We start from the raw sequence: 115,343 nt of genomic DNA, 5'->3' as shown, positions 1-115,343 counted from the left end.
ATTTGATCTTTATCCAGATTCTGACCAATAAATACAAGTTCATTGATTCTGTCACCCCAATTTTTATCCCATCTGCTTTCAATAAATTTCTGATTTTCTTCAAAAGACGAATACTGTACTCTCTGATGCATCGGCATACTGCTCCACCAGACACCTGCCTTTTCCAGACGAAAAGAACCTCCTGCCTGAGAAAAATTCAGGGCATCATCGGGTCTCGACGCCAGCCAAAACAAGCCTTTCGCTCTGATAGCTCCTTCCGGATAATGATGAGTAAGGTATTGCCATAGTCTAACCGGATGAAAAGGTTTTTTGTCCCTGAACACAAAAGAACTTATGCCATACTCTTCTGTTTCAGGAGTATGATGTTCAGCCTGTAATTCCTTTTGCCAGCCGGCAGAAGATTGTGCTTTATCAAAATCAAAGAGCTGGGTATTTAAAATCTGCTGTGGATTGATCTTGCCAAATTCCGAATGAAGAATAGCAGCATCAGGATTTAATTTCTTTATAGCAGCTGTTAAAAAGCCAAGTGTTTCAACATTGATAAGATCTGTTTTGTTTAAAATAATAACATTGGCAAACTCTATCTGATCTGTAAGAAGATTGACAATTGTTCTGTAATCTCCCTCCATATCAGTAAGATCACGATCCGTCAGAAGTTCATTAGACCCAAAATCTTTCATAAAGTTGAAACAATCAACCACTGTAACCATCGTATCTACATAGCTGAAACGGGAAAGATCAATACCGCTTTCTTCGTCGATATAAGTAAAGGTTTGGGCAACCGGAATGGGCTCACTGATTCCGGTACTTTCGATCAGGAGATAATCAAAACGATTTTCGTGAGCGAGACGTTCTACTTCTACCATCAGGTCTTCGCGAAGCGTACAGCAGATACATCCGTTACTCATTTCTACCAGCTTTTCTTCTGTTCTTGAAAGCGTGTTTTGATTTTCAATAAGGCGCGCATCAATATTGACCTCACTCATGTCATTCACAATCACAGCTACTTTTAAGCCTTGCTTATTATGAAGGATGTGGTTCAGTAATGTGGTTTTACCAGCTCCCAAAAAGCCGCTGAGTACCGTTACAGGAAGTTTCTTAGTCATGTATCTTAATGTTTATGATTTTTAAAATTGATGATATGACCTGCAATTAAGCCAGCAGCTCCAACATAAATCAGAGGAATATGAATCTCAAATATCAGATCTGTGAGTACAGAGATAAAGATAAGGCTCACAGATATCCAAAATAAAAATTTCAACCATCGGCTTTCCATTTTTTTAGTTACCCGGAATACAACCACAGCGCCTATACAAAGGAAAGTCAGATCGATATAAGGATTATGCGATATTCCCAAAGGAACAATCAGTAATAATGGAAAGACAATACAATGAATCAGGCATAAAACAGCAGCGGAGATTCCTACAGCATCAAGAATTTTTGATTTCATAATAGTATGGGATTAATTTTCTTATCGTAACTTTGTTGCAAAAGTATAGATAAAAATCTAAATAACGCAACTTTGTTGCATTAAAATATGAAACAGGTCAGAAACACCCATGCTAAAACTGAGATTTTAAACCTTATTAATGGTTCAGATATAGCGCTTACCCACTCTGATATTCAGAAAAAACTGGGAGATCTCTGCAATAGAGTAACCATTTACAGAGTATTGGAAAGGCTTGAAAATGAAGGGGCTATACACAAGATCGTCAATATTGACGGAGTGGTAAATTTTGCAAAATGCAGCGGAAAATGTACACATGGGCAGCATTTTCACAATCATGTTCATTTCAATTGTAAGGAATGTCACTCTGTAACATGCATAGAAAATGCGATTCCAGAAATCAGCTTACCTGAGCATTTTATTGCGCAGGAGTATAACTTCATTATCAGCGGAATTTGCCCGAAGTGTGCTGATGCTTAGAGGTATAAAAAGTAAAAAGGCAGAAAAGCGAAATTGCTGATCTGCCTTTTTACTTTTTAGGCTATTGTTATAAAGAAGAGATGTATACTTCTATTTTGGTACCGTCATAATTGAAAGTGCCATCAGAATTCTTTTTACCCAATACCCATTTCATATCTACGGGTACAGACCATGCAGATCCTAATGAAAATCCATTAACAGATCTTATTTCATTTCCGTTTCCTGTGGTAATTGCTGAATGAAAAAAAGTTTTATCGATAAGTCGGTAGAAACCAATCGCTTTTCCTGCAGGAATAGGTGAATATCCATCCCACTTTTCTCCTGCCGGATAATTAAATAGGGTTAACCATTTTTGTCCAGCTGATTCTGCCAGTTGAGAAGGACTTATCCTGGCTCCACGCATATACAAAGCGTAGGCAACCACGTCATGACATACTCCACTGTTATATTTCGAGATATTCTCTGCTCCTGAGAGAACGGCATGAGCAACGGGTGCTCTTTCGGCAAGGGATAGCTGAGCCTTCCTGGCTCCTTCCGGTGTTATAAATGACATATTGTAATATTTTGTTTGGTAGCGTAAAGATACAGTTTTAAATTTTATCACTGTTGGAGGAAAATAGGTTGTGGTTTTTAACAGAATGTTTTTAAGCTTCTAATGATATATAAACTTGTCTAAAAATGATCATACATACACAAAAAATGCATAAGAAAACTACAGATATTCAATAGGAACGGGCTTTAGCCCGTTTTAATAATAAGAATAAAATCCTATGGCTTCAGCCAAAACTTAATACCTGTGAAGTTTTGGTTAAAGCCTTTATCGAAAACAAAAAATAAGCGGGCTTTAGCCCGCTTCTATTGATAAGAATGATTAAAATTTATTTAACAATAAAACATGCATTCATAACTGAAAAGTTTTCCATCTTTAAAAGTGAAAATAAAGAGTCCTGCATCCCCATTCTGGATCTGGTATTCATGTGGGGAAGAAATCCATCGTGCAGAAAGCATATCACCAAAACGGGTTACAAAATTCTTTTCATCATAATTGGAATCCATACGCTCATTTCCCAAAACCAAAGCTTCGCCATTGCTGAAGGACATTTTGTAGATACTTCCGGAAACTTTCCCTTTATATTCTTCAAAAGCAACAATGATATTAGGGTTTTTATAAAAATATTGAGGTTCCCAACCACATTCCGGCATATTGGGAATGTTTTTAGCCTTCTGCATCTCCAGCTGTTTCATCGGTGCATCGGTGATTTTGCCGTCAAATAGTTGGGCATCCTTCCATATGAAATGCATATTCAGGGCTTTCAGCTTTTTTTCATACGCTTCTGTTCCAGGTTTTTTTGCAAATTGATCTGCCAGAAGAAGTTCAAAGTTGATATCTATTTTGGGATTTTCTACTCCTGCATTTGCATAAGATTCTTTCCAATATTGTAAGGCTTGTTTAAGGTTTTTCTCTTCCAGCCATGCAATTTCACGCAATCTTCCGACCTGAGTGAGTTCCTTTTCTTTGTTTTTGCCTTTCGTTGCCAGATATTCTTTCAGAACTTTATCGTAAGTAAGTTCAGGACCGAGATATTTCATTTGAATATATTCAGGATTTTCGTGGAAATGATCTCCAATATACACCCAGCCATCCTGATATAAAGGAACATAGTCTATACAGGCCATCTCATTTAAAGCAGCCCTCCGTGTAGCTGTGCTTTCGGTTGTAGGAGCTTTCCGTACACGCAGTTCAGACACCTGTATATAAAAATGTGGGCATTGCTGTCCTTGTGATCCCCGATAGAAATACTGAACCGGTTCGCCGGAAGATTTTTTGCCACGCATGGTCTTTTGCAAAGGCTGGCGGTCTATAAAACCAATATCACCATTACTTACCTGCACTTTATATTGTGTTTGGGTAGAATCTAACAGGTAAACAGGAGCCTCGGTAGAAAATATTCCTAATAGATCCTTATTATTTCCATTTTCGCGATAGAGATGTCCCCATTCTGAGGTATAAACCGGATGTGCTCCGGCATTCTGAGCCTTGATATTGTAAAAGCAGCACTGAATAATACCGGCTGCCAATAGTATCTTATTCAACATATTGTAATTTATATTCGCAAAAAATTAATGTCTTTTGCAGGTGGATTTGTATGGTTATTCCTTCAAAAATACTGAAAAAAGAGAGCTTGTCCTAAAGTTATCGTTATTCAGAATGGGTATAAATTCCATCCTATTCACTGGCTTCCGTTGGGTAACGCAAATAAAAATACTATTTTTATCGGCCAAAATAAGGAAATACTAATTATGCCGACTGATGCTTCTCATAAGCTGATTCCGATGACCACTTTCGTGCTTGAATATTATTCACACGAAGGATATGCCGATCTTCAGATTTTAAATCTGATGAATAACTATGCCAATTTTTTAAAGAAGAATTTGACTCTTGGAATGTTTGTTCCTGTAGACCGTGAAGGAAATGTTCTGAAAGAACCTAAAAATTATGCTGAATGGAAATCTCTTGATCATAATGATGGAAAAAGAGAGGATATAGCGGGGTTTGAAGAATACGGCGAATACCAGAAGGCTGAACAGAACTGTATGTTTGAAGGATTTAAAGTAGATTATAACGGCTATTCAAAAGTGCGTATCATAGCCTCCTATGATCCTTCTATCGAATTGTCTTTTAATAAAAGTGACCTGATCCCTTCAGGATTCAATGATGTAGAATCACTTGTTGTGTTTGATGATATATTTTTAACTTCCAGTGCGTTAGGGGTAATTGGAATAAAACGATGATACTATCGTTTTTTATATTCATTAAAGTTCTGTAATAAAAAATTGATCCTTTGCCTTATTATCCCTTTAATGGTTTTATTTTACCGTTGATTTCTTCTTAAACTCAGAAGGAGACATTTCTTTATACCCTTTGAAAATTTTATTGAAGTGGCTGGCATCATTAAACCCCAGTTTATCTGCAATTTCAGTGATGTTATAAGAGCTTTGAATCAGTAGTTTCTCTGCTGTTTTTATTTTGTGCTGCATCATATGCTGCTGGATAGAGAAGCCTGTGTGCTTTTTGATATAAATACTGATATAATTGGGAGAGAGCATAAATTCTTTGGCCAGATTCTCAATTTTTATTTTATCCGCATCTAATGCATTGACATTGATATAATACAATATCCTTTCAATTCTGCTTACATTTTGTGTGATCCAGTTTTTGGTAGTGCTGTTGTCCATTGTGTTCCTGATCAGAATGGTAATGATGCTTGAAAAAAGATCGGAGGTAATTTCTTTATTATACGTGTTTTTATGGCTGAACTCATACAAAAGAATCCGGGCCAGCTGCAGCAGGTGCTGTCTATCCGTTTTGCACTTGATCACTGATTCATAAACAAAAGACTGGTCTTCCATCAAAAGTTGAATAACCTTTTTTAGCTCATTCTTTTTATGAGATAAAAGGTTCTCCCAGATATACTGTTCCGTGAATTTTATGTAGATGAAGCGTGTTTTACTTGTAATGGAAAATTCATGACCATCACTGGGCCTGAGAAGAAAAACATCTCCTTTTTTGTAAGGGAAAGTAACACTGTTGAGATGATGTAGTCCTTTTCCATTTTCTATAATAATCAGTTCATAAAAGTTATGATTGTGATATTCTACATCCCAAATTTCTTTTTCGATGCTGAAAACATTAAAAGAACTGAAATTGACGATTCGTTTCATAAAAGAATGGATTTTTACAAATTTACCATTAATTTTTACAATATATACTGATAGATTATTGATCAATTTTGTCCTATCAATCCATTACAAATGAAATACATAAAACAATCCGTATTGTTGCTTGCTTCAACAATCGTTCTGATGTCCTTTTCTGATCGTCATGATAAGGATAAAAGACAGAAAAAAGATGAGCGTACAACACAGACTTCAAACAAAAAATACTGGCCTAATGGGGCTCAATTGGTTATTTCTGTCTCTATGCAGTTTGAAACAGGAGGACAGCCTGAGGGTGCTGAGAGTCCTTTCAGTGGAACTCCCCTTCCCAAAGGACAACCCGATCTTCCGGCAGAAAGCTGGTACCGCTATGGAGGAAATGAAGGAATTTACCGCATGCTGGATCTATGGAAAAAATATGATATTAAAGTAACTTCTCATGTTGTGGGAACAGCGGCAGAAAGATATCCTGAAGTGGCCAAAGCCATTGCAAAAGGAGGGCATGAGATTGCAGCTCATGGTATTACCTGGGACAATCAATGGAATAAAAATTACGCAGACGAACTGAATTTTGTGAAGCAAGGTGTAGATGTTGTTGAAAAGATTACTGGACAGAAAGCGGTGGGCTATAACTGCAATTGGCTGAGAAGAGGCCCCAACACTCTTAAAATATTACAGGAACTCGGCTTTCTGTATCATATAGATGACTTAAGCCATGATGAACCTTTCGTTACAAAAGTAAAAGGGAAAAATTTTGTTGTCATTCCTTATACCCTTCGCAACAATGATATTGTCAATATTGAAGGGAAACACTGGAGTCCTGATCAGTTTTTGGCACAGCTGAAGTTTGAGTTTGACCGTCTTTATGAGGAAGGAGCTTCCAAAAGAAGAATGATGAGCATCAGCTTTCATGACAGAATTGGAGGAACACCTGCAATGGTGCATGCTATGGAGGAATTCATCAAATATACCAAAGAAAAACAGGGCGTAGTCTTCATGAGAAAAGATGATATTGCCAAAATGGTGATGAATGATCCCAATACTCCAATTGATAACAGCGAAGAAAAATATAATAAATAAGGAAGTTGGAGGCCGGAAGAAGGATGTTATTGAAGTTTGTAAAATATTTTTAAGATCAAAATAACTTCCAGCCTCCAGCTTCTCACACCCAAACTAAAAAATACTTCTATGAATACAAAAACAGCCTATTTTTTCCTCCGTGTATCGATGGGAATTAACCTTTTAGGACACGGATTGGTCCGACTGGTGAAACTACAGGATTTTGCATCAGGAATGATGAAAGGTTTTGAAACAAGCTGGTTTCCACAGCCATTGGTGCATCTGTTTGGAGTTACACTCCCCTTTTTGGAATTTATAATCGGATTACTATTAATGCTTGGTTTTAAAACCCGTATTGCCACTATAGCAGGAGCCTCCCTGATTATCCTGCTGCTTTTTGGATGCAGTACTGTTGAAAACTGGGAAGCAATGGGCATTCAGATGATCTATGCAGGATTGTTTTACATTCTGATCAGCAGAATGGATGATAATTATCTGGCATTAGATAAGAAATAAAAGATAATACCAACCCTATCCAGCTCAAAGGCAAGTATAAATATTTTATTATATTTGCCTTAATTCTATAGGGCTTATGGTGAAAAAAAATGGATTATCACATTATATACAGGTATTTAATATATGTTTAATGCTCATCCATTTGTTGATCCTAAAAACAGAAAACACCAGCTTTTCTACGGTAGAAATAAAGAATCAATACAGCCTTAAAGAGACTTCCCATAAAAAATGCAACAAGATTTTTCTTGAAGAAAATAACAAAACCCCGATAAAATGCAATAGTAATTATTGTTCTGGTTCTTCTCTGTTTTTTACTGCTTCCTTTCATTCTTTTGCATTTGAAAAATTTATGGATCAGGAAATAAGCAATCGTCATTTTCTGTATGATGATCCACCTTATTCTTCATTTTTTAATTCTATCTGGATTCCTCCCAAAATATAAATTTCAGATCGTGTTATTTTATCGGTCTCTGAAATTTATATAAACAATCCTATTATTTAAACCAGAATTACATGACCAGCTGCTGTTCATGGCTTTGCCGTGGTGGTGTAATCAAAAAATGAATTAAAAGAATAATGAAAACAACAATATCAAACCTCGAAAAGAATACTCATAACATTTATGTAATTTGCAGAATATTAATTGGATTATTCTTCTTTATAGCAGGTTTCAACAAACTTTTCCATCCTATTTTCCAAGGGTATATGTTCAACACCATCAGTACTATAGGATTTCCTTTTCCGCAGTTTACCGCCAATTTCACTGCTTTTTGTGAATGTGTATTTGGCTTATTTTTAATGCTCGGTTTTTGGACAAGAATAAGTTCTGTATTTCTGATCATTATTATCCTTGTCGCCTTATTTACGCATGATCTGGGTTCCATTCCTAAGGAACTTGTTCCCATCAAATCTGAAACCGGAGTGTATGAAATGGATCCTTTTACATGGTTGAGTTATTTTCTATATCTGCCTCAAACATTGTATCTCTTGTTTCTGCTCCTGTTCTTATTTCAGGGATGTGCAGGCTTTGGGCTTGATACTTTTCGAAAAAACAAAATCTAGAAATAGTTAATGATTATAAACAGCTCTCTTTTTGGGAGCTGTTTTTAGTATACTTTTTAATGGGCAAAAGATTAAAGATTTTGAAAGAAAAGGAAAATAAAAACGCAAAGTTTAATGATTTATCTCTTCATTAAAGTGAGCAAAGGCGGCGACAATGTCGCTGATGAAGCTTAGTGACTATGCATTTGCTTAGAAAGAATCAATATAATTGATTCCTCTCTTTTGCTTCCTTGAAATTTGGAATTAAAAATTAAAATCTTTGCGTTTAAGATAATGCTGTATTCAATTTTATCGAAGATAAAATCCTTGCGCCTTATTACAGCGGTCGTTTTATATCATTTTTGCGCCTTTGCGTATCCAAAACATTTTTATTAAAAAAAAACGCAAAGTTTTAATGGTTTCAGATTTTTACTAAAAATGAGTAATGATATAATGTCAACAGACTATATCACTGATTTTCCCTATGATACCTCAAAATAAAGTAAAACATTAAAATCTTTGCGTTAAAAATATGTATAAAGGCATGTTAAAAAAACGTAAAGTTCAATGATCTAAGCCTTTTACTAAAGTGGGCAAAGGTGGCGACAATATTACTGATTAAGCCTTATACGCTTAGAAAAATCAATGCAATTGATTAAGCTTTGCACCCTTAAAATAATAAGAATTTATAAATTAAATCTTTGCGTTAAAAAAACACGCTTTTTACGAAGTTTGATTATAATCGGTTTCTTATGATAAAATTGATTTTGTTATGGTAACAAGACTCATCAGGATCACTACTATTCCTACCACAACAAACATTTTCTTCGTTGGAAGTTTTGAGGTAAGCATCGCCGAAAAAGGAGCCGTAAAAACACCACCCAGCAAAAGCCCCAACACAATATTCCAGTGATGGATACCGATGGTGAAAATGAAAGTTATAGCACTGGTAATGGTCAGTAAAAACTTGGCAACAGTAGAACTTCCCACTACATAACGGGGAATCCTCCCCTCTTTGATCAGGGTTCCGGTCACCAATGGCCCCCAACCACCTCCTGCAAAAGAATCAATAAAACCACCTACCAGTCCTAATACTCTGAGATTAGTTCTTCGTTTGGTTTTACCTTGCCCTGATTTTTTATCTTTGAATGCATTTTTTAAGATGTTTATGCCTAAATACATTGTATAGCAGGCAATAATGGGTTTTACAATATGAGCATATTCTTCACCATAATGAGACAGCGTTAATGCACCGATAACAGACCCTACAATGGCCAGCGGGAACAATACCCATACCATTTTTTTGTTGACATTTCCCAGTTTATAATGACTGAAACTTCCGGCTGCAGTAGTAAAAGACTCCGCAGAGTGAATGCTTGCACTGACAACGGGTGGCGGAACATTCAGCAGTAAAAGGATTGTGGTACATATGACTCCATAGCCCATTCCCATTGATCCGGCAACAATTTCTGCCATAAAACCGGCAAACAGCATCCAGTAAAAAATATGTCCGTCCTTATTCAGAAAATACTGAATATCACCGAAAAGATTGAACTGGTACACCACAAGTCCGAATAATCCAAAAAGAAGCAAAACTCCAATAATGGCAAGATAAATATTAGCTTTTCTCTGAGCAGTTTTGGTAATATTGATCAGTTTTTCAATTTCCATGTCCGGTTTTGAAGATACTTTTCCGTCAGACAGATATTCTGTAGTAATTTTGTTGAGTTCTTTAACCTTATAATTGAAATCTCCGGTGAGCTGATTGCGGATATGCTGCATATTGTCCAATACATGATCCATTTCGTCAGGAATGACTTCTGTAAAGGTTTCCCTTAATCTTTTAGCAATGGTCGGGGATTTTCCGTTGGTGGAAATGGCAATTTTTAGACTTCCCTTTTTGACAATGGAACCTAAATAAAAATCACACAAATCCGGTTTATCTGCAATATTGACCAGTATATTTTTTTTCTGGGCTTTTTCTCTGATTTCCCCTGCTAATTCAATATCATTTACCGCAATGATGGCAAGATCAGTATCATTAAAATCAAGATCATCATAAGCTCTCTCATGCAGGGTTATATTGGAAAACTGACTTTGTAAGGTTCTTACCTCAGGGATAATTTCTTTGGCTACCAGCTTGATGGAGGTTTCCGGTGAATTGCCCAGTACAGATTCCAGTTTTTCAAGAGCAACCTTGCCACCACCGATGATCAGCAGTGACAGGTTTTCAAGTTTTAAGAATATGGGGTATAGTGAATTGCTCATCCTTATTACAATTTTAAGTCATACGTAAAAGCGAGATAATAAAGTCCTCCGATTTCAGGACCAGCAGCATATTGCAAATAACGGCGGTTCAGCAAATTGGTTGCCCCGATTTTAATATTCGCACGAATTTCAGGAAGTTTCCATGTAGCCTGAGCATCAATCGTATAATAGGCTGGAATTGCTCCTGATGCTAAAGGACTTTCCCACATAAAGCCACTCTGCCATCTTGCCACAAGGGTAAACCCTATATTTTTGACAATCTCTCTGTTTCCTACACTTACATTCACCATCCATTTCGGGGTGTTGAAAGCGGTAATAAACAGGTCCGAGGAATTATTGGAAGCAAGATCATTATAGGAAACATTGGTATTGACATTATAATTTCCTGTAATATTATAACGAATCCCTAAAGACGTTCCATAGCTTTTATAAGTACTGTTACTGTTGGTATAAACTCTGTATCGGTCCTGTTTGCTTCTATCCAACATTGCAAGAACAGCGGTATTGTTTCCTACCTGACTGTTTTTTGGAACCGCCACTTCTACCTGCCCAAGGAATCCTTCGTAAATGTTGTAATAGAAATCCCAGTCCAGCACAAGTTTATTATTAAAAAAAGTAGACTTATACCCTACTTCAAATGAATTGATCTTTTCCGGCTGTAATTTTTGCAGATTGGCTACTGTTAAAAGCTGTTTGTTGTCCTGAGCTGCCTGAGCCTGGGTTTTTCCGGCATCTACATCTGCATTTACTGCCGAGGTGAATTTATCAATGGAAGCCAATGTGTAGGAATTCTCCAGATAGCCTAATCCATCGTTTACTTTTGAAAGACCTCCCACTCTTCTTACATTTCCGTTGTTTACGAAAGAAAGTGCTTCAAATAGTGATGGAAAACGATATCCGTTCTGAAAAGAAGCTCTGAAATTATGCTCTTTAACCGGAGAATAAACGACACTGATTCTCGGATTTAATTTAGCTTCAAATTCAGGGTTTCTGTCAATCCGTAAGGCAGCGTTAATTTTTAATTTATCATTAAAGAAAAGCTTCGTAATCTGAGCAAAAGCTCCATATTTCTGATAAATAACATTTTTCCCGAAGGTGCCGTTGGCTAAAGGAATATTTCTTTCATTCACCGGACGGTCGAAGTCAACAAAATTGTTTCCATCCGGAGTAATGCTGTACAAACGGTAATCTACACCAGCAAGAAGGTTGAATATCTTCACAAATCTGCTGAAGTCGTAGGTAAGTTCTCCCTGGTAAAAACGGGATTTCTGTTCAAGTTTAGCACCGCCTGTTGCCGGAGCTCCTGCTACTCCTCCATTGGCCGAATCCCAGTTATTGATTCCTATAATGGTGTTTTTCAACTGTTCAAAGGCTGCAGTTCCCGGTACGGCTCTGTTTTTATCTGCCTGCTGACGGGCGAGAATAAAAGCGTCATTAAGATTGGCTCCTGCATTCAGATTATTCTGAAGAGCTGTTTGGAATATATTTCTCCAGTTGGTATTGGAAAGATTGGTGAGATCAAGATTATCTGCCAAAGGTTTCAGATTATAAGAATCTCCTGTGTTTTCTATCGATACATAAGCCCTGAAGGTCAGTTCTCTTCCTGTCAGTTCTATTTTATGGTTCTGAACAGTAGCATTCTGCAAACGGATTTTATTTCCTCTCTGGAAAGTTCCGTCCAGTAATCCATAACGGTATACATAAGATGTTCTCCACTGATCACCAAAACGGTAGTATAGTCCTGCATCGAACTTAATATTTTTTACATCCGGACTTACAAGATCTTTCTCCAGATATCCTGTTCTTGAAACGTTGAATGTGGTAGGTTTACCATTGTAATCCACCTTTACAGCAACACGGTTGTTTCTTTCATCACCATATTTATTCCAAAGGTCTTCAGCTGGATTATTAGCCAGAGCAAAATTAGGATTAGCTGTGACCAAAGATCCTGGATTCTGATCGGTCAGATTGTTGGAGATCCAGTCTGTTCCGCTGAAATAGGATGCATTAACTTTCACCGCAAAGTTTTTATTGATCACTTTTGCAAAACGGATAGCACTTTCTCCCAGAGAACTTATTTTATGGTTAACATTGTCTACATGATTCATCCCGCCACGGAAATAAAGGCTTATTCCTTCAGACGTAAACGGATCTTTGGTCTGTAAACTTGCCAGTCCGTTGATGGCATTCATTCCGTACAACGCTGAAGCCGCTCCCGGAGTGACTTCCATAGACTGAATATCCAGTTCTGTGGGGCCTATTGCGTTTCCCAATGGTACTCCCAACGTTGCCGACTGTACATCTACCCCGTCTACCAGCTGCATGAATCGAAAATTATTAGGCGAATTGAAACCTCTCGAATTAGGAATTTTCAACGTAAGACTTGATGTTAAAAGCTGTAATCCCTTTACATTTTCCAATGTTTCATAGAATGAAGCTGCAGGGCTTTCCCTGATGGTTTTAATATCAATTTTTTCAATGGCTATCGGGGATCTTAATATCTTTTCCGGAACTCTGGAGGCTGAGATTACCACATCATCAATAATTGTATTCTGGGGGTTCAGCCCTATCGTTATTTTGTTGGAAGGTGAAAGTATTTCAACGGTTTGACCTGTGAAACCATCTTTCTGAATGACCACCCGGAATGGAATGGTAACCCTTGTTCTGAGCTTAAAGTTACCCAGCTGATCCGTTAATGCGGTATCCTGTGTATTTTCGATCTGCACCTTTACAGAGTCGAGACCTTTGCGTGTACCTGTATTTTTGATGCTTCCGCTAAGCTCTATAAGCTGCTGCTGTGCTTCTGCCAGGTTAAAAAATAGAAATGTAAATGCGATAATGCCTGCTTTAGGTAAAATATTTCCCTGCTTTTTGTTTTTCATTTTTTCTTCATTTTTTAGGTTGAGAATGAAGCTGTCTGAACTTTTTATCTTGATCATTTTTAACCACAAAAGACACAAAAGTTTTCGTTTTAAAACACTTTAGTTCACTTAAGTAAGTTTAAAATGATGCCGCAGAAAAGCTCACATTTAGATGAAAATCAAAAATTTTCACAAAACTTAAGTGTATTTATTATGCACAAAGTTTGGCTCTTTAAAAAACTTAAGTGTTTAAAAACTTTTGTGACTTTTGTGGTTTGATCGAAAAGTTGAAACAGCTTTGATTGTATTGTTACTTGAGAATCAACAACACATACACATTCGTCTGCCTAAAAGAAGAGGTTGAGTTTTTTTGTTTTTTTTCAGATCATAATGAAAATTAGCCATATAATTAATTTAAGGTGTGTAAATAACGGTATGAAAAATCGCCAAATGTTTCTTCTGCAAGTCTTTTCTGAACATAAATCCCGAAAAGTTCATCCAGAGTGGTAAGAATGTCTTCTTCACCAATATTTTCTTTAAATTTTGTATTCAGTCGCATTCCTAAGCGGTCTCCTCCGATGTGAAGATTATATTTCCCATATGCTGTCCCCACAAATCCGATTTCAGCATTGGGAGATCTTCCACAGCCGTTAGGACAGCCGGTCATACGGATGGTGATGTCTTCTTCCAGCAGACCATATTTTTCAAGTATAGGTTCTATTTTGGTAACCAAGGATGGCAGATAACGCTGAGCTTCCGCTAAAGCCAGTGAACAAGTGTTCAAAGCCACGCAGGCAACAGAGTTTTTACGCAGGGCACTTGCTCCATTCGTATACTCTGAAATTCCATGCTCTTTTAAAATATGTTCAATTTCAGGTTTATCTTTTTCGTCAATATCAGCCAGAATAAGGTTCTGGTTACAGGTAAAACGGAAGTTGGCTTTACCGGTTTGTGCGATTTTTAATAACCCTGATTTTAAAGGATATTCAGCCGTATTAAGGATTCTTCCATGCTCTACAAATACGGTATAAAACCATTTTCCTTCATGGTTCTGAATCCAGCCATAGCGGTCTTTCCGCTGTTCAAATTTAAATTCTCGGGCAGGTTCAAAGCTGAATCCTGTTCTTTTTTCTACTTCAGCTCTGTACTGGTCAATACCAAGCTTATCAATCGTATATTTTAATCTTGATAATTTTCGGTCGCTTCTGTTTCCAAAGTCCCTTTGAACCGTGATGATTTCGTAGACAGCCTTCAATACTTTTTCTTCCGTATCTACAAATCCAAGGATGGAGGCAAGACGGGCATAAGTAGCTTCATTTCCGTGGGTTGCTCCCAGTCCTCCTCCGGCAGCGATATTGTAACCAACAATTGTATTATTTTCGATAATAGCAATTAAGGCAATATCATTGATAAATACATCTACATCGTTATTGGGTGGAACGGCAATTCCTATTTTCAGCTTTCTCGGAAGATATCTGTCCTGATACAGAGGATCTTCTTCTGCTTTACGGTCTACCAGAAGTTCATCATCAATCCAGATGTCATAATAAGATTTAGTTTTGGGAAGACACATTTCACTGATTTTTCCAGCGAGTTCGTAAGCTTCCTTGTGCAAAGGTGATTCCGAAGGATTCGCTGTACAGGTTACATTTCTGTTGACGTCCCCACAGGCCGCAATAGAATCCAGATGCTGAAGATTGAAGCTCTGAATGGTAGGTCTTAAATGAGATTTTAAAATACCATGAAGCTGAATCGTTTGTCTTGTCGTTACTTTAATGGTTCCCGTAGAATGATCTTCTGCTGTTTCATTCAATCCTACCCATTGTTCCGGAGTTAAAAAGCCACCGGGAAGCCTTAATCTGATCATATAAGAATACAGCCATTCCAGTTTTTTGGAGACACGCTCTTCCCTTCGGTCTCTGTCGTCCTGTTGGTACATTCCATGAAATTTGATGACCGTTTGATCATCTTCCCTTATGGCTCCGGTAATAGTATCAGCAAGGCTCTCTTTTAAAGATCCTCTGAGCCCGTTACTGCCGGTTTTAATCCTTTCTACCGGTGAAAGGTTTTCTTTATCGTTGTTCATAACTGTTTCCTTTAATTTTTACAAGTACTTCTTTTTAATACACATCTTTAGCATATCTGCCACTCAGCTCCATATCTTCCAGATAAAGTACAGCGTCTTCTTTGCTGCGCTTTCCTTCATTCTGGATAATGGTGAGTAGTGTTTGTTCTACATCATATGCCATTGGTTCTTTGGCTCCGCATACATATACAGATGCTCCACCTTCCAGCCAGTAAAATACTTCCTGTGCTTTTTGTTCTAACCTGTGCTGAACATATACTTTCTCGGCTGTATCTCTTGAAAAAGCAAGGTCTAAATGCGTTAAGCTGCCCGTTTTAATAAAATCCTGAAGTTCAGCCTGATAAAGGAAGTCTGATATGAAGTTTCTGTCTCCGAAAAACAGCCAGTTTCTTCCTTCTGCCCCTGTAGCATCACGTTCCCAAAGGAATGATCTGAAAGGAGCTATACCAGTCCCCGGACCAATCATGATGATATCTTTATCAGCTTCCGGAAGTTTGAAGTGTCCTGCCTCCTGAATATAAAATTCCAACTCTTCTCCTTCTTTGAATTCACTCAGAAAGCCACTGCATAATCCGTTGTGTTTCTGATGATCAATAAGGAATTCTGATTTCGCAACCGTAATATGAATTTCCGTATCACCATGAGCTTCCACAGAGGAAGATATGGAATAAAGACGGGGTGCCTGAGCAGTTAATATCCGTATGATGTCTTCAAATTCATCTGCATTTTTTACCGGATAAATTCTAAGCAGATCAAGAAGGCTTAATCTTACTTCCGGAATGGAATGTCCTGTTATTTTAGCATACTGAGCAACCACAGATTTAAGCAGATAGCTGATGTTAAGATGTTTATGCAGCAGTTCTTCTACAGTATCCGTAATTTTTGTTGCTTCTATCTGTTTCTGAGGATCAATTCCTGTCAGGGTAATAATTTCATGCACTGCAGTTTTTGAATTGAACGGAATCACTCCTAAAGATGCACCGGGCTGATAAGCAAGTATTTCTTCTGTTTCAATTTCGATGTGATAGGTTTCTTTTTCAGACGTAATATCATTCAGATTAATGATGGCTGAAACTTTTCCCTGAAATTTCTTTCTTCCGGTGGAAACCTTTGGAGCTGAAACATTTTTTGTACTCTGACCAGTATTTTTATTTACTGTTTCAAATACATGCTCTATCCAGTGAGAAGCTTCCTGCTCATAATCAATATCACATTTCTTTAACGGAATGATACGCTGGGCACCCAATATTTCAAAACGTGAATCTACATCTTCTCCTGTTTGGCAGAACAGAGGATAACTGCTGTCTCCTAATGCCAGTACCCCAAATTTGAGTCCGCTGAGATTAATTTCATTTTCATAGATATAATCGTAGAATTTTTTGGCAAGAGCTGGTGGTTCGCCTTCTCCCTGAGTGCTGATGATTACAAAAAAGAATTCTTCTTTAGCCAAATCTTTAGGCTTGTATTGAGAAAGGTCGGCAAGCTTTACCTGCAATCCTTTTTTCTTAACGATACCTGCAAGTGTTGTTGCTAATTTTTTACTGTTTCCGGTTTCTGTACCATAAGCCAGCGTTATTTTCTTTACGGCATTCTGGACAATAGTATTTGTCTCTTGTGGTGGCAGAACGGCTGTAAGTAATGATCCTCCGGCAATACCGGCAAGATACCCGCTAGCCCAGATGGCTTCGTCTCTGGAGAGGTCTCCGGATATTTGTTTTAATACATTTAATTTAGTTTCAGACAGCATATTCAAAGAAATTTTGAGTGGTAGGGATTAGACTTCCGTTTTCTACTGATTTGAAATAAAGACCTTCCTGTTCTGCGTTTTCAAGCCATGAAAACTCTTCGTGGAGATTAACAATTTTACCCACAACCACCAAAGAAGGGGAAGCAAAGTTTTTATCTCCGAATTTTTCATTAAAATCATCAAATGATGATGTGTATACTTTTTGGAAAGGCGTTGTAGCCTGTTCAATGACTGCAATTTTCTTATCACCTGAAATATGAAGTGCTGTCAGTTTTTCCACTAGAGGGGTAAGATTTCCTTTGGACATATAGAAAACAAGGGTATCATTGGTTAAAGCAAGCTCTTTCCAGTATTCTTCACTTACGATCTCCGATTTATAATACGTCAGAAAACGAACGGATGTGGAATATCCTCTGGCTGTTAAAGGCATTCCTGCAAATGCTGCTGCTCCTAAAGCGGCTGTAATTCCCGGAATAATTTCGTAGGGAATATGGTTCTGTTTTAAAGCCTGCAATTCGTCCAGAATGTTAGAAAATATGGAAACATCACCTCCTTTCAGTCTTACAATGGTTTTGTTCTGAAGGGCATATTCCACCATCAAAGTATTGATATGAGACTGAGGGGTAGACGCATTTTTACTGCATTCTTTTCCTACATAAATGATTTCTGTATTTTCATTGACGTAGGTTTCGAGAATTTCCGGACTTACAAGGCGGTCACATAAAATAACGTCCGCTTTTGCGATAGCTTTTACTGCTTTTACAGTGATCAGTTCAGGGTTGCCGGGCCCTGCACCGATAAGGTAAACCTTTGGTGATTTTATATTTGTTTTCATTGAAGTAGGTGTTAATTAGGGATTTAGAAGAGTCCTTCTACAGACAGATATCTTTCTCCGGTATCGTAATTGATGGTAAGGATTTTAGCGTTAGGTTGTATTTCCGGTAAATGTTTTGCAATGGCTGCTAAAGCGGCTCCAGTGGAAACTCCAACAAAAAGGCCTTCTTTTTTAGCGGCATTAAGGGCATATTCATAAGCCTCTTCCTTTCCTACTGTGATCACTCCGTCCAAAAGGGTAATATCCAGAATGGAAGGAACAAATCCTGCTCCTAATCCCTGTAATGGATGTGGTGCTGGGCTTCCTCCGCTTAATACAGGAGATAATTCCGGCTCTACGGCAATTACTTTTACGTTAGGATATTTTTCTTTTACTGTTTTTGCGATTCCGGTGATGTGTCCTCCGGTTCCTACTCCTGTAATGATATAATCCAGCCCGTCCGGGAAGTCTTTTAAAATTTCCTGAGCGGTGGTTTCTACGTGTACTTTTACATTGGCAGGATTGTCAAATTGTCTTGGAATCCATGAGTTAGGGGTCTCTTCAGCAAGCTCATTAGCTTTTTCAATGGCACCTTTCATTCCTTTTTCTTTTGGAGTAAGTACAAATTCTGCTCCGTAAGCTTCCATAATTTTTCGGCGTTCTATACTCATGCTTTCCGGCATGACAAGAATAAGTTTGTATCCTTTTACGGCAACTACCAAAGCAAGTCCTATTCCCGTATTTCCGCTTGTAGGTTCTATAATGACGCTGTCTTTATTTAATAATCCTTTGGCTTCTGCATCTTCAATCATAGCCAGTGCAATTCTGTCTTTAATGCTTCCGCCAGGATTACTTTTTTCAAGTTTGATCCAGATTTCATGATCTGAATTGAAGAGTTTATTAATTTTTACGACGGGTGTGTTTCCAATCGTTTCTAATGCATTCTGAAACTTCATATCAATGTACTTTTTATTTTTGTTTTTTTCTTAAATCACAAAGGTTAATGATTCCGGTAATGAGCTATTATCCTTTATTTTTATTTCACTTTTATGATAGACCAGAGAGTTGGCAGGGACATCCTGTGTTACCCAGACATTTCCTCCTATGATACTTTCTCTGCCTATGGTTGTTTCACCTCCCAGAATAGTGGCTCCCGAATAGATAATCACATCATCTTCAATGTTGGGATGTCTTTTCTGATGGGCTTTTTCTTTGGAAACATTCAAAGCTCCGAGGGTTACTCCCTGATAGATTTTAACATTGTTTCCGATGACGGTAGTTTCTCCAATCACGATTCCTGTTCCGTGGTCAATGAAAAAAGACTTTCCGATAATGGCTCCCGGATGAATATCAATTCCGGTTTTACTGTGGGCATATTCTGAAATGACACGCGGTAAAATTTTCACTTCCTGGGTCCAAAGCTGGTGCGAAATACGGTAGACATACGTGGCAAAAAAGCCGGGATATGCCAGGTATACTTCTTCCAGAGAATCGGCGGCAGGATCAAATTCCAAAATGGATTTTGCATCCAGAACCAGCTGATTGTATAATTCCGGTAAAGCCTCAAAAAACTGACTGACCTGCTTTTCAGTAAGGTCTTTATCTCCTGTTACCGTATTGATCTGATCAGAAAGTGTTTCCTGAAGTGCTTCAAAATTTATTTTCAGCTGATCTTCACTATTATCATTCTGAGGGAGGAAGAGGGTTTCGTACAAATCCTTCACCCATTTTTTGGTCTTTATTTTATCAAAGAATCCATGAATATTATTTTGTTTGGTCTGATGAATTCTTTGTATTAATTGATCGGAAATTGCCATTTTTCTATTGAATTATACAGGCTGCGACCGTTGAATTGGACGTTTCATCTACCAAAATAGCCGAGCCCGTTGTTTTATTATTGGTAAAGCTGTCATACACCAGAGGTTGTGCTGTACGGAGTGTAACTTTTACAATTTCGTTTAGCTTAATTTCGCTATCGGTCTGTTCCCGAACCAGGGTGTTGACGTTGATCTTGTAATCTACCTCTTTTACAACTGCTTTTACAAGTCTGCTGTTTTGCTGCAGAAGGTATTTATTCCCCAGCTGCAACGGTTTTTGATCTAGCCAGCATAAAAGAATTTCAAGGTCTTTTTCAACTGTGGGAACATGCTCTTCCGTGGCAAAAATATCTCCCCGGCTGATATCTACATCATGAGCGAGGTGGATCACGGCTGGCTGGCCTTCAAAAGCTTCTTCTTTTTCAATGCCATTAATCTCAATTTTGGTGATTTCAGTGGTCAGATCTGCAGGAAGAATCTGGATTTTGTCTCCTTTTGTGAATTTTCCGCTTAAAATCTGTCCGGCATATCCTCTGTAATCGTGAAGTTCTTCCGTTTGAGGACGTATTACATACTGGACCTGAAAACGGCTTCCGTTATTCGTTTCTTCATTTAACGTTACTTCTTCAAGATATTCCAGGAGGGAGCTTTCTTCGTACCATTCTGTTCTGGACGATTTTGAAACAATATTATCTCCTTTTAATGCTGAGATCGGGAAATAACTGACATCGTTTAATCCCAGGTTTTCTGCAATTTTTGCATATTCTGATTTTATATTTTCAAAAACTTCTTCGGAATAATCTACCATATCCATTTTGTTGATGGCTACAGCAACTTTTTTCAACTGTAATAAAGAAGCGATGATGGAATGTCTTCTGGTTTGTTCAATCACGCCTTTTCGTGCATCGATCAGAATCACCATCAGATCAGAGTTGGACGCTCCGGTGATCATATTGCGGGTATACTGCACGTGTCCCGGAGCATCAGCAATGATAAATTTTCTTTTTGCGGTTGAAAAATAGCGGTAGGCAACATCAATGGTGATTCCCTGTTCTCTTTCTGCGCGCAGACCGTCCGTTAAAAGGGCAAGGTCAACTCCGTCTTCATTTTTGTTTTTTGAATGTTTTTCAAGGACTTCCAACTGGTCCTGTAAAATACTTTTGCTATCGTAAAGCAGCCTGCCGATAAGGGTACTTTTACCGTCATCTACGCTTCCTGCTGTTATAAATCTTAATATATCCATCCGATTTTTGTTATAAATAATGAGTAATGGGCAATGAGTAATTTTATTATTAAATAAGTTAAGGTTGTCTGTCCTATTACTTATGACTCATCGCTGATTGCTTATCTAGAAGTAGCCTCCTTTTTTCCGGTCTTCCATTGCGGCTTCTGTTACCCTGTCGTCAATTCTTGTTTCTCCGCGTTCAGAAATTCTGGTTGCTATAATTTCTTCGATAACAGCATCTATTGTTATGGCATTAGATTCTACAGCTGCAGTACATGTCATGTCTCCTACGGTACGGTATCGTATTTTTTTCGTGGCGATAATATCTTCCGGCTCTAAGAAAACGTGTGACGAATTAGCAAGCCATTGACCATTAAAATCTACCACTTCCCTTTCATGCGAGAAATAAATAGAAGGTAATGCAATTTTTTCCCTCCGGATATAGTTCCAGATATCAAGCTCTGTCCAATTGCTAATCGGGAATACTCTTACATTTTCTCCTTTATGGATTTTTCCGTTGAAAATATTCCAAAGCTCTGGACGCTGAAGTTTAGGATCCCACTGCCCGAATTCATCACGAACAGAGAAGATTCTTTCTTTGGCACGGGCTTTTTCTTCATCTCTTCTGGCTCCTCCAATGCAGGCATCAAATTCAAATTCTTCAATAGTATCAAGAAGTGTATAGGTTTGCAGCCAGTTTCTGCTTGGAAATTTACCTTTAGCCTCAGTCAATTTTTTGCTTTTAATAGTATCCTCCACTTTTCTGACTGCCAGATTGACATCCAACTGTTTTACAAGTTGATCGCGGAAGTCCAACACTTCCGGAAAATTGTGTCCGGTATCTACATGAACAAATGTAAACGGGATTTTGCCATGGAAAAATGCTTTTCTTGCGAGATGGGCCAGTACAATACTGTCTTTCCCCCCGCTGAATAATAAGGCAGGACGTTCAAACTGGCCTGCTACCTCTCTTAATATGTAAATAGATTCGGCTTCCAGCTGATCTAAATAGTTTAACTGATGTATTGACATTTTTTTCTTTTTTTATTGATGAATATGCAGACCGCATTCTTTTTTGTTGGCATCTTCCCACCACCATCGGCCGGCTCTGAAATCTTCCCCTTCTTTGATTGCTCTGGTACAGGGCTCGCATCCTATACTGACAAATCCTTTTTTATGAAGATGATTGTAAGGTAAATGATATGCTTTCACATATTCTGTCACCTGTTCTGAGGTCCAGTGAAGGATGGGATGATACTTAATAATCTTATTATCCGGATCCCATTCCATCTGGGGCATATTCTGTCTGTTGGCCGAATGTTCAGCTCTGAGACCGGTAATCCATACTTCATAGCCTTCCAGTGCTTTTTTTAAAGGATGAACCTTTCGGATGGTACAGCAAGCTTTCCTCTTCTCTACGGATTGATAAAAAGAATCGGGACCATTTTCTGTTACAAATTCTCTGAGCTCTTCCATATTCGGATAATAGGCTTTGATTTTCTTTTTGAAAAAAGCTTTTGTAGATGTCCAGGTTTCGTAGGTCTGTTCAAAAAGTCTTCCCGTATCCAGGGTGAATATATCAACAGATAAATCTTTTATCAGATGAGTGATGACCTGATCTTCGTAACTGAAACTGGTTGAAAAGATCACTTTACCCGGGAATTTTTCAGTCAGTATTTCTAGTCCATTAGTTTGAAAATAAGCTTCAGAAGCCACTTTCAATAGATTTTCGTATTCATTTTCAAGACTGTTTTCCATGTTGAATTGAGATTTTAGTCTTGCAAATATATATAAAATTCTATAACTCCTATCAAAATGGTCGAATTTAAATGAAAAAAAATTATTTGTTGTTGATAAACTTCGTCAGAGTGGCTTCCATCATGCTTGTTCTGGTCTTTTCACGAACGATCATTAATTCTTTTCTCAGATAGCAGACTGCTTCATCTACACAGTCATCACAGGCTTCGTAAAAGTTTAAAGATACACAAGGGGTAAGAGCGATAGGTCCATCGAAAATACGGTAAATATCTGCTAATGAGACATCATCAGGCGATTTTAACAGGTAGTAGCCTCCTACTTTGCCCTGCTTACTGTTAACCAGTTTTGCTCTTTTCAGTTCAAGAAGAATTTGTTCCAGAAATTTCTTAGGGATGTTCTCATCTTGTGCAATAATAGAAGTCGCCAGAAAGCCCTGGTTATAATTCCTTGCTAATCTGACCATTGCTTTGAGTGCGTATTTGCAACGTTTCGACATCATAATCTCTGCAAGTTATGATAAATTATCTGATAAATGAAATGTTTTCCGTGAATGGCTTTGATTATTCTTTTACCACAAATCGAAGATTCAACGAAGTTAAAAGTCACAAAATATAAAAAATCTTAAGTGACAGATAAGCCGTTGAGAAGTTCACTAAAGCTTAAAAATCAAAGATCCTTATGGATACTTTATGTTTAGTTTTGGTAAGAAGAATATATCTGTGCAAATCTGTGAGATCGGTGGGAAACAAATTCAAAAATGTGGCGTCCCTTAATTTTTCTTTGGACTTACTCTTTCTGTAAAATAAAGTAAGCCAACTCTTTATCCTCACGAACCAGATTTTCAGTTCTAATGAAGCCGCTTTTAAGGAGAACTTTTTGAGATCCAATATTATCGAGATCGGTTACTGCTACAATATCTCTTTTATGATCTAATGAATAGCAATAGTCAACAAGCGCTTTGCATACTTCGGTTCCGAGACCTCTACCCCAATAATTCTCTGCTAAGGTATACCCTATTTCTAACTGATCCGGATTGTCAAGAAATACTCTGGCAAGGCACATTCCAACAAAATCATTGTTTTGAGTAGTAAAAATTCCCCATCTGCTGAATGGTCCTTCTTTATAATCGGCTAATGCTTTGTCGAACATTTCCTTATATTCTTCAGGAGTCTTGTAAGGAAGATACCGGGTAACATTTTCATTTTGAAAAAGGGTAGAAAACAACGAAAACTCTTCAGGAGTAAATTCACGGATGATGATGGTGTCGTTTTTATAGTACATTGAAATTTTATAATGAAATTAGATGGTAGCATAAAATTACATAAATAAACTAACAACCTGTCACAAAAATCTGATCTTTATTGTAACAAAGAAGTCTTTTGATAATACAAATCGTAAATTAAACCTTTAAATAAAAAATATTCATAATATGTTTTCAGCAACCACCTACCAGGACAGAAGAACCGTATTACAAACCAATGTAGAAAGCGGAATTTTATTGTTTTTGGGAAATATAGAGAACCCTGTGAATTTTGAACACAATCCTTATTATTTCCGTCAGGACAGTACCTATTTATATTATTTCGGGATTCAGGAACCCCGTATTGCAGCCGTTATCGATATTGATGAGAATAAGACCATTATTTTCGGAGATGAATTAAGCATAGATGATATCGTATGGATGGGCAGACAGGAGACCCTCAAAGAAAAAAGTCTGAAATCCGGTGTACAGGAAACGTTGCCTTATGCGGAACTTTCTCAGTATATTGTAAAAGCACAGACTTCAGGCAGAAAAGTGCACTATCTTCCTCCATATCAGTCTTCCAATAAAATTTTGCTGGCTGATCTTCTTGGGATTAAAATAGTCGAATTACAGCCTTCTGTAGAAATGATCAAAGCCATTGTAAAGCAGCGATCCATCAAAGAATCTCAGGAAATTGTACAGATAGAACAGGCTGTGAATGTATCCAATGAAATGCATTTACTGGCGATGCTTGCAGCAAAACCGGGGATGAAAGAATATGAAATTGCCAATGCCATCCAGCATCTTGCTGCCAATAAAGAATGCCAGATGTCTTATCCTCCGATTGTAACGATAAACGGTGGTATTCTGCATAATCATTACCGCCTTAATACGATGAAAGAAGGTGATCTTTTCCTGAATGATTCCGGAGCGGAAACAGCGATGGGATATGCAGGCGATCTTACCAGAACGTTTCCTGTAAGTAAAACCTTTACTACGAAGCAGAAGGAAATGTATGAAGTGGTTCTGAATGCTTTTAATAATGCTCAAAGTCTTCTGAAGCCGGGAATACGATTCAAAGATATTCACTTAAAAGCTGCCCAGCATCTGGTAGAAGGTCTTATCGACCTTGGATTGATGAAAGGAAATCCTGAAGATGCGGTAAAGAATCATGCCCATACCCTATTTTTCCAGTGCGGACTGGGGCATATGATGGGACTTGATGTACACGATATGGAAGACCTTGGAGAACAATATATTGGCTATACTGAAGAAGAGCCCAAAGATACCAAAACATTCGGACTGAAATCTTTACGCTTAGGAAAAGCTTTGGAATCCGGATTTGTAGTAACGGTTGAGCCGGGTATTTATATGATTCCGGACCTGATCGACATGTGGCAGGCTGAAAATAAAAATGCAGACTTTATTAATTATGATAAAGTAAATGAATACCGAAATTTCGGAGGAATCCGTGTTGAAGATGATTTCCTGATTACAGATGACAGTTACAGACTTCTCGGTGACGGATTGATCAAAACAGTTGAGGAAATTGAAAATTACAGAGCTGAGCATTTAGCTTAATCCAAATAATATCTATGAAGAATATCAAAAAACTAACGGTCATTGCATTGTATTTTCTGTGTCTGTCGCCATTTGCGGCACAAAAAACACAGTGGACTCCTGATGGCAATGCTTATTATTCATTTACTAAAAAAGGGGTTGAAATCGTGGATGTGCTGCATCCCGGAAAAGACCAGACGCTTTTAAGCAGCAGTGAGCTGGTTCCTGCCGGAAGTTCTGAAGCACTTCAGGTACAAAGCTTTCAGGTATCTCCCGATGACAAAAGTTTATTGCTCTTTGCCAATACAAAGAAAGTATGGAGAGATAATACCCGTGGAGATTACTGGATTTTCGATAAAAATACTAAAAAGCTTACCCAGCTTGGAAAAGGCTTACCAGCTTCATCACTGATGTTTGCAAAGTACTCACCGGATGGTAAAAAAGTGGCTTATGTGTCTAAGCATAATATTTATGTTGAGGATCTTTCCAACAATCAGCTTACCAAAATTACTACAGACGGAACGGATGGCATGATCAATGGTACTTTCGACTGGGTATATGAAGAAGAATTCGGAACTCAGGATGGCTTCAGATGGTCTCCCGATGGTAATAAAATCGCTTACTGGAAGCTTGATGCACGTGGCACTAAAAACTTCCTGATGATCAATAATACCGACAGCCTGTATTCATTTACCATTCCGGTAGAATATCCAAAGGTGGGCGAAAATCCTTCCGGATGCAGTATCTGGTTTTATGATCTGGCTTCCAAATCTTCAAAGAAAGCTGATATTGCAGGGGATGAAATGCAAAACTATATCCCAAGAATGGAATGGGTACTGGATTCCAAATCCGTTATTCTGCAGCAGCTGAACAGAAAACAGAATCAAAGTAAAATTATCGTGGCAGATGCGGGTTCTGGAAGCAGTAAAACCATTTATACAGAAACAGATGCGGCATGGATCGATATCAAATCCCGCTGGAACGACAATGACCCAAGTGGCTGGGACTGGATTGACAATGGAAAAGAGTTCCTTTGGCTTTCTGAAAAAGACGGATGGAGACATATTTATAAAATAGATATGAGCGGTAAAGAAACATTGATTACAAAAGATGCTTTTGATGTGATTAAGCCTGAGTTTTTTGATGTTCAGAACAAACAGATCTACTTTTTGGCTTCACCGAATAATGCTACCCAGAAATATCTGTACAAAGTAAGCATGAAAGGAGGAAATGCCCAAAAAGTAACGCCTGGAGCTTTTACAGGTTCTAATCAGTATACAATATCGCCCAATGGGAAGATTGCAATGTTTACGAATAACAGCATCAATACCATTTCAATAGGCTCTGTAGTTTCACTCCCTGAACATAAAGAATTGGTTCCCGCCAAGAGATCAGCCAAAGCAGATCCTGCAAGATCTAAGGCAGAGTTTTTCCAGGTTACGACACAGGATGGAGTTACACTGGACGGATGGGTAGTAAAACCTAAAAATTTTGATCCTAATAAAAAATATCCGATCGTTTTCATGGTATATGGGGAACCGGCAACACAAACGGTAACAGATAGTTTCTATACAGGCTGGAACGAATTATATGTCGGAGATATGGCTGAAGACGGCTACTTATATGTTTCCCTTGAAAACCGCGGAACGCCCGCACCAAGAGGCCGTGAATGGAGAAAATCTGTCTACCGCAAAATAGGACAGTTGAATATCCGCGACCAGGCAATGGGAGCCAAAGCTTTATTTGCAAAATGGCCGTATGCCGATACTTCAAGAGTTGCCGTATGGGGCTGGAGCGGTGGCGGTTCTTCTACCCTGAACCTTTTAGGACAGTACCCTGATATTTACCAGACAGGAATTGCTATTGCCCCGGTTGCCAATCAGTTGTTCTACGACAATATCTATCAGGAACGTTATATGGGACTTCCACAGGAGAACAGAGAAGATTTTGTAAACGGATCTCCACTGGCTTATGCTAAAAATCTAAAAGGAAATCTTCTACTCGTTCACGGAACAGGTGACGACAATGTACATTATCAGAATACTGAGGTTTATATCAATGAACTGGTAAAATACAACAAACAGTTTCAGCTGATGTCTTATCCTAACCGTACCCACTCTATTGATGAAGGAGAAGGAACATCATTGCACCTGGCGACCATGTTCACCAAGTATTTGAAAGAACACTGTCCTCCGGGAGGAAAATAATAATGAAAGTCTCACATAATGTGGGACTTTCTTGTTTCAGGATTAAACAAAAATCCCCCGGATTGCTCCGGGGAATAATAGTGTCAAAAACCGATATTTTTATAGTGATGTAAAGTGATGTTACATTGACAACAACAATGGATATGCCAAATTAATCACTATTTTATGAAATGTGACTTTTTGTGGTACCTTTTTTACTTAATTCTCCAGCTCTTCTATTTTTACAAGATTATCACTAAATTTGAGTGAATAATGTCTAAAACCATTCATGAAACTACCACACTCCTATTATTCCAATCAGGATGTTCTTTTTTTAGCTCAGGATCTTTTGGGGAAAGTTCTCTTTACGGAACTCAATGGTGAAACCACAGCCGGAATCATTGTTGAAACAGAAGCCTATTTTGGCGTTCAGGATAAAGCTTCCCATGCCTATGGCGGCAGGCGTACAGACCGAACTGAAATCCTGTACAACAGTGGCGGAGTTTCTTATGTGTATCTATGCTATGGAATTCATCATCTTTTCAATATAGTCACTTCCGTGGAAGACGATCCTCACGCAGTTCTGGTAAGAGCTGTTGAACCTTTGATCGGTAAAGAAATCATGGAGTTGAGGAGAAATATGCCGGCTTCTAAAGCTGCTATTTCTGCCGGCCCGGGATCTGCTGCCAAAGCATTAGGAATTGACAGGTCATTCAACAAAAAAGATTTAACGGGAAATGAAATCTGGATTGAGGATCATGGTATTTCATATACTCCGGAAGAAATCATTAAAGGACCTCGTATTGGCGTTGCTTATGCACAGGAAGATGCGCTTTTGCCATGGCGTTTTTTTGTGAAAGGGAATAAATATGTAAGCAAACCCAATAAAGCATAACCATCAGGATTCATGAACAGAATCATAAAACTCTTTATAATAGGTAACCAGACTTTCAAGAGAAAATCCACGGTTCAGGCCGCTGGTGTTGGGTAAAACCCAGATTTTTGCTCCACAGAAATCTTCTGGCTGTTCGCCCCACAGAATTTCTTTCTTTTTAGAAAAAGCTTTGTAAGCAGCTTTACCAAGAAAAGCCACATATCGCGGTTGGTATTTCGATATTTTTGATTTAAAACTTTCGAGGGCTTCATCAAACTCCTCTTTTGAAAGCTCATCAGCGCGGGAAGTAGCTCTGGCTACAGCAGTTGTTAATCCATATCCGAAATCCAGAAGAGAAGTATCATTCACCGCCTCAATCTCATGGGGTGTAAAACCTGACTGATGAAGAACCTTCCAGAAACGGTTACTCCTGCCTGAAAAATGATGTCCGTCATTGGATGATTTTAAACCGGGATTAATTCCACAAAAAATAACATTGAGTTGGGGTGAAATAATGTCTGTCAGCATAATTAAAATGAATTGGCTATATACGTATTTTTATTGCTTAAAGATATTAATATTCATGATATTCAGAGACCCATTTTATTTTAAAATGTTGAACGTTTCATGGACTGTATACTCCGTTTTATCTTTGATTTTTGCTGTGTCACTTAGTTTATATTATTGGATATGAATAGATAACGGTAATTTTGTAACAGTAGAAAACATCATTAAAATAAATAATATGAACTGGATTGCATTAATTATTGCAGGAATTTTTGAAATAGGTTGGCCTTTAGGGCTTAAACTCTCTCAACAGCCGGAAAATAACAAATGGAGCTGGATCATGTTTTCAGTCTTGTGTATGACCATTAGCGGCGGATTTCTCTGGTATGCTCAGAAAAGTATTCCTATCGGAACAGCATATGCCGTCTGGACAGGAATTGGTGCAGTAGGAACTTTATTGGTAGGGATTCTGTTTTTTCAGGACTCTGCAAGTATTTTAAGATTACTTTCTGCCTTACTGATTGTTGTTGGGATCGTTGGTCTTAAACTATTTTAAAAAAAGAAATTGGCTTAAGATTATTGCTAATCATTAAGCCAAATCATTATTCAACATTGAAATAATACACTAAATTTATTTATAATTGCAAACCTTTGGATTGAAGCATTGAGAATTCTCTTCCTCTGAAGGGATGGCGAAAATTGAAAGAATTTTTGACGCGGTGGTTTTAAACAATTTCATTCCAATCTTAAAGCTCCAGCAACGGTTTATAAGTCCTGCCAACAGGCAGTTTTTTTCCATTGATCTGAACAATATTAGCAGACTTTACTTCGATTTTTGATTTGGATATGATATATGATTTATGAATGCGGGCAAACTTTTTAGGAGGCAATGTTTCCTCCATTTTGCTGATGGGCATTTTGAAAGTAAAAGTTTCTGTTTTTGTATGAATATTAATGTATTCCCTTAAGCTTTCGATGTAAAAAATATCCTCTAAAATGATTTTAACCTGCTTTTTACCACTGCTGATAAAAATATAATCACGTTCAGATATTTCCAGTAAAGCATCTTCTGCTTCCATTAAATGCTTGAATTTTTCGACAGCCGTCAGAAAACGGTCATACGGAATAGGTTTCATCAGATAATCTGCAATATCCAGCTCATAGCCCTCCACCGCATACTGATGATAAGCTGTGGTAACGATAACAAATGGAGGATTTTTTATCTTCCTCAGAAAATCAAACCCTTTTACCACCGGAAGATGAAGATCCAGAAACATCAGATCCACCTCATGAATGCTCAAAAGACTGCTGGCATATACGGCGTCGGCACATTTTCCTACCAGGTTCAGTTCCGGATCCCGGGATACAAAGCTCTCCAGAATTTCTGCGGCAATAGGTTCATCTTCTACAATAATGCAGTTGTATTTTTTAGAGGCTGAGTGTATCATGGAAATCTATGGTTAGTTTTACAATATAGTGGTCATTATAATCCTCTACGGCAAGGGTATGAAAAGGATAAAGCAGTTCAAGCTGTCTGCGGATATTCTTCAGACCTATCTTCGTAGAATGCTCGTGAGGTCTTCCTTCTTTGGAATTTTCTATGAAATACGTAAGGATTTTGTTTCTCAACTGAATATCAATGGTGATAAATGTATCTCCTAAACTTTCGGAAACTCCATGTTTGAAGGCATTTTCTACAAACTGGATCAATATCAGCGGTGAAATTTCCTGAGAAGGATTATCAATATCCTCTTTAAAATTCACCGTAAGCTGGCGGTGTCGTATTTTCTGGATCTGTATAAAATCCTTAATATTTTCAATATCCTTCGCTATGGAAATGGTTTTTTCTGCCGCTTCATAGATATTATACCGCATTACCTTGGAAAGCTGAAGAATAACATCCGGAGTTTCATCAGCCTTTTTGAGAGCCATTCCGTAGATATTATTGAGAGTATTGAAAAGAAAATGCGGATTGATCTGTGCCTTGAGCATCGTCAGCTCCTGATCCAGTTTTTCCGACTTTAGCTGTGAGATCTGTTCTTTTAAAAGATTCTTCTGCCTTGTAATCTCAACCCCGAAAATAAGTCCTACCATAAAAATAAGATCCATAAAAGAATTGAATGCTACATAACCATTGATAAATCCCGATGCCTGCTTACCATCCAACGTTTCTGTGACGTCATAAATATAAGGATAAATGATATTATGGGCTAAAAACCGATGTCCTAAAACAGCGATTATCACAATAAAAATATAGCACAGATATTTTAAAAATTCTTTAAAACGAACTTTCTCATATACATACAGCAAAGCATACGCTAATGGAATTTTAACCAAAAAATAACCCAGCTCCAGAATAAGGGTATTCTGAAGTCTTATTTGCCATTTGAAGTCCGGAAACTGATACCTGGACCAATAAAAGTCAAGGTAAACTTCCAGAATATAATACAATATCCAAAAAAGCAAATGAATCCGTAACTTAGATGTATGGTCTGGTTTCAAGCTTATGATGATTTAATAGCACAAAGTACTGATTGTTCAATCAAATATAGAAATATAAGTCTACCAAATGAAAACAATGATCTACAAACTACTGGTTTTATACCCTTTTAATGGTAAAAATTGAAGTTTTTACCGGATGTCTAAGTGTTCTTTTTATTCAGAAATTTTAAATCAACTTCAGGATACATAAGATTGAAAAAACAGAAAATCAGCAGGATACTGAATTCAATCCCATTAGTTCCGCCCCCTACTACAAACCAGCCGTTCTGCCAGTGTACATAATAGATTCCGAAAACAAAAATGAGTATGTTAGAAATAGCCACTGGTTTGATCCATCTATCGATCCAAATTAATGGAACTGAGACGAGGTGTGTCAGTTTCAATGCCCAGGCTATATAAACCCCTGCAGGATAGAATCCTATACTGTCCAGATAAATATGTCCAAAATTATTGACATCTCCACTGAATATAGAAATCACACTGTGCATCAGCAAAATAACTGAAAGTGCCGAACGAAGGAAGAAATTCTTTTTCATAAGACCAAAATTAGTAGATGAAGTGAAAGCCCCTTTACTTTTGTATATCAACAACTTTGAAACAGATACGAAAATTATATTCTTTGTGTATGAACAGCATTTTAATGAAATAGAGCTAATAATAAATAATTTTTAATATTTCATGTTTTAGTGATATAATTGAAATAATTTATTATATTTACAATCATAATAACAATATACATGAAAAATACGCGATCAAATTCAATTACAGCTACTCATAGAACTTAAATAGAATATTTTATCGGACACAATGATTTATTCCCTCATGGTCATTTGTCTGTTTTCACAATGATGTTTTCAAATTATTTTGTACACAAGATTCTAATACACAAATACTTCTTTTCAACTAAAAAGAGCAGTAATTTATTTACTGCTCTTTTTAAATATCTATAAGATTTTATCTATTAATTCTGACTTAAATTTTTCTTTAAAAATTCATCCAGATCCTTACCATGAAGGTTTTTGGCTACAATAGTTCCCTGTCCATCGATGATAACGTTAAAGGGAAGTTCATCAATCTCGTAAAGTTTAGCAACAGGACTTTTCCAGAATTTCAAATCACTTATCTGTATCCAGTTGATACCAAATCTATTGATGGCTTTTTCCCAGCTTTCTTTATTCTTATCTAAAGAAACCCCCAGAATTTCAAACGCATTGTTTTTTATCTGGTCTGAATAGGTATCATAAATTGTTTTCAGTTGAGGCTGTTCCTCTACACAGGGAGCACACCATGTGGCCCAGAAATCGATCAGAACCAGCTTCCCCTTTAAAGTTGAAAGTGAAAATAAAGCTCCGTCTGCCTTAGTCATTGTAATTTCAGGAGCCTTCTGCCCTATTTCTATTTTAGTTTGAGAAAAAATAGGTCCTGAGAAAATCGTTAAAAATAATACGATAAAACCGGTCTTCATATTAATCATTTGTAGGGTAATCTTTGTCTAGCCAATCTGTTTTGATATTTTTCGGAAGATTTAATAGTTTCGCATTTTTGAATCCCATTTCCATCAACAATGCAAAAGCAGGGCGTATATTAGGACATTTCACGAAAGGACAGCATCCACAGTAGATGACAATTTCTTTGTTTTTAGGAACATTTTTAAGATAATTTCTTAGTTTTTCCAGATTTTCAGGCTCGTGCGTAGGTCCGATATCTACAGAACCTTTGATGATAGCTTCAGGTCCTACAGAAACAATGACCACATCTTTTGTTTTATTTTGTACAATTCTGGAAGCCAGTAACGCCGGGTCCATCAGCTGGCTGTCTTTCCATGGATCCTGTTTTTGCTGTGCCTGGCTGAAAAAAGAACAGACAAAACAAGCAATGATAAACAAATACTTCATACTTCTATTTTTCACAAAGATAAAAATGTTTTGTTGAGCGATCTGTACGGGATATAGGAAAATTAGTATTCATGGTAGATTTTGTACAAATCAGAACTTTTTTGGAGTGACATGAATCACATTTGAGGCTCCCGGTTCTATGACAAATTGAGTTCCTCCTTCCCTTTCATTCTCCCTGCCTTGTATGGCTGATCCCGTAACCAGAGTTAATTTTCCCTGAAAAACTGGATGTGGTGGTGATAGTGGAATTTCAATTTCCTCTTCCTCAAGCTGTATAATAATAGATTCTGCGTCAATAAGCTGTCGTGTTCCGTCCTTTGCAACAGCGAATGCTTGATATGTATGGGTTGTATTCATTTTTTTGCTATTAAAAGTGTCTATTTAAAAACCTTCACAAATATAAAAATACGGTTCTTATTGATCAGAGCTAAGAGTTTTTTGTATTTTAGTGGTAAGATTGATGAAAATCCTTTGTTGATCATGGTTTCTGAAAAAAGTAATATTGTTTTATGAAAGTAAGTTTTCCGGCTCATTGGGTTGAATTTATAAAAGTTTTCACAAAAAAATTTGAAAACGAGATCGTGTATGATATTGTGCATGTATTTCGAAGCAAAGAAGATGTTCAGGAACGATATGATACGTATCAGTTTGAAGAGTTTCTTCCGGGATATATTCCTGTTGCTGATGATTCGGGGGGACAAGTTGCTTTAATTTCCAAAAAAGAAAATGATACCAGGGTTTATATAAGCTCCTATAGTGTTTTGCAGGAAGAATTACTGAAAGTATTGGATCGCGATTTAATGCACTGGATGCAGCAAAGGTTTCCATTTGAGAGAAAACAGATTTCTCTATCAACCGAAGATTTGGAGAAAAGAGCAATCGAAAATAAGAATCTGTTTCAACGGATTTCTTCTTATCCTGCTATTATACAGTTTCTTAAAAAGGCAGTTACTTCAGAAATTCTCCTATTCCCTGAAAATTATGCGGTGGCAGATCAAATCTATTATTTTCAGGATGGCTATCACTATAATTCAGTTGAAAATAAAATACACAGCAGTAATGCTTCCGGTGATTTTAAGCTTGACTGGGTTGTATTGGCAACCAATTATTTTGCAGATCCCTTCTTTATTGATTTAAATGAACATGCTACCGGTTTTCCAGTGTATTTTGCCTATCATGGGCAAGGTTTCTGGGAACCTATAAAAGTGGCTGAAAATTTAATTTCCTTTCAAAAAATGTTGGATGATGTTTATGCTGTAGGATTTGATAAAGAGGCACTGATGAATTATTTCAGTCAGTATGAGGATGTCAATAATTCTTTCTGGGGAGAAGTTTGTGAAACCATAGAAAATATGGAAGAAACGACGGAGAACACTGCGGAAGACGAGATCACAGCATCATACTGGCAGAAGGCCAATTTATACATTACCGATATCGGCCCCAATAAAATGAAAATTATTGCTTTGCTGAAAAAAGAACACAACCTGTCTGGATCAGAAGCATTGGAGCGGAGTAAAAGTAACAGAATTCTATTCAGAACAGGGTATTACCAGTGGTTGCAGCATGATGGTAAAGACCTGGAAAATTTAGGAGCTCAGGTTGAATTTGAAATCTTAGAATAAAAGACCTGCAAATGATATGCTATTGATAGTTCTTTTATCTCATTGGAGAACAAATATTTTATACATTTATATCAAAGTATCATTCAATAAAAATACCTGAAAAATGGAAGAAAAATTCCAGCCTGATGCCATTATCATAGGAACCGGACTGGCAGGGCTTACTGCTGCGATGGAAATTACCAATGCAGGAAAAAAAGTACTGCTTTTAGATCAGGAAACGGAGCAGAATATAGGTGGGCAGGCCTTCTGGTCTTTTGGAGGCTTATTCCTGATTAATTCTCCTCAACAAAGAAAAGTAGGAATCAAAGATTCTTATGAACTCGCTTTGCAGGACTGGAAAGGGACTGCAGGCTTTGACCGCCCGGAAGATTACTGGCCCCGCCAATGGGCTGAAGCTTACCTTAAATTTGCGGCAGGTGAAAAATATGAATACATTTCTAAACTGGGAATCAAACTCATGTTTATGGTAGGCTGGGCAGAACGCGGTGATGGCTCTGCAACAGGTCATGGAAATTCTGTACCCCGCTTTCATGTCAGCTGGGGAACCGGTACAGGCGTTGTAAAACCTTTTGTAGAAAAGGCGTACAAAGCTCAGGAAAAAGGATTGCTGCAGATGAAGTTCAGGCACAGAGTGACAGAATTGTTCGTAGAAAATGGAAAAATAAAAGGTCTTAAAGGAGATATCCTTGAAAATGATATTCAGGAAAGAGGGGCTTCTACCAACAGAAATGTGATCTCACAGTTTGAGTACACAGCACCAAATATTATTATAGCTTCTGGAGGTATTGGTGCCAATCATGATCTGATCAGGAAAAACTGGCCCGAAAGATTGGGAAAAGCACCGGAAAATATGGTGTGCGGAGTTCCCGCTTATGTAGATGGGAAAATGATTGGTATTGCTGAAAATGCAGGGGCTCATATCATTAATCCTGACAGAATGTGGCATTATACAGAAGGTATACAGAACTGGAATCCCATCTGGCCCAAGCATGGAATCCGGATATTGCCGGGACCTTCTTCCTTATGGTTTGATGCAAAAGGTAAACGTCTGCCCGCTCCTTTTCTTCCCGGATTTGATACATTGGGAACATTAAAATATATCCAGGATACTGGTTTTTCTTATTCGTGGTTTATCCTGACCCAGAAAATTATCAAAAAAGAGTTCGCCCTTTCAGGATCAGAGCAGAATCCGGATATTACGAATAAAGACTATGTTCTTTTCCTAAAGAGGATTTTCGGTAAAAAAGCCCCTGGACCAGTAGAAGCTTTTAAAGAGCATGGAAAAGACTTTATCGTATCGGATAATCTGGAAGATCTGGTTAAAAGGATGAATGAATTAACAGGTAATAATCTTTTGGATTATGAAAAGATAAAATCTCAAATTGAAGCCAGAGACAGAGAATTAAACAATACATTTTCGAAAGATACTCAGGTCAATTATATCCGGAATACCCGGAATTATTTAGGAGATAAACTGGGTCGTGTAGCTTCTCCTCATAAGATTCTCGCTCCGGAAAATGGACCTTTAATTGCGGTACACCTTAATATTTTAACCCGTAAAACGCTGGGCGGAATAAAAACCAATCTGAACGGACAGGTATTAAGAGATGATGACAGTATCATTGAAGGATTGTATGCGGCCGGGGAAGTCGCTGGTTTTGGCGGCGGCGGAATGCATGGCTACCGGGCACTAGAAGGAACTTTTCTGGGAGGCTGTATTTTTTCAGGAATGAAAGCCGGAAAATATATTGCCGGACTTCCATAAGATAATTAAGTAAAAATATGAGTAATTATTTTGATCATAAAGTCATTTGGATCACCGGAGCTTCATCAGGTATTGGAGAAGCGTTGGTGAAAGATCTGGCAAAGAACAGCAATGCAAAAATAATCCTTTCTTCAAGAAAAGAAGAACAGCTTCATTCAGTGGCTAAAAATGCAGGATTGAGCTCTGACCGATATGCTGTAATTGCTTTGGACCTGAAGAATTATAAAGAAATGCCTGATATGGCAGCGAAAGCAGCTGAACAGTTCGGAAAGATTGATATACTGATTAATAATGCAGGATTATCACAACGTTCTTTGGCTATGGAAACTGACATTGAAGTAGATAAACAGCTGATAGATATTGATTATATAGGAACTGTAGCCCTTACTAAAGCGGTTGTACCGTATATGATCAGAAACAAAGGAGGACAGATTGCGGTTGTATCCAGCCTGATGGGAATATTCGGGGCTCCTATGCGAAGCGGATACGCTGGTGCAAAGCATGCACTGCATGGTTTTTTCGATGCGCTCCGGGCAGAATTATTCGATAAGAATATTAAAATCACCATTATTTGTCCAGGATTTATTCAAACAGATATTTCGGTACATGCCGTTACCGGAGATGGTTCTGTGCAGGGAACAATGGATGATGCCACAATGAACGGAATGCCTGCAGATGTTTTTGCAAAAAGGATGTTGCATGCCATTGAAAAGCAGAAGATACAAAAAGCTATAGGAGGCAGAGAAGTAATGGCTGTTTATCTGAAAAGATTCTTTCCCAATCTTCTGGCAAAAATCATCCGTAAAGCGAAAGTGGTTTGATAAAATATAAAATTAAAAAGCACGATCCATTCATGAAACGTGCTTTTTAATCAATACCATAAAATAACAGCAGGAAGCTTTATGGTAATACTAAAAGGTTTTCACCCATCCTATCCCTACGATTTTATTTTGGTAAAATGGCATTACCATGTTGGATGAAAATGTATTTTTACTTTTATTTTTTCCTCTCAGCAAATTGTCGATTCTTGGAAACAGCCAATAAGCCAGTTCTGTAGAAAGAATTCCAAAACCGGCTCCTGCAACCACATCTCCCAGCCAATGCTTGTCATTCAGCATTCTGTATACTCCTGTAAATACGGCAAAAGGATATCCTGAAAGACTCAGCCAGAAATTGGTGTCTTTATATTCCCGGAACATGAACTGCGCTGAGGAAAATGCTGTAGCAGCGTGCCCTGAAGGAAAAGATAACGTATTGGAACCATCAGGCCTTTCTTCCTTGACAAGATATTTTAATGGTATGGTAAATGCTGCCGCAATCAGTTGTGAAGAGGCATAGATAATGGTACGGTCTCTGAGGTTATGTTTCCCTTTTATCCCTATAGCATTCAGTCCATATACCATCGCAGCAGGAGCATATTGGGTATAATTATCCAGGTTCATACGGGTAGGCTGATGCTCATTGATTTCAAATCTTGTGGATTGATTAAGCTGTTTGAGATTATTCATCGTTAAACCTGCTACCCCATAAGCAATGAATGCTCCAGGAATGATCAGACTTTTATAATTCAGCGTGTTTTTTTGACTACCGGAAGTCATGATGCTGTCCTGTACAGGTGTCTGAACTGTTATCGTGTCATTGGTGTTCTGAGCACTGACTCTGCTGGCCAATGAACTCAAAATCATCATATAAATAAGTGTTTTTTGAAAGTACTTTTTCATCCTAAATCACATTTATAGTTTTTCAATTCTGTATTAAAATTTATAGCTGTATCCCAGTCGAACGACCTGAGTTTCATAATAATCATTACTGGTATAAGCGAATCCATTTCCCTGGATAGATTTTTTTATGACCATTGTATTCAATACATCTGAAGCATTCAAAAACAATTCACCTTTCCCTTTCTGAATGGCTTTTTTCACTCCTATATCCATGGAGAATCTCGATTGTATCTTTCCCTGCGGAATAATATCCGGAGCCAGATAAACAAGGGTAAACTGAGCATCTAATCCTTTTGTAAAATGGAAAATATTATTCATCTTGATATTTCCGGAGATGGCCGTCTGCTGATCTGCCGAGAACGTATTGGGTTCAGGATACGGGTTTTGTACGGTAAATGCATTGATCTGATTGCGGTAAATATTTCCATTCACATTCAAGGAATAAACACCGGATATCTTTTGGTTCCATATGGTTTCGATTCCTGTATTATAGCTTTTTCCTGCATTCTGGAATAGGGCATAAATAAGATTGCTGTTCGGTACAATACTTGAGATTCTGGTGATTGTTCCATTGGCAAAACGATGGTGTAATGCAGAATACAGATACCCATTATCCCAATTGTGTTTATATCCAAGCTCAACAGAATTGGTAAACTGGGGCCTTAATGCCGGATTCCCTACTTTAATGATTTCAGCATCATCATACTTTGGAAAAATCCTGATATCTACTTCATTGGGGCGGTCTACCCTTCTGTTATAAAAGACAGAGAATTTATTGCGGTCATCCAGCTTGTAAGCCAGCCTGAAATTTGGAAAAGGCTGTGTATAATTATATCCATCACTTTTATAAGTAGGATGATTTGGATTGACATCATATTGAATTCTTACGTATTCCAGTCTGAGTCCCAGCTCTGCTTCCCATTTCTCATTTTCGAAAATGTAGTTTCCATACACCGCAGGAATAAATTCTTTATAATCGGCTTTCCCTCCGGCGGAAACATCCAGAACGGAATTGACCCCGGGAATAAAATTCATATTCGTAGGGATACTTCTGCTTCTCAGCTTAATCCCTGTTTCTATTCTCCCGTATTTCAACGGTTTTACATAATCTACATTGAAATCATAAACCTGTTCGTCAGATAATAATTTAAAAGCATCTGTCCCTGTAGAAGCGGGAAGATAATTATCATAAAAATATTTTTCATCTTCTCTGTGGAATGTATAATTGAAACCTACATTCAGGACATGCCCGGCATCTTTGAACTTATGCTGATAGGAAGCGGTTCCCATCACGGTTGTTTTCAATTCGTCTTCCAAAAACTGCCACAGACGGAGACGCTGGGAAAAATCTCCATTAAAAAAAGGCTGATCTCCCCTGTCAATGATCTTTTCACTTCCATACATTCCTGAAACAGTTATTGTATTCTGTGAATCAATAGTCCAGTCTATTCCCGCTTTGGTAGTAAAGAAATTGGTATTTCTGTTTCTTTTCAGCTGAGAATTAATAACGGTTCCATCATCGTAAGTACGCGTTACAAATTCATTCTTGTTAAGTGTTTCAGTATATAGATTATCGGCTTGTAAAAATATATTGACTTTGTTTTTTCTGTAATTGACAGATAATGAAGGATTAATCTTTGGTGTCAGCGTATACTGCGGTCTTATCGTGGGAAGATTTTCTTTTCTTACCCAAAGCGAACCTAAGCCCGTGGTAAATCCTGCTTTTCCATTCCATCCGTTCTGCTTATTCTTTTTCATGATAATATTGATGATCCCTGCATTCCCATTGGCATCGTATTTCGATGAAGGATTGTTGATAATTTCAATTCTATCAATTGCAGAAGCAGGAATATTATCCAATCCGGTCTGGCTTCCAAAACCTGTAAGAGCGGTCTGTTTCCCATCAATCAATACTGTTACCTTATCATTTCCTCTTAGCTGTACTTTACCATCCTGTACAGTTATTCCAGGAAGATTTTGCATGCTTTGTAATACAGATCCTCCACTTTGGCTGATGTTGTCTGCTACAGAATATGTTTTTTTATCAAGCCGGCTGTCAATTTCATTCTTTTTGGAAGCAGTAATGGTGATGGCTTCTATCTTAGTTTCACTATCATGTTTCTGAGCGAGTTCAATAGCAGGAATTTCAAGAAACTCAGAAAGGCTTCCTATAAAAACAGGCTGTACTTGTGAATGATATCCCGCAATGGAGGTTTCCAGAAGATAATGATCCGGTTTAATACCTGTAATAGAAAATCTTCCTTCTTCATTGGTAATCGTTCCCACCGTAAATGCGCTGTCTTTTTCTTTTTTTAAAATAATATGGGCATAAGGTAATGTGGTTTTATCTTTATTGGTGACTTTTCCTGATAACGTTACAGAGGTTGTCTGTGCAGAAACCATAGAGGAAATTACGATGCAGGTTGGAAAAAATAACAGTTTTGTTCTATTCATTTTACTCATCTTACTCATCTTTATTTTCTTAATAATCTTCTTCGGTATAGGAGAATCATTCGTGCTGAAAGGGTAACTCCCTATTGTGCTTTCTTTGAGAAATAATAATCAACAGAACCATCAGTGTGAGGGATATCAGAGAGGCATTGAGTGTTCCAAGGTCAAGCCCCCCTTTGGCTAAAGGTTTGGTTAAAAGATCCCCGAAGGTTGCACCAAATGGTCTTGTAAATACAAATGCAATCCAAAACAGGACAACGTGATTGATTTTCGTAAAGTAATGCATCACCACCACTACTAATATAATCAGTCCGGTTACCAAGGCTCCCGTCAGATATCCAAGTCCTAAATTATCGCTCAGAAAATCTCCAAATGCAGTTCCCAGACTATTGGAAAACAGTATAGCAGTCCAATAATAGAATTCTTTATTTCTTTCAAAAATCGGGTATACTTCAAGGTTGCCATACTTTTTGTACCATAAGAACAAGGAAATCAAAAGTCCTGAAAGAAGGATTAGGCTGCCTGCAAAATATCCGGTTTTTAAAGTTCTGTCGATACAATCTGAAATTTCGGTTCCTAACGTTGTCGTTCCTATAATCACCATCCAGTACACCGAGGGAATATATTTTTTCACCTGAAGCTGTACTGTTAGAATGACGATAAAAAATAGCAGGGTAACCAAAATTCCTATGACATATCCCAGATTAAGTGTCATGGATATAAAATCACCAAGTGTTTCTCCTAACGTGGTCGCTATGATTTTCATCAACCAGAAAAGCAGAGTGACCGCTGCAACTTTGTTTGCTGTTCTCATGTCTTATTTTTTTATAGGTGAATGATCAGGCTTTAAATTTGGTAAGTACATTGTCTTTGTAACAATAGAATTCATGAATGGTCTCTTTTCCCAGAGCATACACTTTTTCTATATGAACTTCGTCGTAGTATTCCATCAGGGAATGGTATTTCTCTTTAAGGTTTCCTGATAATTCTTCAGGCTGCACAGTCTTTTCAACTTCAAGTCCTTTACTTGCCTTATATTCGAATACCATACGGCTGTTTTTCCAGGACATGGAATAAACATTTTCATGTGGTGTAGAGGAATTCTTTACCACAATATTATCCTGTTGAATGATTTTTCCGGAAGTACTCGTGAATAAAATGACTCCTGATATCACCATTGCTCCATACCCTATTTTTTTAAACAGGTTTTCGCTAAGGTGCGGAAGAATATATTTTACCGTATATGACGAAACTATAGCAGCTCCTGCAATGGCAATCCCCAGCCATAATGCTGTATTGGAATATAATCCTAATGAAATGTAAATAATAAGCTTAATAAAGTGAAGAAAAACTTCATTGGCTGCCCGTGTAGCTACAATTTCCTCTTTTTTAAGACCAAATTTTAAATAAAAACGATTGAAAAGAAGCCCAACAGCTCCGGTAATTCCTGAAATGAAACCGGCAGAAAAACCAATAAGTGCCAATGCAGATTTCGGATATTCTTTGCCTGTTTCCTCAATCTTATTTTTAGAGGCAAAAAGCTGTGGAAGATTGGCAATAAGGAAAAAAGCAACAGCCAGCTGAAGATAGTTTGGGTTGACATATTTGATCAGGTAAGCTCCCAATAATACCGCCGGAATAGAGAAAGGAACAAACCATAAAAATATTTTCCAGTTGATATGTTTCTTAAATACAGCAATCCGGGAGGCAGAACTTGTAAAAGTGCCAATCGTCAGAGAAAAAGGGACCAGAGAGGTAGGAAGCAGCAAATTCAAAATTGGAATCAGAATAAGACTTGCACCGCCTCCACAAATGGCGCTGATCCAAAATGCAAGGATTGTTCCTGCGAATAAAAGGGCAATTTTTAAAATCATTTCTAAATAAAATATATACCTCAGTATGTTTTCTATACAAAGGTGCAATCCGATTTAGAAGAAATTTAGAATTGTCTGAAGCAGGGTGTTTTTTAACTATAAATTAACAGTGAAAACATGTTGGTTATTCTCAAATCTGTAACTGATGTTCCAATGATGAAACTTACTTATTTCCTGTATAATAGAAAGCCCCAGCCCGCTTCCGCTGTTATCCATTGAAAGTTTTGAAAATCTTTTGAACAGCAAATCTGTTTTCAGTTTTTCCATCCCGGAATTAGAAATTTCAAAGAAAGAACTGTTCAGGTGGATATTGAGAGTACCTCCGGGAGAAGTATGACGAATCGCATTGATGATGAGATTATTGATCAGTATTTCAGTGAGAATGCTGTTTCCCCTAACCACTACATTAGAGGAGATCTCTTTCTGAACAGAAATATTTTTTTGTTCAATATGTTCCCCGAGAATCTCAATACTTTGATGAAGCAGATGATCAAAGGAAATAGTTTCTGAACTGTCAAACTGGTTATTGTCAATTTTAGCAAGAAGCAAAAGATTTTTATTGATGCGCGAACTTCTCGTAAGTGCTCTGTTCATATCTTCTGCAATCCGATACTGTTTTTCAGTGAGATCCTGATCCTGAAGCAAAAGATCCAGCTTATTCTTGATAATGGCGAGCGGAGTTTGCAGCTCATGAGATGCATTTTCTGTAAATTCTTTCTGAGTTTTATAGGCAGAAATATTACGTTCTATCAGCCTGTAAAGAGATTGATTAAGCTCTTCAAATTCAACCGTATCAGAAATCGGAAATTTCAGTGTATTCTGACTGTTAAGGTTAAAAGTCTTCAGCTGATCCAGTGTATCCCTGAACGGTTTCCAGATAGATGTAGAAAGTTTTCTGTTCAAATATAAAAGCCCAACTACAATGACTATAAAGAAAAATATGGTGATCATTGCGATCACAGCGATTGTTTCATGAGATTCTTCAATATTGGTCTGTATCGTAAAAAGATAAGGTTTGCCATGAAGATAAATTACCTTTTTAAGACATCTGTAGCGCTCTTTTTTTTGCTCTGATATAAAAGGAAGGTGTTTTTCATATGTATATATCGTGTCTCTTTTAATCTGGCCGGAAGAGATTTTCTCAATATTCGTTTCAGGCTGAATATGGTTCCATAGTTCAAGACTTTTTTCCAGCGCTTCATCAGACAGCTTTAGCTGGTTGAATTCATAAGCTGTTTTCTCAACAATAATCTGATTATGCTCATCCAGCTCACTTTTCCAGATCGTATCTACCACAAAATAATATACAGGAATACTTATCATCAGTACAATAAGTACGTAGATAAGAAAGGGTTTCGTGGTTTTGGTAAGTAGAGGCTTCACAGTAATGATGAATGATGAATTATAAATTATGGATTATGAATTCTTTTTTTTTCGAAAAATAGTAAAGTTTTTAACTTCTGTTTTATGATTTATTTTTTGTTGTAATGATAATACTTCGGGTTATTTTTAATATTTCAGTTGCTTCATTACTTATGCTTTCATATTCAGTGGATGATAAATAATCGGTATGAAATAAAAGCTCGATCCAGTAAATAGATTCATCACATTCTTTTTGGGCAATAGCGAGTTTATGAACAAAATCTGCTTTACTTTCTGCATTCTGTGATTCTCTTACTAAAGCTCCTACCGCTGTTCCGCTTCTTAATAACTGTTTACTCAGAACATATTCATTCTTATGAGTTGAAAGATATTTATAAAGATTAATAATCCTTATTGCAAAGCTAAAACTGTTATCTTTCAGCGCATTTTTCTTTTCACTCATAATTTATAATTCATCATTCATAATTATTTAAACTTCCCACTTATACCCCGTTCCATATACCGTTTTTAGATAATGCCCGCATCCGGCATCATAAAGCTTTTTCTTAAGGTTTTTTACGTGTGCATAAACAAAGTCATGATTATCAAGCATATCTGCAAAATCCCCGGAAAGATGTTCAGCTAATGTACTTTTGGAAATTACTTTATTTTTGTTGCCAATAAAATAAATTAAGAGATCAAATTCTTTCTTAGTCAGTGAAATGACTTCATCATTTACCGATACTGTTTTGGCCAGCAAATCAATCTGAAGTTCATTTTGTGTTACCACATTAGAGCTGCTGAACTGTTTTCTCCGGATAATAGAATATACCCTTGCCATAAGTTCCGAAAGATGAAAAGGTTTGGTAAGATAATCATCAGCACCCAGTTTCAGCCCTTCAATTTTATCATCAAGCGCATTTTTGGCAGAAATAATAATGACACCATCCTGTTTCTGCTGTTTTTTTAATTCTTCCAGAATCTTCAGACCATTCCCATCCGGAAGCATAATGTCCAATAAAATACAGTCATATACAAACGTTTCTATTTTGTTCATAGCCTCACTAAATGTACTGGCAGATTCACAGAGATAATGCTCTCCGGACAGATATTCGGAAATACTTTTGGCAAGCTCTGCTTCGTCTTCAACGATTAGAATTTTCATGCAATAAAACTATTATTAAATTTCGAAGAAATTTTGAACTCAAAATAAAAGTTAATCATAATATAGCAAAAAAACACTGAAATCACATTATAAAACATTGATTTACAACTTTAAATAAATCTTACATTTTTTAAGTTTAAAAAAGAATACCCATATTTTGGAAAGCCCTTTTTATGATTTTTTATTATATATTTCATAAATTTACGGTGCTGTATCAATCTGATGATAGTGTAAAATGTTTCGAAGGTGAAAATTCACAACAAAAAAAAATACCTAAGCTTCCTTAAATTCAAAAGAGATTTCCAGAAATACGGATTAGAAAAAGCACGCAGTTATGAGCTCATCCTGCATTGGCTGAATAACAGATTGAGCAGAAACCAATTTCTCGTTCTTTCAGGGATTCTGGTAGGCTGTACCGCAGGTCTTGCCGGAGTTATTCTGAAAACCCTGGTACACAATATTCATTATTTCATTACCAATAAAGTTCATTTTGAATATCAGATATTATTCTATATCGTTTTTCCTTTTTTAGGAATTGTTCTGACCACGATGATTGTTCTGACCTTGTTTAAAGGACAGGATCGTAAAGGTATCGGAGCCATTCTCTATGAGATTGCACAGAATTCCAGTATTGTAGCTTCTGTTAAAATGTATTCGCAGGTGATACAGAGTGCGGTGACCGTAGGCCTGGGAGGCTCTGCCGGATTGGAAAGTCCGATTGCGGTGACCGGAGCGGCTATTGGTTCAAACTATGCACAGACGTACAGATTGAGCTACAAAGAACGTACATTATTGCTGGCTGCCGGTGCTACAGCGGGAATTGCGTCTGCCTTCAACGCTCCCATTGCAGGGATTATGTTTGCGTTTGAAATTCTTTTGACTGGAGTGGTTTTTACAGATTTTATTCCTTTGGTGGTTGCTGCAGTCTGCGGAAGTCTTTTATCAAGGATTTTGCTTCAGGAAGATGTTCTTTTCAGATTTTATACAAGAGATCCTTTCAACTATAAAAATGTTCCGTATTATCTTATTTTAGGAATATTTACAGGTTTGTATGCCCGTTACTTTGTGATCATTTCTCAAAAAGTGGAGCATTTTATTAAAGGGCTTCAGCTTTCGAGAATGCGTAAAGCAATGTTTGGAGGTGCGGTACTTTCGCTTTTATGTGTCCTTTTTCCTCCTTTATTCGGAGAAGGATATGAAACCGTAAAAGCCTTTACCAACGGAAATACCTACTCTATTATTGAAAACAGTTTTTTTAGATATTTTGAGATCGGAGACTGGACGATTATTATATTTTTAGTGCTTGTATTGCTTTTAAAAGCATTTGCAACTTCTTTCACCATATTTAGCGGTGGAAACGGAGGTAATTTTGCACCTTCCCTTTTTGCAGGCGGAACTTTAGGTTATTTATTTGCACTGATTTGTCAGCATTTAGGCTTTACGGATGTTCCGGTGACCAATCTTGTTTTGGTGGGAATGGCCGGAGCGATGAGCGGTGTTTTGTATGCTCCGCTTACCGCCATATTTCTGATTGCGGAATCCAGTTTTGGATATGACCTGTTTATCCCTCTGATGATTGTTTCTGTAATCTCTTATCTTATTGCAAAATGGTTCTCTCCAATTTCTCCGGAACTGAAATCTTTAGCAGATGAAGGAAAGATATTCACTAATAAACACGATAAAAACCTTCTTTTTGCCTTAAGAACAGAAGATTTTATTGATAAATATTCGCAGACGATCAATGAAAATGCTTCCGTGACAGAGTTATTTGAAATGGTAAAAAATGGCGATAAAAATATTTTTGCCGTTGTAGATGAAAACCGCAAATTAAAAGGAGTTCTTACATTGGATGATATCAGACCTTATCTTTTTAACAAAGAGATTGATGTTTCCCAGATGGTGGTTCAGTTGATGAAGGCCCCACCGGCAATACTTCATCGTGAAAATAAGCCGTTGGAAATTCTTCAGACTTTTGATGATACCGGAGTATGGAACCTGCCCGTAATCAGTGATAATAATGATTTTATAGGCTTTATTTCAAAATCTTCAATATTGATGAGCTACAGACAGCTATTGAAAGAATATTCTGATTAATAGTAAAAACCGGATATGACATCCGAAAACCTGAATTCTCTTCCTCTGGAGGGGTGGCGAAAATTCAAAGAATTTTTGACGGGGTGGTTAGCATTCATCGAATCATAAAAAAATCCGTTCAGCAATGAACGGATTTAATTTTAATCTATAATGAAAGTCGAAAACTAGTTGCTCGCGTTATTCAGCAGCTCAATATCTTCCTGATCCAAAACCAGTTTAGGAGCATTGAATACCGTTTCAAGCTGTGATGCACTGGTAGCACTTACAATCGGTGCTGTAATCAATGGATTGGATAATAACCATGCCAGAGAAACCGTTCCCTGAGTGGTATTATGCTTTGCACTCACCTGATCCAGTGCTTTTAAGACTTCAAGTCCTTTTGGATTTAAATATTTTCTTACCCCTTCACCTCTTGCACTTTTTGCCAGATCTGCTTCATCACGGTATTTACCTGTTAAGAAACCTGCTGCCAAAGACCAGTATGGAAATACACTTAAATCAAACTGTTCTGCCAGAGGAGCATAGTTTGTCTCAAAGCCTTCTCTTTCCATTAAGTTGTAATGAGGCTGTAAAGCAACATATTTAGGAAGATTATTCTTTTCAGCGGCTTCAAATGATGCTTTTAAACGTTCTGGTGATAAGTTGGAAGCAGCGATATAGCGTACTTTTCCAGCTTTAATAATTTCATCATACGCAGAAAGTGTTTCTTCTACGGGAGTGATATTGTCGTCAAAATGAGTGTAATAAATATCAATATGATCCGTCTGAAGTCTTTGCAGGGACTCATCTACCGATTGTAAGATATGTTTTCTGCTGATATCATAACCATGCTCTTTGGTTTCAGAACCCACCTTCGTAGCCAAAACAATATCATCACGATTCGCACGGCTTTTCATCCATTTTCCGATGATTTCTTCAGACTGTCCGCCTTTACCATTTACCCACCATGAATACGTATCTGCAGTATCTACAAAATTAAAACCAGCTTCTGCAAAGCGGTCCAGTATATCAAATGATTGTTTCTCATCCAGCGTCCATCCAAAAACATTTCCTCCGAAATTGATTGGAGCAATCGTTAAATCGGTATTTTTGATCTTTCTTTTTTCCATAAAAATAATTTTACTAAGTGACGTCTAAGGTAAGGAATATTAAGCCTGAAGAAAATTCAAAATAGCCATTCACTCCATAGTTATTATAAATAGAAATGCTGATGTTTCCTAAGTTTTTTTGATTATTGTTTTGTTGGAGAAACGCAAAGGCGCAAAGATTTATAGAATTATTGTGTATTTAAGGCGCAAGAAAATCATAGATTTTCAGCAAATGGTATGTTATAAATTTTTCCTGTAGATCTTTTCATTATCATCTGCTTAATTTACAGCATTTGCGAGAGAAGATTCAAAATATCCAGGATTCAATTTTATTGGAGATAAAATCTTTGCGCCTTATAACACAATGCAGGTAAGATTTCTTTGCGCCTTTTCGTTTTTCCAACAAAAACAGCTTAAAAAAAATAAAAACAGCCCCATTTGAAAGCTGTTTTTATTATCTATCAATTAAAAAAATACGGTTATTTTTCAACCTGAGGAACCTCAATAGCGATAAGCTGAAGTTTGTATTCCTGTAATTGCAGGTTGATGGTTGATAAACCGTTGCTGAAGTATGATGATGCTTTAAAAAGCTCATGATAATATTCTATGCCTTCTAAGATATTTTTCTTGAAAGCATTCCATTTTTTGGTTTGTGAATGGGTAATCTGTGCTGATGATTCAACGATTTCTTTTTTAAGATAATCAACATACATTTTCAGTTCGTTGATAAACATATTGGGGCGTTGATTATCAGCTAGAATATTGGTGTTTCCATAAATATGCTTCACCATTTCCGAAAGTGAAACTTCTTTATCAAAAAAAGCAATATTCGGTCCGGGACATATGACAACTCCCTGTTTTTCACCTTTGATCTCAAGATTTTGCTCCATATAGGCAGCATTTACAAGACCTACACACAGACAGGCTTTATCTGTAATTTCGGATTTCCTTTTATCAAATTCTTTCTCGGTGAATGTTTCTCTGTCAGCATACAATTCTTTAAGTTTGATATCCTGGTATTTCTTAGAAGCGGTGCAGGTGCCTTCCGGAGAGAACTCTTTACTCAATGCCAGAAGTTTTTTTGGACATGAGCTTCCATGTTTCCCTTTAGCCTCTTTTTCATATTTCAATCTTTCGTTGGAGGTTCCTTTTACTGTATTGAAGGGAACTCCCAGTGGTGAAATATTACTGAGATAGAAATCCTGTTCTTTTGCTTTTACAAGAAGATTCCTGGTTTCGGTGTCTACAGAAGTCGCTTCGGGCACCAGTAAAAACGGTGAGCCCCATCCTACGCTGTCTACATTGTAATTGGCCAATAAAAATTCATGTTCTTCAGAAGTTCCCACTCCACCCTGAACGGTAATTTTCATTTCTAAAGGCTCGGAAACTATAATTTTCCCTTTTTGCTCCAAAGCTTTAATCATCAATTGATGAGCTGATTGTATCAGTTCATTTTTTTTCTGCTTAAATTCTTCCATAATAGGCCCGAGAAGCATTCCTTCGGTTGCAAATGCATGTCCACCGCAATTCAGCCCGGATTCTATTCTATATTCTGAGACCCATAGCCCTTTTTTAGCAAGAAAGTTCCCTTGGATCATGGCAGAACGGAAGTCACTCACTTTAAGAATGATTTTCTTTTTAATCTTTCCGTTTTCATCCGGGAAAAAGTCTTCAAATTCTTCCATGTAGCTATACAGACGAGGATTCATTCCTGCAGAAAGAACCATAGAAGATGATAGTTTGCTTTTTGCAAATCCGCGCAGTGAAGCATGGGCATCATTATACATGACAGGAAGCTGTTCGTTTTTTTGATAATTGTCTTTATCTACTTTCGTCATGATATTGACGTCGATACTTCCCGGCTTTAGGTTGGTTTCAATGAAGTTTTTTATAGAAGAACTCCAGTTATCCGTTTGATTAACCATGTTTTGAAGCCCGGATTTCAGGTCTGAAGAATTCGGAAGCATCGCCATAAAGTCCTTTAGAGCCTCCTTATTTTTACTGATTTCCTGTTTGAAAGATTCAAATTTTTCGTTCACGATATCATCCACCATATCCAGATAGGCAGTAATTCTTCTTGCTCTGTAATCTTCCGTTTTCGTTGAAATTCCCCAATAGTCAAGATTGAACTTTTTGTTGTAAAAGTTTTTCATCTTTTCAAGGATTTCATCATCAATGATAGAGATCACAGAAGAGATTCCATATTGGGCAACACGGATCGGGCTGTCTATTGTATAAGCCAGTCCCATTACCGGAATATGGAAGTTGTGCAAAGTTTTTTTTGTCATAAAGTTTTGATAAAAGTTCTTTTTATTATTCATCTAAAAATCCTTTACAACTATTCACTTCTTAAATATATTATTTAAAAATGAATTATGCATTAAATAGTATTTCTCAATGTGTAAAACATGTCAAATGTCATGTTTTTAAGTTTTTTAATGCAACGTAATAGTGATTCAAATGCTCATTTTGAAAGAGCAAACAAGTGGGGTTTGTCACTGAAGAAGCTTTATAGTAAAACATTGAAGCTGTCTCAACTTCTATCTTGATTGTTTTTAACCACAAAAGGTACAAAAGTTTAAACACTTAAGCTTTTTAGAGCCAAGCTTTATGCATAGTAAGTACACCTAAGTTTTGTGAAAATCAAAGATTTTCATCTTATGTGAACTTTTCTTCAGAATAATTCTAACTAAATCTATTTGAGTGGATTAACATGTATTTAAAATGAAAGCTTTTATGACTTTTGTGGTTTTATAAAGTTTAAACGACTTTATTGTGTACAACAAAAAAGATCAATCTTTCGACTGATCTTTTGATTGTATAATATGTATTTAAAAATTATTCTGCTTTGTTTTTAAGCATCATCAGAAGGCTGTAAGCGCCTTTCTGTACAATTTTCTTATCTTTAAAAAAATCAGCTTTTAATACCTCTGTAAACTGGTCATCTGAAATTCCAATCACCACAGGAATCATTTTATAGTTGGATTTTCCCAGGTCTTCAAAAACATAATTTTTGTTTTCAAAAGAAACTACTGCTTCGTTGGGAAGTCCCTGCGTATAATGGCTGCTGATATTGACTTCAGCGTTGATGTACATTCCTTTTACAAATTCAGAATTGGGAGAAGATAGTTTGGCTACTGCTGTTGCAGAACCTCCGTTTTCAATGCTTGGAACGACACTGACGATTTTAGCATTTGATTTTACATCCGGTTTCTGATTGTTGTACACTAAGATGTCCTGTCCCACTTTCACATCATTCACATCATTTTCAAAGATTTTTAATTCCAAAAGCAGTCCGGCTGGATTGATCAGCTCAAATAAAGTATCTGCCGGATTGATATATTGTCCATTATTCACAAGAATTTTACTTACAAAACCGGTAAACGGAGCATAAATATTGATCTTACTTCTGATATTTCCGGTATGTAAACCTTTGGCATTAATTCCAATGATTCTTAGTTTTTCTTCAAGACCTTTTAAAGTAGCATTCAGGGTAGCATAGTCTGCCTGAGCGGTCTGCATCGTTTTATCACTGCTGGCTTTGCTTGTATTAAGATCTTTCTGGCGGTTGAAATTCAGTCTTGCTGCTTCAAGCTGCGCTTTGGTTACCAGATAATCCTGTTGAAGCTGTATAAACTGAGGATCTTCTACCACAGCAAGAACCTGCCCTTTGCTGAAGTGACTTCCATTCATCACATGGATAGATTTGATGTGCCCGCCCATAATACTGGAAACCAAACTAATGTGGGAAGGGGCAATTTCGGCTTTCCCGTTCAGGCGTACCAGTTTTTCCATATTCCTGTTTTGGATGGTGGTTGTGGTAATTCCTACAGACTGAATCTGTTTTTCCGTAAGATGAACCGAATTTTGGTTCTTTTTAGTGAATTTTGTGTTTTCGTAAACCGTTTTTTCTTCTTCTTTTTTTCCTGAACATGAAGATAAAACAAGAAGTAGAGAAAGACTGTATAGTGATATGTTTCTGAAGTGCATGACGTTGTTATTTTGAAATTAAGAATTGAAGTTCGGCTCCTATTTGATTCAGTTTTTCCAACTGATCAATATAATCTGCTTTGGTTTTTACAGCCTGATTGACTAATATTACCCAATTCAGGTAATCAATCTCTCCTACTTCCATCTGTTTCTGGGCTGTTTTTAAGATAATATCAGATTTTGGAAGCTGTTTTTGCTCATAATTTTCAATGATTCGTTGTTGGTTTTTATAATTGCTCAGCTGTTGGTTCAACCTGTTTTTAAGTTCAATTTCTTTTCTCTGATATTGATTTTCGCTGATCGCAATTTTTGCCTGTGCAGCCTTTGCCAAAGCTCTTTGTCCTTTCGTAAACAATGGAATTCCTACCCCCACCTGAACCGAATTGAAACGGTTATTGTTGATGTTTTTCATACTCTGATTAGTGTATCCTACAAGAAGATCAGGAAGCAGTCTGCTTTTTTCGAGCTGTACTTCGGCCTGTCCTATTTTGATCTGTTGCTGCAGGTATTGAAGCTCAGGATGCTGTTTTACCATTTCCTCAGAAATCTGAAGCCCAATATTCATCGTTGGTTGATCGGCAATTGGCTGGTAAGGAATCTCGGACTGAAGTAATAACTGAAGCTGAAGTTTTGTGATGTTCAGATCATTTTCAAGGGTGTTCAACTGTACTTTTATCTGTTCTTTTTGAATTTCAGCCGTTGATTCTTCCAGAATATTCGCTTCTCCCTTTTTTAATCTTAAGCCTGCTTTCTCAGCAAAATTATTGTACAGCTGGCTGATATATTCCAATACTTTTTTCTTCTCCTGAAGCACCAGTATTCTGTAGAAAACGTCTGTCACTTCTTTGGTAAGCTGTGTTTTTGTCAGATTTTGATTGATGACACTGGCAGACCATTCAGCATTCAGCATTTGTTTTCTTTTTGAATATACCGTAGGAAAGTTGAACCTTTGAGAGATCCCGAATGAATTGTCGGTTTCCTCTCCCTGGATCTGTCCAAACCCTCCGGTCACTTCCAGCTGTGGAATATCCAGATAACTGGCTTTCAGTTTTTCCTGGTAATCGGATACCAATTTTGAGTTTTTAAGGATACCATTCTGTTGAAATGCCTTTTCCAAAGCCTGATCATAGGTAATGTTTTCCTGAGCCTGAAAGCTTCCGAAAGAGATCAAAAGTAAGAAAACAGACAGTTTTTTATAGTTAAGTTTTTTTGAGAATTTCATTTTATCTTTATTAATATGTTCAAACAGGACGTATAGAATAGGAAGTACAAACAGGGTTAAAAGTGTAGCGAGCATCAGACCACCGATCACTACCGTTGCCAAAGGTCTTTGTACTTCAGCTCCCGCACCGTTGCTGATCGCCATGGGAAGGAATCCTAAAGAAGCCACAAAAGCCGTCATTAAAACCGGGCGAAGCCTTATTTTTGTACCTATGAGTACAATTCTGCTGGTGTTAGTTAATCCATTATTTTTCAATCTGTTAAACTCTGATATCAAAACAATTCCATTAAGTACAGCAACTCCAAATAAAGCGATGAATCCTACTCCGGCACTGATACTGAAAGGCATTCCTCTCAAAGCCAGAAAATAGACACCTCCTATCGCGGACAATGGAATGGCGGTGTAGATGAGTAAGCTGTGTTTTACAGAACCGAAAGCAAAAAACAATAACAGGAATATCATGACTAATGAAATAGGAACAGCTAGTCCCAGTCTTGCTTTGGCTTCATTTAAGTTTTCAAAAGCACCTCCATAAGAAACTGTATATCCTGGAGACAGTTTCAGGCTTTTACCTGCTTTTTGCTGAAGCTCTTCCACAATACTCTGCACATCCCTTCCCCTTGCATTAAAACCTACAATAATCCTTCTTTTGGTATCTTCTCTTTGAATCTGGTTCGGACTGTTTTTCAGTTCCACTTTCGCCAGCTGTGATAATGGGATCTGTTCTCCTGAAGCTGTAGGGACCAAGAGATTCCGGATGCTTGTAATGTCTTTTTTATGCTCATTATCCATCCGGACAACGATATCAAATTTTTTCTCACCCTCGTATAAAGCACCCGCAGTCTGTCCTGCAAAAGCCATATTGATCACTCTGTTGATATCTGCTACGGAAATATTGTAACGGGACAATTCTGAACGGTTATAATCAATCACCACCTGTGGCGCTCCCACGACAGGCTCAATATAAAGATCCTGAGCGCCTTTCACGGTATTGATTACACTTCCCATTTTTTTGGCATATGCAGCAAGACTGTCCAGATCTTCACCATAAATTTTGCATACCACATCCTGTCTTGCTCCGGTCATCAGCTCATTGAAACGCATCTGTACAGGAAACTGAAAACTGGTTGTTAATCCTGGAATAACGCTTAATGCTTTACTCATTTTGTCAGAAAGCTCCGGAAATGATTTTGCAGAGATCCATTCTTTTTTAGGTTTCAAAACAATGATCATATCTCCGGCATCCATCGGCATTGGCTCCGTAGGAATTTCGGCACTTCCAATCTTCATCACCACCTTCTCTACTTCTGGAAACTGTGTTAAAAGGATATTGGCTGCCTGAGTGGTTGCTTTCTTGGTTTCACTGATATTACTTCCCTGAAGGATTCTCATTTCAACGGCAAAGTCACCTTCCTCCAAAGAAGGAATAAATTCTCCTCCCATTCTGGAAAGGGTAAAAACAGCACCGGCAAACAGAATTAATACACTTACAATAATTGTTTTTCTGTATTTAAGGGCTTTCATCAGGAGCTTTTGGTGCCCTGCCTCCACTTTGCCCATTACCTTGTCCGAGATATTTTCTTTTTCTTTTTTCTTTCTGCTCAATACCAGGGAACTCATCATAGGAATGTAAGTCAGAGAAAGAATAAATGCTCCGATCAGGGCAAAAGCAACCGTCTGAGCCATTGGCTTGAACATTTTACCTTCAATTCCCTGAAGCGTAAAAATCGGAAGGTATACAATCAAGATAATGATCTGCCCAAAGACTGCACTGTTAACCATTTTGGTTGCAGAACCAGACACCTGATCATCCATTTCCTTTTTGCTCAGCATATTGTCTTTCCCGAAATGCTTTTTGTGGGCAAGCTGATGCAATACGGCTTCAACGATGATAACCGCCCCATCTACAATAAGACCAAAATCAAGAGCTCCAAGACTCATCAGATTTCCTCCTACCCCGAAGATATTCATCATAATAATGGCAAAAAGCATTGCTAATGGAATCACAGAAGCAACCAGCAGCCCCGCTCTTAAGTTTCCTAAAAATAAAACCAGAATAAAAACAACAATCAAAGCTCCTTCCATCAGGTTTGTTTTTACTGTACTGATCGTATTGTTGACCATTTTAGCGCGGTCAAGGAAAGGTTCAATGACAACGCCCTCTGGTAAGGATTCCTGAATTTTTTCCAGCTTCTGTTTGATATTTCCAATCACCACATTGGCATTCTCGCCTTTCAGCATCAGTACAATAGCCCCGGAGACTTCTCCCGTATCATTATAAGTCATCGCTCCGTATCGTGTTGCAAAGCCAACCTTCACAGACGCAACGTCTTTAATATGTACAGGAATGCCTTCTTTGGTTTCTGCTACCTGAATGCTTCCGATATCTTCCTTACTTCCCAGCAGTCCTTCACTTCGGATAAACAGAACGGTTTCTTTCTTTTCAATATAAGCCCCGCCGGTATTTTGGTTATTTTTCTCCAGAGCCGCAAAAACATCGTTGATATTGATATTAAATGCCTGGAGTTTGTTAGGATTAATGGCTATTTCATATTGCTTCAATTTTCCTCCAAAACTGCTGACATCAGCCACTCCTTTAGTCCCGAGAAGCTGTCTTCTAACCACCCAATCCTGAATGGTTCTGAGCTCAGTTTCATCATATACATTTTCGTATCCTTTTTTGGCCCTCACCACATATTGGAAAATCTCTCCCAGGCCGGTTGAAATAGGTCCCAATTCCGGTTTGCCAATTCCGGACGGAATATTATCCTGAACAAGCTGTAAACGTTCCTGAACCTGCTGTCGGGCCCAATACACATCGGTGTTGTCATCAAAAACGACGGTTACTAACGAAAGCCCGAAACGTGAGAAACTCCGAAGCTCCGTAATTCCGCTGATATTGCTGGTAGCCTGCTCAATAGGAAATGTAACAAGGCGTTCTATATCTGCCGCACCATAGGAAGGAGCGGTTGTAATAATCTGAACCTGATTATTCGTGATATCCGGCTGCGCATCAATAGGAAGCTGGGTGGTTTCGTAGACTCCCAAAAGGATAAGCCCCGCTGTAAACAGAGCGATGATGAGTTTATTCTTTACAGAAAACTCAATAATTTTATTTAACATGGAAAAAACTATTAATTGATAACCCGGAATGCTTTATAAAAGTTGGATGGCTTAAAGAAGTATCGTAAAACCACTTTGTCAAATCCCCTCATTCTCAGTCTTTACATTCGGATATTCGGAGAAGTGGAATTTATATAAAGGTTAAGTTTTCAAGACAAAATTTGTAACTTCTTTAGAGTTTACGCACAGTTATAACGCATTACGAATTAATGGATATGTAACAAGAATTGACTACTTTAAGTAAAAAACGTAAAGTATTAATTTTCAAATTAAAATCAATTAAGAAAGCCGTGGAGGCTGGAAAATTTGGGAAAGATAATGGTTGGAAAAGTCTTTTTCCTTATAAATACTGTTTTTCTTTGAGACAGTAATTTCTTTAGGTTTTTTTATTTCAAATGTAAGCTCCGGAAGTTGGGCATGTACTGTCAATACAATCGGAGGATTGATAAAGGGTAGTTTTTGATCCGTATCCCAATCAGAGTCTTGCTTATGGTTATCATAGTGCTCCATTACAAATTCTGAAAGACTTCCGTGATATTCCATATAATGTTCTACAAACATAGGCACCTTCAGTACTTCCCCCGCATTGGTGGTAGCCAGCACATACATCATCGAACATAATATGGAGAACCATTTTAACATTAATGCAAATATAAGGTTTAAATCTTTTCTGAAAAGGATCCAGTATTAATTTTCTTTTAATTTTTCTAGCTTACATCAGGCTTACAAGCTATTCGCTGATTAAGAATTTTTAAAAATAATTCCATAGCAGGACTGATCCATTTATTGGAATGGTGAGCCGTAATCATCGTAATGGTACGCTGAAATGCTTTAATCTTAATTTCTGTAATTTCTCCTCTTTTCAGTTCTTCTTCCACCACAAAATGCGGAAGACAGGCGATCCCAAGATTATTCATTATACTTTTTTTGATGGCTTCTATGCTCCAGAGTTCAATACTTTGTCCGGTTCGGATGTTCTTTTTCTCAAGATAGCCTTCGAAGTATTGCTGATAGACCCCATTGGGGTCATTATTGATAATAGAACATGCTTTTACCTGATCTTTTCTGTCAAAATTCTTTTCCTTTTCTAAAAATGCCGGCGATGCCATGACTCCCACTGTGAAAGAAGAAAGCTCTGTTACCTTGATTTGGTCATCATATCCATGTACCTGATAGTGAATCCCCAGATCAATATCATTCCGGATAATCTCTTTCTGGACTTCGTAGCAGTTTCTCACTTTTAATTTAAGTTTTACATCAGGAGCCGTTTCCACAAATTCCTTAAGCACAGGCTGAAGAATATAAGTTAACAAACTGTCAGAAACTGAAATGGTAAGATTTCCTTCTATTTTTCTGTCTTTTGAATTCAATTGCTTGATCTGCTCTATTTCTCCTTCTATTTTTTTGATGTGAGGAATCAGCTTCAGGGATTGTTCTGTAGGGAGCATTCTTCTTCCTATTTTTTCGAATAAAGGAAATTTTACTTCATTTTCAAGCTGTTGAATCTGATAACTGATAGCTGATAAAGAATAATTAAGTTCTTTGGCTGCATCCTGAAAATTTCCTTTTTCCACTATCGTTTTGAAGCTTCTGAGCTGATGAATATCCATACTTTAAATTTTTCGAAGTAAAAGTATAAATAATTCCGATTGTCTGAAGTATATACACTCCTTAATTTTGTCAAAAAAAATATGTGGTTTTCATTTTTTATTTACAGTGTTTTGACAGCTCTTCTTCCTGGTCCTAATAATATTCTGGCGCTTAATAGCAGTATGAAGTCAGGATATAAAAATAGTAAAACATTGCTTTTTGGAATTTATTCAGGATTTACAGCAGTAATGATTCTGGCTGCCTTTTTCACGGAATTTATATTGAATTCCTACAGCGTTTTTCTCGATTACCTGAAATATCTGGGAGCTGTTTATCTGCTCTATCTGGCATGGTCTGTGATGTCCGGAAAACCTTCAGAATTACATGTTGAAAAAGAGGAATCTGTTTCTAAAGCAACGGCAGATTTCTGGAAAGGATTTTTCTTACAGTTCGTGAATATTAAAATTATTATTTATGGAATAACTGCATTCAGTAGTTTTATTTTCCCACAATTCCAGGAGCTTTGGATCATTCTTATTTTTGCTCTTTTTCTTTCCCTTATTGGGAATTCTGCAACATGGATTTGGGCAATTACCGGAGAAAGACTTCATTTGTTTCTCAATAAACATTACAAAATAATCAATATGGTAATGGGTATCTTATTGTTATACTGTGCTGTAAGCTTGTTCCTGTAATTTTGTAGTATGATCTATTATTCAAAGCCTGGATTTCAGCCTGCTTAGTGTTTCCTGAGAAATATTGAGATAGGAAGCCACCATCTTATTAGAAAGTCTTCTTACCACGACAGGATTTTCATCCAGCAGCTGACGGTATTTTTCAAGGGCATCCTGAACAAGGAAAGACATCAGTCTTTTCGTATTGTTAACATAAGCGGTTTCCAGATAGATCCTGTAAAACTTTTCCCATTGCGGAATAATATCCAGAAGATAGTAGAAATTTGTATGGGTAATATAATATACTTCTGAATCCTCCACAGCCTGAATAAATTCCTCGGAGGGTTCAGAAGTAATAAAACTGGTGAGTGCTGTTGCAAACTGGTTTTCAAATGCAAAATATCGTGTGGAGTCCTGCCCTTCTTCATTGATAAAAAATATGCGGAGACAGCCATTCACTACAAAAAATGTCCGTTGGCTTTTTTGTCCGTTGGCAAGAAGCATTTCATTCTTTTTTAATGGAATAGCTCTGAAATAGGAAAGAATAGTTTCCAATTCCTCATCCGTTACTGATATTCTATTCTTGATATATGAAGCTAAAAGTTCCTGCATGTAAGCAAAAATAGTGATAATTGCCTTTGCTTACTGCTTTTATTCTATAACAATCTATCTATTTTCTGCTTGTCCGGCTTTCCAGTATGAGCCAATATACAAACCATGAGGATCCCACTCTAAGGTTGTTTTGAAGTAAGTTCGAAGCTCATGTACTGTTCTATATTCTGCAGCGATATAAACATATTCTTTTAATATTCCGGGAGGAAATTGAACAGATTTGACCGCCTCCGCAAGCTGGCTTCCCATTTCAGGATGAGGATTATGAAGCCATTCAACTGAAATATCTGCCGCAGAGCAAAGAATAAGTTCATCTTCCTTGCCTGCTACCTCCAATACTATCTTTGCCGCTACATAAGGCGGGAACTGTTCTGCAATAGCACAAATAACGGGTAACGCTGTTGCATCGCCTGCCAACAGATAAAAATCAGCATCAGGAACTAAGGGTTTTGTACTTTCTTTCATTCCTATTTCCAATACATCACCAATATTGGCTCTTAGTGCCCAGGCGGAAGCAGGACCATTATCACCATGGGCTACAAAATCTATAGTCAGTTCTCGTTTTTCAAGATCAATTTTCCTGTTGGTATAGGTTCTTATTAACGGATCACTTCCCTCTTCAACCGGGATAAAGATTTTATTATTAGACCCAGATTTCACATTAGCTAAAAGCTCAGATTGGGTTTCATCAATATGAAATATGACCCGGATAAGATGGGGTGTAAGCTCTTTTTTATTTTTAACAGTAAATACTGAACGTATTTTTTTAGTTTCCTTTACAGAAGTTATTATAGAATTTTCCATTTTATTTCTTATTACATAGTAAAACAATCATTGAGATAACGCAGCCTATTCCTCCGAACAGATACACCGATTGATAATCAAACCAGCCGGCAATCAATCCTGCTAACGGGCCGGCCACACATAATGAAAGATCAACAAAAGCGACATAAGCGCCCAATGCAGTTCCTCTCATCTGTGGTTTTACTTTTTGAATTGCGAGAACACCTAAAGCAGGAAAAATCAATGAAAACCCAACACCTGTTAACCCGCATCCGATGATAGCCAGTGTTTTGGAAGCAGCGGTCCAGATTAATACCTGTCCTGCAGCTTCAATGAGTAAAGAGATCAATGCAATCTTAAAACCTCCGTATTTATCAGGAAAAGAAGCGAAGAAAATTCGGGTCAGGACATAGCATGCTCCAAAGATGATAAAGGCAAGTGAAGCATCACCCCAATTTTTTTCAGAAAAAAACAAAGCAATAAAAGAGGCAATACATCCAAATGCCATTGATGAAAAGGCAAGACTCAGCCCTTGTCCGGATACTGCTCCGATTATTTTATAAAAAGGAGTTCTTACGTGATCTTTATCTACAGGAATAGAAGGAAGTTTTGCCGTAGAAATCCAGCTTACAAGCGGAAGTAAGGCAATAAGGATAAAGGCAGGCAGAATATGGTATTCTTTACTTATCCAGATGCTGATGGGCGCCCCGATGGCAATCCCGGCATACATCGCAATCCCGTTCCAGGTCATTACTTTCCCGGAATTGGAATGTCCTACGAGACCTATCCCCCATGTTAAAGCTCCGGTAACCAGAAAGCTTTCCCCAACACCATGAATAATTCTTGCCACGAACAGCAATGCCAGCGCCAGCAATGGATGAGTCTGAAACAATACGGCCAATACATATATAATTCCGGCAATAACGGCCAGTACCACGCCGGACATCTTGCTTTTCTTAGCTCCTTTTGTATCTGTAATTTTCCCGGAATAAGCCCGGGTCAAAAGTGTTGACAGTGATTGCAGACCAATGACTAGCCCTACAATAATACTGTCAAATCCTAAGTTATTTTGAACAAACCTGGGAAGTACTCCCAAGGCAATTCCTATGGTAAGATAAACTCCGAATACCGAAATGATAATCGGAGTGATCGCCTGATAAAAATGAATGGTCTGTCCTTTTGTTAATGTTGTACTCATAAATTTTGTTTAAAATATTCGGGTGCAAATGTCCCTGTACAACACATATAAAACTTTGATCTAGATCAAAAAAGGAAGATCATGTCTAGTCAATATCCAAAAGACCGTCAGTAAGCTGTTTCCATTGAATTTTTGAAATACCTGTCATTCCCCCGACTGCAATGGCAAGATTTCTCATCGTATCAAGGAATTGAGCATTGAAATTTGGGGTTTCATTTCGCCCATAGATCGCCGCTTTCAAATGAGCAGGATTTCGGGAGATCATAAAGGTAGAACTTGCTCCAGAGCTGTAAAAATGAGCAATATGGCTGCTTTTTTTATTTTCCGGATTGATGGATGGGCTGCATATCATGGATATGCTTTCAGAAAAACTATCCTCATAGAAACACATATCTGTAATTTCTACCCAATCATAGCCTTTGGCTTCGGATTCTCCAGGTCCCGGAATATTAATCCTGATAAAATCTCCTTTTTGAGGTTCACGATCTACCGGATCGCCATTTAAATCATATAGCTTAAATGCTGCAAATGCCTCTCCGCAATAACTTTTCCATTTATTGATTGAGAAAAATCTTTCTTTCAACATCTCAAACTTCAATGGAATCATATCCTGCTTAAATAGTTTTCTGCTTTCAGTGTCATGAAAGCCTCCAAATTTTTGTGTAGGAACTCCCTTGAATGTCTTTGGACTCATTTAATATAGTTTTTGAACAAATTAATACAAAAACCGTACTGAACTTTATGAGTAGGCTCACAAAAAAGTTAAACACATGTTTATATTAAGGTTTAAAAAGAGTTTGTATTCACTATAATTCACCATTTGGAGTTCCTTATTTTATTGAAAAAAACAGCATACAATTCATCAGAGCGCGAATTATCTTCAACAGGATATGTTTTTGTGTGGCTAATTTCAGAATCCTAAAGAAATGTAAAATCATTTAGAGAATAATTGTTTTTACTTAAAATAAATAATATTTAAAAAAAATGACCTTATAGTGTTTTGCATAACACAATTTTTGCTTATATTTGTGAATCGAAATAATTTTTTTTCATCATTTGTGTTTTTTTAAGGTCTCCACTCGTGGAGACCTTTTTGTTTTCAATCATCTCATAATTGAATATTAGCTATTGAAGTGGAAAATTTTACAAAATGGGAAATATTCTTTTTTTCAATTCAATCAATTGCTTTTATACAAAGGAATCCTTACTATTTTAATAGGTTGATAATTCCCTTTTTTAGTATTTTTCAACTTGCTCTGTAAGCGCTTTAAACGGCTATTGAATCGTTTTAATAAAATCTGTAGGTCTGAACTGCATGACCGACAAAAAACTTCTGGTATAAGCCTGCACACTCTTGTATCCTACCTCATAGGCAGTTTCAGAAATGGTTAAACTTCCTGCACTCAAAAACTCCAGACTTTTGATGATACGGAGCATCTGCTGGTATTTGCTTAAAGTAAGACCCGTTTCTTTTTTGAAGATTCGCTCCAGTGTACGGAAAGATAAAAGGACAGCGTCACTGAGATCTTCCATTTTAATTTCTTTATGGTAATGATTGTGAAGATGCTCAATCACTTTGGTAAGGCGTTTATCTTTCGGAAGACTGACATGAATTGTCAGTGAATGCTCTACAAACTGTGGAAGTTCATTGAACAGGGCTTTCAAAAATATATTTTCATCGTGGTCTGCGGTCATCAATTTGGACCATTTTTCTGCATATTTTATCATTTCTTTTAAAACCGGAGGCACAGAAAATACATTGATCTCATGATAAAAAGGATTTTCTGTACTGATATCAGCAAACATAATCATCAGTTTTATCTTTTCAGAATGGGAATTGGTTTTATGAACAGCATTGGGAGGAATCCACACTGCATGATTTTGTGGCAGAAGATAAATTTTATCCTCTATGGTAATGTACTGGAATCCGCTTTCAACATAGACCAGCTGACCTTTCTGATGGTGATGGAGAACATTGTCATGAACCCAGTTTTCTTCAAACCACACAAAATAAGGCTTGTTTAAGTCGTCTATTTTTATGCTGTCATTAGCATTCATGTCGTTTTGGGTTAAAACTTTGGCAAAATTAAACAAAATTACTACACTAATTTTGCACAAAAGTTTTTATTATGATGAAGAATGAAGTAAAAAAGAATGCTTCGTATGTTTTATTAATTATAAATGTTCTGATAGTTATATTAATTTCCAGCAATCTTCGTTCACCGATCGTAGCGGTTGCTCCTGTACTTGGAGACATACGAGATGCATTGAAACTGGACAATTTCCAGGTGAGCCTGCTTACCTCTATTCCACTGTTTATGTTTGCGACCTGTTCCGTGCTGGTGAGTAAATTTTCAAATAAGTTTGGAATCAGTAAACTTTTGATGTACTCCTTGATTATTTTAAGTTTCGGATTGTTTCTGCGAATTAGCGGATCTCTTTGGCTGTTATTTTTAGGCTCTATATTCATTGGCTTGGGAATATGCATCGGAAATGTAGTCACTCCGGGATATGTTAAAAATAATTTCCCGAAACAGATTGGCCTTATGACAGGGATTTTTGCTGTATCAATGAATCTTACTGCAGCCTTGGCTTCCGGTTTCAGTGTAAAAATCGGGGAATGGACAGGGTTTGGATGGAAAGGTTCTTTGGGAATCTGGCTGGTGATTGCAGCATTAGGTTTCCTTGTTTTAATGGTGGAATTTATATTCAACAAAAGAAATCCGAATCAGCCTAAAACAGCACTGAGCACGTCTGATTTTAATATGTTTAAATCTGCCCAGGCATGGAATATCAGTATTTTTATGGGACTGCAGTCTTTATTTTATTATTGTCTGGTAGCGTGGCTTCCTTCGTTTCTTTCAGATTTTCATATGCAGGGTGAAAGCTCCGGCTGGGTGTTTTTTGTGATTCAGATTACGATGATTCCTGTGACCTTCTGCTGCCCTATTATTGCCAGCAAAATGAAAGATCAGAGGCTGATGATCCTTTTTATATGTACTCTGATGTTCGGAAGTACCATGATGTTTGTATTCCTGAAATCCCAATGGATCTATCTGAATGCTGTTATTATAGGAATTTCCAACGGTTTGTCTTTCAGCCTGTCTATCTTATTCTTTTCTACAAGAACGAAAAGCAGCATCAATGCAGTCAAAATTTCCGGAATGGCGCAGTCTGTAGGATATCTGATTGCCGCATTCGGACCTCCGTTATTTGGAAAACTTCATGATTGGGATATCTCATGGAACAGCTCCTTCTATCTATTAAGCTGTGCCGTGCTTCTGATGCTTTATTTTGGATTGAAAGCCGCAAGAAATAAGTGTGTAGAAGATTAAAATTACCGTTTGATATATGATAAAGGATAGAAATGAATTCTACCCTTTTTTTGTTTCTGTATCAATTCTTTTTGAACACTCTTTATATTCAAAAATTAAAAATGAAGGTCAACTTCTTCTCCATCATCCAGAACAAAGCATCTTTTCTCTAATTCATTTTCAAGGATCTTTTCCTTGATATATTTCCGGTCTTCTCTGCAATGGCTTACGGCTTCCAGATGCGTCACCCAAACAGTAGATTTTGGAGCGTATTCACAGACTTTTATAATGTCTTCGCTGGTCATGATAATAGGATCTCCCACGGAAAAAGATGCTGCCCCTCCTGCAACAATGATGTGTTGTGGCTGATGCTGCGCAATTTCCTGAGCAATTTCGTCATACCAAATGGTGTCTCCTGCGATATAGGCTGATTTATTTTTTGATTTAAACACAAAACCATTCACAATCCCCATTTTTTCACCGATTTCACCGGTTCCATGCTGTCCTTTCGTGGTTGATATTTCAATGTTTTTCCATTGAAGTTGGTCATTTACTGCCATAATATTTGTAAATCCCTGCTCTGCAATGTGATCTGAAATGACATCTGAACAGATAATCGGAATATTCTTGTCAAGCAGTTCGATAGCCCTCGTATCCCAATGATCAGGATGAAGGTGGGTTACAGCAACAGCATCTACTTTTTCCAGTTTTTGACTTAATTCTTCTTTATCAAAAGGCAGGTCTACCAGGGGATTCAGTAATTCGCTGTCTGTCATCGGGATTTTTCCCATAGAACCTTTTTCTCCGAGCATAGGGTCTACAAGGATAGAAACCCCATCAATATTCAATAGCAATGTTGCATTGCGCCATAATTGTAATTTCATTTTGCCTAAGTTTGTGCCGCAAATCTATTGCCCAGTGAGGGTAAAACAATCGAAGGTTACCAAAAGGTTAACCATATATATTCAATTGACTTATGAATTTTGAAGAATTTAAAAACTGTGGATTAAGACGAAGCCTGAATATCCTTTCGGGTAAATGGAAGCCATTGATCCTTCATAACCTTTTTGAAGAAGATCAGGTACGTTTTGTAGAACTGTGGCGGAATATGCCCAGAGTTTCAAAGAAAGTCCTTGCAGAGCAATTGAAACAGCTGGAAGAAGATCTAATTATCGAGCGGATTGAAGTCTATAATTTCCCTCCGGAAGTGTATTATAAATTAACGGAGAAAGGGCAAAGATTGGGGCCTATTCTTTCTGAACTTCATTCATGGGGCAATGAACTTGGATAAAGCAATGGCTTTATAGCTTCTTTGAAAAATATTTTGTTTTTCCTATAATCTCCTATAGTACTGCCCCTTTCTCTTTCCTTTTTTAAAATTTTATTATACATTTGGGAACACAAACAAAAATACATCTACGTAGGGTTACATATATAACCTCAAATTTTTATTAAAAAAACCAAACAATGAAAAAACAATTATTATTTGTGCTTACTCTCGTAGCACAAACTTCTTTTGCACAAATTATTTCCAAAGATCCTATATTTGCTTCGAACGGGATTTACAATCTTCCAGCAGGAAGTTCTTATCTAGGAGAACTAACAGAAGCAACCAATACCGTATTTTATCAATCCTTTGACTCCAATACTAATCAGTTAATTATCTCTAAGGCGACAAGTTACAGTGGCTCTTTGGATTTGGCTTTTGGAGCTAATGGTAAAATTGCATTGAATTACGCATCAGATGCTCTGGTTGGGTTTATAAGACATAACAATGATAAATTAACCTTACTGTTAAGACGATATGATTCTGCAAATAATATTAATTACTTAGATGTAGTTCGGCTGCTTTCCAATGGGCAATTAGATCCTTCGTTTTCAAATGGAGGTATAAAAGCATTAGCCAATTTCTATCAGGACAATTTCAATATAAAGAATAACCTTATAGAACAAGGAAACAAAATTATTGTTTCAGGAACCGGAATAGATACTAATGGATTCTTTGATGGATATACTCATACATTTAGATTAAATTCCGATGGCACATCAGACAATAGCTTTGGGAGTAATGCAGAGCTGTTAACGAATGGAATTCCCCGCATCATTTTAGATAATCAGTTCAATCTTATTTTTTTAGAGCATAATATCATAAAAAAGTATACTTATGATGGACAGCTTATGACTGGTTTTGGCAACAATGGCGTGGCTGTCTTCAATGGCGTGAATGTTAACGTTATAAAAACGGATTCAGGTAATAGAATTATATATGCACAGCTTGCATCATTAAACCCTGCCACAATAGGAAGACTGAATGCTGATGGAACGCCGGATACTACATTCAGCTATAATGGTACTCTTGGTCTTGAATTTTGGGATATTTATGAAAAAAACAATTCTTATTACATCGCTGGCTATGCTGATCTTAATAATGCACCCGCTTATTATATCGCTAAACTTAATCAAAATGGAGCTATTGATCAGGTATTTGGAGAATATGTAGAAAACGATTCTAATTTACTCTATCACTTTATTCACACAATCAAAGTTTTTGATAATAATGTAATTGTTTATGGAGAGGGGACTACAAAAGAAATTGTTAAATATCTTTTAAACGGTACAGCTACATTATCAACAGCAGAAACTATAAAAAATAATACTGAAATTACTTTTGAAAGTCCTATAAAACAAGAGTTAGTTTATCATTCAAAAGAAAAAATCGACAAAATAGAAATCTATTCAGCTGATGGAAGACTATTAAAAACTGTAAACAAAAATAATTCCGACGTTGCTGAACTTTCTAAAGGAGTTTATTTCGCAAAAGCCATTTTTGGAAATGGAAAATTTTTCACAAAAAAACTTATTAAGAATTAGTAAATTTACATTTCAAAAACTAATAACAATCTTTACAAATGAAAAGAATCATCATTTTGATTTCCTGTGTATTATGTACATGGGCCACTGCACAGATAGCACCACCTCCGATTATTCAAAGATCTAATACGACATCACGCGGACTTACTGTCAATTCAAGAAAAGGAACATTAATTGAGAAGAAGATCACCAATCTGGGCAAGTTTAAAAACCTGAATATTCAAAAAATTGTAACAAAAGATGTATCTGACAGTTCATCAGAATCTCTTCTGGGAATCATGTATGAATATGAAACGTTTGACGAAATATCCAAAAAGACATTCACCGTTGATAAAAATGAATTGGGAAAACTGATTCAGGCTCTTCAGATTGTGGAACAGAAAGAAAACGAAAAAACGACTCATGAAACCAAATATAAATTTGTTACGATGAGCAATATTGAATTTGGAAGTGTTTATCGTGAAAAACTTTCATCGTGGGTTAATTATATAAAAATTCCTTCCCATTATCTGAATCAGAACTTACTGGAATTCAATAAAGATGAGTTGAAAGAATTAATGGGTGTTTTGAAAAAGGCAGAGCAGGAACTTTAAAGATATCTTAGTATTAATTATCTGAATATAAAAACCTTATAGGTTTCAGAAACCTATAAGGTACATTAAAAAAAATTAAAAATAATTATTACCAGAAGGGACCGTTTACTCTTTAAACTGATCCAAAACTTCCATAATATTCTGATACACAAAGTCTAATTCTTCAGATGTAATACAATATGGCGGAACCAGATAGATTACATTTCCCAACGGCCTCATAATAATCCCTCTCTGGAGGAATTCATTGTAAAGCTTCTTCCCTATTTCATTGAAATAAGAAGTAGTATTCCCGGTTTTAAAATCGAAAGCTAAAATAGTTCCGATCTGACGAACCTTTTCTACATGAGGATGAAAAGCAAGTGCTTTCACAAACTCTGAATGCTGATGAGTGATGCGGTTGATATTCATTTGAGTTTCGGTTGTAAGTAATAGTTCCATACTCGCAAGAGCCGCTGTACAGGCTAAAGGATTGGCTGTAAACGAATGCCCGTGAAATAATGTTTTATAACGGTCATCTGAAAGAAAAGCATTGTAGATTTCATTGGAGCAGGTGGTGATTCCCATTGGCATAGTTCCTCCTGTAAGTCCTTTTGAAAAACACATGATGTCCGGTTTCTCTGTAAGATAGTCTGCTGCGAAAAGCTTACCCGTTCTTCCAAATCCTGTAAAAACTTCATCCTGAATCATAAGAACGCCTTCTTCCCTGCAGAATTTCATCAGCTGGCTAAGATCTTCGGCTTTGTACATCAACATTCCGGCAGCACCCTGAACTAAAGGTTCATAGATAAAACAAGCGACTTCATCAGCATGTTCTTTAATCTGTGACTGAAGGCTATCCAGGTTTTCGGAATTGGGGGTATCAATAAAAACAACTTCAAACAGCATGCTTTCAAAAGGTCTTGTCCAGAAGCTTTTTCCGCTTACAGACATGGCTCCGAAAGTATCTCCGTGATAAGCATTTTTAAAAGCTAAAATCTTCGTTTTCTTTTTATCCTGATTGTATGCATATTGAATACACATTTTTAAAGCAACTTCTACTGCTGTAGAGCCATTATCAGAGTAAAAAACTTTTTCCTGACCAGCCGGAAGAAGCTTCAGTAAATTTTCTGAGAGCTTTACAGCGGGTTCATGCGTAAATCCTGCAAAAATAACCTGTTCCAGTGTATTCAACTGTTCAAAAACACGTTGTGCAATGTAAGGATGTGAATGCCCATGCAATGTTACCCACCATGATGAAACGACATCCAGATATTTTTTTCCTTCATTATCATACAGGTAAATTCCTTTTCCCTTTACAATAGGAATAATATCGTCAGCTGTTTTCATCTGAGTATAGGGATGCCAGTTGACTGCTTTATCTCTCTTTTGAAGACTGAGTTGTTGTGTTATTGTATTCATATATTGATGTAAAAAGTAATAATGAGTGATGAAATTGGATCTAACAATAATTGAGTTGAATATGTTATGGTAAATGTTGTTTGATCACAAAAGCGCAAAATTTATCATAGATTGCGAGTATTTTAAGACACAAGAAAATCAAAGATTTTCAGCAAGGATTGCGTTATAATTTTCTCGCAGATTTAGGAGATTTTACAGATTTTTTCATAATCATCTGCTTAATTTGCATAATAATCTGAAAGAGTCTAAAATTTGCAATATCCAATTTTATCAGAGATAAAATCCTTGGGCCTTAAAATATTACTTACTACAAAAGCTTTTGCGCCTTTGCATTTTCCAACTTGTAGAGCAGTTTATAAAAATTTAAAAACAAATTTTATAACAAGTCCTATAATACCAGCAATCCAGCTCATCACTCATAATTTATCATTTATAATTCATAATTTTCTAACAGCATGTTTCTTTTTTCATCATAGGTTTTAATCCTAAGGTCTGCAGCATCTGCATATCTTCAGAAACTCCCGGATTAGGAGTTACCAATAAGGTTTCTCTTTCTCCTGTGAAAATAGAATTAGCTCCAGCCATAAAGCACCAGGCCTGCTCTGTTTCTGACATTTCTATACGTCCGGCACTTAATCTTACCATAGAAGAAGGCATTACGATTCTTGCTGTAGCGATCATTCTTACCATTTCCCAGGTATCTACTTTTTCATTATCTTCTAATGGAGTTCCTGCTACTCTGGCTAGAGCATTGATAGGAACAGATTCCGGATGTTTTGGCATCGTTGCCAACGTCAGAAGCATTGAAATTCTGTCTCTATGCGTTTCACCCAGTCCGATAATTCCTCCGGAACATACTGTGATCCCTGCATTTCTTACATTGTTGATGGTATTGATTCTGTTATCGAATGTTCTGGTAGAAATGATCTCTTCATAATACTGTTCTGAAGTATCAAGATTATGATTATAGGCATATAATCCTGCTTCCTGCAGCCTTACAGCCTGTTCTTCCGTAAGCATTCCTAAAGTACAGCACACTTCAAGTCCAAGTTCATTTACTCCTTTTACCATATCAATTACCCTGTCAAAATCACGGTTGTTACGAACTTCACGCCATGCTGCAGCCATACAGAATCTTGAAGATCCTGAATCTTTTGCTTTTTGAGCGTGCGCAATCACTGTTTCTGTAGGCAGTAAAGCCTGTACTTTAATATTGGTGTGATAACGGGCTGCCTGTCCGCAGTAGGAACAATCCTCCGGGCAGCCACCGGTTTTGATGGACAATAATGTAGAAATCTGTACTTCAGAAGGATCATGCCATTCACGGTGTACAGTGGCAGCTTTATAGATCAGTTCCATCAGAGGAAGATGATAAATTTCTTCAATCTCTTCTTTAGTCCAGTTGTTTCTCAATGTTGTTTTTGTATCCATTATCATAATTTTGTTATTTTTAATTGCTTTGCAGCGTGCTGTATAGATTCTTTGTCGGGACTGCTGATCTCCGGAATCTTTATAATTTTTGTTTCTTTTTGTATAAAATTGCAAATTACTCTTTCTGTATCTTCGGGGAAGTCTCCGTTAAGGATCAGGTATTCTAGTTTTATTTTCCGTTGTTCTAAAGCCATTATCGAAAGTAAGCTGTGGTTGATACACCCTAAATAATTTCTGACAACCAATGCAGTAGGCAGACTCAATTTTTCTATCAGATCAATCATAAAAGTAGTATCGGATATCGGTACCATAAGACCTCCGGCACCTTCTACAATTAATGGATTGTCAGTTTTGGGTAATTGAAAATCATCCAGATCTATTGTGATGTTTTCTTCCCTTGCAGACTGGTGTGGTGATGCTGCCAACTGTAAACGGTAAGCTTCCGGATGGCAGGTGGTATGATCAGTCCATGCTTCAATTTTATGGCTGTCTGTATGATGTAAGTCGCCGGATTGTATGGGCTTCCAATATTCTGCTTTAAAATGTTGAACCAAAATAGCCGAACAAACTGTTTTTCCTATTTCGGTTCCTATTCCTGTTATAAATAATTTCATAGGTTCGGGATTCGTGTTCCGGGGTTTGAAAATTTGTTTCTTTTTCCTTTTTGCTTATTGGTGTCTTTGTTTTAAACAAATTCTTTAATAATTCCTGTCAGTCTTACAATTTCCTCTTCAGTATTAAAGCTGTGAAGACATATCCTCAATCGTTCGCCTCCTTCTTTTACCGTGGGACTGTATATCGCGTAGGTTAAAAACCCTTCCTCAGATAAAGTGTCTTGTAACTTTTTAAGTCTTTGGTTATCTGGGATTACAATCGCTTGAATCGGGCTTGTTTCTGACGATGGAGATTGTAGATTTTGGCTTCTGAAAACTCTAATATTGTCCTGAAGTTTTTTGGACAATTCCTCATGCTGATCCAAGAATTCATATCCTGTTTTTATACCCGTCCACTGAAAATCCTGTGCAGAAGTGGTATAAATAAAAGGGCTTGCAAAATTGATCAGATAAGATTGTATTGTTTCATTGCAGAGAACTGCTGCTCCATGGGCTCCAAGAGCCTTTCCATAGGTCACTACTACCGCTGATACCTGGTTCTGTAATTGATATTTTTCAACCAATCCATAGCCAAAAACACCAAAAGCATGGGCTTCATCAACAATCAGATACGCTTTATATATATCGGCAAGCACAGCTATTTCCTGAATGGGAGCAAAATCTCCCTCCATGGAGTACAAACTTTCTATTCCGATATAACAATGTCCTTGTTGTCTCTTTAAAATATTTTCAAGATCCTCGAGATCATTATGCTTAAATTTTAGCTTTTTAGCATTTGATAACCGACACGCATCGTGCACAGACCGATGAATCTGCTCGTCTACAATCACCACATCATGACGACTCGGAAGCGTAGAAAATAAGGCCAGATTAGCATTATATCCCGATGGAAAAAGCAATGCCGATTCAAACTGATGTTTTTGAGCAATACCATTTTCTACCGAAGTCACAACGCTGCTGTTTCCACTGATCAAACGGGAACCCGTACTTCCTGAAAGCAGCAGAGGATTATCTGTAACCTTTTGCAACAGGATATTTTGAAGTTCATTATTTCTGGCAAGACCGAGATAATCATTGGAATAAAAATCAATTCCTTCCCGCCGGGGTTTTAAACTTCTTATTATTCCGTCCTCTTTTCTTTTGTCAAGAGATTCCTGAAAACGAAAGACATTGCTAAGCATAATTCAACTGAGCTACTTCCTGCGTTATAGCATTGATCCATTGTTCATGCAGTTCTTTTTCAATGGTCAGAATATGATCTGCATGTTGTCTCCAGTCTTGAGAAAACTCATTGAGCTGGTTGATCATTTCTTCCAGATGTCCTTCTTCTTCAAGAATAATAGATTTTACCATTATTTTAGAAGATGTTTCCGTAAGAACCTGCTGGTAAACCGGATAAAGTTCATCGGCACGAACTTCAATAGCATAGGTCACAAAAAGGTAAGCCGCATATCTGAGATCTTCTTTGTTGAGTTGAAATGCCTCCTGAAGATAACGACAGGATTTAATATCCAGTGAATGAAGATACTGTCGCGTAGCAATAGAAGCCAGAAGCTCCGAGCTTTCATAAGTTTTGCATAATTCAGGGTCTATTTTTCCAATCTGTTTTTTTAGATAATAAGCATGGCGGTGTTCTTCGGCAGCATGTTTCAGCTGAATCTGAGAAACCAATATTGGATGTTCACATTTTGATATTTTTCTTGCACCGGCATTTTCCATAAAAGAAAGGGTATTCAGCCATTTGGCATGGGTACTGCCCTCCTGTACAATTCTTTTTAACAGATGATGAAATTCCATAGATTTTTATTTTGATGTCAAAAGTAGTATATTGCCGGATGGTTGTATGGTGCCAGTTTTTATATTATGGATAGTCCGGTTAAGATTCCTTATGAAAGTTTTATAAAAATAGATAGAAAATCAGAGACTTCTATCTATTTACAAATTGCGAATCAGCTGATCAATGCGATTCAGAGAGGAGTTTTACCTTTCGGAACGAAGCTTCCCGGAACCAGAACTTTCAGTGAAATGCTGGAAATCCATAGAAATACAGCCGTTGCCGTGTATGATGAGCTATCAGCTCAAGGCTGGACAGAGAGTTTTCCCAACAAAGGAACTTTTGTGATTGGGAAAGATCAGGAAAAACCTGTAAAAGTGAACGATTTTGAGCAGAATAACCTTCAAAACTATCCAATAACGACCGGTTTCTCATTCAAAACATCTAATATCCTGGATAATCCTTTTGAACATTCAAACTGTGAATATGTCTTTAATGATGGGGTTCCGGATATTCGTTTAACCCAAATCGGACAGCATTCCCGGTTTTACAGTTCTATTCTGAAGCGTAAATCCAATCAGAAAGCTTTAGGACATTACAACCATGACGGGAGTGAATTTTTTAAAGAACATTTGTCTGAATATCTGAATCTTTCCCGTGGACTCCCTATTTCCAAAAATAATCTGCTCATCACCCGAAGCACGGAAATGAGTATTTATATTGTTTCCGAAATTCTTCTTTCCGCAGGAGACACTGTATTGGTAGGCGCTCTGAGCTATTTCTCAGTCAATATGATCTTTATGAAAGCGGGAGTTGACATTGTTTCTATTCCCATTGATGAGGAAGGAATTATCGTAGAAAGTGTACGGGAAGCCTGCAAAAAGCAGAAAATACGGATGCTTTATCTCACCCCGCACCACCACTATCCTACTACCGTGGCGCTGAGTGCCCAGAGGAGATTTGAGTTACTGGAACTGGCGAATGAATATGGATTCATTATTCTGGAAGACGATTATGATTATGAATTTCATTATGATAAAAGTCCTATCCTTCCCCTGGCTAGTGCCGATACGAATGGAATGGTAATCTATATCGGTTCTTTTGGAAAATCTTTGGCACCAGGATTCAGGACCGGATTTATTGTTGCCCCTGAAAATCTGATGATAGAAATGCGGAAGTATCTGGGTATTATTGACCGTCAGGGTGATATTCTGATGGAAAGAGCGCTTGGAGAGATGATTGCAGAAGGGGAAATTAACCGCTACCTGAAAAAATCTTTAAAAGTGTATCAGGAAAGACGGGATCATTTTGCTTTGTTGCTGGAAGAAAATCTGGGTGACCTCATCACCTTTCAAAAGCCGTCTGGCGGTCTTGCCATCTGGCTGGAATGGAATATTCCGATCAATCTTATGCAGCTGAGCCGAAATTGTATGAAGGATAATCTTTTCATTCCTAAAACATTGTTGTATCAAAATAAAGGGCTTACGGCAATGAGATTGGGATTTGGAGATCTGAATGTTGAAGAGATGAATAAAGGAATTGAAGTCTTTTCAAAAAATGTGAAGGGATTGGTTGGGTGATTAAAAATCTACAAGGAAATGTTTAATAATTTTTTATTTGGAAAACGCAAAGGCACAAATATGATGAAAAATAAGTTTTTATAAGGCGCAAGGATTTTATCTGCGATAAAATTGATACTGGATATTTAAAATAAGAAGTTGTATAATCTTTTATATTGATTATTTTTAATAACAAAAGACACATTTTTTTTAACACTTAAGTTTTTTTTAGAACCAAACTTTATGTATAGTAAGTACACCTAAGTTTTGTAAAAAATCTTTGATTTTTATCTTATGTGAACTTTTCCGTGGCATTATTTTAAACTTACTTAAGTGACTAAAGTGTTTTAAAATAAAATCTTTTGCGACTTTTGTGGTTTTAAAAAGAGTAAAAGCCCCTTTACAGAGGCTTTTTGTTAATGATGAGAAGGAAAAACGACTTTGTTTTTCTTGTGTTTTGGTTTCTTCTTTTTCTTGTTGAGATAGATAATAAAACCGGTAATTGGGAGCGATGCTGCAATGATAGCAGCCAGAAAATAAATAATTCTGGTGGTGAGTCCCAGGATACTTCCGGTGTGAAGATCATAATTTCTATCCCTTAATGCGGTTCCATATCCGATATTTTTGTTTTTATAAGATTGAGATTTTAAAACGTCTCCTGAATATTGATCAAAATTAAATTGTTCATTACGGTATTGTCTGCCGTCATACGTCAGTTCAGCATAATAAGTTCCTTCTTCCGATCTTGGGAAATTGACAAGTGCAGATTTCTTATCTACCAGCCCTTTTTCCATTCTATTTCCAATTAAATCGAGAATATTTCCGCGGTTTGAAAATTCTTCGGAAGGGATTGTACTTTTGGCTTTCTTTTCTGTTGGAGTATTGCCGTTCAGTGTATTCTTTACCCATTTATCTACATCTTCGAAGCTCCATATCAATGCGGAATAAGAGATCAGAAGTAAAGGAATCACGGCGTAAAAACCCAATACATTATGAGCATCATAGTTGATTCTTTTCCAATTGGCAGATGTTTTAATGAAAAACATTCCTTTCAGCATGGCTTTACTCATTTTACGGGGATACCATATCACAAGCCCCGATAAAAGGATAACAGCAAATATCAATGTGGAATATCCTGTAATGGTTTTCCCTATTTTTTCACCGAGCAGAAGTCTTCTGTGAAGATCCAGAACAATTTCAAAAAAATCTTGTTTTGCATTTTCTACTTCCTGTATTTTTCCGGTATAAGGGTCTACATAAATCCGGTAATAATAAAGATAGGTTCCCCAATACGTCCACGCTTCATCATCCATCTTCAGCGTGCGGAATACATACGTTTTTGAAGGATCAGAAGACATTATAACTCTCTTGATTTTCAATCCTTCGGGTAAAGCCTGTTCTGCTTTTCCGGTAAGCTCAGATAATGAAAGCTTTTTTCTGCCGATATTTTCAACGAAATACCTGTTGGGATGAACAATATGTTTTAATTCTTCTTCAAAAGCCAGGATACATCCTGTAGCGGCCATAATAACAACTATAAGCCCGGACGTTAGTCCGAGCCATAGGTGTAACTGATATGCAATTTTTCTAAATTTTAACTTCATCCTTAAAACTTAAAGCTAACCTCAGCAACAAAATTACGAGGCATCTGAGCGACTACAACTCCCTGCCCTGCAAAATATTGTACATTACCCAGATTATTCATTTTAAATCCTAATCTGTATCTTTCTTTTTCAAGGGAAATGGAAGCATTCACTAAAGTATAGGCAGGAAATGCAAACTGCCCGGTAACAGTCTTATTTCCGGTAATCTGTTTTCCAACACGATTTACCCCAAAACCTATTCCCAGTCCCTGAAGTCCTTTGATAGGAAGGATATAGCTGATCCATGAATTGAATACATTCGCAGGACCTGCGGATTCCGGACGGCGTCCATCCACAGAGGCATCGGCTTTTTCAAATCTGCTGTGATTGTAAGCATATCCGGCCATAATGTTCAATCCCTGAACAGGATTCATGATCGTTTCAATCTCAATCCCTTTACTTCTTTGCTGACCGTCCTGAATAACAATATTGTACTCTTTTCCGTCACGGATTACCCCGATTCCCCGCTGTATATTATCAACAAGAATATCGTAGTATCCAACAGTAAAATTAACTTTATTTCTCCAAAGGTTTCCTTTTATTCCTACTTCCCACTGGTTAGCCATTTGTGGTTTCATATCTCCGCTATAATCAGCCAGCTGCTGTGTGACAGGTGCTGTATAGCTAAAGCTATTCATATAATTTCCGTAGGCTGATAACTGGTCTTTAAGGATCTGATACACAATACCAAACTTTGGAGACCATGCGGTTTGTTTGAATTCTCCTGCCCGCTTATTATCATTCAGATTAAGCTGTCCTTTACTTTCATAATGATCCATACGCAAACTTACTAAAGTAATCAAACGGTCAGTAATATAGGTTACGTTTGAAACATAGGCTCCATAAAGATTTGCTGCAGATGTATTTCTTACTAAAGGCGTTTTTCCTGCCTGGGTAGTGGCCTGGATTTTCTGAAGTGCAAGATCTTTGGAAATACTTCCATAACTGCCTGTCAGGTTCTGTCCATCCACATTGTCGAATACCACAATCGGGGAATGGTTATTGTTGATCGTCTGATTGAGGTAGTCTAATCCGATCAACACTTTATTTTTGATTTTTCCGATGTTGAATTCTCCATTAAAGTTTTGCTGAACACTTGTAGAAGAAGCTTCTGAGTTCTGCCATTGTACATTACGTTCAAGTGTAGCATCATTGGTAGTCCCTCTGATAAACTGATATTGATATAATCCTTCTGTTTTTCTGAAGTTTCTTGAAAGCAACGTTTGTGAAGTCCATTTATCTGAAATCTTGTAATTGGCCTCAGCTTTTACGTTGATAGATGGCGCTTTCAAAGTCATATCATTGTTTGAATATGATCTTTTCCAGTCGAATCCAAGTTCATCCGGATTATGGGCGAAATAAGCTCTTGTTCTTGGAAGGAAGATAATCGGAGTATTGGTTCCTTCATAGTTGTAGATCTGCGCTCCTAAGTTAAATTTTAGTCTCTCATTAACCTGATAGCTTATAGTAGGGGCTACAAAGAATGATTTTCTGAATTCAGAATCTCTGAATCCGTTCTGATACTGATACGCGGCATTTAAACGGAATAACATATTTCTGGATTCTGTAATCGGGCCGTAAACATCAGCCGTTACACGGTTCAGATTGTAGCTTCCCATAAGATAAGAAGCTTCTCCTCCGAAATAGTCTTTCGGTTTTTTGGTTACAGCATTGATTAAACCTCCGAAAGAAGTTACAGCACCTCCATACAGTGTTCCTGAAGGTCCTTTGATCACTTCCAGACGTTCAAGATCGACAGGATCTATTTCTCCGTTCGTTGTTGCAGGAATACCGTCTACCATAGATACTTTGGTAGGAAAACCTCTAAGACTGTAATAGAAACTTCCGTCTCCTGAACCTCTTCCCGGACTTCCCTGCATCTTTACCATACCCGGAACATTTTTCAATACCTCCGAAATATCGTAAGTAAGCTGCTCTTTCATGATCTGCTGGTTGATACTGGTATAAGCCTGTGGATTTTCAAGAACTTTCAAAGGCATTTTAGCCACTGATGTACTGTCTCTATCCAAAAATTTATTTCTACTCACTGCATATACTGTAATTCCCTCAATCACATTATTGTGTAACGGGGCATAGATAGCAGGAATTTCGTGGACATCTTTCTGAATATGGATAGACTCCCTCATCAGTTCGATATCATTTAAAACCACCTGAAGGGTATATTCTCCAGGTGGTACATTTTCAAAGTAATATTCTCCTAAATTATTGGTTTTTGCCTGATAAGACGTGTTGACAAGTCTTAAAATAGCGTTTTTTACTGGTGCCTGTTCAGTCAGCATGATCTTGCCATGAATTCTGTCACCCTGCTGTGCAGAAAGCGAGTTTGAAGATAAAGCAAGACCAAGAAGTAATATAAGGGTTTTAGATGTTTTCATGCTGTAAGTTTTGTAACAGGGGATAGTTTATTTTACCGTTTTGTGATAATGGGAATGATTCTATAAGTTCGGTGCGTACATATAGTGGGTTGATACGCAGTTTATTTTTAATGGTTTCGGTGATGATTTGAGGATCTACATCCTGATTGTCATACAGTACAACGATTTTCTTATCATTGGCATTCAGACATACAAACGTATTGCCTTGCATTTCATTTTTAAGAATAAATTCTACCTCATCCAGATTGAGACGTATTCCGAAAAGTTTCATAATACGCTTTATTCTTCCCGTGATATAATAAATTCCGTTTTCACCTTTTCTCGCAGTATCTCCGGTATGGAGCACAGAAGGCTGTTCATAAGTGGCTAGATCTTCCAGCTTATTAGCATATCCTCCAAAAATACTGGAATGTGAAAAGAGAAGTTCATCCGTTTCAGGATCAATTTGGAAGCTTCCGTTATCTACGGGAGTTCCGATAGAAGTTTCTTCTTCCAGCAATCCTTCTGTAGGCAGATAAGCCATTCTTCCTCCTGCTTCTGTCTGACCGTATTGAGCAAAGAATTCTTTTTTGAATTCATGGCAGTAAGAGAAAATTGTTTTTCTTAGCTCCGCATTGATCACGCCTCCGGTATGGGTAAAATACCTCAGACTTGGAGAATCTTTTCTGAAAAACCCTATTCTATTCAGATTTTCATAGAGAAAAGGAACTCCTCCCAGTGTACTGTAACCATATTCTTCTAGTTCGTCCCAGAATGCTTTCTGCATAATGTCTTTATCTGTACAGACTATTCTTCTGGCGCGCATACAGTTGGTGGTGAAAATAGAGAATCCGTATACGAAGTTGATCGGAACGTTTAAAGGAACCACATCAGATTCCAGAACAGGCATATATTTAAGAATACTTAAAGCATTCTTATAAAGACCTTCATCCGATAATTTGACAAGTTTGGGAACTCCCGTTGTGCCTGAAGTGCTCAGAAGAATCTTGATTTCAGGATGAATGGTAACTTCATTCTTATAATCATCCTTTGCAAAAATTCTGATACTGTCTGAGAATTCTTTTAAGCTGTAACCCGGAATATCTTCTCTTTGCGGGTCGAAGATATACTTAGGACGGTATTCTGCTTCGATACGTTCTTTGAACTCCGAATGCAGTTTCTGTCCCAATACAGCAATCGCATGTGCTGTTCCATAAAAATTGAGAAGTACCTCAACACTGGGCAGCTGATTGTCATTGTACAAAAAAAGTAATCCTTTTTCTACAGGGTTTAAGCCTAAAGACCGGTACAGCGTTCCCACCGGTATTGTTTTACCGGTGGAAGCATCTGTAAACTCCAAGTTCTTATTGGCAATTACATTTTCTAAAATTTTCATATGCTTAGTTTTCTACGAGTACATCGTATTTTTTCATTTTTTCCCGAATTTTTCCGACAGTTCCCATCTCCAGAATATCGTTAAAATCAAATTTGATCTGATAAAACTGTTCAAGTGCTTCTACGATAAGTAGGTGGGACATAGAATCCCATTCCGGGATTTCCTGATACGTCAATTTTTCATCTACCAATTCTTTCTTTATAGCGATGGCAGAGGCGATAATTTCATAAAATTCTTCTGTAGTGTTCATTTTAAATTTTTATAGTTTTCCATTTTCCATTTCTAAAAATTATTAGGAATAGTACTGCCAATACAATTTCCGAAGAAACGATAGCGGTAAATATTCCTCTCAGTTCCCAATGAAGTCTTACTCCGAGGAGATAAGCCAAAGGAAGCTGAATTACATAAAACATCACGAGGTACAGCAGGGTAACCTGCAGGATGTTTCCAGCCGCATTCAAAGCACGGCTGATCACCATCGTGAATCCTAACAGCAGATAAGCCATAGATACCACATGAATATACTGCACTGCATATCTTGCGACTTCCGGTTCTGTGGTGAAAAATTTCACCACATATTCAGCGGCAATCTGCCAGAATAAGGCTACTATTACCAGATAAGTCATGTTGATGGTTCCTGCTCTCCAGACTGTTTTCTCTGCACGATCAGGCTCTCCAGCTCCCAGATTCTGTCCTGTAAGAACTCCAGCCGCATTTCCTATTCCCCAGGCAGGCATCGTAGCTACCGAAGCAATACGCTGGGCAATAATATATCCGGCAAGAGCGGTTGTTCCGAAAGTAGAGATGATCTTTACCATAATCAGCCAGCTGGATGTCGGAATGATATATTGAACCAATCCTCCAAAGGCTATTTTCAGAATCTTCTGCAGTAATGGGATATCCAGGTGAAAAGGAACTCTGATGCTGATGCTGGTTTTCCCGGTTGTCAATATAAAAGCCTGGTATAAAACCCCTAACAGTCTTGATAAAACGGTAGCATAAGCCAGTCCCATCAATCCGAAAGCAGGAATAAAACCTAGTCCGAAAACAAGGATCACAGCGAATATGATATTGGAAATATGACAGATCCAAAGTGATTTCATGGCAATATCTGCATCACCGGCACCTCTGAAAAGTCCATTTACCGAAAGTCTTAGAATCACAAGTCCGATACTCAGGAAGACCAATCTTGAGAATGATATTCCATCAACTACTGCACTGGCGTTCACTCCCAGGAAATCGACAATTTCTGAGGCGAAAACACACGAGATCCCACCAATAAATAAAGCAAAGAATAAAGCAAGAAGGATAATGTATTGAGCCGTTCTGCCCATTCCTTCTGTGTCTTTTTCTCCAGCTCTTCTGGCGATAAGAGTAGCCGCCGCAATACCAAGACCTACTGCGATGGCATAAGCAAAGTTGATGTAGTTATCCGTGATTCCCACAAGACCAAGAACTTTATCTCCTAATTTTGCAATAATCAACAGGTTGACACTTACAAAGACAGACTCCATCACAAGCTCCATCACCATAGGAATGGCCAGACTAAAGATAGAACGGTTGATGCTTCCCGATGTCAGCTCGACTTTTTTTCCAGCTATCGCTCCATAGGCAAAAACCGTCCCTTCTTTTAGTATATGCAGGAATTTCCTCATACTGCTGCTACTGAATTTTTATTGGCAATCTGATACAGAGGATTGGGCAGTGCTCCATCTTTTCTAGGGATGGCAAATGCTTTATTTTCACTGTAGCCATTATTTTTCAGACGCAGACTGTTGATATAAAATCTTTTGAATGCCGGCACGTAAAGGTCATACTTTTCGTATCGTTCCTGAAGATGGGTATTTTCAGCTTTATAATTTTCGATACAGTTGTGAACCAGTTCCCAGAATGTCTCTTCTTTAAAATCAGAATACGTATGCAGGGCATTTGACATATATCTGAAGAAGGCATCAAAAACTCCCAGGAGAATAAACAACGGAATATTTTCTTTATTGGAAGACTGGATCAAACCATCTGCAAGATGCGCAGGAAGTTTTTCTCTCGCTTCTACGGTAAGCACAATATCATCTACAAAGTCTTTGATCACAATTCTCTGCGGAACTCCATTTTTCAATACAACCATAATGTTTTCTCCATGTGGAGTTACACATAATGAATGAGTGTAATAGATGTGCAGCAAAGGAGTAAGATACGCATCAAGATAGCTTTCAACCCATTCTTTGATACTCATCCCTGCCTTTTCTGCAAATGCCTGAACCAATGGAACTCCATTTTCATCTACATACAGCAGAGAAGCCATAGTTACCATTTGTTCACCCTCTGTCAGATAATTTTCAGCACTTTCTCTCCATAACGCGCCAAGGAATTCATTATATTGATAGGGAACACTGGCAATCGCTCCGTATTGTGGATGCAGATAAGCTATGGAAGCCTCTTCACCTAAGAAAATGGTTCCTTTGTTTTCAAGATACGCATCATCTTTGATCAAGCCTTTTACCCAATCGGTAATAGCGGGAGCAATTTTCATCTGTTTAGGAGACAATCCTCTGATATTTCCGGTGCTCAAAATAGAAACAGCCGTTTTCAGATATCTTTTTTCAGGATGATCTACATTGAATAAAGTACGAATACTTTGCTGCGCACTGTAGGTATCACTTCCCTCTCCCATTTGGATTAAAAGCCCTGAAGCAATATCTCCGGCAAAATGAATCTGAAGCTTGTGCTCCCACTGCCAAGGATGTACAGGGATAAAATGATAATCTTCAACATCTTTACGGGCATTGATTAGCTTTTGTTGAAAATCATGATACAATTCCTCTCCTATTTCAGAACGATAAAACTCTTCTCTGTTGATATGTTCCAAAGATTGGAATGCTGATCTGCTCTTATGGGAAGCCAGCCAGATTACTTTTAGGTTTTCATCCGCTTCAGGAGCAAATGTTTTAAGATCTCTTGGAGAAAAACCAAGTCTGCTTTTGTTCACAATAACCCATGGATGCCCGGTCATATTATGCTCAACAGTTTGATAATCTGAATGAGCAAGATCTTTTGAAGACATGACCCCTTTAGATAAAATTAATGCATCACAATATAAAGTATGCAGCAATTCTTCTGTATATCTTGCAATGGTATAAGGATCTAAATCAAACACGGACTGCATTTCCAGAAAGAAAGCCGCTACATCTACCGCAGATAGATCTTCTCCGTTTTCTGTCTTTGTAATACTGTCTTTGTCGATATGCCAGTAATCCATCATTCTCTCTTGCCCGCGAAAGCTGTACACGACATTTTCAAACCCGGTTTCAAGTTTAAAAACAGTAAATCCTTCTTTATTTTCAAACGTTACCGTTGGTTTTAGAAGCTCTTCGTGCATCAGTTCTGCAATGGTTTTGGCCATCAGATTTCTGTTAGCCTGCTGCCAGTTTTCCTGGCTTATTGTATTTTTTAAGTTGGTGTTCATTGTATGATTAAATTTTGGCAGTTGGTAGATCAGCATATTTTTCCACATCAAAATCCTGGAAAGCAATCTTCTTTTCGATTTTATAATGTTCTCTTCCAAGAATATCATTGATGATATAAGAATTGCGGTAAGCAGCCATTCCAAGATCTGTAGAAATATAACTGTGCGTATGTACTTCTGCATGAAGCACATAAATTTCCCCTCCGTTATGATCTATTGAATAATTTCTATTAACATCAAATAGTCCGCTTGAATCTCTTTTTATTCTTGACTGAATATTCTTCAAGAAGGCAGGCTCATGATAACGATATCCGGTTCCAAGGATGACATAGTCAGCTTCCTGATCATAAGGCACATCCTGCTCCAGTTGTGTAAATTCAAGGTTGATGAAATCAGGGTTGCTGTTATCAACAGTATTCAGCTGGCTGTTAGGAATGATTTTAAGATTAGGATCTGCATTATCGATATTAAGATCATAAATAAAATCATAGATATCATTGATCAAATCATAATTGATTCCTTTAAACTGAGCCTGCTGTTTGCTTAAAATACTTTTCCTTGCCGATTCACTTCTGTTGTAAAAATATTCAACATAATCCGGGGATGTCAGTTCCAGGGTCAGCTTAGAATATTCCATAGGAAAAAATCTGTCCGGACGGGAATACCAGCCAAGCTGAGTTTTTTCATTTCTGCTCTGAAGCAGGTCATAGAATACCTCTGCTGCACTCTGACCGGAACCGATGATGGCAATTTTCTTTCCTTCACTTAAAAGTTCCTCTTTTCGGTATAGATAAGAGCTTGTGTGAATGATTCGGGAATCATCTTTAGGAATAAAAGACGGAATATGAGGCTGCGTTCCTGTTCCTAAAATCAATCTTTCTGCTTTAAAAACAGTAGTTTCTTTAGTTTTTGTATGAACTGTAGTCACCTGATATAAACCCTCTTCATAGGTAATATCCACCACCTGAGTTGAAAAACGACACTGTGGAAGCTGCTCAATTACCCATTGGCAATAGCGGTTGTATTCTTTTCTTGGAATAAAAAAGCTTTCGCGGATAAAAAATTTGTACAATCTTCCGGTTTCCTTCAGATAGTTCAGAAGGCTCAAAGGGTTGGTAGGATCAGCCATAGATACGCAGTCACATAAGAATGGAGTCTGCAGGGTTACATGGTCAATCATCAATCCCGGATGCCAGTCGAAACCATCTCTCTGGTCTAGAAAAAGAGTCTTCAGTTCCGGAATTGGGTTAGATAATGCGGCAAGTCCCAGATTAAAAGGGCCTATACCTATGCCTATTACATTGTATACGGCTTCGTTAGTCATTTTTTGTGATGTTTGTGGTGATTTGTACCTCTTTATTCTGTGGAAACTTTTCCCAGTACCATTCTCTGTAGCAGAAATTCAGATTGGCCTTTTTATGAGGCATCTCAATTACTTTGTCTACTTTGAACCCTACATGGGCTTTATTCATCATAGATGCCAGTGAATCTACAGAACCTTCTCCTACCATTTTACCTACCTGTGGCTGTGCAAAAACATAATCTACCATAGATTGTGTAGAGGGCGATACATTTTTCTTTTTAGGATCAGTTGGCGCTATGAATTGGTGTGTTCCGTAATCGGTAGGCAGTACTTCATAGTAATCTCCTACGATATCTCTACATGCCCAGTAAACCTCGATATTACAAGATGGTTCATCATTACCGGCAACGATGTAGCTATGAGCTTCATCACTTGGAAGCATCAGTCTATAATAGGTTTCCAGCACATCAATAGGCCAGTTCATCTGCCATATTTTTACGGCATGTTCTCTGTTGAACCATTCATGAAGCATTTCAAGGTCATTTTCAAGATCGATAGGACGCATACTCATGGTCACATCTTCTTTCTGAAAATATCTTTTAAAGAAAACTTCTTTCCCTTGCGGATGAATCAGCTGATCTGAGAAAAAATGCTTGTGAAGAATATTCGGAACTTTAGCATAAGAAATAGATGCTGCGCTTACCCCTCCATCTACATCAGAAACGGCCGACTGAAGGTTTGATTTTACAGCCCAGTATCTTTGATTCAGTGCATAATCTGTCAGAAATGACGGTTCAGATTCATGAAGCTCATCAAATTCTCTGTACAGAATATGGATAAGTTTTCTTTCCTTAACCAATCCTGTTTTTCCTATGGAAGAGATCAAAGCACTCAGATTGCTTACCAAAAGATGATGGGAAACAATATCCAGAAGACGCTCATCTCTGATAAAAAGATCTTCAACTTCAGGATAGTCTTTCATCAGGTTTTGATATTTCTCTTTAAAGCTTTCTTTAATCAGATACCCTTGCCCGTCCCTTACGCAAATCGATTGCGGCAGAAGCTGATTATCCAACTGAATAAGAAGATTCTGCTGATGCACTTCCGGAGCCATCCCTAATTGATTGAATAATCTGTTTAAAGGGGCCAACAGAAGGTTTACATATTTTTCAAACCAAATAATGGTTGCTTTCTCAGCATCAATTCCAAGATGGTTGGCTACGTTTTTAAAGAAATGTGCTGTAAAATTAAATCCATCTGTAGATTCGTCCTGACAAAGTCTTGCCAATAAAAGAACTTTATCATCCGTTGAAAAAGGATTTTCACGGATCAGGATATTCAGGCTTTCAACATTCTTTTCTTTATAATGAACACTTAATGTAGAAGGTTCCATCAACAGTTTAAAATTGGGGAAGCTTTCTTCAAAAGAAGCTTTTTCTTGCTGCCACCAAACTGCTGAAGCATATCCTCTGTTAAGATCTTTTAAACTGTTGGTTCTCACAGATCCTGTCATTAAAACATGCAGAGAAAATTTCAGCATCCAGCTGAAATCAGGATTATACAAGGTTCTTATAGAAGATGTTGCATAGAAATCTTCTCCCAAAGGCCCGATATGGATGATTTTACCGGATCCGAGCATTTCGGGATATTCTTCTGTAGACAAAAGATATTGTGCTTCCCAAGGATGACACGGAACAATGTAAAAATCATTTGTGTTTTCAAAATCGTAACTTTCTGGTATTGCTACCCACTTCTCGAATATTTCTTTTGCTGAAATTCCGGGAAGAGATTTTTCAGTGATACAGTCTTTATGAATCAGGAAATAATCCAGCTGGAATCCTTTTCCAAATTCGGGACCATATAAGAACTGCTCAGATTCAGAAAAGCCCATTCTTGATTTGGTAAAAGGATGCAGATTGTGCCCTGCCGGGAGCATCTGCTCAGATTCCAGAAATGAATAGGTTAAAAGTTGATCATCCTGTAAACATGCTTCTGTAGTCAGTTCCAGATTTTTCAGACTGCTCTGGATTCTTTCTGCAAATTGTTTGAAGCCTTTCTCATTGGTCGTCTCAGAAAATTCCTGGTAAACGAGTTCAATCAGTTTTTCAGTATTTACTTCAAAAACGGTCTGATTCTGGTGGTCAACAGCCCATACAGCAGGTCCGTATTCATGAAAAAGAGTCTCGGAACGATAAGAAACCGGAGCAAATAAAAACAACCCGGTTTTCTTCATTTCAAACCTCATATGCAACGGGTAATCGCTGTTCTGAAGAGCTTTTGCTGTAAGAAGATCATATTTTGGAACTCCCTGATAGAATTTTCCATTTCCAAGCTCTCTTAACATTCCGTTGAGAAGAATCCTGAAAGTAATTTCCCGGGATTTTTCTCCTGTTTTATTTTTCTGTATTAAAGTCTTTTCCATGGCTTTTGATTGTCGTAAGAATTTGATGAACGTCTTCAGTTGTTGTGATCGGGTTCAGGAAAGTAAACTTCAGATAGAAATTTCCATCCACCTTTGTACTTGCTACAAGGATTTCTCCGCTGTAGAAAAGTTTCATCTTGATATATTGGTTCAGGGCATTCAGATCGCTGATTTCCGGTCTTACATATCTGAAAACAAGAACACTTAGATCTGAATCTGAAAGCAATTCAAAATCAGCATCTTCAGTAATCATTGAGGCAACATCTTTTGTAAGATCAATGACGGTATCTGTATATTCTGCCAACTGTTCTTTACCCATCATTCTTAGAGTAAACCAAAGTTTTAAGGCATCAAACCTACGGGTACTCTGGGTAATCGATTTATTGATCTGTGCAGGGATTTCTTCTTCATCCATTTCTTTAGGATTCAGATAATCTGCATGATGTTTAAGAATCAGCAGTTCTTTTTTATTTTTAACAATAAAAGCGCTGCTGCTGATAGGCTGGAAGAAAGATTTGTGGTAATCAATCGTTACAGAGTCTGCTCTTTCGATTCCGCTGAGCAGGTTACGGTATTTCTCGCTCAATAGTAATGCACAGCCATAAGCCGCGTCTACATGCATCCAGATATTATAATGCTCTGAAATATTCGCAATATCTTCCAGTGGGTCAACATTTCCGAAGTCTGTAGTTCCTGCTGTTGCTACGATACCAATAGGGATATTGCCTAGCTGCTCTTCCCTTTTGATGTATTTTTTCAAAAGAGAAATATCCATACAGAATCTTTCATCGGTAGGAACTTTCACTATGCTTTTCTCACCCAATCCCATAATGGAAACATTTTTCAGATTGCTGAAGTGAGATTTATCTGAAACAAAGATTCTGAAACGGCTTGCCTCTGCTGGCAGACCATCCATTTTTATATTATGATTGTATCTCTTCTGGGAGAAGCAGTCACGCATCATTACCAGCCCCATTAAGTTACTCTGTGAGCCTCCCGCCGTGAAAACACCATCGCTTTCATTCGTATTATATCCAATCTGATCCGCGGTCCAGTCGATCAGTTTTCTTTCCATAAAAGTTCCTCCGGCACTCTGATCATAGGTATCCTGTGAAGAATTGATAGCACTTACAAGAATTTCTCCTGCCAACGCCGGAATGACAACCGGGCAGTTAAGGTGTGCTACATATTGTGGAAGATGAAAAGCTGTCGCATGTTTTACGTAGATATCATCTACTTCATCTAAAAGTTCGTTATAATTGGAAAGTTTTTGATTAAGGTCTATCTGCTGTACCATTCCTTTCATTTCCTTGGCTTCTATACCGCTGAAAGGTTTGTCGTTTCTGTAAAGAAATTCCTTTACGAGGTCTAATGTACTATTGACTGCATTACGATAATGATCGTAATTATCTGGATGAAAAATATTCCCAAAATTCCCCGAATTGTGAGGCAAGGTAGCATTTGAAAGCGCTCCTAGGGATATTATTTTATTGTTCATATAAGTATTTGTAAGGTGATTTTTAAAATCAGTGATTGTTGTTAATTTTCAGATATACGTATTTATATATTTGAAAATCAGGTTTTTAATTTTGTCATTTTTTTTAAGTTTTTGTTTGGTGGTTACTTAATTATTCATAAATTTGAACCGGCTATTGTTATTTAGAATAATTAAAAACAAAGATAAAAATTATTAGTTAACACCAAATTTTTTTTAATGAATTCTACAGAAATTTTAGATAAAGACTGTTTAACAGCGGTAAAACTGCTTCCAACGGTCATAGAAGTCACCCCACAGGAGAGAAGAATGATAAAAGATGCAGCAAAGCATCTTCAGAAAAAATATGACAGTTATGAAAACCGCGACTTTATAAGACATGTTCATCAACTGGCATCCTATTTCTTACCGGAAAGGATTTTAAACATAGCGGCTGATTTTGCGAGTGACTTTTCTAAAAATCAGTACGGAGCATTGATCCTCACCGGATTAATGGATATAGATCAGGAGGATATCGGTTCTACTCCTTCTAATTGGCAGTCTGCAGATTATTCAAAATTCAATTTATATGGTTTTGCCTGTGCACTTATTCATGGAGCACTTCCTTCAAAGCCTGTACAATATTATTCACAGCGTAAAGGAGGCGGGTTGATACATGCCATCATTCCTGATGAAAGGATGAAAGAAACGCAGACAGGATCAGGATCTTCAACAGATTTGTATGTACATACCGAAGATGCTTTTCTGAAACATCAGGCAGACTTTTTAAGTTTTATGTATGTACGTAATGAAGAGCAGGTTCCTTCTACTCTTTATTCAATCCGCTCTCACGACTCGATTGGTGAGAATTACAGACCTCTTTTTGACCGTATTTATAAAATCCCGAAGGATGCGAATCTTGAAACAGGAGAAAATGAGGAAGAGACATTAGATGCTGTATTGTATGGTAATTACAGTCTTCCTTTTATGAGATTTGATGCCGCTGAACAGCTTTTCAATTCCAGTATCAGACAGACGGACGAAGCTCACCACTCTCTGAATGAGTTCTGGGAAGAGGCCAGACATTTGATTTACTCAGGATTTACACCACAGGCGGGAGATGTTATTTTGGTCAATAACCATCTCTGTGCACATGGAAGATCAGCTTTCCGCGCGGGAGTAAGAAATATAGACGGTATAGAACAGCCGTGCGAGAGGAGAATTATGCTTCGTATGATGAGTAAAGTGAGCCTTATCGATATGAGGGCACATACTCTTACAGAAGATCCGTTCTTTGTGATAGAAGAACATTTGGGTAAAAACTTTCAACATTTTTAATATGCTGACTTGTTAGCACTTTTGAATATCAATCAATCAACTCAAACCCTTTTTAAGCATTGCTTAAAAAGGGTTTTTATTTTTCTTTTGAAATTTAAAAGCCATCTTGATCCTTGTCAAGGTTTAAAACCTTGACAAGGATTCCCATTTACAGAGATTTTGAAAAAAATAAATAAATTATTCTTTTTCATGAAACATATGCTGTTACCGCACGACAGATATAAATGAAAATTAACAGATCAATATTTTCTTTAAAAACTAATCATCATGACAAACTTAATTTCAAGAAAAATAATCAGCCTTCCGCTCGTATTGTTTGCTATCGGTACCTATGCCCAGAATGAAGCCAAAACACTGGACAGCCTTTTTACAGCACTTCATCATCAGAAAAAGTTCAACGGAAATGTACTGGTTGCTGAGAAGGGCAAACCTATCTTCGAAAAGAGCTATGGGATGGCAGATGAAGAAGCCAAGCGCCCGCTCAATCTGCAGAGTACTTTTGAACTTGCTTCTGTATCTAAGCAGTTTACCGCTATGGGTATTGTTCTTTTGCAGAAAGCCGGAAAGCTGAATTATGATGACAAAATATCCAAATATCTTCCTGAACTGGCTTTTTATGATAAAATCACTGTCAGAAATCTTTTGAATCATACCAGCGGACTTCCCGATTATATGGAGTTATTCGAAAAGAATTGGGATAAAAGTAAAATTGCTGTAAATGACGATATCATCAAAGAATTTGCAAAATCTAAACCCGCCCTGGAATTTGAGCCGAATCAACAATTTGAATACAGCAACACAGGATACGCCTTTTTAGCAAGTATCATTGAGAGGGTTTCTAAAAAATCGTTTGGGGAGTTTATGAACCAGAATATTTTCAAACCATTGGATATGAAGCATACATTGGTGTACAGAAGCCGATATCAGCCGCAGACAATCTCCAATTATGCCCTGGGCTATGAAGCAGACAATACTGGAAAAATAGTTCTTTTGGACAGTCATGGAAAACAAAATTACTCGTATTATCTGGATGGAATTGTAGGTGATGGTATGGTAAATTCTACCCTTGAAGATCTTCTGAAATGGGACAGAGCTTTGTATACCGACAAACTGGTGAATGAAAATGATAAGAAGCTGATATTTAATGACGTCACTACCACAAACGGAAAGGCAAGCAACTATGGATTCGGATGGTTTGTTAAAAAGACAACCAAGTATGGAAAAATAGCAAATCATTCCGGAGGCTGGGCCGGTTATACAACCTTTATAGAAAGACATCTTGATCATGATAAGACTTTTATTCTGCTTCAGAATAACAGTACTCCGGAGATAATGATTCCTACTGATGACGTGCGAAAAGTTCTTTATCATGAAAAACTGGGCGTAGAAAATCTCAAAAAAACAACCCCAACAGCAGATCAGTTACAGGCTTATACCGGAGTGTACTCAACTGCTGATTTCCCGATGAAGATAAAAGTATTTGTTCAAAACGGTACTCTTTACGGACAGGCAATGGCGGAAGGACAGAATGCATTTGGACTGGCAGCCTATGAAAATCATATTTTTAAGTTTGATGATGCAGGCATAAAAATGGCTTTTGACCTTGAAAAACGTAAGATGGATTTCAGCCAGGGAGAAGCTTCAAAATACACCTTTTCGAAGGAATAATAATCTATACTAAATCTTATAAACAACAGAACCTCATGCGTGTACATGAGGTTTTATTGTTTTATATACGGTTATTATTTAAAGAATCTGTTAAATAAAGCCAGCTGTTCTGATAATGATCTGCTCCAGTATTCTGTAGTATGTCCTCCTAAAGATTCTGTGTAGAGATGCTGAACCTTCATTTCTGTCAACTTTTTATGAAAATTTCTGTTCATATTGATCATTTGGGTATCTTCTGTGCCACAGTCGAAAATATATTGCTGTCCGGCCCCGGCCATCAGTTTTATTTTGCTGTCTGTAAGAAAATTGGGATTTAAAGATTCCAATGGTCCCAGCACTTTATTCACCATATATTTCTGATAGCCTTCCCCAAACGAATTGAAGTCCAAAGCTCCACATGAACTTCCTACGATGCCGAAAGTCTTATTATAGGTAACTCCAATATTAGTTGCACCATAGCCTCCCATACTCCATCCTAAAATACCCCGAAACTTTTTCTCAGCTTTCACAGGATAATTTTTATCTATAAAATCTACCAGTTCTTTTCCGATAAAAGTTTGATATTGGGAGTCTTTAACGATCGGACTGTCTGCATACCATGAACTGTAGTTTCCATCCGGAAGGACATAGATTGTTTTGTATTCCTGAGCTTTCTGAACCAAGTCCGGAATATCCTGCTTAATAATCCGGTCCGGATTGCCACTAAAACCATGAAGAATATAAACCGACGGATAGGTTGTGTTAGGTTGAAGATCTGGCGTAATGATAACGGTTTTGATCTTTTTATTCATTTTTGGACTGAAAATTTCCTGATGAATAATTTTTTGCGCTGATATCTGAATAAACGCAGTGAGTACAAATACAATGTTGATAAGCTTCTTCATGCTGAAAAATGTTTAATTAATAATAATCATAGAATCAATGGTATTCTTACTTTTTAAAACATATTGCGTACCAATGATCTTATGACAGAGCAAAATTGTCACATAAAAAAGAGAAAAGCCTCAACATATGTTGAAGCTTTTGCTGATTTATTTTTTAATTTAGTTTAGGAATATCAGTGTATTTCCTTTTTTATCCGGCTTAGCTGTGTAGGTGTAATTCCCAGATAAGAAGCAATGTGATGCTGTTTTAACCGGCTGTACAGTGATTCATTTTCAAGCAATTGTACATAACGCTGTTTTGCAGTTTCGTATTTCAGGGAGACTTCCAAAGGTTCTTTTTTCACCACCCAGTTTTTTTCTAAATAGTGCATATGAAAAAGCGCAAGATCATGATACTTTTCGAGCAGTTCCCGATATGCTTTTACAGGATATTTTATAACGGAACAGTCTTCAAGTGCAATAATGTTGAAGTCGCTGGGTTCATTTTTAATAATAGAAGCGGTTGAAGCTACAAAGCTGTTTTCTTCAAAGAAAATTTTATAAATATTATTTCCTTGCTCATCCACCGTGTAATATCCAATCAGTCCGGATCGCAGAAAATAATAATACCTTGCCATAGAGCCTGATTTCAGCAGAACATCGTTTTTATGGTAGTATTCTTCAGTGCAGATATCCAGTAAAGCTTTAACCGTTTCTTCGGATAACGGATAATATTGGTTGATTTGTTTTACAAACTCTGAAATGTTCATTTTGAAATATTTTGTCTTACTGCATTAAACTTAGCATAACCCTTCTAATCCAGCATCTTTTTCATCATCAGATCAGTCTGCTCTTCTTCTCCGAGTTTGAAAATATGCTTGTCAAATTCAACAAATCCATTTTTCCTGTAAAAATTGAACGCTCTTAGATTTTCTTCCCAAACACCCAGCCACAGATAGGCCTTATTAAGGTGCTGAGCCGTCTCTAAAGCTTGTTGATAAAGAAGCTGGCCTACTTTTTTTCCATGGTGGCTTTTCTTTACATAAATCCTTTCAATTTCCAGGCTGGTTTCATCCTGAAGTTCGGTCTGTGTCTTCCCGGAGTTCACTTTCAAATAGCCAACAGGATTGTCCTCTTCCCAGGCAATATAGAAAAAGGAATTGGGGTTATTCAACTCCGATTTTATTTTTTCGGTATTAAAGCTTTCTTCCAGGTACTTTTTCATAGCCTCTTCAGTATTATCTTCTGCAAATGTTTCTGAGAAGGTCTGTATTCCTAAGTTTTGTACAATTTCCAGGTCTTCAGAAGAAGCTTTGTTGATGATAATTGATGACATAGTATGTATTTATTGTTCTAATGTATTAATAAGATTTTTTATTTCAGGTAAGGTTAATTCTGTTTTTGTGCCTGTTGCTAAAATATTTTTCAAAATTTTAAGATGAGCAGCCTTTAAAGCATCTTCGCTTTTCACTTCCTGATCTGGAGTCACTCCTGTATGTTCCCAGTTTTTTTGAGTGGTTAAAGAGGTTATTTTTCCTGTCGGAACAAGCAGCAAATATTGATTTTGAATCATAAAATGATCTACAGGATTGGCTGCACCGCCTGTTTTTTCACCTATTACTTCGGCAAGCTTATATTGCTGTAAAAAATAAGCAAGTCCTTCTCCTGCCGAAAAAGTCTTCTTACTGGTCAGCACATATATTTTTTTGCGAAGATATTTTTGTCCCGAAACCTTAGATTGGGTACTGTTTAAGACCGTTTTTTGATCGTGTCGGAAATACGTGGTATAAAGTTTCGTTTTTTGATCAAAAAAATAGCTGCAGAACAACAGAAACATCCCGTTTTCTCCTCCTCCGTTTTCTCTGAGATCAATAATCAGGGAATTGGTATTCGCCACAAAATTCATGGCAGCAGCTAATGTTTTTTCACTGGCTTCAGGAGAGGCAAAACCTTTATAATTGATGTAGCCAATATTCCCCGGGAGCCGTTGAACAGTTTCAAATCCAAAATTTTCAAGACTATTATGCTCGTTGTTTAATTTCTCTTTTTCTTTCTCACTCATCATCTTTTCAGGCGTGTAATTTTCGAGATATTTAACAAAAAAGTGTTCATCTTTAATCGTTGTTCTCAACTTTTGAGTCAGAAATGCAGCAAAATCTTTTTTATTGAGATGATCAAACGTCCCGTTTTTCAATTCATTCTGAAATAAAGAATCTGCTTTTTTGTAAGCCTCTTTATCAATATAATAGTCTTTTACTTTTTCTGTAATATCAGCAAGTACTGCTGAAGTATCATTTTTCTGGGCATAAGAGAATAAGGAAATATACAGAAAAATGCCTGCGCATAATTTTTTCATTGAAATAAAGATTTAATATTTCAGCAAATGTATTTCAAGGAAATTTGTATGAATTGTAAAAATGGAAACTCAGATAAACAACCAGATATTATTTTGCTCAGTATCTACATGATCAAAGAATTTTCCGGGACTTATTTTGGTGAGCTCTTTGAAATCTTTAATAAGATGAGATTGGTCATAGAATAGGTTTTCGTAGGAAAGTTCAGTAAGATTTCTGGATCTTTTATTAGAAATCAACACCTTACGAAACCGCTGAATTTTCCTGAATTCTGAGGCCGGTTTAGCCAAATACCGCTGCGAAATCTTATTTACATATTGTCTCGTTATTTTATTTTTTGCAGCGATTTCTTCAATGCTCAATTCAGTTTCAAAATCATCCAGTATGGTATAAGCCAGCAATAAATCTCTCTTCCGGAATTTTGAAAGCCAGTAATTCTCCAGCATTTCAATTTGTACCCTTCTGTCAGACTCTTTTAAAATAGCCTTCATGATTTCTTTAAAATCTGAAAGTTGTATTTCCTGTTGCAAATCTTTGTTGTTATCAGCATTAAAAAAATGATAAGCCCCTAGTGGTTTGAAGTAAACAGTGACTTCATTTACTGATTGCTGATAAAGAATTTCAGTGGGAACAGAGCATCTGAATACAACATCAATGACGATATTCTCAGATGGAGACCTGGCAATTTCTACCCATCCTTTATCCTGAATAATAGATACATCCTGACAGGCTGATACGATAAAATAATTGTCCGGAAATGTAAGGTACCTGATCGGCTGATGGTCGTCATCTTTTTCCACAAAATAATATCCTTCAATATATTCTTTAAGAGTAGGGTGTAACGGCTGATAAAAAGTAACTTTCATATGAGCGAAGGGTTGAGCGTAACAATACAAATAGAAAACAAAATCCTGAAAATTTATTCAGGATTATATTGATGAGAACAGTATTTTCTTGAATGCTTCAGAAGCCAGATGTACCTGTACACTCCAATCGTCTGCGGCATCACTTCCGGCATCATCAGAAATGTATTTCAGGCACAGGAAGGGAATATTTTCCTTTTGAGCGATCAATGCCAATGGATAGGCTTCCATATCTACAATATTGTAATCTGTTTCAGAATGGTTCATTTCAAAGCTGTCACCACTTCCGCAAATCCCTTCTTTCAATACGTCCATTTTAAGACCATATTCCAATACAGGCGGCACTCCGGATAGCGGAGTTTCATAAAGTTTGAATCCCAGCCCTCTTACATCCATATCTCTCTGGATGAATTTTGTACAGCAAACGACTTCTCCTTTGTGGAAACCTTTACTTCCGGCAGAACCTAAATTCACGATCAGTTTAGGCTTTTTTGTATGAATTTCTTTGGTTAATTCTATTGCTGCATTTACTTTTCCAATCCCTGTAATCAGTTTATTTTTATCATCAAATACGGTTCCTGCTTCAGAATCTAATGCAAAAACAAAAAGGGTATCATCAATTGAATAATGGGTTTCGTTGTTAATTTTTATCATTGAGAAATTAGATTTATACAGCTATTGATGCTGTATGACAAAGATACGAGACTATATTAAATTAAAAACCCCAAAATAGTTTTATTTTGGGGTTTTGATATCTTAAATACTGCATCCGTCAGCATCGCAGGAAGCTCCACTGTCGCCGGAAAGATCCTTAAAAGGACTCACTGTTTCTTTATACGTCTGCTGAAGTGCATTTTCAAATACCTCTACAGGCTGCGCTCCTGAAACAGCATATTTACCGTTCAGAACAAAAAATGGAACTCCGGAAACACCATTGTTTCTTGCTTCCTGAATATCCTGATTCACTTCATCATCCAATTGATCCGTTGTAACCGCTTCTCTGGCTTCTTCTGTGTCAATTCCTAAACCTTCGGCAAGGGAAACCAGAACTTCCATATCGCCTACATTTTTACCGTTGATAAAATGAGCGATAAATAACGCCTCTTCCATCTCATTGGATTTGTTGTACTTTTTAGCCAAATGAAGCAATTTGTGAGCACTAAAAGTATTAGTGATCAGTGTTTTCCCAAAATCAAAGTCAATTCCGGCATCTTTTCCCATTTGGGTAACCTGACCAAGCATTTGAGTAGCCTGAGCTTCTGGAACACCTTTCTTTTCTCTAAAATACTGAATGGTATCCTGAGTCTTTTGTTGATCTAAAGTAGGATCCAGCTGGAAACTCTTCCACTCTATTTCTACTTTATCCTTGAAAGGAAGTTTACTCAAAGCCTGTTCAAAATTATTTTTTCCGATATAACAAAACGGACACATTACGTCCGACCAGATTTCTATTTTCATTGTATTCAATTTTACATCAAATTAATAGTGCAAAGTTACTACAATTTACCCAATGTAACAAAATTTGTTACAGTTTAATTCTGACACGTGGAAAGCACCTGGTTTCGTTTCTCAACTGCACTTTTTAAAATCATCATCAAAAATGCAAGAAGCCCGAAAACAAAACCTATCCATGGAATATACTCTACTCCTTGTGTCATGATGATCCACCCTCCTATTGTCGTTCCCAGCGTTACTCCCAAATTTCCAAATGATGTGGCAAGGCTGTTGGCAAATTCCAGTGAATCTGGTGCAGAAAAGATCATATAGGTAGAGGCATTCAAAAAGCTGGGTGAATACAAGAACCCCCAAATTCCGATCACTGCAATGGTTGCAAATAAATTTCCATCAGAAAAATATAAAAGTACAGGCACTAAAATGGTTCCCGAAAGAAAAAAAGCAGTAGTTCTTGCGACGTTCTTATTGAGCATTTTACCAGCTACACCATTCGCAATGATTCCTATACCACCAAAGAGAAGCAGCATGTAGCTTATCATTGAAGTATCCATTCCTTTGGCTTTGTTCAGATAATCGGCAAAATAACTGTAGGTAGAAAACCATGCCGTAATCATGAAAAAATTAGTCAGAGTACTCAGAATAAATGGAGGATGCTTCAATATTCTGACCTGGTTTCCGTACGATTTTTTCTCTTTCACCGGTATTGAGGGAAGAAGAAAATAAATACTCATTAAAGCAATCAAACTTACAGCAGCTTGTATCATAAATGAATATTCCCAGGACCAAAGCCCGGCTATCCATGTTGCAAAAGGAACTGTAGTGACCATGGCAATAGCGACTCCATTAAAAACAATCCCCATCAGTTCATTCTTTTTCCGTTCATCTGCCTGAGATACCGCCACTGACAAAGCGGTTGCAATATATACAGGCTGCAGGAATGCCGGTAAAATCCTCACCAGCATCAGCAGCCATAAAGGAGGTGAAAAAGAGGAAACAATTCCTGTAACCAGAAACATGAAAATGGCTGTAAGCATTATCTTTTTACGGTCAATTCCTGACGTAAGTAAAGTCATAAAAGGTCCTGTAAGAGCAATAATTAATGCAAAAGCACTCAGCAGGTATCCTGCCTTGTCAATACTGATCTTATAATGTTCTGCAATTTGCGGGAGAATTCCGATGACTCCAAATTCTGTAGTAATAACTGCTATAAATCCCAGACATCCAATATATGCGTATTTTTTCATTGTTACTGTTCTCTGTCGGATTCAAAATGATGTGTGGCAAAAGCTGCCATTTCATCTACTGCTGATTGTACTTCCTCCAAAAGTTCTCCCATATGCATAAACCCATGAACCATATCTTTGTAAAGACTTGTTGTAAGCGTAACACCTGCATTTTCCATATTCAGGGAAAGCGTTTTGCCATCATCTAAAAGTGGATCATGCTCTGCCAGAATCACTAAAGTAGGCGGCGTTTCTTTAAAATCTTTAATCAACACAGGGATTGCCAAAGGATTATCTTTTTCTTCTTTTGGAAGATACCATTCCCAGGCTTCTATTCCGCCTTGTTTATTAAGAACCGGCCCATTTTCATAAGCTTCCCATGATTTTGAGTTCAACTGATTGTCAGCTGCAGGATAAATCAATACCTGAAACCTGAACTGTCCTCCTATCTGCGTGGAAACGGCTGTTGACAAGGCTCCTCCGGCACTATCTCCTATGATTCCAATTTTATCAGGATCAATTCCTAAAGATTCTGCGTTGTCGACCGCCCATTGTATTCCGTCAATACAGTCATTTAAACCTGCAGGAAAAGGATGCTCGGGAGCAAGACGGTAATCTATAAATATAATCACAGAACCCGTCTTATTGGCAAGTTTACGGACTACAGCATCGTGAGTTTCGTATCCTCCTGCTATAAACCAACCTCCATGAATATAAATAATAGCTGATGACTTCTCTGTTTTTGTTCCATTAGGACGGTAAATCCGAATAGGAATCTGATGGTCTTCCTGCTGAATATTCAATTCTTCGATCATTGCTACCGGTTCTTTTTTACCGTTAAGCTGGAAACACATTGCTTCAAGATATTTACGGACTCCATCTAAAGAATTTTGTGGATTGAACGGCTGTATTGTTTCTAAATGATTTAAAATCTGTGTTATTTTAGGAGTTAATTGCATTTTAATTTTGATTTAAGTTATTATTATGTCTGCAGGGAACATGAGCGCTATTGTTCATTACTGCTGTATATTTTCTATTTTAAACAACAAAATTAAATCTCAAACCTTACATTTGCACTGTATACAGCTAAATGTATGGTACTAACAAATTTGTAAGTAATGGGTAAAATAAAAGAGAATTCAACGAATAATATCAACCGGCAATATATACAGGGATGTGATTTGAGTTATGCAGTATGTAGAATCGGGGGACGATGGAAGCTGATTATTTTAAACAAGTTAAAAGACGGGAAATTGCGCTTCAGTGAGCTTAGAAATTCTATTTCAGGAATAACGGAAAGAATGCTTACCCTTCAGCTGAGAGAGCTGGAAAAAGAAAGCTTAGTAACGAGAACAGTTCATGCAGAAGTTCCGCCAAGGGTAGATTACGAATTGACAGCTATAGCCAGAGAGCTGATTCCCATATGGAAACAGCTTGATGAATGGGGAGGAAGACACAGAGAATTGATGCAGGCGCAGGAAGAAGCCGGAGAATTAAAATAAAAAAGTTTCGGGGATTTTATCTGCGATAAAATCCCCGAAACTTAAAAGAATCAGAAATGTAAAACAAATTCTGATTTATGCTTTATTAACTCTTTTACAAAATAATATATGTGCGATCAGAGCTAATATTCCAAATACAGTTCCCACAAGGCATACTCCACTCCATTGAGCTTTTTGCCATGCAATAGAAGCCAGCCAGGTTCCCAATGATCCGCCAATGAAATAGGAAACCATATACACCGTATTCAACCTGTTTACAGCATTCGATTTAATCAGAAAATAATTGGTCTGGTTCATAATATGGCTCGATTGTACTCCCAGATCAACAAGAATAACTCCTACAATCAGTCCCCAATAGGTTTCTCCTGCAAAATAGGTAAAGCCCCAGCTTCCTATGATAATCAGTAAAGAATACAATATAATTCGGTTAATATCCAGGTACTTTTGAAGTTTCCCCACCTTTGCCGCCGCTAAAGCGCCTACCGCTCCTGCCAGCCCAAAGCTTCCCACAACGGAAGATCCCGCATTGAAAGGCGGTTTTTCCATATGGAAAACCAATGTTGTAAACAATGCACACATAGACCCGAATGCCATTGCTCCACGGAACGATGCCAGCTGAAGAATAGGCTGTGTTCTGGCAAGATGGGCAACAGAACGCATCAGTTCTTTGTAGCTCCCTTTAAAATTAGGTGACAGCTCAGGAAGCATTTTATATACAGCCAGCCACACCAGGATCATCAGCCCTGCTGCAATACCAAACATCGCTCTCCATCCCCATACTTCTCCTACAATTCCTCCTACAAAACGGGAAAGAAGAATTCCCAGTAACAATCCGGACATCACCAATCCGATATTGGATGATTTTTCTTTATCTGAAGAAAGTTCTGCGGCAATAGGAACAAAAAGCTGTGGAATAACCGAGGTAGCTCCAATCAATAAACTGGCTGCATACAACATCCATAACTGAGTGGCAAAAGTCATCCATAAGAGCGATCCAAAAACCAGAAACAGGTCTATTAAAATTAATCTCTTCCGGAAAAACTTATCTCCTAATGGAACAATCAGCAACAGTCCCAATGCATACCCTATCTGAGTAAGCACCGATATTTTGCTGGCAGCACTTTCAGAAACCTTAAAATCTTCCGAAATAAGCGCCAACAAGGGCTGGTTATAATAATTGTTGGCTACTACAAGCCCTGAAATAATAGCCATCAGCCAGATGACAGTCCGGGAAATACCTTGGGAAGAATTCTCCTGCATTATGTTACAATTTTATTTGAATCAATAGAAAGTGATCTGACATTTGATCATCATGTAGACTGTCAGATTTTTGAGACCTCAAAGATAATCATTAAAAAAAGAAAATTTCGGTACCCTGACTTTACATTTTTATGAATGATACAGGATTTTTTGATAAATACAATAGTCTCAGTATACTGCTGTATGATTGTTTTTATTGATGATATATATCGATGAAAAACCTTTTGAATATTAGAAATATTAAGGAAATTTGCATCATGAAAATCATTCCGCTCAAAGAAGGCAATTTTTCGGCTAGCAAATCCAAAGACTTCACTCTTTTAACAGAAGAAAATTTTGATAAAATTGGAGGAATCAAAATGTCTGTTCAGCCGTTTCTTATCATTACAGAAAATGATTATATCCTTCTGGATGCAGGGATTGGCTGGAAAAATGAGTCCGGAAAAACGGTGGTCTCAGAAATTCTGGAAAGAGAAAATATCCGTCCTGAACAAATTACAAAACTATTGTTATCTCACCTTCATAAAGATCATATTGAAGGAGCTGTGAAGCTTACAGAGAGTGGTTTTGAAGCAACTTTTCCGAATGCACAGATCTATATCCAGAAACGAGAGCTGGATTTTGCGATGGAAAAAAAAGGCAATCCTTCTTTTGATTTTGATATGCTGGAAAAACTGATTCAGCTTCCCAATATCACCTGGATGAATGAAGATAAAGGACAAATCACGGATGAAATTTCCTATGAAGTGGTGGGCGGGCATACTCCTTTTATGCAGGTTTTCTGGATCAGGGAAAATGAAGAAACCGTTTTTTACGGGGCCGATGATCTTCCCCAGGCTTCTTATCTAAAATATCATTTAGCGTATAAAAGTGATTTCGATGGCAGAAAAGCCATGGAATTACGACTTCAATGGGAAAAAGAAGCCAGAGAAAACAATTGGAAAATTCTTCTTTATCACGATCTGGATAAAGCGATTCTGGACTTTTAAATCAGAAAAAATGGTTTAAATTTCATTAAACCATTTGTAGATATCAAATTCAGAAGCGATATTGAGTTTTTTTCTGATCCTGTTTTTCCTGTTTTGTATAGCTTTTGGGGTAACAAAGATACAGGTTGCAATTTCTTTTGTTGTCATATTCAGCTTCAGGTAAATACAAAAGATCAGTTCAGAATTTTTAAGGCTGGGCTGTATAGCAGATAATTTTTTAAAAAAATCGGGATATACCAATCTGAATTTATTCAGTAAACGAGGCGAATTGGCTTTGGCTAGTGCCACTATTTCGTCCTGTACACGAATTTTCTGGTCCAAATCCTCCAAGTTAGTTTCAGGTTTTCTATTTTTCATAATACTTTTTCATCTCTACTTATTTTAGATGCAGTATATTTTGTGCATCAGGATAAAGTCTTTTTCTCCAATCAATCTGTTTCCTGATAATTTAATATCAAAACAAAAAGATTTCTATGTATTCATAAATGCAATATAACTTAATGATTTACAACACCTATTTATTTAAAAAAAAAGGTTAATGCAGAAAATCACATGTATGAATTTCGTTTTAATTTTATATAGACAAAGAAAGAAAAAATGATTAAAATTTTGTTAAAACTGTATACCACATAGATACCACGTTACACCGTAAACAAAATATCATAACGGCTTTTATCAGCCTGTTTCCAATTATCCGCTTTGCTATTTTAATTATTGTAAATGTAAAGGCTTCCTAGGTTTACTTTTTATGATCTCGATCAATGTTTTGGGCTTAATAGAAACATATTGGTGACCAATAAATAGAAATGGATAAGTAAGAATAGTAAAACAGACGAAAAAGGATTCTTTAAAAGAAAAAAGAGGCTGTCTCAAAAACCAAATTATTTGGCTTTTGAGACAATTTCTTTCCAATATCATTATTAATTGTTTTCTATAAGTTTCAAATCTTTGAGGTAAGCATTACAGCCTTCAAAATCGAAATACTTTTCCTTCAAAACTTTTACCTGATAGTTTACAGGAAGATATTTCCCCCACTTAGAAAAGTCGATAATTTGGGGACTGTTTTCTAATAAATCGGTCAGAATTTCATCTATATTCTGATCTATATCAGAACGGGCTAAGGCTGTTTTTAACTCTTCTGCGGTATGGTCTTCTATTTCAAAGGAGCTGTTTTTATCATCCAGTGTAGTTTCTATCTTCAACCCATCCAATAGTAATTTTAAGGTTCGGTTGATTTTTGAACTTGTAAAAGAATAGAAAGTCAGTTTTTCATTATGATCCAACAATGGTCTCTCTTTTTTGAAATCATTGATGGTAAACGAAGAAAATTCACTTCGCAAAAGAAGAATGATTTGTTGTGCAGCCTCGTCCAGAAAGCTGTATTGTTCTTTTGACATAAGAATCTCAAGCATCTTTTCCCTGATCTGATAAGCAGTATCTGCAGCATCTCCAGAAAACTTAGGCTTTTTTCCATCTTTGGCAGGAAGCACTTCTATTTTTTTCGTTTGATAATCAATATCCTTTATGCTCCATATTTTAGCAGAGAGATAAATATTTTCATTCTCTCTTATCTGTGGTAATAAAGGCAGTTCTCCGATTTTCACTCCACCGCTAGAAACTTTAAAAAATACAGGCGTATCGAAAAGGCTATAAAAATCTTTATTGTTCACCACTTCCTCTCCTTCCATTCCAATGATCAGTTCATGACCTAATTTTTCAAAAAAATCAATACTTGTGAGATACCTGATTACGTCTTCTGTCTCTTCATGACTGATATTTGAAAATGTTGAATTTCCAGCAATTTCATCCAGAAGCTGAGTCGTAGAAATCCCTGAAGCCCCCTTCACAATAGACAAAAGCTGGTGAACCAACACATCATAAGGTTTTTTGTTTACAGAGACAGGTTCTATGTATTGTTCCTGATAGAGCATCCAGCAGGCTAAAGACTGCAATAAGCTCCAAGGTTCTGTAGCATAGAGAAACAGATTGCTGGCTTTCCCCTCTCTTCTCCCGCTTCTTCCTACTCTCTGAATTAAAGAAGCAATACTGTGAGTAGCATCAATCTGTACCACATCATCTACATTCCCAATATCAATTCCCAGTTCCAGCGTTGAAGTACAGGAAATACAGAAGTTCTGTAACGTTGAATTTTTAGCAAAAAACTCAACATATTCACGGACTTCCTTGTCCACAGAAGAATGATGTGAAAAATAATTCTTGTGACCGCCTACTTTCTCTGAAATCTGCTTCAGCTTCACTGCTACTTCTTCCACTCTTCCACGGGCATTTGGAAATATTAAAACTTTACGATCTCTGGTCCTGATGTACAGGTCTTTTAATAAGGGTAATGGCAGTTCTTCAACAGATCCTGCAAAATATTTAAATAAGACATTAATGGGCTTGGGAGTGGTGTCTCTGATGACTTTTGTATGGTCTGTATCTCCAAGAAATTCTTTCAGTTCAATGTATTGATTCGTGTCACTTACGGTAGCCGAAAGTCCTACAATACTGAATTTCTTGATGTTGATCTTTTGAAGGCGGTTCAGCAAGGACTGCAGATGAGTTCCCCTGTCGGAGCCTAAAAAAGAATGAATTTCATCAATAACAACGTATTCCAGAGTAGAAAACAGATGGCGTAGATTATAAGGTTTATTCACAAACATGGCTTCCAGAGACTCCGGAGTGATGAGAACAATGCCTTCCGGACTTTTCAGAAGGCGGTCTTTGGCACCTTTAGAAGCTTCGCCATGCCATTTCGTAACAGGAACATCCAGATATTCACAAAGGCTTTCCACCCGAAGAAACTGATCGTTGATCAAAGCAATCAGAGGTGAAATATAGAGAACTTTTACGCCCGGTTCTTTAAAATTAACCTTGGATAAAATAGGCAGAAAAGCAGCCTCAGTTTTCCCTGAAGCTGTTCTGGATATTAAAATATAATTGTTGTCAGTAGAAATAATTCTTTGGATAGAAGCCTCCTGAATAGGTCTCAGGCTCTCCCATTTTTTATCCCGGATATATTTTCTGATGGGTTCGGAAAGCAGACTGAAGGCTGTCATAATTCTTCAATACTGTCTAACAGAATAAGATCACTCGGTCTTTCGTCTGCAATTTCAATTTCCCCGAAAAGCCTTCTTTTATCCACTTCCGGATTTTGTCTGATGATATTAAGGATATTCAAAAAGTCTCTGATCACTTCTCTTGGGGTCAGGAATTCTGCGGCACCAGGTTTGTTGAAAATTTCTTCCATAAAAGCAGAAATTTCTTCATCTGTAATATTCAGTTCTGTTTTATAATTAAAATCAAAGATGAGTTTCAGTTTTTTGAGCAGCACAAAAATCTCATTATGATTCAAAGGCATCAGTTTGATCACAGGCTGTGCAAAATCACGAAGCTCAGAAGTTTCAAATTTATTGGATTCTAATCTTGTTTTCAAAGCCTGATAGCTGAAAAGTCCTCTCCTTTCATTTTCCAGAAATTCTTTTGTCCCGGCAAAATTGATGAAAAGATTGGCCACTTTCCCTTGGAAACAGTCATTATAAATAGATAATATTTTTTCATAGTTTTTATCACGGGTAGCCGTAACAGAGATCTTATACAGATTGATGGCTTCATCCAGATTGATCATAAAACCGCTGTAGCCCATGCTTACAAAAAGCTTACAGAAGTTTTTAAGCATATCATAATAATTAGAGTCATTGATAATCTCCCTGATTCCGAGGTCTTGTCTGGCTTCTGTTTTCGTGCTGTATTCGCCTTTCAGCCACTTTAACGCATTTCTGCGCAATAGTTCATCTCCCTTGATATAGCCTTCATAGTATTTTACAATAGCAGACCCGAAATCAAAACCGCCAACTTCTGTAATCTCGTTTACCGTTTTCATAATAGAATTCTGAATCAGTGTGAGATACTGATCATTTCGGATGTCCATCAGAGAGATATGGTTTTCCTCTGCTGTTTTTACAATCACCTGCTCAATCCATTTTTCAAGTAAAGTCTGCAAAGCTCCGCCCTCCGGCTTCGTCTGGATCGCAATATTATCCATAATGGCAGAATATAGGATCACACTTTTCCCGTCATTGGAATAAAGCCTGTTATCCGGTGTAAAATCGGCATTGGCGACCACAAATTTCTGTTTTAAAGCCACAGTATTTAAAAGATGAAGCATAAAAGACTTTCCGCTTCCGAAATCTCCGATCCAGAATTTTACAAGACTGAGACCGTTTTTGACGTCTTCCAGAGAGCTGATAAAAGCATGTGTTTCTTCAGATCTTCCTACCGTAATATGTTGTACTCCTATTTTCGGAACGACTCCGCTTACCAGTGAATTGATAATGGAAGTCGCTTCTTTAGGTTTAATATTGTCAATCATTTTTTAAAAGTTTTTGGTAATAATTTGTGTTAATAATAAAATATTCATCTTCTTCCTCGATGAGAATGTCATCAAGGGTCTCAAAACAGCATTCATTAATAGAATCTATGGTAGAGCCCATAAACAGGCCTTTTGTTTTAATAAAATCCTGAAGATCTTCCTGAAGTATATTGAAGCTGTGTTTTTCAAATAAGTCAAGGATGTCCTTTTGAATATCTGTTAAATGAAGCTCATCACTATATTTGGAAGTTTGAAATTCCGTAACCTGCTGTGCCATAGTTATTGTTAACGCTTTCGGATCTGCTGTTTCTGCCGTTTTTAAGGAGGTAACTTCTTCTTCACTTTCGTCATTCAGAATCTGTCCTAAAATAGTTGCCGTTTCGGAATGCTGTGCCTGGATATTTTTGATGGCTTCATGATCAATCGTAATTCTCTTTCTTTTGGGAAGATAAAGATGATTGGCTTTTTCAAGGGCTAGATTAAGGTTTCTGCCGGCAATAAATTCATTCAGGATATTTTCAAAATCAGAAATCAGTTGTTCTGTTGGAAACAGATTTTTCTGGATATTTCTGGGGAAATCTCTTTTGTCAAATTTGGGAGAGTTCAGATCCTTTTCCAGATAATGAATATAAAGCCTTAATGCCGAACTTTTATCGTGTTCCGCTACAAATTTTGAAGCTTCAAAAAACAGAGCATCCACAGACGGATTTTTAACATTGACCTCAGAAAGTCTGAAAATTTCCCTTTCAAATGCCAATGGATTGGAATAATCATCCCTGATCAGATCAAATTTTGTCTTCCAGCGGTTGGTATTATTCTCATTGAGAATAATATTGGTTTTATAATCGGCATCAAGTATCTGATGATGGTTTTCTGCCAGGAAAATATCAAGCTTTGAAACAATCTTTTTATTGTACTGGTGAAGAATATCCGGATCGTTATAATTAAAATCAGTATTGATTTTCCTTTTAATACCATACACTTCACGGACCGTATTTTCACATAATTTCAAAATATGATTGAAAATTTCTGTTTGTACAGACTGATAGGTGTAATTGTAATTCAGGCTGTCTTTTTTATAGTTATACCGGAGGCAGACAATGATCTCCGAAAGCTCATCAATGACGGTCGGATAGGATTTGTTAACGGGAATACATTTCTGGTAAAGGTATTCAATAGACCTCAAGAATTGCTTTATGATCTGTATTTTACAATAGTCAATCTCATTGAAAACATTTCCGGCAAAAGACATTCTATCCAGCATGGCTGACTGGTCTTCAGTAAGGCTGAGTTTTCTGCTGTATTTTTTTCCTATTTTCCAGGAATCCGGATCATAAGATCTGTTCTGGCCCTCAGGAGAGTTCCCGGAAGCAGATTCAGTCCCAAAATCAATTGGGCTGTCCGATTGTCCGGAAACATCAATAATAAAAGAATCTGTATCGGATGAAAATTGATTGTTCGGCATAATATCATCAGGGGTTATCATTATGAAATATTCTGAAGAGTTTTCTCTTCAAATAGCATCAAAAACATCAAACTCATGAACCAGAATAACGGTGTGCCCTGATTTTCTAAGATCTAAAGCTTTTTCCACTTTTCTTCCATAGCACGAATAACTCCAGCAGGCATTGTTGGTATCCCCAATAATCAGATAGTCGGTCTTTTTGGAAATGGTATTGACAGCAATTCCGCCTTTGTTTGTAATGGCTTCCTGTAGCTCGTTTCGGGTTCCTCTGCTTAAAATTCCGGTAATGCAGAACGTTTTATTTTCAAAAATAATTTCAGGATCTACAGCGCAGATACCGGAAATAGAAACTCCTTCGGTATCCCTTTCTACTTTTTCAGCAACGTTTGTATTTTTCAATTCTACAAATTGTTTGATAAAAGCTGTCAGCACCGCTCTTTCTTCATCATCTATTTTTTTGTCCGCAACGATTGATAGCACAAGACTTCTGATCTCATCGTATGGATAATGTGAACTCAGATGTTCATTATCTGACAGCCATTCATGAAGTTTAAAAATTTCTTCGTCATTCACGATGCCATCAGCCAATACACCATGGAAAATCCCCTGCAAAAGCTGTAAATCTGAAGTAATTCCATTGTAATACATACTGTCATGTTCATATTTCTGACACAGCCAATAGAGATCTTCAACGGCTTCTTTAGCCGGAATTTCATTGGACGCAGTATTTTCAATTAAAAGCATAAACTCACGGAACGGATTTCTATTGATCAGATCATAATGTTCCCTGGCCCATAGTCTGAGTTCATCCATCTCTTTGGCATCAATAATATCATCAGAGATAATTCCCAGTAAAAGTCCTTTCAGAGAATTGATTGCTTTATCGGCTCTTGCTTTGGAAGTAAGAATTTGTAAATCCGGATTTTCAAAATTGCTCATCTTAATACAATTGAGTTATTGGTTAATTAGTTCTTTTGATCGTAAAATCAATTTTCTAATATAGTAATATATTGACTCAAATGTATTGAAGATTTGAAAATATTATTTACGGTTTCCCGTAATGAAAAAATGAGAAATTATAAGAGTAAATCGGTCAATACGCTTACTTACTTTTATTCACTCTTACCCACTTCAATCCTCAGACGCTGCAACGATCTGCTATTGATCAAGTTGTTTCTGAAACTCTTCCAGATAGTGTGCTAGGTGAAGTCCGTCAGCCAGCCCATGATGTGCTTCAATAGAAACCGGAAGGTATTTTCTCCCCTCACGGATATTAAATCTTCCAAAAGCAATTTTAGGGATCGATTCTGTTGTATTAAAGTCTGTAGGATGCAGGATTGCACTGAACGAGTTCCAAGGAATCGTGGTATGTCTTACATGATCTTTCCCCAATCTTTCATTCCTTATCCTCAATCCTGAAGTCCCATGCACCCCTTTTATTTCTTCCTGCAAAGCAGCATTAAACGTTTCAAAATCTTTTGAAAAACGGGTAAACGAAAATCCGAAAGTTCCATCCGGTCTTCCGATTGTACTGCCGGCATGCACCGTATCAAACTGTACAACCTGTCCATCTATAATTCTGAGCTTTAAATCGTCAACAGTATTGATCGCAACCATCGATTTGTGAAAATAATAGGCAAAAAATGAATACCCTTTTTCTTTAGCTGTATCATACGCTTTTGTACAGTCTACTTCTGTAGTAAATCCAAAATATGGGCTTGCCATACCGGAAAAAAATTCAAAATGCTCCTTTCTGTTCCATTTTTCAAGGTCTACGATCTTCATTGATTTTATTTTGGTGCAAATTTCTGAAAGTTTCTCCATTTTTAAAAGTTTCTCATAGAAAATATAATTAAAACTTAACGTTACAAAGTTCCTATTTGGTAGATATTTTGCTTAAAAATAGAAGTATTTTGAAATCTTATTCATTATACCTGATACTAAATTCCTTCTTATTGAGGATATTTACACTATAAAAGACTTAATTCATCATAAAAAAGAAAAATATGGCAATAGAAAAAATCGGATTCATCGGATTAGGAAATATGGGACATCCTATGGCCAAAAATCTTGAAAAAGCGGGCTTTCCGCTTTCCGTTTACAACAGATCGTCTGAAAAAGCCAAAGATTTTGAAGAAAAATCTACAGTCTGCACCCAAATTAAAGACCTGGTAGAAAACAGCGATACTATATTCACAATGCTCACCAATGACGCTGCCGTGAAAGCAGTTTATGAGGAGATTCTGGCTTTGGATATTAAAGGAAAGCTCTTTGTAGATATGAGTACCATTTCTCCCGAAGCTTCCCAGGAAACAGCCACATCTTTGAAGATAAAAGAAGCCTCTTTTATTGATGCTCCTGTAGCAGGAAGTACGGCACCTGCACAAGAAGGAACATTGATCATTATGGCTGGCGGCCTAGAAGAAAGCATACAGCGTGCTATGCCCTATCTGCTGAAGATGGGAAAATCTGTGAAACATTTGGGTGACAATGGAAAAGGAATTGCCGGAAAACTGTCTATCAATTATTTCTTAGCAACTATTTATCAGGGATTGGCAGAGACCGTTTTACTGGCCGGAAAATTAGGAATTGAACGATCAGACATGCTCGAAATAATCAATGAAAGTGCCAGCGGAAGCGGTGCTACCAAGGTAAAAACACCCATGCTGACTGCAGATCAGTATGCCCCGGCATTTGCGCTTGATCTTATGCTGAAAGATATTCTTCTTGCTAAAAATGCAGGAGCTGATTTTCCTCTGTCTGAAACCCTGATTCAAACTTATCAAAATGCTCATGATAAAGGCTTCGGGCAGGATGATGTCATAGGAATTATTAATTATTTAAAACAAAGCTAAGTATGGAGATCATCAATTGTAAAGGAAACCATTGGTCTGCAAGAAAGGCAGGTCAAATCTATGTGGTAAGTCTCGACAATCATTCCAATATAGTGGAGACTTTAACAGATTTTATTCAGAACCAAAATATTCTGGCTGGAGAAGTGACAGGAATCGGTGCTGTGAGTGAAGCAACCCTCCGTTTCTTTAATCCGGCAACCAAAAAGTATGTTGATAAAACTTTTAAAGAACAGATGGAAGTCACCAATATTTCCGGAAATATCTCTGAAATAGAGGGCAAACTTATGCCTCATCTTCACATTACGTTGGGAAGAGAAGATTACACCGCTTTGGCAGGGCATCTTTTGGAAGCAAAAATTCAGGGAGCTGCAGAATTTATTTTTTATCCATTAGATACCAGAATCGTAAAAATTAAAAAAGAAGAAATAGGAATCAATCTTTATGATTTTGAAAAATAAGATTCAGTTTGCTGTTCAAAGTAGTATTTTTGATGAAATATTTATTTAATGTTTGAGGTCCTTCTTTCCCATATTGAGAATAAGGTTGATATTACAGAAGAGCAAAAAAGTCAGCTTCAGTCTTTTTTCACTCTTAAAAAGCTTCGTAAAAAACAATATCTGCTTCAGGAAGGAGATATCTGCAAATGTTTGTCTTTTGTAAGCAAAGGCCTTCTGAAATCTTATTTTCTGGATGAAAAAGGAAATGAGAATATCAATATGTTTGCCTTTGAAGGTTGGTGGATCTCGGACTTCAACAGCTTCATCAATCAGGAAAAATCAGTCCTGAATATTGATGCTATAGAAGAAACCGAAGTCCTGATGATCACTCTGGAAGATTATGAAAAAATGATGCTGGAAATTCCTGTGATGGACCGCTATTTCAGAATTTTATATCAAAACAGCCTCGTTACGAAAGATTACAGGCTTATTGTCTCCAACAGCTATACGGCTGAAGAAAAATATCTTCAACTCACTCAGAAGAATCCTGAAATGATCAAAAGAGTCCCGCACAATCTTATTGCTTCTTATCTTGGACTTGCTCCGGAAACCGTGAGCAGGATCCGTAAAAAGAATTCCCTGAATAACACTTGATCCAGATCAACTCAAACGCATGATCCACATCAAGGATAAAACCCTGTTTCCGTCCATAATTTTGTACAAGAAATTTTACAATACTTATGGAAAATATTGCATTGGTAGTAGGCGCTACCGGAATTACAGGAAGTAACCTTGCCGAAGAATTGATCGCACAAGGCTGGACAACCTATGGCTTATCGAGAAACTCCAACACTAATACCCCTGGTCTTCGTCCTGTAAAGGCAGATCTTTTGGATGAACAAAGCCTTACTGAAGCACTGGAAGGGATCTCTCCTACCCACATTTATTTTACCACATGGATGCGTAATGATACTGAAGAAGAAAATATCCGTATCAACAGCATGCTGGTGAGAAATCTATTAAATGTTTTATCTCCTAAAAAATCAGTGAAGCATGTGGCTTTGGTTACAGGACTTAAACATTATTTAGGGCCATTTGAGGCTTATGCTAAAGAAGGTATTTTACCTGAAACACCCGTAAGAGAAGAGCATCCAAGGCTTCCACTTCCCAACTTCTATTACGCACAGGAAGATGAAGTGTACAAAGCTTCAGAAAGAGATGGCTTCACATGGAGCATTCACAGACCTCACACCGTTGTTGGATATGCCATTGGAAACCTGATGAATATTGCAACCACATTGGCCGTATATGCGAGCATCTGTAAGGAAACCGGAAGAAAATTCATCTGGCCGGGATCAGAAGCACAATGGAACGGAGTTTCGGATGTAACGGATGCCAGAATATTGGGTAAGCAATTAGTCTGGGCTTCCACTACAGAATCCGCAAAGAATCAGGCATTCAATATCACGAATGGAGACGTTTTCCGATGGAAATGGCTTTGGAAAAGGCTGGCAAACTGGTTCGGTGTAGAAGCTGAAGGCTTCAATGATACTATAAGACCTCTTGAAAAAGAACTTGAAAACGATCAAGAAATCTGGACAGCCATTGCAGAAAAATATAACCTTAAAGAAAGCAATCTTGGCCGTCTGTCTTCAGCATGGCATACAGATCTAGATCTGGGAAGACCTTTGGAAGTGATGTGTGATATGTCTAAAAGCAGAAAATTGGGCTTCACAGCATACATCAGTACAGAAGATTCTTTTACAGATGTTTTTGAAAGACTGAGATCAGAAAATATGATCCCTTAATACTATGTAGGAAAACGCAAAGACGTAGGAAAATCATAAATGATTGATAGATTATCGCAGATCTTAGAGATTACGCAGATGTTGTGGTTAATCAACAAGCATTTTGAAATATTCAGTGTTAAATTTTACCGGAGATAAAATCCTTACGACTTAAAATCATCACACTGTAAAGCCTTCCTTGCGTCTTTGCGTTTACAATAGTTAAGCTATAATATAATTTGTGTTTTTTTATGGTTAAAAGTTATACCTCCGTAGTTGTTACCCCAAATTTCTTTTTGAAAGAAGAATAAAAATGGGATAAATTCTCAAAACCCAGATCAAGATAAATATCTGAAGGCTTTTTATCCCTGTTTTTAATTAAATAATAGGCTTCTTTCAATCTTTTTTCTTTCAGCCATTGCTTGGGCGTCATCTCAAATGTTTTGTTAAAATCCCTCTTAAAACCCGAAAGACTACGACCTGTAAGCCGTGCAAAAGCATCTACCGATACATTGAACATAAAATTCTTATTCATAAACTCCTTAAGATCAATTTTATAAGGTTCAGAAAAATCAAAAAGGAGATTTTTAAGATCAGGATTGCTCAGCAAAAGGAGTTCTATGGCTTCTTTCACCTTTAAAACCGCTAATTTGGGAGGGATTTCCTCTGTTTTATTGACGTAAGGAATAAGAGAAGCAAAATAGCTTTCAAAAAAATCATTGGGCTCAAAAAATAACCGCTGATTTCCTGGAAAATTATTATTTACAGCGATTTTGTTTTCAGTGGCATACTGTCTCAGTGTTTCATCATCCAGTGTGATGGAGATAAACTGATACTTTTCATGAGCTGAAGGATATTTAATCGTTCTGATCAGTTGATTTTTCCTGACCAGGACCACTGTATTTTCTTTGATCACCGTTTTACCCTGTTCATGAAAAGCATGAGTTTCCCCGGATATCTGAAATCCGAGAAAATGGTCCGGAATAAACTCCTCATGGCCTCTATAAGTTTCAAAAGCGCATGAATAAACCAGTTTGTCGAATATGATTTCAGAAGTGTTTTCCATACTACAAATATCTGAAATTTAAGCAATAACCTGAGCGCCTGCCCCGGCAATTTCTTTATCCTGCTCGGGAGTTCCGCCTGATGAACCTATAGCACCAATGATCTTACCTTCTGCATTCTTAAGGACAACACCTCCAGCAATCGTCAGAAGTCCGTCATTGGAATTCAGCATTCCGTAACCATGAATACCGGTTTCTGAGATGATGTCTCCCATCAGATCACTGTTTACTCCAAACATCACTGCTGTTTTTGCTTTTTTAATGGCAAAATCAATCACTCC

At 37.3% G+C, this 115,343-nt stretch carries 102 protein-coding genes (2 of these 102 cut by a window edge); 27 read left to right on the top strand and 75 right to left on the bottom strand.

Annotated features, from left to right (window positions below):
- Together DBR39_RS06560 and DBR39_RS06555 are read right to left on the bottom strand one after the other, a co-directional pair.
- A protein-coding gene (locus DBR39_RS06560; protein WP_124531571.1) for a GTP-binding protein crosses the window boundary here: on the bottom strand, nt 1–1,106 show its 5' portion. The gene continues 97 nt to the left of window position 1, outside the view; only the first 1,106 of its 1,203 coding nucleotides appear in the window; the start codon lies at nt 1,104–1,106; its stop codon lies beyond the left edge, outside the window.
- Between the two features lie 5 nt (nt 1,107–1,111).
- Entirely contained in the window at nt 1,112–1,450 is a 339-nt protein-coding gene (locus DBR39_RS06555; protein ID WP_124531569.1) for a MerC domain-containing protein, read from the bottom strand.
- A gap of 87 nt (nt 1,451–1,537) precedes the next feature.
- On the opposite strand from DBR39_RS06555, the gene DBR39_RS06550 reads away from it, so the two are divergent.
- A complete protein-coding gene (locus DBR39_RS06550; RefSeq protein ID WP_124531567.1) occupies nt 1,538–1,927 on the top strand; it encodes a Fur family transcriptional regulator in 390 nt (129 codons plus the stop codon).
- 67 nt (nt 1,928–1,994) lie between these two features.
- Here DBR39_RS06550 and DBR39_RS06545 read toward each other — a convergent pair whose 3' ends face one another.
- Together DBR39_RS06545 and DBR39_RS06540 are read right to left on the bottom strand one after the other, a co-directional pair.
- Complete coding sequence (locus DBR39_RS06545; RefSeq protein WP_109738887.1) at nt 1,995–2,480, bottom strand: hypothetical protein; 486 nt, start codon at nt 2,478–2,480, stop codon at nt 1,995–1,997.
- A gap of 329 nt (nt 2,481–2,809) precedes the next feature.
- Nucleotides 2,810–4,024, bottom strand: coding sequence for a hypothetical protein (locus DBR39_RS06540; RefSeq protein ID WP_124531565.1), 1,215 nt, complete (start codon nt 4,022–4,024; stop codon nt 2,810–2,812).
- A 204-nt stretch (nt 4,025–4,228) separates the two neighbouring features.
- On the opposite strand from DBR39_RS06540, the gene DBR39_RS06535 reads away from it, so the two are divergent.
- A complete protein-coding gene (locus DBR39_RS06535; protein WP_124531563.1) occupies nt 4,229–4,720 on the top strand; it encodes a hypothetical protein in 492 nt (163 codons plus the stop codon).
- 75 nt (nt 4,721–4,795) lie between these two features.
- Here DBR39_RS06535 and DBR39_RS06530 read toward each other — a convergent pair whose 3' ends face one another.
- Nucleotides 4,796–5,650: an AraC family transcriptional regulator gene (locus DBR39_RS06530; protein WP_124531561.1), complete on the bottom strand. Its 855-nt coding sequence runs from the start codon at nt 5,648–5,650 to the stop codon at nt 4,796–4,798.
- A gap of 90 nt (nt 5,651–5,740) precedes the next feature.
- On the opposite strand from DBR39_RS06530, the gene DBR39_RS06525 reads away from it, so the two are divergent.
- The 3 genes from DBR39_RS06525 to DBR39_RS06515 all read left to right on the top strand — a co-directional run bounded on the left by DBR39_RS06525 (nt 5,741) and on the right by DBR39_RS06515 (nt 8,281).
- Entirely contained in the window at nt 5,741–6,724 is a 984-nt protein-coding gene (locus DBR39_RS06525; protein WP_124531559.1) for a polysaccharide deacetylase family protein, read from the top strand.
- A 108-nt stretch (nt 6,725–6,832) separates the two neighbouring features.
- Nucleotides 6,833–7,219 (top strand): DoxX family protein, encoded by a 387-nt coding sequence (locus DBR39_RS06520; RefSeq protein WP_124531557.1) that lies wholly within the window; start codon nt 6,833–6,835, stop codon nt 7,217–7,219.
- A 576-nt stretch (nt 7,220–7,795) separates the two neighbouring features.
- Nucleotides 7,796–8,281 (top strand): DoxX family protein, encoded by a 486-nt coding sequence (locus tag DBR39_RS06515; RefSeq protein ID WP_124531555.1) that lies wholly within the window; start codon nt 7,796–7,798, stop codon nt 8,279–8,281.
- A gap of 729 nt (nt 8,282–9,010) precedes the next feature.
- Here the strand turns inward: DBR39_RS06515 and DBR39_RS06510 are convergent.
- From DBR39_RS06510 to DBR39_RS06455, 12 genes are all read right to left on the bottom strand, one after another.
- Nucleotides 9,011–10,528 (bottom strand): TSUP family transporter, encoded by a 1,518-nt coding sequence (locus tag DBR39_RS06510; protein WP_124531553.1) that lies wholly within the window; start codon nt 10,526–10,528, stop codon nt 9,011–9,013.
- 5 nt (nt 10,529–10,533) lie between these two features.
- Nucleotides 10,534–13,410: a TonB-dependent receptor gene (locus DBR39_RS06505; RefSeq protein WP_124531551.1), complete on the bottom strand. Its 2,877-nt coding sequence runs from the start codon at nt 13,408–13,410 to the stop codon at nt 10,534–10,536.
- Nucleotides 13,411–13,798: 388 nt separating this feature from the next.
- Nucleotides 13,799–15,475, bottom strand: coding sequence for an NADPH-dependent assimilatory sulfite reductase hemoprotein subunit (locus DBR39_RS06500; RefSeq protein ID WP_124531549.1), 1,677 nt, complete (start codon nt 15,473–15,475; stop codon nt 13,799–13,801).
- Between the two features lie 34 nt (nt 15,476–15,509).
- Nucleotides 15,510–17,222 (bottom strand): sulfite reductase flavoprotein subunit alpha, encoded by a 1,713-nt coding sequence (locus DBR39_RS06495; RefSeq protein WP_124531547.1) that lies wholly within the window; start codon nt 17,220–17,222, stop codon nt 15,510–15,512.
- Nucleotides 17,212–18,057: a uroporphyrinogen-III C-methyltransferase gene (gene cobA, locus DBR39_RS06490; RefSeq protein WP_124531545.1), complete on the bottom strand. Its 846-nt coding sequence runs from the start codon at nt 18,055–18,057 to the stop codon at nt 17,212–17,214. The genes DBR39_RS06495 and cobA overlap by 11 nt, the downstream gene beginning before the upstream one ends.
- Nucleotides 18,058–18,080: 23 nt before the next feature.
- Entirely contained in the window at nt 18,081–18,992 is a 912-nt protein-coding gene (cysK, locus tag DBR39_RS06485; RefSeq protein WP_124531543.1) for a cysteine synthase A, read from the bottom strand.
- Nucleotides 18,993–19,022: 30 nt separating this feature from the next.
- A complete protein-coding gene (epsC, locus tag DBR39_RS06480) occupies nt 19,023–19,853 on the bottom strand; it encodes a serine O-acetyltransferase EpsC (protein WP_124531541.1) in 831 nt (276 codons plus the stop codon).
- Nucleotides 19,854–19,857: 4 nt separating this feature from the next.
- The gene (locus tag DBR39_RS06475) at nt 19,858–21,096 is read right to left on the bottom strand and encodes a sulfate adenylyltransferase subunit 1 (RefSeq protein ID WP_124531539.1); all 1,239 of its coding nucleotides are present in this window, start codon (nt 21,094–21,096) and stop codon (nt 19,858–19,860) included.
- Nucleotides 21,097–21,201: 105 nt separating this feature from the next.
- On the bottom strand, nt 21,202–22,110 hold the full coding sequence (gene cysD, locus DBR39_RS06470; protein ID WP_124531537.1) for a sulfate adenylyltransferase subunit CysD: 909 nt from the start codon (nt 22,108–22,110) through the stop codon (nt 21,202–21,204).
- Nucleotides 22,111–22,122: 12 nt separating this feature from the next.
- The gene (locus DBR39_RS06465) at nt 22,123–22,836 is read right to left on the bottom strand and encodes a phosphoadenylyl-sulfate reductase (protein WP_124531535.1); all 714 of its coding nucleotides are present in this window, start codon (nt 22,834–22,836) and stop codon (nt 22,123–22,125) included.
- 82 nt (nt 22,837–22,918) lie between these two features.
- Nucleotides 22,919–23,335: an RrF2 family transcriptional regulator gene (locus tag DBR39_RS06460; RefSeq protein ID WP_103234505.1), complete on the bottom strand. Its 417-nt coding sequence runs from the start codon at nt 23,333–23,335 to the stop codon at nt 22,919–22,921.
- 287 nt (nt 23,336–23,622) lie between these two features.
- Nucleotides 23,623–24,117 carry a GNAT family N-acetyltransferase gene (locus tag DBR39_RS06455; RefSeq protein WP_124531533.1) on the bottom strand — a complete coding sequence of 165 codons (495 nt, stop codon included), beginning with the start codon at nt 24,115–24,117 and terminating at the stop codon, nt 23,623–23,625.
- 148 nt (nt 24,118–24,265) lie between these two features.
- Between DBR39_RS06455 and DBR39_RS06450 the strand changes: the two genes are divergently transcribed.
- The 3 genes from DBR39_RS06450 (at nt 24,266) to DBR39_RS06440 (ending at nt 28,720) form a co-directional block, all read left to right on the top strand.
- Nucleotides 24,266–25,660, top strand: a complete 1,395-nt coding sequence (locus tag DBR39_RS06450; protein ID WP_124531531.1) for an aminopeptidase P family protein — start codon at nt 24,266–24,268, stop codon at nt 25,658–25,660.
- A 14-nt stretch (nt 25,661–25,674) separates the two neighbouring features.
- The gene (locus DBR39_RS06445; RefSeq protein ID WP_124531529.1) at nt 25,675–27,846 is read left to right on the top strand and encodes a S9 family peptidase; all 2,172 of its coding nucleotides are present in this window, start codon (nt 25,675–25,677) and stop codon (nt 27,844–27,846) included.
- A 268-nt stretch (nt 27,847–28,114) separates the two neighbouring features.
- Entirely contained in the window at nt 28,115–28,720 is a 606-nt protein-coding gene (locus tag DBR39_RS06440; protein ID WP_124531527.1) for a DNA-3-methyladenine glycosylase, read from the top strand.
- Nucleotides 28,721–28,723: 3 nt separating this feature from the next.
- Here DBR39_RS06440 and mug read toward each other — a convergent pair whose 3' ends face one another.
- Nucleotides 28,724–29,227, bottom strand: coding sequence for a G/U mismatch-specific DNA glycosylase (gene mug / locus DBR39_RS06435; protein WP_124531525.1), 504 nt, complete (start codon nt 29,225–29,227; stop codon nt 28,724–28,726).
- Between the two features lie 217 nt (nt 29,228–29,444).
- On the opposite strand from mug, the gene DBR39_RS06430 reads away from it, so the two are divergent.
- Nucleotides 29,445–29,762 (top strand): DMT family transporter, encoded by a 318-nt coding sequence (locus tag DBR39_RS06430; RefSeq protein ID WP_103234005.1) that lies wholly within the window; start codon nt 29,445–29,447, stop codon nt 29,760–29,762.
- A gap of 190 nt (nt 29,763–29,952) precedes the next feature.
- On the opposite strand, the gene DBR39_RS06425 is transcribed toward DBR39_RS06430, so the two are convergent.
- The 6 genes from DBR39_RS06425 to DBR39_RS06400 form a co-directional block, all read right to left on the bottom strand.
- Nucleotides 29,953–30,654 (bottom strand): LytR/AlgR family response regulator transcription factor, encoded by a 702-nt coding sequence (locus tag DBR39_RS06425; RefSeq protein ID WP_185147142.1) that lies wholly within the window; start codon nt 30,652–30,654, stop codon nt 29,953–29,955.
- On the bottom strand, nt 30,635–31,708 hold the full coding sequence (locus DBR39_RS06420; RefSeq protein WP_124531523.1) for a sensor histidine kinase: 1,074 nt from the start codon (nt 31,706–31,708) through the stop codon (nt 30,635–30,637). Before DBR39_RS06420 ends, DBR39_RS06425 begins: the two co-directional genes overlap by 20 nt.
- 140 nt (nt 31,709–31,848) lie before the next feature.
- Nucleotides 31,849–32,244, bottom strand: coding sequence for a DoxX family protein (locus DBR39_RS06415; protein ID WP_124531521.1), 396 nt, complete (start codon nt 32,242–32,244; stop codon nt 31,849–31,851).
- 425 nt (nt 32,245–32,669) lie between these two features.
- The gene (locus DBR39_RS06410; RefSeq protein ID WP_228447778.1) at nt 32,670–33,173 is read right to left on the bottom strand and encodes a TlpA family protein disulfide reductase; all 504 of its coding nucleotides are present in this window, start codon (nt 33,171–33,173) and stop codon (nt 32,670–32,672) included.
- A gap of 1 nt (nt 33,174) precedes the next feature.
- Nucleotides 33,175–33,603, bottom strand: a complete 429-nt coding sequence (locus DBR39_RS06405) for a rhodanese-like domain-containing protein (protein ID WP_124531516.1) — start codon at nt 33,601–33,603, stop codon at nt 33,175–33,177.
- 90 nt (nt 33,604–33,693) lie between these two features.
- Nucleotides 33,694–33,960 carry a hypothetical protein gene (locus DBR39_RS06400; RefSeq protein ID WP_124531514.1) on the bottom strand — a complete coding sequence of 89 codons (267 nt, stop codon included), beginning with the start codon at nt 33,958–33,960 and terminating at the stop codon, nt 33,694–33,696.
- Between the two features lie 152 nt (nt 33,961–34,112).
- Here DBR39_RS06400 and DBR39_RS06395 point away from each other — a divergent pair, with 152 nt between their 5' ends.
- From DBR39_RS06395 to DBR39_RS06385, 3 genes are all read left to right on the top strand, one after another.
- The gene (locus DBR39_RS06395) at nt 34,113–35,225 is read left to right on the top strand and encodes a hypothetical protein (protein WP_124531512.1); all 1,113 of its coding nucleotides are present in this window, start codon (nt 34,113–34,115) and stop codon (nt 35,223–35,225) included.
- Nucleotides 35,226–35,328: 103 nt separating this feature from the next.
- Complete coding sequence (locus DBR39_RS06390) at nt 35,329–36,990, top strand: FAD-binding dehydrogenase (protein WP_124531510.1); 1,662 nt, start codon at nt 35,329–35,331, stop codon at nt 36,988–36,990.
- Between the two features lie 17 nt (nt 36,991–37,007).
- A complete protein-coding gene (locus DBR39_RS06385) occupies nt 37,008–37,811 on the top strand; it encodes an SDR family oxidoreductase (RefSeq protein WP_124531508.1) in 804 nt (267 codons plus the stop codon).
- 90 nt (nt 37,812–37,901) lie between these two features.
- Here DBR39_RS06385 and DBR39_RS06380 read toward each other — a convergent pair whose 3' ends face one another.
- From DBR39_RS06380 to DBR39_RS06350, 7 genes are all read right to left on the bottom strand, one after another.
- The gene (locus DBR39_RS06380; protein WP_124531506.1) at nt 37,902–38,711 is read right to left on the bottom strand and encodes a phosphatase PAP2 family protein; all 810 of its coding nucleotides are present in this window, start codon (nt 38,709–38,711) and stop codon (nt 37,902–37,904) included.
- Nucleotides 38,712–38,744: 33 nt separating this feature from the next.
- Nucleotides 38,745–41,165 carry a TonB-dependent receptor domain-containing protein gene (locus DBR39_RS06375; RefSeq protein WP_124531504.1) on the bottom strand — a complete coding sequence of 807 codons (2,421 nt, stop codon included), beginning with the start codon at nt 41,163–41,165 and terminating at the stop codon, nt 38,745–38,747.
- Between the two features lie 55 nt (nt 41,166–41,220).
- On the bottom strand, nt 41,221–41,976 hold the full coding sequence (locus DBR39_RS06370; RefSeq protein WP_124531502.1) for a hypothetical protein: 756 nt from the start codon (nt 41,974–41,976) through the stop codon (nt 41,221–41,223).
- A gap of 25 nt (nt 41,977–42,001) precedes the next feature.
- Complete coding sequence (locus DBR39_RS06365) at nt 42,002–43,036, bottom strand: sulfite exporter TauE/SafE family protein (protein WP_124531500.1); 1,035 nt, start codon at nt 43,034–43,036, stop codon at nt 42,002–42,004.
- Between the two features lie 96 nt (nt 43,037–43,132).
- Nucleotides 43,133–44,419 (bottom strand): sensor histidine kinase, encoded by a 1,287-nt coding sequence (locus tag DBR39_RS06360; protein WP_124531498.1) that lies wholly within the window; start codon nt 44,417–44,419, stop codon nt 43,133–43,135.
- 82 nt (nt 44,420–44,501) lie between these two features.
- Nucleotides 44,502–44,861, bottom strand: a complete 360-nt coding sequence (locus DBR39_RS06355) for a four helix bundle protein (protein WP_185147141.1) — start codon at nt 44,859–44,861, stop codon at nt 44,502–44,504.
- A 27-nt stretch (nt 44,862–44,888) separates the two neighbouring features.
- Entirely contained in the window at nt 44,889–45,563 is a 675-nt protein-coding gene (locus DBR39_RS06350) for a response regulator transcription factor (protein ID WP_124531494.1), read from the bottom strand.
- Nucleotides 45,564–45,809: 246 nt separating this feature from the next.
- Between DBR39_RS06350 and DBR39_RS06345 the strand changes: the two genes are divergently transcribed.
- Nucleotides 45,810–47,657 (top strand): chloride channel protein, encoded by a 1,848-nt coding sequence (locus DBR39_RS06345; RefSeq protein WP_124531492.1) that lies wholly within the window; start codon nt 45,810–45,812, stop codon nt 47,655–47,657.
- 164 nt (nt 47,658–47,821) lie between these two features.
- Here the strand turns inward: DBR39_RS06345 and DBR39_RS06340 are convergent, their stop codons facing one another.
- The 6 genes from DBR39_RS06340 to DBR39_RS06315 form a co-directional block, all read right to left on the bottom strand.
- Entirely contained in the window at nt 47,822–48,766 is a 945-nt protein-coding gene (locus tag DBR39_RS06340) for an aldo/keto reductase (protein ID WP_124531490.1), read from the bottom strand.
- Between the two features lie 458 nt (nt 48,767–49,224).
- Entirely contained in the window at nt 49,225–51,033 is a 1,809-nt protein-coding gene (locus tag DBR39_RS06335; RefSeq protein WP_124531488.1) for a hypothetical protein, read from the bottom strand.
- A gap of 550 nt (nt 51,034–51,583) precedes the next feature.
- Nucleotides 51,584–52,735 carry an efflux RND transporter periplasmic adaptor subunit gene (locus DBR39_RS06330; RefSeq protein ID WP_124531486.1) on the bottom strand — a complete coding sequence of 384 codons (1,152 nt, stop codon included), beginning with the start codon at nt 52,733–52,735 and terminating at the stop codon, nt 51,584–51,586.
- Between the two features lie 7 nt (nt 52,736–52,742).
- Nucleotides 52,743–57,080, bottom strand: a complete 4,338-nt coding sequence (locus DBR39_RS06325) for a CusA/CzcA family heavy metal efflux RND transporter (protein ID WP_124531484.1) — start codon at nt 57,078–57,080, stop codon at nt 52,743–52,745.
- 279 nt (nt 57,081–57,359) lie between these two features.
- Entirely contained in the window at nt 57,360–57,722 is a 363-nt protein-coding gene (locus DBR39_RS06320; protein WP_123921510.1) for a hypothetical protein, read from the bottom strand.
- A gap of 65 nt (nt 57,723–57,787) precedes the next feature.
- Nucleotides 57,788–58,690 (bottom strand): LysR family transcriptional regulator, encoded by a 903-nt coding sequence (locus tag DBR39_RS06315; RefSeq protein WP_124531482.1) that lies wholly within the window; start codon nt 58,688–58,690, stop codon nt 57,788–57,790.
- A gap of 81 nt (nt 58,691–58,771) precedes the next feature.
- Between DBR39_RS06315 and DBR39_RS06310 the strand changes: the two genes are divergently transcribed.
- The gene (locus tag DBR39_RS06310; RefSeq protein WP_124531480.1) at nt 58,772–59,365 is read left to right on the top strand and encodes a LysE family transporter; all 594 of its coding nucleotides are present in this window, start codon (nt 58,772–58,774) and stop codon (nt 59,363–59,365) included.
- A 21-nt stretch (nt 59,366–59,386) separates the two neighbouring features.
- Here the strand turns inward: DBR39_RS06310 and DBR39_RS06305 are convergent, their stop codons facing one another.
- The 5 genes from DBR39_RS06305 to DBR39_RS06285 form a co-directional block, all read right to left on the bottom strand.
- Nucleotides 59,387–59,956 (bottom strand): Crp/Fnr family transcriptional regulator, encoded by a 570-nt coding sequence (locus DBR39_RS06305; protein ID WP_124531478.1) that lies wholly within the window; start codon nt 59,954–59,956, stop codon nt 59,387–59,389.
- 54 nt (nt 59,957–60,010) lie between these two features.
- A complete protein-coding gene (locus DBR39_RS06300; protein WP_124531476.1) occupies nt 60,011–60,760 on the bottom strand; it encodes a siderophore-interacting protein in 750 nt (249 codons plus the stop codon).
- 1 nt (nt 60,761) lies between these two features.
- Nucleotides 60,762–61,937 (bottom strand): MFS transporter, encoded by a 1,176-nt coding sequence (locus tag DBR39_RS06295; protein WP_124531474.1) that lies wholly within the window; start codon nt 61,935–61,937, stop codon nt 60,762–60,764.
- An 85-nt stretch (nt 61,938–62,022) separates the two neighbouring features.
- Nucleotides 62,023–62,631, bottom strand: coding sequence for a hypothetical protein (locus DBR39_RS06290; RefSeq protein ID WP_124531472.1), 609 nt, complete (start codon nt 62,629–62,631; stop codon nt 62,023–62,025).
- 581 nt (nt 62,632–63,212) lie between these two features.
- Nucleotides 63,213–63,995: a helix-turn-helix domain-containing protein gene (locus DBR39_RS06285; protein ID WP_124531470.1), complete on the bottom strand. Its 783-nt coding sequence runs from the start codon at nt 63,993–63,995 to the stop codon at nt 63,213–63,215.
- 71 nt (nt 63,996–64,066) lie between these two features.
- On the opposite strand from DBR39_RS06285, the gene DBR39_RS06280 reads away from it, so the two are divergent.
- Nucleotides 64,067–65,272, top strand: coding sequence for a CynX/NimT family MFS transporter (locus tag DBR39_RS06280; RefSeq protein WP_228447777.1), 1,206 nt, complete (start codon nt 64,067–64,069; stop codon nt 65,270–65,272).
- A 95-nt stretch (nt 65,273–65,367) separates the two neighbouring features.
- Here DBR39_RS06280 and DBR39_RS06275 read toward each other — a convergent pair whose 3' ends face one another.
- Nucleotides 65,368–66,135: an MBL fold metallo-hydrolase gene (locus DBR39_RS06275; RefSeq protein ID WP_124531468.1), complete on the bottom strand. Its 768-nt coding sequence runs from the start codon at nt 66,133–66,135 to the stop codon at nt 65,368–65,370.
- 92 nt (nt 66,136–66,227) lie between these two features.
- On the opposite strand from DBR39_RS06275, the gene DBR39_RS06270 reads away from it, so the two are divergent.
- From DBR39_RS06270 to DBR39_RS06260, 3 genes are all read left to right on the top strand, one after another.
- On the top strand, nt 66,228–66,542 hold the full coding sequence (locus tag DBR39_RS06270) for a winged helix-turn-helix transcriptional regulator (RefSeq protein ID WP_124531466.1): 315 nt from the start codon (nt 66,228–66,230) through the stop codon (nt 66,540–66,542).
- Nucleotides 66,543–66,718: 176 nt separating this feature from the next.
- Nucleotides 66,719–68,122 carry a T9SS type A sorting domain-containing protein gene (locus tag DBR39_RS06265; RefSeq protein ID WP_124531464.1) on the top strand — a complete coding sequence of 468 codons (1,404 nt, stop codon included), beginning with the start codon at nt 66,719–66,721 and terminating at the stop codon, nt 68,120–68,122.
- Between the two features lie 38 nt (nt 68,123–68,160).
- Nucleotides 68,161–68,715 carry a hypothetical protein gene (locus tag DBR39_RS06260; protein WP_124531463.1) on the top strand — a complete coding sequence of 185 codons (555 nt, stop codon included), beginning with the start codon at nt 68,161–68,163 and terminating at the stop codon, nt 68,713–68,715.
- A 105-nt stretch (nt 68,716–68,820) separates the two neighbouring features.
- On the opposite strand, the gene bioA is transcribed toward DBR39_RS06260, so the two are convergent.
- From bioA to DBR39_RS06235, 5 genes are all read right to left on the bottom strand, one after another.
- A complete protein-coding gene (gene bioA / locus DBR39_RS06255) occupies nt 68,821–70,113 on the bottom strand; it encodes an adenosylmethionine--8-amino-7-oxononanoate transaminase (RefSeq protein ID WP_124531461.1) in 1,293 nt (430 codons plus the stop codon).
- A 447-nt stretch (nt 70,114–70,560) separates the two neighbouring features.
- Nucleotides 70,561–71,544: a biotin synthase BioB gene (gene bioB, locus DBR39_RS06250; protein WP_103234777.1), complete on the bottom strand. Its 984-nt coding sequence runs from the start codon at nt 71,542–71,544 to the stop codon at nt 70,561–70,563.
- Nucleotides 71,545–71,546: 2 nt separating this feature from the next.
- The gene (bioD, locus tag DBR39_RS06245) at nt 71,547–72,158 is read right to left on the bottom strand and encodes a dethiobiotin synthase (RefSeq protein ID WP_124531459.1); all 612 of its coding nucleotides are present in this window, start codon (nt 72,156–72,158) and stop codon (nt 71,547–71,549) included.
- A gap of 71 nt (nt 72,159–72,229) precedes the next feature.
- Nucleotides 72,230–73,339, bottom strand: a complete 1,110-nt coding sequence (locus tag DBR39_RS06240; protein ID WP_124531457.1) for an aminotransferase class I/II-fold pyridoxal phosphate-dependent enzyme — start codon at nt 73,337–73,339, stop codon at nt 72,230–72,232.
- On the bottom strand, nt 73,332–73,955 hold the full coding sequence (locus tag DBR39_RS06235) for a hypothetical protein (protein WP_124531456.1): 624 nt from the start codon (nt 73,953–73,955) through the stop codon (nt 73,332–73,334). Before DBR39_RS06235 ends, DBR39_RS06240 begins: the two co-directional genes overlap by 8 nt.
- 66 nt (nt 73,956–74,021) lie before the next feature.
- Between DBR39_RS06235 and DBR39_RS06230 the strand changes: the two genes are divergently transcribed.
- Nucleotides 74,022–75,512, top strand: coding sequence for a PLP-dependent aminotransferase family protein (locus DBR39_RS06230; protein WP_124531446.1), 1,491 nt, complete (start codon nt 74,022–74,024; stop codon nt 75,510–75,512).
- 395 nt (nt 75,513–75,907) lie between these two features.
- On the opposite strand, the gene DBR39_RS06225 is transcribed toward DBR39_RS06230, so the two are convergent.
- The 9 genes from DBR39_RS06225 to DBR39_RS06185 are packed head-to-tail and all read right to left on the bottom strand — an operon-like array spanning nt 75,908 to nt 89,591.
- On the bottom strand, nt 75,908–77,095 hold the full coding sequence (locus tag DBR39_RS06225) for a PepSY-associated TM helix domain-containing protein (RefSeq protein ID WP_124531444.1): 1,188 nt from the start codon (nt 77,093–77,095) through the stop codon (nt 75,908–75,910).
- A 2-nt stretch (nt 77,096–77,097) separates the two neighbouring features.
- Nucleotides 77,098–79,530, bottom strand: a complete 2,433-nt coding sequence (locus DBR39_RS06220) for a TonB-dependent receptor (protein ID WP_124531442.1) — start codon at nt 79,528–79,530, stop codon at nt 77,098–77,100.
- The gene (locus tag DBR39_RS06215) at nt 79,517–80,905 is read right to left on the bottom strand and encodes an AMP-binding protein (RefSeq protein ID WP_124531440.1); all 1,389 of its coding nucleotides are present in this window, start codon (nt 80,903–80,905) and stop codon (nt 79,517–79,519) included. The genes DBR39_RS06220 and DBR39_RS06215 overlap by 14 nt, the downstream gene beginning before the upstream one ends.
- A 4-nt stretch (nt 80,906–80,909) precedes the next feature.
- Nucleotides 80,910–81,155: an acyl carrier protein gene (locus DBR39_RS06210; RefSeq protein WP_103232497.1), complete on the bottom strand. Its 246-nt coding sequence runs from the start codon at nt 81,153–81,155 to the stop codon at nt 80,910–80,912.
- A gap of 1 nt (nt 81,156) precedes the next feature.
- Complete coding sequence (locus DBR39_RS06205; protein WP_124531438.1) at nt 81,157–82,560, bottom strand: MATE family efflux transporter; 1,404 nt, start codon at nt 82,558–82,560, stop codon at nt 81,157–81,159.
- Complete coding sequence (locus DBR39_RS06200) at nt 82,557–84,368, bottom strand: IucA/IucC family protein (protein WP_124531436.1); 1,812 nt, start codon at nt 84,366–84,368, stop codon at nt 82,557–82,559. The genes DBR39_RS06205 and DBR39_RS06200 overlap by 4 nt, the downstream gene beginning before the upstream one ends.
- A gap of 7 nt (nt 84,369–84,375) precedes the next feature.
- Nucleotides 84,376–85,692 carry a lysine N(6)-hydroxylase/L-ornithine N(5)-oxygenase family protein gene (locus DBR39_RS06195; protein WP_124531434.1) on the bottom strand — a complete coding sequence of 439 codons (1,317 nt, stop codon included), beginning with the start codon at nt 85,690–85,692 and terminating at the stop codon, nt 84,376–84,378.
- The gene (locus tag DBR39_RS06190) at nt 85,685–88,093 is read right to left on the bottom strand and encodes a GNAT family N-acetyltransferase (RefSeq protein WP_124531433.1); all 2,409 of its coding nucleotides are present in this window, start codon (nt 88,091–88,093) and stop codon (nt 85,685–85,687) included. Before DBR39_RS06190 ends, DBR39_RS06195 begins: the two co-directional genes overlap by 8 nt.
- Nucleotides 88,065–89,591, bottom strand: coding sequence for a pyridoxal phosphate-dependent decarboxylase family protein (locus tag DBR39_RS06185; RefSeq protein WP_124531431.1), 1,527 nt, complete (start codon nt 89,589–89,591; stop codon nt 88,065–88,067). Before DBR39_RS06185 ends, DBR39_RS06190 begins: the two co-directional genes overlap by 29 nt.
- 216 nt (nt 89,592–89,807) lie before the next feature.
- Between DBR39_RS06185 and DBR39_RS06180 the strand changes: the two genes are divergently transcribed.
- Nucleotides 89,808–90,905, top strand: coding sequence for a TauD/TfdA family dioxygenase (locus DBR39_RS06180; protein ID WP_124531429.1), 1,098 nt, complete (start codon nt 89,808–89,810; stop codon nt 90,903–90,905).
- A gap of 267 nt (nt 90,906–91,172) precedes the next feature.
- Nucleotides 91,173–92,573, top strand: coding sequence for a serine hydrolase domain-containing protein (locus tag DBR39_RS06175; protein WP_124531427.1), 1,401 nt, complete (start codon nt 91,173–91,175; stop codon nt 92,571–92,573).
- 74 nt (nt 92,574–92,647) lie between these two features.
- Here DBR39_RS06175 and DBR39_RS06170 read toward each other — a convergent pair whose 3' ends face one another.
- From DBR39_RS06170 to DBR39_RS06130, 9 genes are all read right to left on the bottom strand, one after another.
- A complete protein-coding gene (locus DBR39_RS06170) occupies nt 92,648–93,457 on the bottom strand; it encodes an alpha/beta hydrolase (protein ID WP_124531425.1) in 810 nt (269 codons plus the stop codon).
- A 173-nt stretch (nt 93,458–93,630) separates the two neighbouring features.
- A complete protein-coding gene (locus tag DBR39_RS06165) occupies nt 93,631–94,206 on the bottom strand; it encodes a Crp/Fnr family transcriptional regulator (protein WP_410494249.1) in 576 nt (191 codons plus the stop codon).
- Between the two features lie 44 nt (nt 94,207–94,250).
- The gene (locus DBR39_RS06160) at nt 94,251–94,772 is read right to left on the bottom strand and encodes a GNAT family N-acetyltransferase (protein WP_124531423.1); all 522 of its coding nucleotides are present in this window, start codon (nt 94,770–94,772) and stop codon (nt 94,251–94,253) included.
- 9 nt (nt 94,773–94,781) lie between these two features.
- Nucleotides 94,782–95,792: a S41 family peptidase gene (locus tag DBR39_RS06155; RefSeq protein WP_124531421.1), complete on the bottom strand. Its 1,011-nt coding sequence runs from the start codon at nt 95,790–95,792 to the stop codon at nt 94,782–94,784.
- Between the two features lie 69 nt (nt 95,793–95,861).
- Nucleotides 95,862–96,656: a helix-turn-helix domain-containing protein gene (locus DBR39_RS06150; protein WP_124531419.1), complete on the bottom strand. Its 795-nt coding sequence runs from the start codon at nt 96,654–96,656 to the stop codon at nt 95,862–95,864.
- 63 nt (nt 96,657–96,719) lie between these two features.
- On the bottom strand, nt 96,720–97,307 hold the full coding sequence (locus tag DBR39_RS06145) for a nucleosidase (RefSeq protein WP_124531417.1): 588 nt from the start codon (nt 97,305–97,307) through the stop codon (nt 96,720–96,722).
- A gap of 102 nt (nt 97,308–97,409) precedes the next feature.
- The gene (locus DBR39_RS06140; protein ID WP_124531415.1) at nt 97,410–98,111 is read right to left on the bottom strand and encodes a DsbA family oxidoreductase; all 702 of its coding nucleotides are present in this window, start codon (nt 98,109–98,111) and stop codon (nt 97,410–97,412) included.
- A 74-nt stretch (nt 98,112–98,185) separates the two neighbouring features.
- Entirely contained in the window at nt 98,186–99,352 is a 1,167-nt protein-coding gene (locus DBR39_RS06135; protein WP_124531413.1) for an MFS transporter, read from the bottom strand.
- A 2-nt stretch (nt 99,353–99,354) separates the two neighbouring features.
- Nucleotides 99,355–100,290: an alpha/beta hydrolase gene (locus tag DBR39_RS06130; protein WP_124531411.1), complete on the bottom strand. Its 936-nt coding sequence runs from the start codon at nt 100,288–100,290 to the stop codon at nt 99,355–99,357.
- Between the two features lie 159 nt (nt 100,291–100,449).
- On the opposite strand from DBR39_RS06130, the gene DBR39_RS06125 reads away from it, so the two are divergent.
- Complete coding sequence (locus DBR39_RS06125; protein ID WP_103235076.1) at nt 100,450–100,833, top strand: winged helix-turn-helix transcriptional regulator; 384 nt, start codon at nt 100,450–100,452, stop codon at nt 100,831–100,833.
- 75 nt (nt 100,834–100,908) lie between these two features.
- On the opposite strand, the gene DBR39_RS06120 is transcribed toward DBR39_RS06125, so the two are convergent.
- The gene (locus DBR39_RS06120) at nt 100,909–102,093 is read right to left on the bottom strand and encodes an MFS transporter (RefSeq protein ID WP_124531409.1); all 1,185 of its coding nucleotides are present in this window, start codon (nt 102,091–102,093) and stop codon (nt 100,909–100,911) included.
- A gap of 257 nt (nt 102,094–102,350) precedes the next feature.
- Between DBR39_RS06120 and DBR39_RS06115 the strand changes: the two genes are divergently transcribed.
- Complete coding sequence (locus DBR39_RS06115; RefSeq protein ID WP_124531407.1) at nt 102,351–103,082, top strand: MBL fold metallo-hydrolase; 732 nt, start codon at nt 102,351–102,353, stop codon at nt 103,080–103,082.
- Between the two features lie 15 nt (nt 103,083–103,097).
- Here DBR39_RS06115 and DBR39_RS06110 read toward each other — a convergent pair whose 3' ends face one another.
- The 6 genes from DBR39_RS06110 to DBR39_RS06085 form a co-directional block, all read right to left on the bottom strand.
- Entirely contained in the window at nt 103,098–103,439 is a 342-nt protein-coding gene (locus DBR39_RS06110) for a helix-turn-helix transcriptional regulator (RefSeq protein ID WP_124531405.1), read from the bottom strand.
- A 563-nt stretch (nt 103,440–104,002) separates the two neighbouring features.
- Complete coding sequence (locus DBR39_RS06105; protein WP_124531403.1) at nt 104,003–106,141, bottom strand: DEAD/DEAH box helicase; 2,139 nt, start codon at nt 106,139–106,141, stop codon at nt 104,003–104,005.
- Complete coding sequence (locus tag DBR39_RS06100; protein ID WP_124531401.1) at nt 106,138–107,454, bottom strand: ATP-binding protein; 1,317 nt, start codon at nt 107,452–107,454, stop codon at nt 106,138–106,140. The genes DBR39_RS06105 and DBR39_RS06100 overlap by 4 nt, the downstream gene beginning before the upstream one ends.
- Entirely contained in the window at nt 107,447–108,940 is a 1,494-nt protein-coding gene (locus DBR39_RS06095; RefSeq protein WP_124531399.1) for a tellurite resistance TerB C-terminal domain-containing protein, read from the bottom strand. Before DBR39_RS06095 ends, DBR39_RS06100 begins: the two co-directional genes overlap by 8 nt.
- A gap of 27 nt (nt 108,941–108,967) precedes the next feature.
- Nucleotides 108,968–109,858, bottom strand: coding sequence for a BRCT domain-containing protein (locus DBR39_RS06090; protein WP_124531398.1), 891 nt, complete (start codon nt 109,856–109,858; stop codon nt 108,968–108,970).
- A gap of 219 nt (nt 109,859–110,077) precedes the next feature.
- Entirely contained in the window at nt 110,078–110,704 is a 627-nt protein-coding gene (locus DBR39_RS06085; protein WP_124531396.1) for a CatA-like O-acetyltransferase, read from the bottom strand.
- Between the two features lie 221 nt (nt 110,705–110,925).
- Here DBR39_RS06085 and DBR39_RS06080 point away from each other — a divergent pair, with 221 nt between their 5' ends.
- The 4 genes from DBR39_RS06080 (at nt 110,926) to DBR39_RS06065 (ending at nt 114,019) form a co-directional block, all read left to right on the top strand.
- Complete coding sequence (locus tag DBR39_RS06080; RefSeq protein ID WP_124531394.1) at nt 110,926–111,774, top strand: NAD(P)-dependent oxidoreductase; 849 nt, start codon at nt 110,926–110,928, stop codon at nt 111,772–111,774.
- Between the two features lie 2 nt (nt 111,775–111,776).
- Complete coding sequence (locus tag DBR39_RS06075; RefSeq protein ID WP_185147140.1) at nt 111,777–112,232, top strand: PPC domain-containing DNA-binding protein; 456 nt, start codon at nt 111,777–111,779, stop codon at nt 112,230–112,232.
- Nucleotides 112,233–112,280: 48 nt separating this feature from the next.
- Nucleotides 112,281–112,865 (top strand): Crp/Fnr family transcriptional regulator, encoded by a 585-nt coding sequence (locus DBR39_RS06070; protein WP_124531392.1) that lies wholly within the window; start codon nt 112,281–112,283, stop codon nt 112,863–112,865.
- A gap of 86 nt (nt 112,866–112,951) precedes the next feature.
- Nucleotides 112,952–114,019: an SDR family oxidoreductase gene (locus DBR39_RS06065; RefSeq protein WP_124531390.1), complete on the top strand. Its 1,068-nt coding sequence runs from the start codon at nt 112,952–112,954 to the stop codon at nt 114,017–114,019.
- 241 nt (nt 114,020–114,260) lie between these two features.
- Here DBR39_RS06065 and DBR39_RS06060 read toward each other — a convergent pair whose 3' ends face one another.
- Complete coding sequence (locus tag DBR39_RS06060) at nt 114,261–115,064, bottom strand: helix-turn-helix domain-containing protein (RefSeq protein ID WP_124531388.1); 804 nt, start codon at nt 115,062–115,064, stop codon at nt 114,261–114,263.
- An 18-nt stretch (nt 115,065–115,082) separates the two neighbouring features.
- Nucleotides 115,083–115,343, bottom strand: partial view of a GlcG/HbpS family heme-binding protein gene (locus DBR39_RS06055; RefSeq protein ID WP_124531386.1) — the 3' portion only. The gene runs 141 nt beyond the window's last position; only the last 261 of its 402 coding nucleotides appear in the window; its start codon lies off the right edge, out of view — the gene reads right to left on this strand; its stop codon occupies nt 115,083–115,085.

Source organism: Chryseobacterium sp. KBW03 (assembly GCF_003852415.1).
In the GTDB taxonomy this organism is placed as follows: Bacteria; Bacteroidota; Bacteroidia; order Flavobacteriales; family Weeksellaceae; genus Chryseobacterium; species Chryseobacterium viscerum.
The sequence above is the reverse complement of the archived record's forward strand: the minus strand, read 5'-3'. Positions and strand labels throughout refer to the sequence as shown.

What these genes read in the sequence shown, in the direction of transcription:
- DBR39_RS06555 (WP_124531569.1), bottom strand. Translation starts at nt 1,450, where the DNA reads ATGAAATCAAAAATTCTTGATGCTGTAGGAATCTCCGCTGCTGTTTTA.
- DBR39_RS06550 (WP_124531567.1), top strand. Translation starts at nt 1,538, where the DNA reads ATGAAACAGGTCAGAAACACCCATGCTAAAACTGAGATTTTAAACCTT.
- DBR39_RS06545 (WP_109738887.1), bottom strand. Translation starts at nt 2,480, where the DNA reads ATGTCATTTATAACACCGGAAGGAGCCAGGAAGGCTCAGCTATCCCTT.
- DBR39_RS06540 (WP_124531565.1), bottom strand. Translation starts at nt 4,024, where the DNA reads ATGTTGAATAAGATACTATTGGCAGCCGGTATTATTCAGTGCTGCTTT.
- DBR39_RS06535 (WP_124531563.1), top strand. Translation starts at nt 4,229, where the DNA reads ATGCCGACTGATGCTTCTCATAAGCTGATTCCGATGACCACTTTCGTG.
- DBR39_RS06530 (WP_124531561.1), bottom strand. Translation starts at nt 5,650, where the DNA reads ATGAAACGAATCGTCAATTTCAGTTCTTTTAATGTTTTCAGCATCGAA.
- DBR39_RS06525 (WP_124531559.1), top strand. Translation starts at nt 5,741, where the DNA reads ATGAAATACATAAAACAATCCGTATTGTTGCTTGCTTCAACAATCGTT.
- DBR39_RS06520 (WP_124531557.1), top strand. Translation starts at nt 6,833, where the DNA reads ATGAATACAAAAACAGCCTATTTTTTCCTCCGTGTATCGATGGGAATT.
- DBR39_RS06515 (WP_124531555.1), top strand. Translation starts at nt 7,796, where the DNA reads ATGAAAACAACAATATCAAACCTCGAAAAGAATACTCATAACATTTAT.
- DBR39_RS06510 (WP_124531553.1), bottom strand. Translation starts at nt 10,528, where the DNA reads ATGAGCAATTCACTATACCCCATATTCTTAAAACTTGAAAACCTGTCA.
- DBR39_RS06505 (WP_124531551.1), bottom strand. Translation starts at nt 13,410, where the DNA reads ATGAAAAACAAAAAGCAGGGAAATATTTTACCTAAAGCAGGCATTATC.
- DBR39_RS06500 (WP_124531549.1), bottom strand. Translation starts at nt 15,475, where the DNA reads ATGAACAACGATAAAGAAAACCTTTCACCGGTAGAAAGGATTAAAACC.
- DBR39_RS06495 (WP_124531547.1), bottom strand. Translation starts at nt 17,222, where the DNA reads ATGCTGTCTGAAACTAAATTAAATGTATTAAAACAAATATCCGGAGAC.
- cobA (WP_124531545.1), bottom strand. Translation starts at nt 18,057, where the DNA reads ATGAAAACAAATATAAAATCACCAAAGGTTTACCTTATCGGTGCAGGG.
- cysK (WP_124531543.1), bottom strand. Translation starts at nt 18,992, where the DNA reads ATGAAGTTTCAGAATGCATTAGAAACGATTGGAAACACACCCGTCGTA.
- epsC (WP_124531541.1), bottom strand. Translation starts at nt 19,853, where the DNA reads ATGGCAATTTCCGATCAATTAATACAAAGAATTCATCAGACCAAACAA.
- DBR39_RS06475 (WP_124531539.1), bottom strand. Translation starts at nt 21,096, where the DNA reads ATGGATATATTAAGATTTATAACAGCAGGAAGCGTAGATGACGGTAAA.
- cysD (WP_124531537.1), bottom strand. Translation starts at nt 22,110, where the DNA reads ATGTCAATACATCAGTTAAACTATTTAGATCAGCTGGAAGCCGAATCT.
- DBR39_RS06465 (WP_124531535.1), bottom strand. Translation starts at nt 22,836, where the DNA reads ATGGAAAACAGTCTTGAAAATGAATACGAAAATCTATTGAAAGTGGCT.
- DBR39_RS06460 (WP_103234505.1), bottom strand. Translation starts at nt 23,335, where the DNA reads ATGATGTCGAAACGTTGCAAATACGCACTCAAAGCAATGGTCAGATTA.
- DBR39_RS06455 (WP_124531533.1), bottom strand. Translation starts at nt 24,117, where the DNA reads ATGTACTATAAAAACGACACCATCATCATCCGTGAATTTACTCCTGAA.
- DBR39_RS06450 (WP_124531531.1), top strand. Translation starts at nt 24,266, where the DNA reads ATGTTTTCAGCAACCACCTACCAGGACAGAAGAACCGTATTACAAACC.
- DBR39_RS06445 (WP_124531529.1), top strand. Translation starts at nt 25,675, where the DNA reads ATGAAGAATATCAAAAAACTAACGGTCATTGCATTGTATTTTCTGTGT.
- DBR39_RS06440 (WP_124531527.1), top strand. Translation starts at nt 28,115, where the DNA reads ATGAAACTACCACACTCCTATTATTCCAATCAGGATGTTCTTTTTTTA.
- mug (WP_124531525.1), bottom strand. Translation starts at nt 29,227, where the DNA reads ATGCTGACAGACATTATTTCACCCCAACTCAATGTTATTTTTTGTGGA.
- DBR39_RS06430 (WP_103234005.1), top strand. Translation starts at nt 29,445, where the DNA reads ATGAACTGGATTGCATTAATTATTGCAGGAATTTTTGAAATAGGTTGG.
- DBR39_RS06425 (WP_185147142.1), bottom strand. Translation starts at nt 30,654, where the DNA reads ATGATACACTCAGCCTCTAAAAAATACAACTGCATTATTGTAGAAGAT.
- DBR39_RS06415 (WP_124531521.1), bottom strand. Translation starts at nt 32,244, where the DNA reads ATGAAAAAGAATTTCTTCCTTCGTTCGGCACTTTCAGTTATTTTGCTG.
- DBR39_RS06410 (WP_228447778.1), bottom strand. Translation starts at nt 33,173, where the DNA reads ATGAAGACCGGTTTTATCGTATTATTTTTAACGATTTTCTCAGGACCT.
- DBR39_RS06405 (WP_124531516.1), bottom strand. Translation starts at nt 33,603, where the DNA reads ATGAAGTATTTGTTTATCATTGCTTGTTTTGTCTGTTCTTTTTTCAGC.
- DBR39_RS06400 (WP_124531514.1), bottom strand. Translation starts at nt 33,960, where the DNA reads ATGAATACAACCCATACATATCAAGCATTCGCTGTTGCAAAGGACGGA.
- DBR39_RS06395 (WP_124531512.1), top strand. Translation starts at nt 34,113, where the DNA reads ATGAAAGTAAGTTTTCCGGCTCATTGGGTTGAATTTATAAAAGTTTTC.
- DBR39_RS06390 (WP_124531510.1), top strand. Translation starts at nt 35,329, where the DNA reads ATGGAAGAAAAATTCCAGCCTGATGCCATTATCATAGGAACCGGACTG.
- DBR39_RS06385 (WP_124531508.1), top strand. Translation starts at nt 37,008, where the DNA reads ATGAGTAATTATTTTGATCATAAAGTCATTTGGATCACCGGAGCTTCA.
- DBR39_RS06380 (WP_124531506.1), bottom strand. Translation starts at nt 38,711, where the DNA reads ATGAAAAAGTACTTTCAAAAAACACTTATTTATATGATGATTTTGAGT.
- DBR39_RS06375 (WP_124531504.1), bottom strand. Translation starts at nt 41,165, where the DNA reads ATGAATAGAACAAAACTGTTATTTTTTCCAACCTGCATCGTAATTTCC.
- DBR39_RS06370 (WP_124531502.1), bottom strand. Translation starts at nt 41,976, where the DNA reads ATGAGAACAGCAAACAAAGTTGCAGCGGTCACTCTGCTTTTCTGGTTG.
- DBR39_RS06365 (WP_124531500.1), bottom strand. Translation starts at nt 43,036, where the DNA reads ATGATTTTAAAAATTGCCCTTTTATTCGCAGGAACAATCCTTGCATTT.
- DBR39_RS06355 (WP_185147141.1), bottom strand. Translation starts at nt 44,861, where the DNA reads ATGAGTGAAAAGAAAAATGCGCTGAAAGATAACAGTTTTAGCTTTGCA.
- DBR39_RS06350 (WP_124531494.1), bottom strand. Translation starts at nt 45,563, where the DNA reads ATGAAAATTCTAATCGTTGAAGACGAAGCAGAGCTTGCCAAAAGTATT.
- DBR39_RS06340 (WP_124531490.1), bottom strand. Translation starts at nt 48,766, where the DNA reads ATGGAAAAAAGAAAGATCAAAAATACCGATTTAACGATTGCTCCAATC.
- DBR39_RS06335 (WP_124531488.1), bottom strand. Translation starts at nt 51,033, where the DNA reads ATGACAAAAAAAACTTTGCACAACTTCCATATTCCGGTAATGGGACTG.
- DBR39_RS06330 (WP_124531486.1), bottom strand. Translation starts at nt 52,735, where the DNA reads ATGCACTTCAGAAACATATCACTATACAGTCTTTCTCTACTTCTTGTT.
- DBR39_RS06325 (WP_124531484.1), bottom strand. Translation starts at nt 57,080, where the DNA reads ATGTTAAATAAAATTATTGAGTTTTCTGTAAAGAATAAACTCATCATC.
- DBR39_RS06320 (WP_123921510.1), bottom strand. Translation starts at nt 57,722, where the DNA reads ATGTTAAAATGGTTCTCCATATTATGTTCGATGATGTATGTGCTGGCT.
- DBR39_RS06315 (WP_124531482.1), bottom strand. Translation starts at nt 58,690, where the DNA reads ATGGATATTCATCAGCTCAGAAGCTTCAAAACGATAGTGGAAAAAGGA.
- DBR39_RS06310 (WP_124531480.1), top strand. Translation starts at nt 58,772, where the DNA reads ATGTGGTTTTCATTTTTTATTTACAGTGTTTTGACAGCTCTTCTTCCT.
- DBR39_RS06305 (WP_124531478.1), bottom strand. Translation starts at nt 59,956, where the DNA reads ATGCAGGAACTTTTAGCTTCATATATCAAGAATAGAATATCAGTAACG.
- DBR39_RS06300 (WP_124531476.1), bottom strand. Translation starts at nt 60,760, where the DNA reads ATGGAAAATTCTATAATAACTTCTGTAAAGGAAACTAAAAAAATACGT.
- DBR39_RS06295 (WP_124531474.1), bottom strand. Translation starts at nt 61,937, where the DNA reads ATGAGTACAACATTAACAAAAGGACAGACCATTCATTTTTATCAGGCG.
- DBR39_RS06290 (WP_124531472.1), bottom strand. Translation starts at nt 62,631, where the DNA reads ATGAGTCCAAAGACATTCAAGGGAGTTCCTACACAAAAATTTGGAGGC.
- DBR39_RS06285 (WP_124531470.1), bottom strand. Translation starts at nt 63,995, where the DNA reads ATGAATGCTAATGACAGCATAAAAATAGACGACTTAAACAAGCCTTAT.
- DBR39_RS06280 (WP_228447777.1), top strand. Translation starts at nt 64,067, where the DNA reads ATGATGAAGAATGAAGTAAAAAAGAATGCTTCGTATGTTTTATTAATT.
- DBR39_RS06275 (WP_124531468.1), bottom strand. Translation starts at nt 66,135, where the DNA reads ATGAAATTACAATTATGGCGCAATGCAACATTGCTATTGAATATTGAT.
- DBR39_RS06270 (WP_124531466.1), top strand. Translation starts at nt 66,228, where the DNA reads ATGAATTTTGAAGAATTTAAAAACTGTGGATTAAGACGAAGCCTGAAT.
- DBR39_RS06265 (WP_124531464.1), top strand. Translation starts at nt 66,719, where the DNA reads ATGAAAAAACAATTATTATTTGTGCTTACTCTCGTAGCACAAACTTCT.
- DBR39_RS06260 (WP_124531463.1), top strand. Translation starts at nt 68,161, where the DNA reads ATGAAAAGAATCATCATTTTGATTTCCTGTGTATTATGTACATGGGCC.
- bioA (WP_124531461.1), bottom strand. Translation starts at nt 70,113, where the DNA reads ATGAATACAATAACACAACAACTCAGTCTTCAAAAGAGAGATAAAGCA.
- bioB (WP_103234777.1), bottom strand. Translation starts at nt 71,544, where the DNA reads ATGGATACAAAAACAACATTGAGAAACAACTGGACTAAAGAAGAGATT.
- bioD (WP_124531459.1), bottom strand. Translation starts at nt 72,158, where the DNA reads ATGAAATTATTTATAACAGGAATAGGAACCGAAATAGGAAAAACAGTT.
- DBR39_RS06240 (WP_124531457.1), bottom strand. Translation starts at nt 73,339, where the DNA reads ATGCTTAGCAATGTCTTTCGTTTTCAGGAATCTCTTGACAAAAGAAAA.
- DBR39_RS06235 (WP_124531456.1), bottom strand. Translation starts at nt 73,955, where the DNA reads ATGGAATTTCATCATCTGTTAAAAAGAATTGTACAGGAGGGCAGTACC.
- DBR39_RS06230 (WP_124531446.1), top strand. Translation starts at nt 74,022, where the DNA reads ATGGATAGTCCGGTTAAGATTCCTTATGAAAGTTTTATAAAAATAGAT.
- DBR39_RS06225 (WP_124531444.1), bottom strand. Translation starts at nt 77,095, where the DNA reads ATGAAGTTAAAATTTAGAAAAATTGCATATCAGTTACACCTATGGCTC.
- DBR39_RS06220 (WP_124531442.1), bottom strand. Translation starts at nt 79,530, where the DNA reads ATGAAAACATCTAAAACCCTTATATTACTTCTTGGTCTTGCTTTATCT.
- DBR39_RS06215 (WP_124531440.1), bottom strand. Translation starts at nt 80,905, where the DNA reads ATGAAAATTTTAGAAAATGTAATTGCCAATAAGAACTTGGAGTTTACA.
- DBR39_RS06210 (WP_103232497.1), bottom strand. Translation starts at nt 81,155, where the DNA reads ATGAACACTACAGAAGAATTTTATGAAATTATCGCCTCTGCCATCGCT.
- DBR39_RS06205 (WP_124531438.1), bottom strand. Translation starts at nt 82,560, where the DNA reads ATGAGGAAATTCCTGCATATACTAAAAGAAGGGACGGTTTTTGCCTAT.
- DBR39_RS06200 (WP_124531436.1), bottom strand. Translation starts at nt 84,368, where the DNA reads ATGAACACCAACTTAAAAAATACAATAAGCCAGGAAAACTGGCAGCAG.
- DBR39_RS06195 (WP_124531434.1), bottom strand. Translation starts at nt 85,692, where the DNA reads ATGACTAACGAAGCCGTATACAATGTAATAGGCATAGGTATAGGCCCT.
- DBR39_RS06190 (WP_124531433.1), bottom strand. Translation starts at nt 88,093, where the DNA reads ATGGAAAAGACTTTAATACAGAAAAATAAAACAGGAGAAAAATCCCGG.
- DBR39_RS06185 (WP_124531431.1), bottom strand. Translation starts at nt 89,591, where the DNA reads ATGAACAATAAAATAATATCCCTAGGAGCGCTTTCAAATGCTACCTTG.
- DBR39_RS06180 (WP_124531429.1), top strand. Translation starts at nt 89,808, where the DNA reads ATGAATTCTACAGAAATTTTAGATAAAGACTGTTTAACAGCGGTAAAA.
- DBR39_RS06175 (WP_124531427.1), top strand. Translation starts at nt 91,173, where the DNA reads ATGACAAACTTAATTTCAAGAAAAATAATCAGCCTTCCGCTCGTATTG.
- DBR39_RS06170 (WP_124531425.1), bottom strand. Translation starts at nt 93,457, where the DNA reads ATGAAGAAGCTTATCAACATTGTATTTGTACTCACTGCGTTTATTCAG.
- DBR39_RS06165 (WP_410494249.1), bottom strand. Translation starts at nt 94,206, where the DNA reads ATGAACATTTCAGAGTTTGTAAAACAAATCAACCAATATTATCCGTTA.
- DBR39_RS06160 (WP_124531423.1), bottom strand. Translation starts at nt 94,772, where the DNA reads ATGTCATCAATTATCATCAACAAAGCTTCTTCTGAAGACCTGGAAATT.
- DBR39_RS06155 (WP_124531421.1), bottom strand. Translation starts at nt 95,792, where the DNA reads ATGAAAAAATTATGCGCAGGCATTTTTCTGTATATTTCCTTATTCTCT.
- DBR39_RS06150 (WP_124531419.1), bottom strand. Translation starts at nt 96,656, where the DNA reads ATGAAAGTTACTTTTTATCAGCCGTTACACCCTACTCTTAAAGAATAT.
- DBR39_RS06145 (WP_124531417.1), bottom strand. Translation starts at nt 97,307, where the DNA reads ATGATAAAAATTAACAACGAAACCCATTATTCAATTGATGATACCCTT.
- DBR39_RS06140 (WP_124531415.1), bottom strand. Translation starts at nt 98,111, where the DNA reads ATGAAAATAGAAATCTGGTCGGACGTAATGTGTCCGTTTTGTTATATC.
- DBR39_RS06135 (WP_124531413.1), bottom strand. Translation starts at nt 99,352, where the DNA reads ATGAAAAAATACGCATATATTGGATGTCTGGGATTTATAGCAGTTATT.
- DBR39_RS06130 (WP_124531411.1), bottom strand. Translation starts at nt 100,290, where the DNA reads ATGCAATTAACTCCTAAAATAACACAGATTTTAAATCATTTAGAAACA.
- DBR39_RS06125 (WP_103235076.1), top strand. Translation starts at nt 100,450, where the DNA reads ATGGGTAAAATAAAAGAGAATTCAACGAATAATATCAACCGGCAATAT.
- DBR39_RS06120 (WP_124531409.1), bottom strand. Translation starts at nt 102,093, where the DNA reads ATGCAGGAGAATTCTTCCCAAGGTATTTCCCGGACTGTCATCTGGCTG.
- DBR39_RS06115 (WP_124531407.1), top strand. Translation starts at nt 102,351, where the DNA reads ATGAAAATCATTCCGCTCAAAGAAGGCAATTTTTCGGCTAGCAAATCC.
- DBR39_RS06110 (WP_124531405.1), bottom strand. Translation starts at nt 103,439, where the DNA reads ATGAAAAATAGAAAACCTGAAACTAACTTGGAGGATTTGGACCAGAAA.
- DBR39_RS06105 (WP_124531403.1), bottom strand. Translation starts at nt 106,141, where the DNA reads ATGACAGCCTTCAGTCTGCTTTCCGAACCCATCAGAAAATATATCCGG.
- DBR39_RS06100 (WP_124531401.1), bottom strand. Translation starts at nt 107,454, where the DNA reads ATGATTGACAATATTAAACCTAAAGAAGCGACTTCCATTATCAATTCA.
- DBR39_RS06095 (WP_124531399.1), bottom strand. Translation starts at nt 108,940, where the DNA reads ATGATAACCCCTGATGATATTATGCCGAACAATCAATTTTCATCCGAT.
- DBR39_RS06090 (WP_124531398.1), bottom strand. Translation starts at nt 109,858, where the DNA reads ATGAGCAATTTTGAAAATCCGGATTTACAAATTCTTACTTCCAAAGCA.
- DBR39_RS06085 (WP_124531396.1), bottom strand. Translation starts at nt 110,704, where the DNA reads ATGAAGATCGTAGACCTTGAAAAATGGAACAGAAAGGAGCATTTTGAA.
- DBR39_RS06080 (WP_124531394.1), top strand. Translation starts at nt 110,926, where the DNA reads ATGGCAATAGAAAAAATCGGATTCATCGGATTAGGAAATATGGGACAT.
- DBR39_RS06075 (WP_185147140.1), top strand. Translation starts at nt 111,777, where the DNA reads ATGGAGATCATCAATTGTAAAGGAAACCATTGGTCTGCAAGAAAGGCA.
- DBR39_RS06070 (WP_124531392.1), top strand. Translation starts at nt 112,281, where the DNA reads ATGTTTGAGGTCCTTCTTTCCCATATTGAGAATAAGGTTGATATTACA.
- DBR39_RS06065 (WP_124531390.1), top strand. Translation starts at nt 112,952, where the DNA reads ATGGAAAATATTGCATTGGTAGTAGGCGCTACCGGAATTACAGGAAGT.
- DBR39_RS06060 (WP_124531388.1), bottom strand. Translation starts at nt 115,064, where the DNA reads ATGGAAAACACTTCTGAAATCATATTCGACAAACTGGTTTATTCATGC.